Consider the following 113472-nt stretch of genomic DNA (forward strand, 5'->3'; position numbering starts at 1 on the left):
TCGAAACTGCAGTCAATTCAGAATTCCGAAAGGCAGTGGCCATCATGAGAGATTCCGGCACGGTGGAGTTAAGCATTCCCGCCACCGGCGCACGATCAGCTGCACATGCACTTCGACGCATCGAAAACATCCTGGTAGAGCCGGAAACCAAGGCTCGTGTCGTGGTTGATCAACGCTCGGGCACCATCGTGATGGGTCAAGAGGTGCGTATCTCGAGGGTGGCGGTATCCCAAGGCAATCTGACCCTCACCGTCGAAGAGGCTCCGATCGCAATCCAGCCCAACCCGTTCGCGCGTGGCGAAACGGTGGTCGTTCCCAGAACCGTCGCAGGTATTGACGAAGAAGAAGGCACCGGGCTGGCAGAAATACCCGAAGCGACAACCTTGTCAGAAGTGGTGGCCGGTTTGAACGCTTTGGGCGTTTCTCCAAGGGACATGATTGACATATTGAAGACGATCAAAGCCGCCGGTGCGCTGCATGCTGAATTCATTGTTCGGTGACACCAAGGCCGGCCCAGTCATATTCGGCCCTACTTTGACTTCCAACTGTTCAGCCACCTGCGAAACCTGCTGCTGCGTTCCTCGATCGCGTCGCCTGCGGCATACAGGCCGTCTTCCACATTCTCCATCATTGGGTCGATGCGGGCTTCTCGGAACCTGCGCCAGCGCACCCAGATGGCCCAAACAAGGGCGAAGAAAACAGTCAGGAAGATGATGTTGAACCATGGAATGATCCGCACATCCGGGCTGTCGACCTGCCATATCTTAACGGCGTTCGGAAAGATCGAAAGGAATTCACTGCGCCAGCCGTAGTGACGTACCACCACCCAACGCGGCGCCTCGGTTGTTGATTTCAGGTCTGCCGCTTCTGCCTGCAGGTTCGAGGAGTTCAGCTTGAAATAGGGCGGCCAGCCCCAGCCTGTATCCTCGTTCCGATAGACCATGACCTTGCCGTTGGTCTTGCGGGTCTGGATGAAGAACACATCACGGTTCGGTGTGGTCGGGTCGCTGCCGACATCATGAACCGACCAGAAGATGCTGTTCTCACCGGGGTCGATCCGTTTTTCATAGGTGTCCGAGATTCGAACCACGTCATGCTGCGGCAGGGTGTAGTTCGACACCGCCGCGATCGTGCCCCAGAACAGGATGATGATGGCCCATTTGACATAACGCATTGGTCAAACCCTCACATGAAATTCGAAACATAAATCAGGATCGCGATCAGGCCCAGCGGCACGACATAGATCCCAAGGATAAGTTTGCGGCGAAACGATCCGTCGTACTTTTTCAGCCCGCGCTGGACAAAGGCGTCCCTGTCGCCTGTCATGCCCTTTTTCTCCCAATGCGCGATCAGTTTACTGCGTCGCACCCGGCGGGAATAGATTGATACGCCCACATACAAGACGGTCAGAACGATCAGCAACGGGATCAGAAAGCGGAGTGCGACCAACATTTAACTTCTCCCTACTGCGCCCCAGGGACCAACGCGCGCGATGATATCATCGCTGACCCGATCACTGCCACTCATGTCCGGCTCATGCCCGAACAGCGCGGCCCGGGCGCCTGCCTTGTCCACCTGATACTCTCGCGCAAGGAACTCGGCAACATAGGCTTTTTTTGTTTCCGGCCATGTCGCATAAGTGCGGTAGAACAGCTCTTTGTGGCAAATGAACATCTGGCGCGGATCCAGCGGGGCCAGTTCGGCCAGCAGCATATTCACCAGATCGCGGTGCGGCGTATCGGCGGCGCGCAAAGTATAGAAATAGGCCGGATGATCCGAAGTTACACGCGGCCAGGGCCCCCCGTCCGTCGCCCAGCGCAGCAACTGCGCCAGACCGTGATAAGCCTCGGGCAGACGGTCCGAATGGTTGCGCGCCAGACGGCGCATGTCCCTGCGGTCCAGCCCGGTCAGATCGACATCGGCATCCGCAGCAGCATCGATGGTCAGGAAATCCATCTTCTGCTGCAAGATCGCGGCGGCATCCACGCCGCGCGCCTTGACGATGGGTTCGACCAGATCGTTGTAGTCGAGAAATTTTGCAATTTGGTTCCGCTGCGACGGACCAAAGATGTACTTGATCGGCAGGCCATCCGGCCTGTCCCCCATACAAATCGCCGCCGGGTGATCCAGATCCGGGAACAGATACAGCCCGCCGAAATGCGCCGTCCAGAAGTTGCGCTGCTCGAATGCGGTGTGGCGCAGGCGGACAGGATTGCGCGTGACGTCCCCCGTCTCCTTGGCAGTCTCGATCATCTTCGCGATCAGAACATCATCGAACCAGGCATCCTCTTCGGTTTTGAACCGTTCGACCATCCCCGCCAGTTGCTGTGCCTTGCGCAGAGTGCCGCCCGCGGTGTCGGCCTCAATCTCGATCTTGCGCAGGTTCAGCAGATCGCGCGGCGTTGTGAGTTTGATGACCGAGTTCACCAGCTCTCCGGCCACCGCATCGGTGGCAGTCAGGGCGAAAAGCTGCGCCTCGTTCATCTCGATGAATTCGCGCAGGATATCGCGCGAGGTCGAGAATTTGACGTTCAGCAACGGCGCGCGTTTCTGCTCGGTCGTCAACAGAATGAACTGCCGGTTGACCCCGTTGGGGTTGAGGTAGAGCTCATCCTCCAGCTCAATCCCCACCTCCGGCGAATAGCCCGAGATATCGACATGAAAATCCGTCAGCTCTGTGGTTTTGCCCGCCAGATGCTGCAATGCGCGGTTATACCGCTCGACTAAGGCCGGGCTGGAGATGTGGACGAGGTTGCCGAACATCAGGCCTTGTTCGATGAGGCGGATCATTGTTTAGTGCCCTCCTCTATCCTACCTGAACAATCTTTGGCTTCAGAACCGCCTCTAGCTGCCTGAAACAACTGTTGTAGCGCCCTTTTCGATTCTCTGAATCTCTCCGACTTTTCAATACTTTATCGAGTTCTTTTTTTACTTCTTCTGTTGGGCGGAAACTACCGATTTCTACCTCGCGAAGATCATCTAGAGAGCAAATCAGCTCGTGTTCCAATTCAATAATTGGTTCACTTAACTGTCTTAGGTCCACGCCCCAACGCAACTCGGCCTCATCGAACAGTCGAGCTTGTTTGTTTTCTGTTTCTTTCAACACCTGCCAATACAGAATGAGAGCTTCTGTTCGTTTTCCGTTCGCGCGTACGTTGTCGATCTGTTTTTTGCGTTCCGCGTTCTGGATCTCGGGCAAAACTGAATGAGGTGATCTAAAATAATTGTAGATTTCACGTCTTTCGCGAAATCGACCATACAATTCGATAGCGAGTTCGTAGTCATGCTGCCACTTAGTTTGTTTTTTCCAAGTATTCAGCCCAATCCAAGCGGCTATCGCTGCAGAAATCGCCGCCAAAGCTGTGACGGTATTGGCAATCGCTGAAACTATCTCGGCAAGACCTGGCGTCACCCCTTCCCCTCCAGATACCGCCGCTTGGCCTCTTCCATCCGGCCCATCTCGCGGACGGTGTTCTCGATGGCGACCTCGTCGCTCTTGTCGGCATAGCGGAACTCGCTGTCGGCGTAGCGGTTGATCTCTTGCATCACCATTTCCACCGTGATCGGTTGGCGCAGGTCCTCGATCATGGCCTTCTTGGTGTCGTAGTCGCGGAACAGGAACAGGTCGGGGTTCTCCATCCATTCATCGGGCAGTTCGAAATCCATCGCGCGGACCTTGACCGCGTCGGTGATATTCTTGATCGCACGGCCGGTGAAACGCTCATCCGCCTGTTGGATCGCCTTGAGGTAGGTGCCCAGCTTGGCGATGGTATCCATCTGACCGATCTCACCAGACACCCGGTCATAGACCTGCAGCAAAGCGTCCTCATGCGGGCGGGAGTGGCTTTCGAAACTGGCGGCGACGGCCTTCTTAATTTCCTGCGCGGCATAAGCTTCGTGTTCGCCCAGCGGGATGTCGTGGTTGCGGCCCATCAGCAGATGCAGGATGTCGATGTAATCCTCGCGCGTCTGCGGCCCGTCCACCAGGAACCGCGCGCCTGCTCGCTGGCGCAAGGCGTCGTCCACATTCTCGGGGTAGTTCGAGAACATGCCGAAGGTGCAATTGCCGCGCACGACGGTGTTGGCACCGGCAAAACTCTCCATCAGCGCGGCAGTGATTTCCAACTGGCCGGCACTGGATTGCCGGTCACCGCGTTTTCCCGCCAGTTGGTCGATGTCGTCGATGGTGCCAAAACCGATAACCGAGGGGTCGATGATCGTGTTGATAAACGCCTTGGCGTTCTGACCGGATTTGCCCTGATAGCTGTCGATATTGTCGGTGCTCAGGTTCTGATAGCGGAACGGATAGCCCGCGTTCTGGCAATAATCGTTGATCAGCCCGGCGATCATCTGGATCAGGGTTGTCTTGCCGGTGCCTGGTTTGCCATCACCCATGAAGGTGAAGATGAACCCGCCGAGTTCCGCGAACGGGTTCAGGCGGCGGTCGAAGTCATAGGCCATCAGCATCTTGGCCAGCTTCATCGCCTGATACTTGGCGATATGGTTGCCCACCACTTCGTTCGGTTTCTTGAACGTCATGGTCAGGGTGGTGGATTTGGCTTTGGAGGCTGGCTCAAACACCCGGATCGTCAGATCGTCAGACTCGATATGCCAGGCAGCGTTCTGGAACGGGGCCAGATGGCCAGCCGATTGCGCGCGCAGGGCGGCCTTCTCCATCAGTTGCTCGGCATAGGCGCTGGTTGCGGCGATCAAATACGCATCATCGGGAGCGTGTTTGGCAAAGGTCTGGTCCAGTTCCCACAACGCGCCATGCAGAGCGAGTTGGCCGTTGTCAGTCAGAACTTCCTCAATCTCGCCGATATCAACCGTGGTCTCACCCAGATGTGAGGACATCAGGTAAGCCAGCGCATTGCCAAACACGTGCGACGTGATCAGAGCCTCCGCCGTCAGCAGTTCCGAGAACTCGGTCTTGCGTGCAGCGGGCAAATCCCCGGCCAAATTCGCACGCTTTAGATCGGCCAGCGGCGTCTGTTCCGCGTAAGCCTCAGCGACGGCCAGAGCGATTGCGATGGCGCGCCGGATGGCCTGCTGCGTGGTGGCCTGCTGCGGCGAAACCAGCGTGTCACCATCGTCCGACGCCTCGATCCGTTCCACCAGATGCACCCCATCGGCGCGCACCGTGCGCCGCGTCACCAAACCCGGTGTCGTCGACCGAAATCGTCGCCCAGTCGTAACGCCCGGAGACCGTTCAAGCGCCACCTCCACCGCCTTTGCAATCCGAGGCGCGTGTTCGAAACCGTTCAGCAAAGCGGTTGCCGCCGGATAATGCTTGCGAATATCCGCCTCACGCAATTCCATCTGATCCGACGTCAAACTCATCTCAAAAGCCGCCCTTACTTCATCTTTTCAAAAATACTCTCGCCGAAGGCGAAAATCTCAATACCTCAACACCTGCCCCGCCTTGCTGACCACGAACTTGCGCACATCTGCAAACCCCGGCGGGTTGCGCTCGGCCAGCACCTGAAACGGGCGCTGCGGCAGGATGATGGAACGTTGGGTACGCGTGGCCCCGGTCTCGGCCCCCTGCCCGCCGAACGGGTCCAGCGCAAAGACCTCGCGCTCAACGGTTGAGAACCAACCGGCGCGCTCCTCGATAACCTCTTCGCTTTGCAGTTCTTCGGTGGTCCAGGCCAGTGCCCAGTCCTGACCTTCGGGCGCCTGCGCATCCTCCAGCACCTGCCGCAGGGGGCCGGATTGCTCGGTATAGGCCGAGGAATACATCGGCCCCACATGGACGCGGCGCAGGTGCTTGGGGTGCAGGTCGTCGAAATCCTGGTCGAAGCCTTTGGCGATGGTCACCAGTTTCAACCCGCACAAGGACTGCGCCATCAGATGAGCCTGCACTTCGGGCCAGCGGCGTTGGTCCTTGGGCAAGGCGGTTTTGCCACTGTCCTCCAACTGCATCAGGTAGATGACCGGCAGGTTGATCTGGCTGTCATAGACCGCCCAGTGGATCAGAAATTTGCGCCGCTCGCCTTCATTCCCGATCCAGTGGCATTCGGGATCGTTGCGAGCCCAGAAAAGCTGTCCCTTCAGCAATTCCTCGTAGTAGAGCCTTTGCGACAGCGCAAATTGTAGCTTCGTGGGGATTGCCTGATCGCCGATGATCGTTCGCACCATGTCGGTTTTCAGATCATCTTCCGAGGGCATATTCGCCAGATGCACCTGCGCCTGCTGCGCGTCGTTGGCCATGGTCAGCAATTCGGCCGCCACCGGAAACCCGCTGTCGCGCTTGTCCATGGCGAGGCTGCCAAAGAACCGCCCCGTATCGCGCCCAACCAGCAGGTACTTCATGGATAGCGCGCGGAAGGTGTAGAGCAACCCCGAGAGGTAACGCGACACGATCCGCACCTCTTGCTTGCTGATCGCGCCCTCCGCCTCCATCGTTGCGGCCACGCGCAGAAGGTGGACGGTGATCACCTCGAATTTGCGGAAATAGCGGCGCGAGGCGAAAGTGTCGGTTAGGCCGACATGGTCTTGGGTGGGGTTAGTATTCATTAGTCTCCACCATCTCCATCACCATCGCCGTCACTCGAATGGTAGCCATCGTTCTCGTTGTAGAACGCAATTTCAGCGGAAACAGGATCTTCTTTCCGGTAAAGGCGATAGACGATGTGACCGACCGCGAAGAATACCAGCATACTCAACGCAATAGCCCAATAGGACTCTGTGATCCAATATAGAACGACGCCAATCCCAATGGCGAACCACCGCACGATCATCGCCGTCTCAACCCAATCCGGTAGGTCAATGTCCTTGCGAGACAACGCCGGAGGAGGACGTCTTTCGCCGTCACTCATAGCGGAGCCTTTCCTTAAGAGCCCCCATACAAATTCTTATCATGCTTCTCGACAATCGAGGCAAACCGGCGGGCAAAGCGTTCATCCGCCTTGGCCTTTTTCTCCAGCACGTCGCGGGCAAAGACCATGTGGTCCTCATGCGCCTCGAGCATGTCGGCCATTTTCTGGTTGGTCGCCGTGCCGATGGCGGCCATGGCAGTTTGCGCTTCTTGGTCGGTCTGCACGCCGATCTCGTTGATGCGGTGGGCTACGTCCTGCTGCTGCGCGGTTTTCAGAGATTTGGTCAGCGCGTCATACAGAACCACACGCTGTTGCGTGTCTGTCTGCAGCTTGTTGATCAGCACCATCTGCGTCGCTGCCTGGTTTTGTAGTGAATCGACCCAGGTTTTGCCCTTTTCAATATAGCGCTCCAGCGTCTGGCTTTTGGCCAGCTTAACTTGCTCTTCCTGAACCTTGGCGTTGTATTGCTTGTTCAGCTCGGCCAGCTCGGTCTCCAGCTGAGTGCGTGCGGCGGCGTCCTGTTCAACGCTGATCTTGTTTTCCAAAGTGATGATGGTCGGGTCCATGCCCTGAATCTCGGCGCGCAGAGCCTCCAGCTCGGCCACGGTGGCCTCACGATCGTCCAGCGTGCCGGTCAGATTGTCCTCGACCTTCACCCGCTGCTCTTCCAGCACGGACAGCTGACCTTCCAGCAGTTTCACGATCACATCCGACTTGGCGATCAGGTCCTGCAGCTTGTCGTCGATATTGGCCGTGCGCATCCTCTCTTGCCGCATCGACTCGGACTTGGCCTTGGCAAAGATGCCGACAAAGCTCTCCCACCCGGTTTTCGAGCGCATCTCGTCGAAATCCTTGGAAAAGGCGTTGGTCACGTCGTCCAGCCCCATGATCAGCTCGGCGATATTCGCATTCATCACCTCAGTATGGGCATGCACGTCCTCAAGCGTCGCGTTCTCGATGTCGATATCCGCCTCGGCAGTGCCGATCTTGGCGCGCGCGGCCTCAATCCGCGAGGTCAGCCCTTCGATCTGTGACTGACTTTCACGCACTTTGGTCTGAGTTTCCTGAATCAATGCCTCGAACTGTTGGTTCGACATCTGTCCTGTCCTTGTTTTTTCTTATCTACCCAATGAGATAGTGAATGTTATGACGATTTACATCCCCATGGGTCTCGAAATCACCAGAACTTTGGCAAAATCAATCAGAAAAAGATAGGCGCGACGATACAATCCAAAGCTGTATTATCAGCCGACGCTGACGTTCTGTTGTCCATATTCTGGATTGATCCGTCCTCCGGAGTGGCCATGGACAAAACCCGCGGCACATGGTTGGGTGCGCGCAAATCTTTTCCTGCCGGAGACTGACTCATGCTGGACGCAACAACCGACCTTAAATCAATCCTGAAAAACCCCGATCTGCTGGTGACCAAAGCTTATATTGGCGGCCAGTGGGTGGACGGTGACAATGGCACCTTTGCAGTGACCAACCCCGCGCGCGGCGATGTGGTTGCCGAGGTTGCGGATCTCTGCCGCGCTCAGGTCGCTGGTGCGATTGCACAGGCGGAGGCCGCGCAGAAGGAGTGGGCCAAGCTGACCGGCAAGGAGCGCGCCGTGATCCTGCGCCGCTGGTACGACCTGATGATGGAAAACGCCGAGGATCTGGGCAAAATCCTGACCGCCGAGCAAGGCAAGCCACTGGCCGAGGCCGTTGGCGAGATCGCCTATGGTGCATCCTTCATCGAGTTCTTCGGCGAAGAGGCCAAGCGCGTTTACGGTGAGACGATCCCCGGCCATCAGCGCGACAAGCGGATCATGGTTCTGAAACAGCCGATCGGCGTTGCAGCCTCGATCACGCCCTGGAACTTCCCCAACGCGATGATCACCCGCAAGGCGGGACCCGCGCTGGCCGCTGGCTGCGCGTTTGTAGCCCGCCCTGCAGCCGAAACACCGCTGTCCGCGCTGGTTCTTGGCCTTCTGGCCGAAAAGGCCGGCATCCCGGCGGGTGTGTTCAACGTCGTGCCGTCCTCGCGTGCCAGCGAGATCGGCAAGGAGTTCTGCGAAAACCCGGGGGTGCGCAAGCTGACCTTCACCGGATCGACCGAGGTGGGCCGCATCCTGCTGCGCCAAGCCGCCGATCAGGTCATGAAGTGCTCGATGGAGTTGGGCGGCAACGCGCCTTTCATCGTGTTCGACGACGCCGATCTGGATGCAGCCGTCGAAGGTGCCATGCTGTGCAAGTTCCGCAATAACGGCCAGACCTGTGTCTGCGCCAACCGGATTTACGTACAGGCCGGTGTCTACGACGCCTTCGCAGCCAAGCTGAAAGCAGCGGTCGAAGCGTTGAAAGTCGGCGACGGTCTGACCGCGGGCACCACGACCGGTCCGTTGATCAACGCCGAAGCTGTCGCCAAGGTGGAGGAACACATCAAGGACGTCACCGACAAGGGCGGTGCAGTTCTGACCGGCGGTCTGCCGCATGACCTGGGCGGCACCTTCTTCCAGCCGACCATCGTGACCGGTGTGACGCAGGACATGATGGTCGCGCAGGACGAGACATTCGGGCCGCTCGCGCCGCTGTTCAAGTTCGAGGACGAGGACGATGTGATCGCCATGGCCAACGACACGATCTTTGGTCTGGCCTCCTACTTCTACGCCAAAGACCTGAGCCGCGTCTACAAAGTGGCCGAGGCGCTCGAATACGGCATCGTCGGCGTGAACACCGGCATCATCTCGACCGAGCTGGGCCCGTTCGGCGGAGTCAAACAGTCAGGCCTGGGCCGCGAAGGCAGCCACCACGGTATGGAAGACTATCTGGAGATGAAATACGTCTGCCTTTCGGTTTGATTTGAAACGGCCCAGGTGCTGAACGCTTGGGCCGCTAAAATCTACGGCATCTCGTTGTCTGAACTAACCTCGATCGTTGGTTCATACTGGAAAAGATCGAATGTCTGGCTGTCGTGCCCGCTGGCGTAGCTTTGGTAATGGCCCAGAATGATGGGGTGCACGATGCCTCGGGCGAGACGATATTCTGGTCGATGGGATCAGTCACTGCTGGGAATTGATTGCCAGCCTAACAATGCCTGAAACCCCCGCGGGGAACTTGCGCGGGTTTTATGGATTGAAGCCTACTTTGAGCGGAAAGCGCTAAATTATTTGCTAGGTATTTCCTGTTTTGCAGTTTCGGAGTGGTGCCCTTGCAAACTGGGCTGTACTCGGGGTTAAAAAACCAGTCTCAACAAAAAGGAAAAAGACTGCAAATATCTTTCCGATTTCCGTTTGCGGAGACAAGTTTTCCAGTCCGACAGTAGTTGCTGGGGCGACGTCGAGTACAAAGTATCGACTCAGGACAATCCTTCAGCACCCCCAGTGATAGAGCGTTCCTGACGTTAAGAAACGACCGTCGAACCCAAACATTCGCGAAGCATGTGGCGGTTCAGCAAAATACACGCTGACCTTTCAAAAGTCGTACGATTTCAGGCGCAGTGCCAGCACCATAGACACCTTAGCCTATAGGACTTTAAATCAGGCAAAAGCGAAACTGACCAAGGTACTAACAGTTGCAAAATTTCAGTATGCTTCTGCGCAGGTTGAGCTATGTCTTGATCACTTTGAAGTTCTTACCTGACCCCAGTGAATTGAGGTGCTTTGAATGAAAATGCTTCTTGCTTGTTTGGCGTTATTGGGCGGAGCAGCCCAAGCGCAAACAGATGCGACGCCGATCTTGTTTACGAACGTGAACGTCTTTGACGGTCAGAACGAAGCTCTGATTGAGAACGCGAACGTCGTCGTTACCGGCAACTTGATAACGGCTGTATCGACTGAAACTCTCAGTGTTGCCAACGCGCAAATCATCGATGGCGGCGGACGTACAATGATCCCTGGTCTGATTGATGCACACTGGCACACGTCTTATGCCTATGCCCCGCAAGCAACAATTGTAGCTGGCGACATGTCTGAAGTCGCCATCCGAGGTGCCTTAGGTTCCCAAAAAACTTTGATGCGTGGGTTCACCACAGTTCGTGATGTAGGTGGTAACCCATTCACCATTAAAAAAATGATCGACCGTGGTGAGCTTGTAGGACCCCGTATTTTACCCTCTGGTCCGCCGATTAGCCAAACGTCTGGTCACTTTGACTACCGTGCACTTCAATCGACACCAACCAACCCCGGCGATGCGTTGGAATACTGGAACAGAAATTCGCTTCTTCTTGTGGCGGATGGTGTTCCCGATCTCCTAAAACGTAGCCGTGAGGTGCTGCGCATGGGAGCGGTACAGTTGAAGTTCGCCGGGGGCGGAGGAGTATCCTCTGTTTTCGACCCACTGGATGTTCAAGAATACACGTTGGAAGAAATGGAAGCGATTGTAGACGTGGCCGAGACTTGGAACACTTATGTCGCAGCTCACATCTTTACCGACCGTGCGACGCAGACAGCCATCAGGGCTGGTGTCAAGTCAATCGAACACGGTTTCCTTGTCAGTGAAGAGACCCTTCAAATGATGAAAGATGAGGGCGTCTGGCTAAGCATTCAACCCTTGCTCAACGACGAAGACGCGTTCGTTTTCGATGATCCATTCAGCACAAAAAAATGGATACAAGTCACTGATGCGACTGATAAAATTTACCCTTTAGCCAAAGAGATTGGTGTCAATATCGCGTTTGGTACCGACATGCTTTTTGACCCGGAGACTGCGGAAAAACAGGGTAAGTTCCTGGCCAAGCTCGGCAAATGGTTTACGCCTTTTGAAGCGCTTAAGATGGCCACCCATGACAATGCGCAATTGCTCAAACTATCTGGTCCGCGCCATCCATACCAACAGGGTGAGTTGGGGATAATTGCCGATGGAGCCTATGCCGATCTGATCCTAGTGAACGGCAACCCGCTTGATGATCTGGACCTTGTGGCCGACCCGAATGCTAACTTTGATCTGATCATGAAGGACGGAATCATCTTCAAGAACGCGGTGGACTGACACCGCCGCCAGTTGGCTGCTCCATCTACTTTGCGAAAATTTTCGGACAAAAAACAACGCCCCGCGTCTGGAGGAACGCGGGGCGGGTGTTGCGACGGTCCGGGAGGAGGAGACCGTCGCAGGATCTTCAGGCGCGTTAGTTCACGGCCTTGGCGTCGACCACATCCTTCTCGATGGCTTTCGCCGAAGAAATCTCGATCCGGCGCGGTTTCAGTGCTTCAGGCACTTCGCGCTTCAGGTCGATGTTCAGCATGCCGTTTTCATGGCTGGCACCGGTGACACGAACATGGTCGGCCAGGGCAAAGCGGCGCTCGAACGCGCGGGTGGCGATGCCGCGGTGCAGGTAGCTGCGCTGTTTGTCTTCGGCGACTTTCTTACCGGCGACGATCAGCGCGTTTTCCTTCACTTCGACCGACAGGTCATCTTCCGAAAAACCGGCGACAGCGACGGAAATCCGATAGGTGTCGGCATCGGTTTTTTCGATGTTATAGGGCGGGTAGCTGGGCTGAGCCACGTCGTTGGTCAGAACGCGGTCCATCATGTCGGCGATCTGGTCGAAACCGATGGTGGCGCGGTGCAGCGGTGCAAAATCAAATGTACGCATGTGTCGTATCCTCATGTTTGAGCGATTCACGATTTGTTGCCCTCCGTTCGGACGGGCGGTGATGTTTCCCGAACCCCGTTGTGGCGATCCGGCACAATTCACATGGGTAGCGATTTCGCCGAGTTCAAGACCCGCCAGCACCGATGAATTTCGCACCAGAGCTGGACTTGCCCGATCCCACCTGCAACCGGCGGATCGAGGCCTTGGGTTGCGGCGCATCCCGCCGCATGATCGCCTTGAGTTCGGACACGACGCCGGCCAGTTCCATACCAAATCCGACCCTTTTTCCGTCATAGACTCCGACGGCGGACACCACGGACAGGATCTGCCAGCGCGGGCCATTTTTCGCCAGTATGGCCGAACCGGATGACCCAAAGGTAATATCGCAATCAAAGGTAATCAGACCCAGACGTCGTTCCAGAATTCGGCATGATCGTTCGCGCGTAATCGCCTCGGACCGGCCCAACCCGTATGAGGCAATGGTGATTTCCTTGTTGAGAATTTGCCCGCCATGCAAGGCGAAGGGATCGGCAATCGTGTAAGGGATTGGCTTTTCCAGACGCATGAGCGCGACGTCGGCGCGAACCGCTTCAGGCGAAAGCGGTTCATTCGCGCCATAGGCGGGATGGGCGGCGATCTGCACCACGTTGCGTTCGGCCAACGCATTGCCGTTGCTCAGCCCGGCGCGGAAAACCACCTCGCCAGACCGGTAAGGTTTGCCGGTTTTCTTGTCCAGGGCGCAATGCGCTGCCGTCAGCACCAGGTCCTGCGCAATCAGCGTTCCGGTACAAAACGACCGCGACCCCAAATCCAATCGTCCGACCGCTTCCCATCCATACAGATCATCGCGGTCCACCAGCGTGCGTTTGCTTGATGTCTGGGCGGATGCTGAACCGATCAGAACGGACTGGCAAAACAGGAAGAACAGCAGAAACCTGATCATGGCCTTACGAACCTTGCCCCGATGTTTTTGCCTGAATCACCGGTTTTAGAGCCGTATCCGCGCCCCGCCGACAGTTCTGCACGCAGCAATTGCAGCGCATCCTCAACCGCCGTACCGATCGCGACGCTCTTGCCGCCCATCATCGCCTTGGCCGCAACGACCGAGACAATGCGGGGACGATTACCAGCAAAGGAAAACACCGGCGCGCCTGAAGCGCCAAAATCCACGTCGCAGGACATCACCAGAACACCCCCCTGCCCGGTCACGACAGAACAAACCTCCTGCAGGGATGGCGCCTCGGCCCTGTCCTGTGCGTAGGACACAACACCCACTTCTTCGCCCTGCACAGGGCGTTCACCAGTTTCGAAAGGAATGACCGTTGTGTTCCGGACCGGCTGCCACAACTCGATCAGCGCGATATCATGCCGGACACGTTCTGACGGGGTTCCGCCGTCAAAACGGTATTCTGGGTGGATTACGACCTGCCGGGCAGCGCGGTACGCCGATGCGCGGCCCAGGCGCCAACCAGCGAGAAACTCGATCAACGCGGGGTCAATCCGACGGCGCGTCGATTTGTCGAAAAGGCAATGTGCTGCAGTCAGAACCAGTCCGGGTGCAATCAGTGTCCCGGTGCAAAAACCGGTACCGGCGATATCCAACCGCCCGACGGCCATCCACTCGCGCCCGGAATCCGAAGTCTCAAGGCTTTTCAGCCCCGTGTCCTGCGCCATGGCTGCCATTGGCAACACAGCAAACGCTATGGCCCTGATCCAGTTTCGCACGCATGTCTCCGGTATTGCTAAAGACAGTTTGTTACGCAAACGGTGCGGCGAAAATAGGGCGCAGGCCCAGTCGGGGTTTTTCCATCGCAATTGAAGCAGCGTTGCATCAACCGCGATTACTTCAGAATGGGTACGTCACCGCCGTCGGCTGTTCGGCTTTGTTGCAAGGCCCTGGGCATTGGGCCGCCAGTCGCCCAGTCCAGTAACTCGACCGTGTGCACGACGGGCGTACCTGTTCCCGACCCGATCTGCATCATGCACCCAATATTTCCGGCGGCGATCACATCGGGCTTTTTCGCTTCCAGTGTCCGCACTTTGCGTTGCCTGAGCTGGGCCGAAATTTCAGGCTGCAACAGATTATAGGTTCCGGCGCTGCCACAGCACAGATGACTGTCAGCCGGCTCGGACACGGTGAAACCTGCGCGCTTCAGCAAATCCTTGGGGTAGGTTTTGATCTTTTGCCCGTGCTGCAGCGAACAGGCCGCGTGATACGCCACACTCATGCCCCGGTCATCACTTTCCGGAAGATCCAGCTGCATCAGAAGCTCGCTCACATCCATGGCAATTGCAGATATACGTTCCGCATCCGCAGCCAGCGCGTCGTTGCGGAACATGTGACCGTAATCCTTCACGGTGGTCCCGCAGCCCGATGTATTGATGACGATGGCATCCAACCCCTTGCTGTCCATCTCGCGCGTCCAGGCCCGGATGTTGGTCGCGGCAGAAGCGTGACTTTCGCGCGTCTTGCCCATGTGATGGGTCAACGCTCCACAGCAACCGGCGCCATCGGCGACCACGACCTCGCACCCCAATCTGGTCAACAGGCGGATTGTGGCGTCATTGATATCGGTGTTCAGCGCCTTTTGTGCGCAACCTGTCATCAACGCCACGCGCTTTTTGCGTTCGCCCTTGGACTCAAAGCACTGCGGATCATCGTTTCGGCTCACTGGCGGGATGTGTTTTGGTGCCATATCCAGCATTGCACGCAAACGCGCATCAGGCATCAGAAAGCGAAATGGCCGCCCCAGCTTTGCCCCGATCAAAGCCCACCTGAACCGCATCGGGTAAGGCAGGATCTGCGCCAGCATCCAGCGCAGTGCACGATCCATGAAGGGGCGCTTGTAGTTCGTATCGATATACTCGCGCGCGTGATCGACCAGATGCATGTAATGCACGCCCGACGGGCAGGTGGTCATGCAAGCCAGACAGGACAGACAACGGTCAATGTGTTTGACGGTCTTTTCGTCCGGAACGCGATTGTTCTCCAACATGTCCTTGATCAGGTAGATACGCCCGCGCGGGCTGTCCAGCTCATCCCCCAGAACCTGGTATGTCGGGCAGGTCGCAGTGCAAAAACCGCAATGCACGCAACTCCGCAGGATGTCGTTGGACCTTCGGATTGCGGGATCCTGCAACTGTTCTTCGGAAAAAGTTGTCTGCATTACCCTACCCCATCAGGCCCGGATTGAATAAACCCTTCGGGTCAAACCGCTGTCGCAATCCCTGCGTCAGCGCGGCCACCCCTGCAGGTTCGGGCTGAAAACGACCAAACCGTGCGATTTCAGCATCGTTGCCCCGAACAAGCGTGGAATGCCCCGGAACCTCGGCCAGCGCGGCCCGAAGATCGACCCCTTCGGGCGCAAGCGTCCAGATCAGCCCTCCGCCCCAATCCAGAAGATGAGTGCAGCCCGGCTGGTCTACGACGCGCAGCATGTCTGTCGGCTTGACGGACGTTTTCCAGACATTTCCCGCAGTGTCTGCGAAGGGCTCGACATCACGAACAGCCTTCCAGATCGCCTCGTTTTCCGCAGCGTCGGTCACTATTCGGTCGGGCTTTTGATGGTTGAACATTTCTGCCAGTTTGCCAACCCGATACGCAACTGAATCGCTGAACCCTTCAATACGAATGACCGTCTCGGACGTTGTTTGTTTCATCTGTGATCCGCCCGGCAGTCGCGCGGCACCCGTGACTTCGAAAGGGGACGCCAGCGCCTCGCTGAACAGTTTCAGGGATTGTGACCAGTCGCACCCGCTCCACACCAGAGTTGCCGAACTTTCCGAGCGCGGCAAAACTTTCAGCGAGACCTCGGTCAACACGCCAAGCGTCCCCCACGACCCGGCCAACAGCTTGACCAGATCGTATCCGGTAACGTTTTTCATCACCCGGCCACCGTTTCGGATCACTTGCCCCAAACCGCCGACATAGCGCACGCCCAAAAGAAAGTCCCGACACGCCCCCGCCTGCACGCGGCGCGGCCCCGAGACATTGGCAGAAACCACGCCCCCTATTGTCGGCTCGCCTGTTGTGCCCATCAGCGCGCGATGATCCATCGGCTCGAACGCAAGCCTCTGGCCTTCGGCATCAAGCGCGGCATTGATATCCGCTACCGAAGTTCCGGCCCGGGCGACCAATGTCAGCGCACCAGGCTCATAGAGGGTGATCCCGCGCAATCCTGTCACACTCAGGTCCGCATCCGGCCCGGTCACACCTCGGGTACCTCCCCCGGCAATTCGCACCGGCTGCGCCAGCCCGGCTACCATTTCGGCCAGTTCGGCCTCTGTTTCAGGTCTCATGTCTCTTCTTCTGTTCCAAAATCCTCGGGGCGATCGCGTGACGAGGGCAGTGCCCCCTACTCCGCAGCAATTCGGCGCGTCGCCGAAACATCCAGTGGAAACACTTTGGCCGGGTTCAGCAGCCAGTTCGGATCGAACACATCCTTGACCGCCATCTGCGCTTCAAGATCCTGCGCCCCGTACTGATGCTTCATCAGATCGCGCTTTTCGATTCCGACCCCGTGTTCGCCGGTCAGACATCCCCCGACATCGACGCATAGCTTCAGTATTTCGGCACCGAACGCTTCGCATTTCTCAAGATCGCCCGGTTTGTTGGCATCGAACAGGATCAGCGGATGCATGTTGCCGTCGCCTGCATGAAACACGTTGCCGACAGGCAGTCCGAATTCCTCACTCATCTCGCCGATACGTCGCAGCACTTTTGGAAGCGATGAAACCGGGATCGTGCCGTCGAGACACATATAATCGTTCATCTGCCCCATCGCGCCAAAGGCCGATTTGCGCCCCAGCCAAATTCGGGCGCTTTCCTCGGCGGACTGGCTTTCGCGCAGTTCGACCGGGTTGTGACGTTTGGCGATCTCGACGATCTTCGACAACTGGCTGTCGATCTCGGCCTCGGATCCTTCGACCTCGACAATCAGCAGGGCTTCGCAATCCGGATACCCGGCTTTGGCAAAGTTCTCACAGGCCTGAATGCACAGACGGTCCATGAATTCGATTGCCACCGGCAGAATGCCTGACTTTATTATGTCGGACACGCACTGCCCGGCGACTTCGTTATCGTCAAAACCCATCAGAACAGGCCGGGCGCCTTCCGGTTTGCGCAGGATGCGCAGCGTTGCCTCGGTCACGACACCCAATTGCCCTTCCGAGCCGCAGATGACGCCAAGCAGGTCCAGTCCGTCTGAATCCAGATGCGCCCCGCCGATTTCGACCACGCTGCCGTCCATCATTACCATCTTCACGCCCAGCAGGTTGTTGGTCGTCACCCCATATTTCAGGCAATGCGCCCCACCCGAATTCATTGCGATATTACCGGCAATCGCGCAGGCCAGTTGCGATGAGGGGTCCGGGGCATAGAAGAAATCATTGTCTTCGACTGCACCGGTAACACTCAGGTTCGTTCGGCCCGTCTGCACCCGGATGAAACGGTTGTCGTAGTCTACCTCCAGCACATCGTTCATACGTGCGACGCCCAGAATGACACAGTCGGCGGTTGGCAGGGCGCCTCCGGCCAGAGACGTCCCCGCACCACGCGGCACAACCGGCACGCCTTCCTGATGGCAAATACGCAGAACCTCCGAAACCTCTTGCGTGGTAGATGGCAGAACCACCAGCATCGGAGGGCACCTGTATGCCGTCAGGGCGTCGCATTCATAGGCCCGGGTTTCAGCCTGATCGTGAATGATCGCATCGCTTGGCAAAACCTGTTGCAGGCGCATTGTGATCCTGTGCTTTCGTGAAATCACGTCCGGATCAGGCAGTGGCATTTCCATGGCGAACCCTCCCTTTTGGTAAAATAATATTACCAAAAGGGAGGGCTGACAAGCATTCATCTGGTGGCCGCTTCGGCCCCACATGATCAGTACCGTCCAAACGCACGGTCACACCGATCAGCTCTTCACATTGCACTGACAACCGGTCAGACAGACACACAGACGTGATTAACAATCCGCTTACAAAACCGTAGCTTCGGACCATGCGATACCTGATTCTCAACCTTCTCCTTGCTGCGCCAGCCCTCGCCGACCCGCCCGTGATCGAAAATGTCTCGACCAGCAGCAACGGGGATACGTGGCGGTTTGATGTCACCATCCGTCACCCTGACACCGGCTGGGATCACTACGCGGATGGTTGGCGTATTCTCAACATGAACGGCGAACAGATTGGTATTCGCGTTCTGCACCATCCACACGAGACCGAGCAGCCTTTCACGCGATCCCTGAGCGGCATCACGATACCGGCGGGCACGTCGCAGGTTCAGGTGCAGGCCCGTTGCAGCGTGGACGGCTGGAACGCCGAGACGACAATCGTCCAGTTGAAGTGACGATCAGAACACACCCAGACTGAGGCCGGCGGCCATGGCTGCCCCAACTTCGGAGCATTTGTCCAGTTGGTCGGCCGGGATGGTCTTTTCGGCCAGTATAGCCTCGGACGTCTGGGCATGGGTGCAAACAATCAAAGGGGGCTGCACCTCTTTCAATCGCCATCCCGTCGCGATCCTTGCGATCTGACGGGCGGCATTTTGGCCATCTGACCCGGCGCATATCATTTGTGCATACGGACGGCCTTCGATTTTTCCCAAAACCGGATAGTAGCTGCGGTCGAAGAATTCTTTCATCTGACCCGAAATCGCCGCCAGATTCTCGGGTCCGCAGAAGATGTATCCATCGGCGCGCAGCAGGTCCTCGGGCTCAGCCTGACAGGCGGTTTTCAACACCACATCTGCCTCAGCCCGCCCCGCCTCTGCCGCAGCCTCGGCCATCTGGCGGCTACCACCGGTGCGTGAATGATAGATGATCAGAAGCTGTGCCATGTCAGACCCGGTGATAGGGGCCGCCCGACAGAATAGTTGCGGCCCGGTAGAGTTGTTCGGCCAACATCACACGGACCAACATGTGAGGCCAGACCATCGACCCAAAGGAAATGGAAAAGTCGGCCTCGGCGCGCAGACCCGGATCTATTCCGTCCGCCCCGCCAATGATCAGCGCCAGATCCTGTCGCCCGGTATCCCGCCAGTTGCCCAGCTTCCGCGCAAAATCGGGAGAGGACAACACCTGTCCCCGCTCATCCATTGTACAGATTACAGCCCCTTTGGGCAGTGCCTTGCGCAGAAGCGCGCCCTCGGCGCCCATACCGGCGTTTTTCTTATCTTCAACCTCGATCACCCGCGCAGGACCAAGGCCCAGCGCACGGCCGGTCCGGTCAAATCGGGTAAGATAATCGTCAAGCAGGGTCTTCTCCGGTCCGGCGCGCAATCGCCCGACCGCAACTATGCTGATACGCATGTCTCTCTAGCCTCCGGCCAGTTAATGCAGGCCGGGATGGCGCCTCAGTTCGCCGAGGCGCTGCCGCCCTGAGGCAGCCACATCTTTTCCAGCTGGTAGAATTCACGCACTTCGGGACGGAAGATATGGACGATCACGTCGCCCGTATCGATCAGCACCCAGTCGCCGGCATCCTTGCCTTCGACCTTCGAGGTGAAACCGAATTCCTGCTTGATGCGATCCGTCAGCTTTTCCGCCATGGCCGAGACCTGACGGGTCGACCGACCCGAGGCAATCACCATGTGATCCGCAACCGACGATTTGCCCTGCAGGTTGATCTGCACGACGTCTTCGGCCTTGTCATCGGAAAGTGAGGAAAGGATGCGTTCAAGCAGCTTGTCGCTGATTGACTGAGAGTGGGCCATTACGCTGGCACCATCATCGGCGGGCAAACCCGCCTGTGTATGTAGAGACAGGACATAGTCCTCCTTTGCTGCGCGCCGCCAAAACCCCGGCGCTGGGGTACTATTAAGGTAACAAGGGGAATGCAACATTTCAATGAATGGGCGATTTCAGGGCGCCTGGCCCTTTCACTCTCTCGAGAGTTGTTGCGCGTCTGCGTCGTCGGGAAGCAGGCGAACCTCACGCTGCGGGAAGGGTATTGTTATTCCCTCATCCTTGAACGCGTCCCACAGCGCCAGGTAGACATTGCCCCGGATATTCGTCAGCCCCTTGGTCGGGTCGCTGATCCAGAACCGCAACACGTAGTCCACGCTGCTGTCGCCGAAACCGGTGATGTGGCAGACAGGTTCGTGCGAGCCGCCGCTCAGCACCCGGGCCACCGTTTTAACGGACCGGATGGCCGTGGCACGTACCTTGTGTGGGTCATCGCCATAGCTGGTGCCGAACTTCAGATCCAGCCGAACGAACTTGTCAGAATGCGACCAGTTCACCACCTGATTGGTGATCAGATCCTCATTCGGGATCAGATATTCGCGCCCATCTCGAGTGACGACCGAAACATAACGCGCGCCCAGCGCATTGATCCAGCCGAACGTGTCGCCCAGCGATATGACATCGCCGGGTTTGATCGACCGGTCCATCAGGATGATGATCCCGGAAATCAAGTTCGACACCACTTTCTGAAGCCCGAAACCGATGCCGACACCGATCGCACCGGACAACAGCGCGATCCCCGTCAGGTCGAAGCCAAGCGTGCGGATCGCGGCCATGAAAACCGCGCCGTAAAGCAGCACCTGAATGCCCTTGGCCAGCAACACCTGCATCGAGGGCGTAATGTCGTCGTTGCTTTTCAGCCCGCGCTCGGCCGCGCGCGTTCCAAGCCGGGCCAGCGTCAGCAGGATGCCGATCAGCAGGACAGCCTTGATGATCCCAAGCGCCGAGATATGCAGATCGCCGATGGAAATCGCCACCCCGTCCAGGAACCCGGCCACATCATCGGTCAACCCCAGGGCAATCAGCGTTGCATAGACCCACATGGACCACTTGAATATCTGCCGCAGCGTTCGGTTCCGCACCAGCCGCGAGACCAGCGCGATGGCCAGCCAGGCCAGGCCCAATGTGGCAAAAACACCGATGATGTAACTGCGCGAGGGCCATGTCGCCTGCTGCATCCCCCAATAAAGTCCCCAGGACAGCAGCGTGAAATATACGAGCGTCAGGCGCCGCATCAGTTGGACCAGAATGCGCAGTCGCCATTTCGGCCAGCCGGAGCGCGCGCGGGCCCAGGCCTCCCACCGGCTCTGTGTCAGCAGTTTCAGCAGGAACGCCAACAACCACACGAACAGGATGATGACGAGTTGGTACTGCCTCCAGCCCGGCGTGACGATCAATTCGATCAGATTTTCAAGCTGTTCTGAAAAAGCCGCCGTCATGTTCGCGTAAAGCTCGGACAGCGTTTCCGGTAGCAAATCCTGGTTCATGCCCGCCAGATTGGCGATCTGTGCGAGGCGATGCAAGCCCGCACGCGAACTGCACCGGTATTGAACCTTGATTGACGTGAGTGGCCGTTATATCTGAACCGCATGAGACTCAATGTGGCCCAACTTCAGAATCTGGAAGACCGCGCGCGTCTGCGTGAACGGTTCTACGGGGCTGCCCGCACGGTCCTGGCGCGCCTATCGGCCGCCTGAGCCAACTCGCCAGCTATTTCTCATTACTTACGGGAGAGGACCGATGTCCCCCAAGACACTCTATGACAAGATCTGGGATGCCCATGTCGCGCACGAAGCCGATGATGGCACCTGCCTGCTGTATATCGACCGCCACCTGGTGCACGAAGTCACCAGCCCGCAGGCGTTCGAAGGCCTGCGCATGGCGGGCCGCAAGGTGCGCGCGCCAGAAAAGACCATTGCCGTGCCGGATCACAACGTTCCCACCACGCCGGATCGCGTAAACGGGATCGAAAACCCGGAATCGCGCATTCAGGTCGAAGCGCTGGACAAGAACGCCAAGGATTTCGGCATTCACTACTACCCGGTGAATGACGTTCGTCAGGGCATCGTGCACATCGTTGGCCCGGAACAGGGCTGGACCCTGCCCGGAATGACCGTCGTCTGTGGCGACAGCCACACCGCCACCCACGGCGCGTTTGGCGCCTTGGCCCACGGCATCGGCACGTCTGAGGTCGAGCATGTTCTGGCCACGCAGACGCTGATCCAGAAGAAATCCAAGAACATGAAGGTGGAAATCACTGGCAAACTGCAACCAGGAGTGACCGCGAAAGACATCACCCTGGCCGTGATCGGTGAGACCGGCACCGCCGGCGGCACCGGCTATGTCATTGAATATTGCGGCGAAGCGATCCGTGATCTGTCGATGGAAGGCCGCATGACCGTCTGCAACATGGCGATCGAAGGCGGTGCCCGCGCAGGCCTGATCGCACCTGATGAGACCACCTTTGTATATGTCAAAGGCCGCCCGCACGCCCCGAAAGGCGCGCAGTGGGAAGCCGCGATGGACTGGTGGAGGACGCTCTACACCGATGAAGGTGCGCATTTCGACAAGGTCGTCACCCTGCGTGGCGAAGACATCGCGCCGGTCGTGACCTGGGGCACCAGCCCCGAGGACGTTCTGCCGATCACCGCAACAGTGCCCCACCCCGAGGATTTTGAAGGCGGCAAGGTCGATGCAGCACGTCGTTCGATCGAGTACATGGGCCTGACAGCCGGTCAGAAACTGAGCGATGTGGAAATCGACACCGTCTTCATCGGCTCGTGCACCAATGGCCGAATCGAAGATCTGCGGGCCGCCGCCGCGATCCTGAAAGGCAAGAAGATCAAGGACGGCATGCGCGCGATGGTCGTGCCCGGCTCGGGTCTGGTCCGTGCTCAGGCCGAGGAAGAAGGTCTGGCAGACATCTTCAAAGAGGCCGGTTTCGAATGGCGTCTGGCGGGATGCTCAATGTGTCTGGCGATGAACCCCGATCAGTTGCAGCCGGGCGAGCGCTGTGCCGCGACCTCGAACCGCAATTTCGAGGGTCGTCAGGGCCGGGGCGGACGCACCCATCTGCTGAGCCCGGCAATGGCTGCCGCAGCGGCAATCACAGGACGGCTGACAGACGTCCGTGAACTGATGTAAGCTACCCTCATATCTAGATATTTGAGGGAGAGACTGAAATGAGTGATTGGGTCAAATGGCTCCTGCTGGGGCTGCTGTCCATAGCGTTCGGCGTCTTTGTGCTGGGCGCGCCTTATGTGGCGTCAATTGCCGTCACACTGGTTACGGGTGTGCTGTTGCTGATCTCCGGCGTACTGCAGGTTGCCGGGGGGTTTTCGGTTGAAGGAACGGGTAACAAAATCCTGTCCTTCATCATGGGGGCCGTGATGTTGTTCCTGGGTTGGTCCTTCCTGGACAACCCGCTGGAAGGTACGCTGACGCTGGCAACGGTTGTTCTGATCCTGTTCATGGCAGGCGGGATTGCCCGAATCATCCTTTCAGTTCAGATGCGCGGAACGTCATTTTTCTGGCCGACCCTGATTTCGGGGATCTTGTCGATCATCCTGGCAGGCATCATCTGGTCTTATGCGGCTGCGGAACCAACGGTTCTGCTGCGGTTGCTGGGCATCCTGCTTGGCATCGAGATGCTGTTCAACGGGTTCGGTCTGGTCTTCATGGCGCTCTTCGTCAAAGGCGCACCAAACGAAACGACAGAAGCGAAAGAAGCTTAAACGCGGGGCATGGGCGCGGCCCTCTCCCGCAGGAGTGTGAACATGGAAAAGTTTGAAAAAGTCCACGGGGTGGCCGCCCCAATGCCGCTGATCAATATCGACACCGATATGATCATTCCGAAAGTACATCTGAAAACCATCAAACGGTCCGGCCTTGGCGTCGTGCTGTTTGACGAGATGCGTTATCACGATCATGGCGGCGAGAACGAAGATTTCGTCCTGAACAAGCCCGCCTACCGCAACACCGAGATTCTGGTGGCCGGTGACAATTTCGGCTGCGGCTCGTCGCGGGAACACGCGCCCTGGGCGATCAAGGATTTCGGCATCAAGGTCGTGATCTCGACCAGCTTCGCCGACATCTTCTTCAACAACTGCTTCAAGAACGGCATCCTGCCTATCGTGGTCGAGGCAGAGCATCACGCGATCCTGATGGAAGATGCACACAAGGGCGAAAACGCCCGCATGACCGTGCATCTGGAAGATCAGCAGATCACCACCTCGGACGGCGTTGTCATCGAGTTCGAAATTGACCCGCACCGCAAGCATTGCCTGCTGAACGGTCTGGACGATATCGGCCTGACGATGGAAAAAGACCATCACATCGACAGATTCGAGGAACATGCCAGCCAGTCCCGCCCCTGGGTCTGATTCTGGAAACGAATCTGGGGATACTCAACCTGACGGGGTCGCCAAGGCGGCCCCGCTCGCATTCTTGGGGTTGAAAACTCGCGGCCCACAACATGTAGGTATAAATTTGACATACACGTCGGATTTGCGTCAAAAATGATGCAATCCCGCACCAGTTGCGCCATCATTTTGCCTGAAAGCACGTGTTTTCTGCCCCTTGGCTTGAGCTGATTGACCGGTTTTGTTCATCTTGCATCAAAACAGGCATTCGCCGATGACTCACTCGGCAGGCACAAGTTGGAATGAAGTCGGCACAGAACTGACTAGTCCAGTTTGAAAGGGTTCGGAATATTGATTGCGCGCACAACCGGGGCGGCGATACGTGGAATACTGGTGGCACTGATGGTGCTTACCCCTGCGTTATATCTGCCGATATCTTCGACGAACGGAACCGAGATTGTCGTCTTTCTCGCGATCCTCGCGTTTTTCCTGACCTTTGCAGAATACAACTCTGCCTTCCCCAGTTTCATTGAATTCCGTGATGCACCGCCGGTAAACCGGCTGCGCTTTGTCGGATTGCTGTCGATGGTCACGTTTCTGACGCTGATCTGCAAAAACATGTACGCCCCGACCGAGCTGACACGCGCGGTCTATTCCATGGGCCTCGCTGTAGCCAACGTGGCTGACTTTCCATATTCACCGGTTCGGCTGATCGTTCTGATGCTTCCTGCTGACGCCGGGCAGTCGATGATCGAACTGGTACGGGCAACCGCCAGTGTGGCCTATGTCGCGGCCCTGGTGACAATTGCAAGCTTTGCTTATGCCGTGAAGCTGCGCGGCTGGCCGACAGGAAACGGCGCGTTCAATGTCTGGACCAATCTGCCGCTGTTCGACCCGACCAAGGGCGGTGACGTCGTCACCCGCCTGCAGCGCGATGGCCGTCTGAATATCTCGATCGGTATCCTTCTGCCGTTCCTGATTCCCGCGCTGATCAAGCTATTGACCGATTTTGCCAATCCCATCTCGCTCAGCAATCCGCAGACGCTGATCTGGACCATGTGTGCGTGGGCCTTTCTGCCCGCCAGCATGATCATGCGGGGGATGGCGACCCTGCGCATCGCCGGGCTGATCGTCGAAAAGCGCCGCGCATACTCCACAGCCGAGTCAACGCAGACTGCATGATCCGCGCCCTTGTCCTGTTGTTGCTGCCCTTCGCAGCGCAGGCAGAGACGGTACGCGTCGCGACTTTCAACACAGAACTCAGCCGGGAAGGTCCGGGCCTTTTGCTGCGCGACATAAAGCGAGGTGACGATCAGGTTCAGGCAGTGGTCGAGGTTCTGGGCGCGGTTCGCCCCGACATCGTGGCTTTGCAAGGTATCGACTGGGATCTGGACGGCCTGACCCTTACTGCGTTCACCGAACAATTGCGCATCCAAGGCCTCGACTACCCCCATAGTTATTCGGTACTGCCCAATTCCGGACTGGAAACGGAGTTCGATCTGGATGGAGATGGCGAAACGCAAGGACCCGGCGATGCACAAGGCTGGGGGCGTTTCACGGGGCACGGGGGGCTCGCAGTCTTGTCACGATACAAGATCATTCAGTCCGAGACGCTGGATTTCTCCGCGCTGCTATGGCGCGATCTGCCGGGGGCGCAACTGCCACAGCAGGCAGAAAGGCCATTTCCCTCAGCTCAGGCGCAAGACGTGCAACGCCTGTCATCGACCGGTCATTGGATCGTGCCAGTCGACACCCCGATCGGCAAACTGCGCCTTTTCACGTTTCATGCCACGCCACCTGTCTTCGACGGCCCTGAAGACCGCAACGGATTGCGCAACCGCGATGAGCTTCGGTTCTGGTCACTGCTTCTGGACGGGCATTTGGGACCGGCACCGACCGCCCCGTTTGTCATTGCCGGGGACGCCAATCTTGACCCCGAAGGTGGCGAGGGTCATCGCGACGAAATCCGGAAACTGCTGGCCGATCCACGCTTGCAGGACCCGATCCCTCGCAATGGTGAGGGTGACACCAACACAGTTCGCTGGAAAGGGGTCGGCGAACTGCGGGTAGACTATGTGTTGCCATCCTCGGATCTGACGGTTGCAGGGACGGGGATGTTCTGGCCACCAGAAGACTCGGCCCTTCGCAAAACCGCAGAACGCGCCAGCAGGCACAGGTTGGTCTGGGTCGACCTGACTGCACCCTGAGGCGTGCGCCCGTCAGGCGCCGACTGCGTGCGATGACGGGGATTGCGATACACGAAACTCTGGCGATGCATTACGCAATGCAACATCCAGATCAGTTTGCGGAATCCGCCCAAGCAAGTCGCGCAGCGCAGATCCATCCAGACTGTGCGGCACATTCCAAAGATACCGCATCTCAATCAGATGCGGCGCCAGCCGCCAGAACGGGCGGGCCAAATATATGGGCCACCACCGCATCGGCTTCACAAGGACCTGAGTTCCGGTCACACGCGACAGTGCCTTCGCCAGTTCCGAACCGGTCAGCGTATACCCCTTAAAGGACACATCACAGAACCTGGGCAGGCTGGCCCTGCGTTTCGCCAGCTCTACCGCGGTTCTTGCAAGATCCGGCAGATAGGCCCAGGAATGCGGAATGTCCGGATCACCCGGATAGGTGATCCAACCCCTTTGCAATGGCTTGGCAATAACCTGATCGAACCAGTTTCCGGAGGCACAGGTATCTATGAAATCACCTGCCCGCAGGATGATCGTGCGAACCTGCGAGAAACGGTAAGCGTCTTCCATCTCGGCCCGAATACGACCCAAGGGGTTCGTTGCCCCATGCGGTGTGTCCGCAGACCATGGCCCTGGCGCGTTGGCGTCAAAAACATAGACGTTTCCGGGCACGACAACTGTGGCGCCTGTTTCCGTTGCGGCGGAAATCACCTGTTTGTGCAGTTTTGGAACCTGTCTTTCCCAATCCGGATATTGCGGGTTCCACGCGTTGACGATCACATCCACGCCTTGGGCTTCCGCCTGCAAACTCTGCGTTTTGCGGTCGAAGGTGCGGACCTGCCAGCCCGCATCTTGAAACGCTGCCTTTGCATTTCGGCCGAACCGGCCTGTGGACCCCAGTATGAGAACGGTATTTGTCATGGCTTCCTCCTGTCAGAGCCAAGATATCCATTCACATCACATGGGGAATTGCCGAAAACAACAGATCATGTATTCATCAGTGAATGGATAAATCCCTCACCCACTCAGACTGGTCGCTGATTCAAAGCTTTTTGTCAGTGGCGGAAACCGGCTCTCTCTCGGCTGCGGCGCGTCAGCTCAATCGCAGTCAGCCAACGCTCGGGCGGCAGATTCAGACCCTGGAAGCCGATTTGAGTGTATCCCTGTTCGAGCGGCATGCAAGAGGCCTGCGCCTCAGCGATGCAGGTGCACAGCTTTTGCCGATGGCCCAGCAGATGCATGCGGCCATGAATGCCTTCAATCTGACTGCGGCCGGGCAATCGACGCAATTGGAAGGGTCGGTCCGCATTACGGCTTCGGTCTTTGCCTCGCATCACCTTCTGCCGCCAATCCTGGCCCAGATCCGCATACAGGAACCGTCCATACAGCTTGAGCTGGTTGCCACGGACACCAGCGAAAACCTGCTGTATCGCGAGGCAGACATCGCCGTGCGCATGTACAGGCCCGAACAGGTGGACATTGTATCCCGCTATCTCGGGGACGTGCCGCTTTGTTTCTGTGCTGCCCGCTCGTATCTGGATCGGGCTGGCCGCCCTCAAACCCCCGAGGACCTGTTCCGGCATGATCTGGTAGGATTTGACGCCAACGAACAGATCATCACCGAGATGCGCAACAAGGGTTGGCCCGCCAATCGGGACAACTTTGCCACAAGATGCGATCTGCAAAGCGCCTATTGGGAATTGATCCGCGCCGGCTGCGGCATCGGTTTCAGCCAGGTGCAGGTGGCTGAAGCGGATCCGGATGTCGAGATTCTGCCGCTGGACGTGGAGATTCCGGTATTGCCGGTGTGGCTGGCCGCCCCTCAGGCGATGCGACAGACACCGCGCATTCGCAGGGTCTGGGACCTGTTGGCCGAAGGTTTGCGGGCCAGCCTGTAAGCGATCAGAGCGCCCCTGTGTAGGTACCGCGCGGCGGATAGCTGTTGTCGAGCGCGTATTTGATACCGCCTTTCATGTCCGAAACCGACGGCCGGCCAAATGGGGTCGATTGCAGCCATGCGAAATACAGCGTCCGGTCCGGGGCAATATAGAAATGCCCGGGCTCGGCGAAAAATGCGGCCTCGGCGGTGCCTTCCCGCCCTTTGGACATATACAAACCCCAGTCATCTCGTGCCGCAGGCAGCGGCAGACTGTGCCCGACCCTCAGCCGCGACGTGCCCGCTTTTCCAACAGTTTCAGCCGCCCGCTCGGCCGTGTCTGTGCTCAGCATGATCACTTCGACACCAAGCGCGGCGAAGTCATCCAGCGCAGCTTCCACCTCGCCCATCTGCCGGATACAGATCGGGCAATGCAAACCGCGATACTGAATCACCAGTGTCCCGTTTTCGCCCTTGTCGGCATCCAGATCGAACGTTCCGTGCCCCACGGTCTGGATTTTCAGTTCAGGAACGGCGTTTCCCGGTATCAACATGTGTTTTCCTTCTGATTTGACGGGTTCGTCTCATTGACCCGATGCGGCGCAAACGCTAGGGCCATTGCGACAAAACGCAAGGAGACCCTTCATGTCCAACCCCTCGCTCCTCATCCTGCCCGGAGACGGAATTGGCCCGGAAGTTATGGCCGAAGTGCGCAGAATCATCGACTGGTTCGGCGAAAACCGCGGCCTTCACTTTGACGTGAGCGAGGATCTGGTCGGCGGCGCGGCCTATGATGCGCACGGCAAGCCCCTGTCGGATGAGACTATGGCCAAGGCGCAGGAGGTCGACGCGGTTCTTCTGGGTGCCGTGGGTGGTCCGAAATACGATGATCTGGACTTCAGCCTGAAACCCGAACGCGGTCTGCTGCGCCTGCGCAAGGAGATGGACCTGTATTCCAACCTGCGCCCGGCACAATGCTTTGACGCATTGGCGGATTTCTCATCGCTGAAAAAGGACGTGGTCGCAGGCCTCGACATCATGATCGTGCGCGAGCTGACCTCGGGCGTCTACTTCGGCGAGCCGCGCGGCATCTTCGAAGAAGGCAACGAGCGTGTGGGCATCAACACCCAGCGCTACACCGAATCCGAGATCGAACGGGCCGCACGTTCGGCCTTTGAACTGGCCATGCGCCGGAACAAGAAACTGTGCTCGATGGAGAAAGCCAACGTGATGGAATCGGGCATTCTGTGGCGCGAGGTTGTTACTCGCGTCGGCCAGGAATACCCCGAAGTCGAACTGAGCCATATGTATGCCGATAACGGTGCGATGCAGTTGGTTCGCGCACCCAAGCAGTTCGATGTAATCGTCACCGACAACCTGTTCGGCGACGTGCTGTCCGATTGCGCCGCGATGCTGACCGGTTCGCTGGGGATGCTGCCGTCGGCCAGCCTTGGCGCGCCGATGGCGAATGGCCGCCCCAAGGCGATGTATGAACCAGTGCATGGGTCAGCCCCGGACATCACCGGTCAGGGCAAAGCCAACCCGATTGCCTGTATCCTCAGCTTTGCCATGGCGCTGCGCTACAGCTTTGATCAGGGCGCCGAGGCCGACCGCCTTGAAGCCGCGATCGAGAAAGTTCTGGCCGACGGCGTGCGCACAGCCGATCTGCTGGCCGAAAAAGGGGTCGAGCCGGTCTCGACCACCGAAATGGGCGACGCCATTCTGGCCGCGCTGGACGCCAGCGTCTGAAAAACACCGAAGGCGGCGCGCAGGTCGCTGCCTTCCCCTTTTTTTGGCGCGGGTCAGTTCCCGCCAAAAATATCCTTCAGCAAGTTATCCACCGCTTTGGCAAAACCACCGGGTTTGCGTTTAGGATTTCTGGGTTTTGCCACCTGCTTGGGTTGCTCCGGCAGCATCATCGGCAATGGCGTGGGCGTCATCCCCTCGGTCACGCGCAGCATGGTTTCCCTCCATATCTCTGCGGGCAGACCGCCACCTGTCACTCCGGACAACGGCGTGTTGTCGTCATAACCCATCCAGACACCCGCCACATAGTCCGCCGTAAAGCCAATGAACCACGCATCGCGGGCCGCCTGCGTCGTGCCGGTCTTTCCTGCCACCTGCCAACCCGGCAGCTTCGCGCGTTGGCCGGTGCCTTCGGAAACGACACGCTCCATCATCCAGGTCAGTTGCCGGGCCGCGTCATCGCGGATCACACGTTCACCAATCCCTGTCGTCGTTACCATCACCGGCGTTTCATCACCCAGAAGCTTGAGTTCCGTCAGACCGTACGGTTCAACCGCTGAGCCACCGTTCAGGATGCCGGCATATGCTCCCGTCATCTCGATCAGCGTGCTTTCCGACGCGCCCAGCGCCAGTGCGGGGCCCTGCGCAAGATCGCTGGCGATACCGAAACCGCTGGCAACCGTGCGAACGTTTTCCAGCCCGGAAATCTCGGCGACTTTCACTGCTGGTATATTCAAGGAGTTCTTAAGCGCATCCGCCAGCGTGACCCGGCCATAATACTTCTTGGTATAGTTCTTGGGGCACCATTGCCCGGAACCGGGAATGTCGATGCAGTAGGGCTCGTCCACGACGATATCCAACGGGGAATACCCCAGTTCCAGCGCCGTAGCATAAACGAAGGGCTTGAACGAGGAACCGGTCTGGCGCAGCGCCTGGGTCGCCCGGTTGAACGCGCCCGATACACGGGTCTTGCGACCACCGACCATCGCGCGCACGGCGCCATCAGCGGACATCACAACGATCGCGGCTTGCGCCTTGGACCCGTCGCGCACTTTTTCCTGAAAAATGTACTGCAGCGCCTCTTCAGCCGATTTCTGCAGGCGCTGATCCAGGGTGGTGCGGATTACCACGTCCTCGGTCGTATTGCGCGTAAAGAACTCGGGCCCGCTGGCCATGACCCAGTCGGCGAAGTACCCGCCTGCCCGCGCGGCGGCGGCTTCGGAAAGCTCTGCCGGGTTATTTCGCGCTGCTGATGCCTGAGAGGCTGTCAGGTAGCCCTGCGCCTCCATCAACCCGACCACAAGCCGTGCCCGGTCCTGCGAGCGTTGGAGATCGTTGGTGGGTGCAAACCGCGTCGGGGCGACCAGCAACCCGGCCAGCATCGCAGCCTGGGACGGATTGACCTCGGCCGCCGATATCCCGAAGTACCGCTGACTTGCGGCCTCAAACCCGCGCGCACCGGCGCCAAGGAAAGCGCGGTTCAGATAAATCGTGAGAATCTCATCCTTGGAGTATTTGACCTCCATCGCCATCGCGTAGATGGCTTCCTTGGCCTTGCGCCAGAGTGACCCCTGCCGGCAATCAGCTTCATATGCGGCCTCTGATTCCCATTCGCTTGGCACATAAGGCACACCCAGACACAACAGCTTGGCCGTCTGCTGCGTGATGGTCGACCCACCGTGGCCCGACAAGGGACCGCGCCCTTCACTCAGATTGATGCGAACCGCGCTGGCCACACCCCGTGGGCTGACACCGAAATGGCGATAGAACCGCTTGTCCTCGGTCGCCACAACGGCGTTTTTGAGATGGGGCGAGACAGTGCTGGCCGTTATCACCCCGCCAAACTGATCACCGCGCCAGGCAAAGACTTTGCCGTTGCGATCCAGCAGCGTGACCGAACCACGCGCACGACCGTCCAGCAGCGCATCAACATCCGGAAGCGTAGAATAGACCACGCCGACGGCCAACATCAGCAACAGCCCGACGATTGCGCCGACACGCCACGTCAGCCCCCAGAGCAGGCGGAAAACCCACCGGAACATGCGACGGAACACGCCGCCGCCACCGCCGCCGGTGCGACGCGTTTTCTTTCGCCCAGTCCTGCGCATCGCCGTCTTTCGGGCGTTTGATTTCTTGCCAGCGGGTTTTGCAGCCCGCTTGGTCGCCGTGGGCTTGCGGCCCTTCGACGGATACCTTTTTTCTGCGACCAGTGGCGGCTTTCGGCGCTTGGACTCAGTCATGCTCAAACTCTGCCCGATTGTGCTTTTGCGTCACCTTACCTTGGCAACGCGGTCATGTAGAGGTGTGAAATTCCGGTAATTTCCCTCTCAGATTCGCTTAAAATTTAAACATGTCGGAAATTTTGTGCAAAAAATGTGCAACTTTGCCCTGATTTCCCTCGCGTCCGGGCTGTCAGACCGTTTCCTATGACGCCCGCTCAGGCTCTTTTTCTGCAGGTGCAAACAAACCGGCCTGCCCGGGAAGCAGAGGGGAAAGACGTGAAACTGATCATTGCGACAATCAAGCCGTTCAAGCTTGAGGAGGTGCGCGAGGCACTGACCGAAGCGGGCGTGCGCGGCATGATGGTAACCGAGATCAAGGGCTTTGGTTCGCAGTCGGGCCACACGGAAATCTATCGCGGCGCCGAGTACGCGGTGAACTTCGTGCCCAAGATCAAACTGGAAATCGTGGTTCCCGCCACGATGACCGACCAGATCGTCGAAACCATCACCAAAACAGCCAAAACCGGCAAGATCGGCGATGGCAAGGTTTTCGTCCTCGATGTCGAGCAGGCCCTGCGCGTGCGGACCGGGGAAACCAACGAAGAGGCGCTGTAAGGCGTCCCCACTCATAGTCATTCGAGGAAGTCACATGAACCTGATGAAATCTCTCATCCCTGCTGCCGCGCTTGTCGTGCTGCCGCAGATGGGCCTTGCGCAAGAGGCCGCCGCTGGCGAGACCGCGCAGCACACGCAATACATCCTGACCTCGCTGCTGTTTCTGGTTGGCGGGTTCCTGGTGTTCTGGATGGCCGCTGGCTTTGCCATGCTCGAGGCCGGTCTGGTGCGCTCCAAGAACGTGGCGATGCAGCTGATCAAGAACATGGGCCTGTTTTCGTTTGCCGCCATCATGTACTGGCTGGTCGGCTTCAACCTGATGTATCCGGGTGATGGCTGGATGATCCCTGGCTTCCTGGGCGCAATCGCACCCACATCGCTAGAACCCGTCGGTCTTGCCGGAGTGGAAACCGACCTGTCCTATGCCTCCGTCGGTTCGGACTTCTTCTTCCAGCTGATGTTCTGCGCCACCACTGCGTCGATTGTCTCGGGCACCATGGCGGAACGTGTCAAACTGTGGCCGTTCTTCGCCTTTGTGATCGTGCTGACCGGCATCATCTACCCGATCGAAGCATCCTGGCAGTGGGGCGGCGGTTGGCTGTCCGAGATGGGCTTCAGTGACTTCGCTGGCTCGACTCTGGTCCATGCCGCAGGTGGCTTCGCGGCGCTGGCAGGCGCCATCGTGCTGGGCCCGCGTATCGGCAAGTACAACAAGGACGGCAAGGTTGTTCCGATCCCCGGTTCGAACCTGGCGCTGGCAACTTTGGGCACGTTCATCCTTTGGCTGGGTTGGTTCGGCTTCAACGGCGGCTCGCAGCTGGCAATGGGCACCATCGGAGACATGGCCGACATCAGCCGCATCTTTGCCAACACCAACATGGCTGCTGCAGCGGGTGCCGTCGCCACGCTGATCCTGACGCAACTGATGTATGGCAAGGTCGATCTGACGATGGTACTGAACGGCGCGCTGGCTGGTCTGGTGTCGATCACCGCCGAACCGCTGGCCCCGTCGCTGTTCCAGGCGCTGATCATCGGCGCAATCGGTGGCGTCATCGTCGTCCTGACCGTCCCGATGCTGGACCGCATGAAGATCGACGACGTGGTCGGCGCTATCCCGGTTCACCTGATCGCAGGTTTCTGGGGTACGTTCATCGTGGCATGGACCAACAGTGACGCCAGCTTTGTGACCCAGATCATCGGCTTTGCCGCCATCGGCATCTTCGTCTTCGTGGTCAGCTATGTCCTCTTCTCGGTTCTCAAGGCCACGGTCGGCCTGCGGGTTGGCGAAGAAGAAGAGATCAACGGGCTCGACATGGGCGAGCTGGGTATGGAAGCCTATCCGGAATTCTCCAAGGGCTAAACCTTAAGAAAAAACAAAAAAACCCGGGCAGTTCTGCCCGGGTTTTTCTTATTCAAAGCAAGCGAACTCAAGCTCCAACGTCGACAATCGCCTTGGCCAGAATCGGCACGGTTGTTGCATTCAGTCCTGCGATATTCAGACGGCTGTCACCAACCATGTAGATTCCATGGTCGGTCCGCAGTTTTTCAACCAGTTCCGGCGAGGCGCCGAGGCGCGAGAACATGCCGCGGTGCTGAGCGATGAAACCGAACCGGTCCGATCCGCTCAGGCGTTGCAGCTCGTCCGCCAGTTGCTTGCGCAATCCCAGCATGGACAAACGGGTTTCTTCCAGTTCGGCCTGCCATTCAGCACGCAGCGCTTCGTCCATCAGGATGGTCGTCACAACCCGCGCACCGTGATCGGGCGGGAAGGAATAGTTCTGGCGATTCAGGAAGGCCAGAGTGGCTTGGTTCAAAGCCGTCTGCCCCGCGTCCGCGCTGACGGCCATCAACAGGCCGGTACGCTCGCGATAGACACCGAAGTTCTTGGAACAGGACGCCGCGATCAGGCATTCCTTGACCGATGACGCCACCAACCGGACCGCCTGCGCGTCTTCTTCCAGACCGTCGCCAAACCCCTGGTAAGCAATGTCGATCATCGCCACCAAACCACGCTCGTTGATCAGGTTTACGACGTCCTGCCACTGCACCATGTTCAGATTGGCGCCGGTCGGGTTGTGGCAGCAACCATGCAGCAGAACGACGTCGCCCGCATTGGCGGTTTTCAGATCCTCGATCATGCCGTCGAAATCAACGCCGCGGGTATCGCCGTCGAAATATCGATACTGAACCGTCTCCATGCCCAGATAATTCAGAATGGACAGGTGGTTCGGCCATGTCGGGTTCGACACGAAGACGCACGCCGAGGGGTTGGCCATGCGGATCAATTCGAACGCCTGTCGGCAGGCACCGGTCCCGCCAGGGGTCGCAACAGCTGCAATGTTTCCCCGCGGTACGGACGTGCCCAAGATCAGGCCGATCATCACATCTGCAAAGGCCGGATCGCCGGCCAGCCCTGTATAGGCTTTGGATTCCTGCTTTTCCAGTATGCGCTGCTCGGCCGCCTTGACCGAGCGCATCACCGGCGTCACACCCTCGGCATTTTTGTAGACGCCCACGCCCAGATCAATCTTCTGATCACGCGGGTCCTCGCGGTACATCTGCATCAGCATCAGGATTTTATCCGCAGGCTGCGGCTTGAGGAATTCGAACATCAGTTCTCTCCGGTTGCGACGGGAAGGGTCGGGAAGGCGCCCCATTCAGCCCAGGAGCCGTCATAAAGCGAGTGATCTTTCTTGCCCATGCGTTCAAGCGCAAGGCTGAGGATTGCAGCGGTAACGCCAGATCCGCAGGACGTGATCGCCGGTTTCGACAGATCAACGCCGGCAGCCTCGAAAACGGCACGGCAATCTTGGGGCGATTTCATTGTGCCATTGGCGTTCAACAACTGGCCAAACGGGACATTGCGCGATCCTGGAATATGCCCCGAACGCAGGCCTTCCCGCGGCTCGACCTCAGTTCCGGCGAAACGGGCGGCAGAACGGGCATCAATGATCTCGTGATCTGCCAGTTTCGCTGCCGCAGACACTTGCGTGACGTCCCGAACCAGATGGTTCTGCACCCGGACTGTCATGTGGCGGTCGCGGATGACGGGCGGCAGATCCTCGAGCTCGCGCCCTTCCGCGTTCCATTTCGGCAATCCCCCATCCAGAATGGCGATGTTTTCCTGACCCATAAGCCGGAACAGCCACCAGACCCGGGCTGCGGACATCAGACCGGCCCCGTCGTAGACGACGACCTGATGACCATCACCCACGCCCATCGCCCGCAGGCGCGACATGAATTTCTCGACCGGAGGGGCCATGTGCGGCAGGTCCGAACGGTGGTCTGAAATCTCATCAATATCGAAGAACCGCGCCCCGGGAATGTGACCCGCGTCATATTCAGCCCGGGCATCGCGGTTTTGCGAAGGCAAATACCACGACCCGTCCAGAATCCGCAGATCCGGGTCCTTGATATGTGCGGCCAGCCATTCGGTAGATACGAGGGTTTTCGGATCGTCCTGCATCAATGCCTCCCCTGAGCGAGCTTGATTTTTCCCTATACCCGGCAGCATAGGGGTTCAAGGCTGGATAGGGCTATTCTGCCGCGCTGCGCAGGCGAAAATGCTGAATAATTCCGATGAAACTGATCAAAATCCAGAACCCTTCGATCAGCATCGAAGCCAGATTGAAATTGTGCACCAGAGAATAGACGATCAGCACCGAGCCCAGAAGGTTGATCACCGGAAAGGCCAGATCGTCGGAATTCATCATTCGCATTTGCGTTGCGAAATACGCGGCGACCACGATCAAAGCGCCAAACGAACCGATTGCATCCACGATCGTGAGGGTGTTCAGAATATCGGTCATCAATGAGCCATGCCGTTTTCAGAATTGTCAGAGAGCTGTCCGTAATGGTGCATATTCAAAAACGCAGCACCCTGCGCCCCCGCGCGATACCCATGAGGCACGTCGGCTGCAAAGCGCAATCCCTGTCCGGCATGTAAGGGCACCCATTCCTCACCACGCAGAATTTCAAGTGTTCCGCCCAGAACAAAGACTTCCTCGGTAACACCAACCGCGTGTGCAGGCGATTCGTGGCTCTGGTTCGGGTTCAGATTGACGTGGAATGTCTCAGCCCCCAATGCGGGATCGAAAGGGAACACGATCTTGACCTCTATACTGCCGGGAAACGTGACCGTCTGAAAGACGGATGGATCGCCGATCGCCGTGTCGATCAGAGCACTCAGCGGCACTTGAAACCCTTTGGCGATTTTCCAGAGCGTAGCGATCGTCGGGCTGGATTCACCGCGTTCGATCTGACCCAACATTGCTTTGCTGACGCCTGTCATTTCGGCCACTTTGGACAGGCTGAGGCCGGATGCTGCGCGCACATCCCTCAGCTTCAGTGTAATATCGTCAGAGTTCATGTCAGCGTCCCGCGAATCCTCTTGTGCGTTATAGCGCACATGTGATACGTGCGCTATAACGCACGAAACCCGATCTATGCAACCCGAGGCAACAGGGAAACAGCATCATGCCATTGTACCGATCCAGAACCTCCACTCATGGCCGCAACATGGCGGGCGCACGCGGCTTGTGGCGCGCCACTGGCATGGAGGATGACGATTTTGGCAAACCGATCATCGCCATCGTCAATTCGTTCACCCAATTCGTGCCCGGGCATGTGCACCTGAAGGATCTGGGCCAGATGGTTGCGCGCGAGGTCGAGGCCGCAGGCGGTGTTGCGAAAGAGTTCAACACCATCGCGGTAGATGACGGCATCGCAATGGGCCATGACGGCATGCTCTATTCGCTGCCCTCGCGCGAGGTGATCGCGGATTCGGTTGAATACATGGTTAACGCCCATTGTGCAGATGCGATGGTCTGCATCTCGAACTGCGACAAGATCACCCCCGGCATGCTGATGGCTGCGATGCGCCTGAACATCCCGGCGATCTTTGTCTCAGGTGGACCGATGGAGGCCGGCAAGATCGACATCGCGGATCTGGACGTCAAGAAAATCGACCTCGTGGACGCGATGGTTGCCGCCGCGGACGACAAGTACACCGACGAACAGGTTCAGCACATCGAGGAAAACGCCTGCCCGACCTGCGGGTCGTGTTCGGGCATGTTCACCGCGAACTCGATGAATTGTCTGGCCGAGGCGCTGGGTCTGGCGCTGCCGGGCAATGGCTCGACCCTGGCGACCCATGCGGATCGCAAGGATCTGTTCCTGGAAGCCGGCCGCCGCATCGTCGAGATCACCAAGCGGCATTACGATCTGGACGAGAAAGGCTTTTTGCCGCGTGAGATCGCGACCTTTGATGCGTTCGAAAATGCCATGAGCCTGGATATCGCGATGGGCGGGTCCACCAACACCGTTCTGCACCTGCTGGCCATCGCGCATGAGGGTGAGGTGCATTTCACCATGTCCGACATGGATCGCCTCAGCCGCAAGGTGCCGTGTTTGTGCAAGGTCGCGCCCAACACCGAGAATGTGCATATGGAAGACGTTCACCGCGCCGGTGGCATCTTCTCGATCCTGGGCGAGTTGAGCCGTGCAGGCCTGTTGCACGAAGAATGCAGCACGGTCCATTCCGCCACAATGGGTGAAGCGATTGCCAATTGGGACATCAAGATCGCCAACAACCCCAAGGCGCAGGAGCTGTTCAAGGCGGCCCCCGGTGGCGTGCGCACCACCCAGGCATTCAGCCAGTCGAACCGTTACAAGGAGCTGGACACCGACCGCGAAGGTGGGGTGATCCGCTCGAAAGAACATGCGTTCAGCCAGGATGGCGGTCTGGCTGTTCTGTTCGGAAACATCGCGCGCGACGGCTGCATCGTGAAAACTGCCGGGGTGGATGCAGACATCCTGAAGTTCACCGGGTCGGCCTATGTCTGCGAAAGCCAGGATCAGGCGGTGAACGATATCCTCACCGGAAAGGTCAAGGAAGGTGACGTGGTGGTCATCCGCTACGAAGGTCCGCGCGGCGGGCCGGGGATGCAGGAAATGCTCTACCCGACTTCGTATCTGAAATCCAAGGGTCTGGGTAAAGCCTGCGCCCTGTTGACAGACGGGCGCTTCTCGGGCGGCACGTCGGGGTTGTCCATCGGTCACGTCTCGCCTGAAGCCGCCGAGGGCGGCGAGATCGGCCTGGTGCAGAACGGCGATACAATCGAGATCGACATTCCAAACCGCTCCATCCATCTGGCCGTGTCGGACGAAGAACTTGCTGCCCGTCGCGAGGAACAGGACGAGAAAGGGTGGGTGCCCACGCAGCCGCGCAAGCGCAAAGTTTCAACCGCGCTGAAAGCCTACGCAAAGCTGACTACCAGTGCAGCCAAAGGGGCCGTTCGTCAGGTTTGACCCCGAAACGGACCGGTTCTTTTCGCGAAGAACCGGCGGGTCTGCCTACTTAACAAAAGCTCCCGCGCCCAATCGCACCATCGGCGTTGCCGATGCCACGTTCGGACTTGGGCCCGGCGCCGCGCATTGCGCGGCGCCGGGCCCAACCAAAGGAGGTGTTTCGCAAGAAGCGCTGACGATGGGCGGGAGCGTTTGCGGTTTTGTCAATCACCAAGTTTGGCGTGAACCTCGTCCAGATCGATTTCACCGATCGGCATCTTGTTTGCCGGGTTTTCGAAATCGTATTTGAATAGATCGAAATCCTGTTTGTAGATCTCATAAACTAGATGCATCGACAGGTCGTCGAAATAAGCCTCGACCGGATGCGCGCGCTTGGGCCCGTGTCCTTCGGATTCGTTGAACCGCGGAATATCCGACAATGCTATGGCGTGAGGGGTCTGGATGTGATCCAGAACATCCTGCATCCCGTCGTTGAAACGTTCGGTCCAGAAAATCCGGTCATACCGCCCGCCATTCACGATGAAGGTCGAGACATGCCCGGACATCGCCGACCAGTGAATGTCCGGATCCATCGGGCGCCGCCAGCGAATCGTATCACGCGCAAAAAGCAGGAACCGGCGAAAGCTGGCGATCTGGTCGAACTCTCCCTTGCCGTCGTCGCCGCCGACCTCGATGCCGTAATTGTAAACCAGCGTCGGCACAAGGTTGCCGCGATACCGTTTCCCATTGCGCTGAATGCCGCAGATCTTGTCGAAAAACGAGCTCAGAACGCGGGTGTACGGGTTGCGCACGCAGGTAAAGGAATAAGACGCATGCGAACGGACATTGCTTGAAATCGGGTCCTGACTCGGGCCAAAAGCCCATTTATGCATGCCATCTTTGGCATCATGTATGTCGCCATCAAAGAACCTGCCATGATCGGAATAATACATGATCTGTCCGATGGTCGAGCAGGCACATTTGGGCACAACACGGTAAACCATGCTTTCGCTTTCGGTCATCCAGGTGCCGGGAAAACCCATCTGCTGTGCCTCCTTATCCGATCGGGTCTCAGATTGACGCGTCGGCTTTGGACCCCAAAGAAGCAAAAAAATTCTGTTTATTCAATCGCTCATCCTCAGTATCACGGTTGCGAACAGGCAGAAACGGAAATCGCGTAACTCAGATGGCAAAGATTGCCTATATTTTGCTGTGCCACAAAGACCCCGACGCGATCATCGCGCAGGCCCGGCAACTGACTGCGGCCGGTGACTGCATGGCGATCCATTTCGATGCGCGTGCAAAGGCTGAAGATTACGCCAGAATACAAACGGCCCTGAAGGACAACCCGAACGTCGCATTCGCGGTCAAACGGATCAAATGCGGCTGGGGTGCCTGGTCGCTGGTTCAGGCAACGCTCCACGCGCTTTCGGCAGCGGTCGAAAGTTTTCCGCGCGCAACGCATTTCTACATGCTGTCAGGCGACTGCATGGCGATCAAGACAGCCGAATACGTTCACGATTTCCTGGACCGCAACGATTTGGATTTCATCGAAAGCCACGACTTTTTCGAAAGCAACTGGATCAAGACCGGCATGAAGGAGGACCGGCTGATCTATCGACACTATTTCAATGAACGTACGCAAAGCGGGCGGTTCTATGCGTCATACGAAATACAAAAACGTATGGGCCTGACCCGTGAAATACCGCAAGACCTGCAGGTTATGATCGGCAGCCAATGGTGGTGTCTGCGACGCCAGACCGTGGAAAAGATCCTGGATTTCCTGCGCCAGCGACGCGATGTCGTCCGGTTCTTCGCGACAACCTGGATTCCGGACGAGACCTTTTTTCAAACGCTTGTCCGCCATCTGATCCCAAGACAGGAAATCGAGAACCGGACGCTGACTTTTCTGATGTTCTCGGATTACGGCATGCCGGTGACGTTCTATAACGACCATTATGACATGCTGCTAGGTCAGGATTATCTGTTCGCCCGCAAGATCAGCCCCGAAGCGCTTGAGCTCAAGGAAAGACTGGGCAGGCTCTATGCCAGCGACGGCATTGACTTCCAGATTTCGAATGAAGGGCGCAGCCTCTATGACTTTCTGGCCGGGCGCGGGCGCGTTGGCCGGCGTTATGCCCCGCGTTTTTGGGAAGCTGGAAACACGCTGGACCCCGGACGCGAAATCTACCTGATCGCCTGCAAGAAGTGGCACGTCGCCAAGCGGCTGGTCGATCAGATCATGTCGGAAACAGACATTCCCTGCGTTGAATACCTGTTCAACGAACAGGATTCGCCTTTGCCGGACCTGGGAGGTATTGAAACCACCCTGGTCAAACGTGGACGTCATCGGCGCGCCGTGGTGCGCATGCTTTTCGAATGTTTTGAAACTGACAGGCTGGTCCTTTGCGTGGACCCTGCAAACCTTGAGATCATTCAGGATTTTTGTGCGGATCAGGCCCGGACGCGTGTTCTGGAGATCGAATGCGATTACTCGGATGAGTACCTGATCGGCCACGCCCGCCGTGTCGGACTGGCCGGGGAAAACACGCCGACGCAGCGGGTCGCCCACCTGTTGCCCGCGCTCAGAAACTCATTGGCTTACGAATCCGAACTGATCCGCGGTGCAGGGCTTGAGGGCCATTTTCGCCTTCGCGAATCCGCCGAACGTGAAGAAAACGAAGCGGCGATCGCCGCGTTTCTGAGGATTTCGCTAGAAAAAGCGCGGTCGGTCATGCAGTTGGACTATCTGTTTCTGGACTGAGCCACGGCAGCTTGGCGACCGTATCCGGATGGCGTCGAGACAGGTCTTCAGGCAATCAATCGCACCCACGCCCGGTTTCCTTTTGTTGCAGAAAATGTCAGCCAACATTTTCGCCGGAGACCTGCCGACCCCGATAGCACGTAGCCGAAACAATCCACATCAAACTCAGTATTGAAACGCACCGCGCTGGGATCACTCGATGCGCAGATCCTTCTGAGCCTTTGTGTCTATTCGGTGTGTTGCCATCGAAGTAAAAAGCCCACCGAACGACGGGCTTTTTTTGGGGCGTTTAGACTTAGTCGTACAATACGGCGGCGATTGCCGGATCTTCCATATTGGACGCGTCATAGTAGTAGAACCCGGTATCAATCAGGGCTGGTACACTTTCACCCTTGGACGCGGCCACCGCCGCCTTTACCGTTTCGTATCCGATACCGACGGGGTTCTGGGTAATGGCCCCTGCCATCAGGCCGCTCTTGATCGCGTCCTTCTGGGCCTTGCCGCTGTCATAGCCAATAATGACCAGACCTTCGGTGCCCAGTTCCTGCACACCGTTCACAACGCCAATCGCCGATCCTTCGTTGGTTCCGAAAATGCCGTTCAGATCTGGATTGGCTGTCAGGATCGCCTTTGTCACCTCGGTGGATTTCAGATGGTCGCCCTGTCCGTACTGAACGGTTACGACCTCGATATCGGGATACTTCTCGGCAATGCGATTGACGAACCCATCGCGACGGTCGATGCCCGTGCGGCTGGTCTGGTCATGAGCCACGACGGCAACCTTTCCTTTGCCACCCAGCATTTCAGCCATCTTGTCAGCGGCCAGACCCGCAGCAGCCAGATTGTCTGTGGTCGCAGTGGACACCGGAATGTCACTGTCTACCCCGCTGTCAAATGCGATGATCGGAATGCCCTTGTCATTGGCTTGTTTCAGCAGCGGGATCGCCGCCTGGCTGTCCAGAGCGGCAAAGCCGATGGCCTTGGGGTTGTTGGCCAGCGCAGCGGCCAGCATATCGATCTGGCGATCCACCATGGTTTCGTTGTCAGGCCCTTCGAACGTGATGGTGACATTGTATTCGTTCGCCGCCTGCTCGGCACCGGCCTTCACGGCCTGCCAGAACTGGTGCTGGAACCCTTTGGACACCAGCGGGATATAGACGTCCTCGGCCACGGCCATCGAGGCCGGAACGGAAAGGCTGGCAGCACTGAGCGCCCCCAGAATGAAACGACGTGTAAACATGATTTTCTCCTCCAGTTGGTCGTTTTTTTTCGTTTCTGAAATGATCAGCCGGTTTTCTTGCGCCGGGCCATGTCGGCATAGACGGCAAGGATGATGATTGCTCCGGTCACGACGGTCTGCCATTCCTGCGCGACCGACAGCACCCGCAGACCATTGGTCAGAACCGCCATGATCAGTGCGCCGATCAGCGTGCCCAGGATGGTGCCGCGCCCGCCGGACAGGGATGTGCCGCCGATCACCACGGCTGCAATCGCCTCCAGCTCGTACCCAAGACCCAATGCCGGTTGCGCCGAATTCAGCCGCGAGGCGATCAGGATTCCCGCAATGCCGCAGATCGCACCGGCCAGCGCATAGATGCGCATTTTCCACATGTCGGTGTTTACACCGGACAGGCGCACTGCCTCTTCGTTCGAGCCCAGCGCAAAAGTATAACGGCCCAGAACGGTGCGCCCCAAGATGTACGAGGCGGCGATGGCCACGAGAAACAGGATCAGAACGCCGTTGGGGATCGGCAGCGCCGGAATGACCTCACCGATCAGCGACCCGCGCGAGATCTGGTCGAAACCAGGTGTGTCATTGAAATAGATCGGCCGCGTGCCGGAAATCACCAGTGACAGACCCTTCAGGATCAGCATCATACCCAGCGTGGCGATGAAGGGCGGGATTTTCATCTTCGCCACGAATGTGCCCGAGCACAGCCCGCAAAACGCACCGGCCGCGATGGCCGCAGCCACACCCAGCAGCAATGGCATGCCCAGATAAGTCAAAACCACACCCGCGATGACTGCGCAAAACGTCATCAGCGTGCCCACCGACAGGTCAATACCGCCGGTAATGATCACCAATGTCGCTGCCACCGCCAACACTCCGTTGACCGACGTTGCCTGCAGAATGGCAATCATGTTCGAGGTCTGCATGAAGTTGGGCGATGCGATCGAGAAGCCGATCAGCAGGGCGATCAGACTGGCGAAGGCCAGCAGCTTCTGGTACGCGCCGCTTTCTGACAGGCCCGCAAGTGGCTTTTTCTTGTCGAGATCCGTTGCTGTGGTCATTGCACTGTCCCTGTAACCTGCATCGCCGCCTTGCGTTGGGTGGCCAGATGCATGATGTCTTCCTGAGTGGTGTCTTTTCCGCCGGGCAGGATGCCGGTCAGCCGGCCCTCGCACATCACGGCGATGCGATGGCTCAGCCGCATGATCTCGGGCAGTTCGGATGAGATCACGATGATGGTTTTGCCTTGTTCTGCCAGCTCTTCCAGCAGCTTGTAGATTTCCGATTTTGCGCCGACATCGATGCCGCGCGTCGGCTCGTCAAAGATCAGAATATCGCAATCCCGCAGCAACCATTTGGCAATGACAACCTTTTGCTGGTTGCCCCCTGACAACAGCCGCACTTCCTGAACGTCGGATGGCGTCCGGATGCCCAGTTGATTGATGTAGCTTTTGGCGGCGGTGCCGATTTCACTGTCGTTCAGAACGCCGCCTGTCCCGGTGAAAAGATCCATCGAAGCCAGCGCGATATTGTCCCGTACGTTCATGCCGGTAGCGAGGCCGAAGTGCTTGCGATCCTCGGAAAGGTATCCGATCCCGGCCCGCACCGCATCCCTGGGGGATCTGATCGAGACGGATTGTCCGTGCACCCGGATTTCACCACTGTCTTTCGGGTCCGCTCCAAATATGGCTCGCGCCACCTCGGTCCGGCCCGCCCCCATCAGACCCGCAAATCCCAGTATCTCACCCTTCTGGACCGAGAAGCTGACACCCTGAATTTCAACGCCCCGTGACAGGTTGCTGATCTCAAGCGAAACTTCGGCCCCGGCCAGATCGGGTACTTCCAGCGGTTCTTCCTTGACCTCGCGACCCACCATCATCGCGATGATCTGGCTGATCGGGGTTTCGGCAGCACCGACCGTACCGACATATTCGCCGTCACGCATCACCGTTACCCTGTCGGCGATCTGTTTCAGTTCGTCCATTTTGTGGCTGATATAGACGATGCCCACGCCTTCGGCCTTGAGGCGCCGAATGATTACAAAGAGTTCGGCAATCTCTGCATCGTTCAACGCCGCCGTTGGTTCATCCATGATCAGCACTTTCGAGCGGTAGGACAGAGCCTTGGCAATCTCGACCATCTGTTGCTTGGCGATGGTCAGGCCGCCGACCAGCGCCCTTGGGTCGAGCCCCAGGTTCATCGAAGCAAAGATGTCGGCTGTCTGTGCATTCAGCGCCGCATCGTCCAGTCGACCAAAGCTTTTGCGCGGCTCGCGGCCGATAAAGATGTTCTGCGCCACAGTCAGGTCGTTCATCAGGCTCAGCTCCTGATGAATAATGCCGATCCCCAGATCCTGCGCCTGACGCGGGGATTGCGGACTGACGACCCGGCCTTCGACCGACAATAACCCACCATCGCGCTGATAAATGCCTGAAAGGATTTTCATCAGCGTGCTTTTCCCGGCGCCGTTCTCTCCCATCAGCGCGTGAACCTCGCCGGGCACCAGATCGAACTGCACGGATTTCAGCGCGTGCACGCCGGGGAAGTGTTTTTCAATCCCCGTCATTTCGACCAGTTTCGTCATTTCTCCTCCCATTTGTCCCTCAGTCCCCGTGTCGCATCCGGTTCACATCACCGCTCCGATCTGCCACGGAACAAACTCGACCCCTCCGAAGCCAAGCTGCTCGCTTTTCGTCTGTTCGCCCGATGCGACGCGGATCAGAATCTCGAACAGTTCCTCGCCCTTGGCTTCGATGCTGACGCCCTCGGTGACGATGTCGCCGCAGTTCAGGTCCATGTCGTCGGACATGCGGGCATACATTTCGGAATTGGTGGCCAGCTTGATGCAGGGTGTCGGCTGATAGCCGGAAACCGAGCCGCGCCCGGTGGTGAACACAATCAGGTTCGACCCTGACGCCACCTGACCTGTGACCGAGCAGGGATCAAACCCCGGACTGTCCATGAAAACAAACCCGTGTTTGTCGACGATCTGGCCAAACTCGTACACATCGCGCAGAGGCGCCGTACCGCCCTTGGCGACCGCACCCAGCGATTTTTCCAGAATCGTCGTCAGCCCGCCGCGCTTGTTGCCGGGGCTGGGGTTGTTGTCCATCTCGCCGCCGTTTCGTTCGGTGTAGTCCTCCCACCAGCGGATGCGGGCGATCAGCTTTTCTCCAACTTCGACGGTTTCGGCACGACGGGTCAAAAGATGTTCCGCACCGTAGATTTCGGACGTCTCCGACAGAATGGTCGTGCCACCGTGCCGAACCAGCAGGTCCGAGGCGTAGCCAAGCGCCGGGTTTGCCGTGATGCCGGAATACCCGTCTGAACCGCCGCATTGCATTCCGACGGTGATTGCACTGACGGGCGCGGGTTGCCGGGTCGCCTGATTGGCCAGTTCGGCAATTCCGCGCAGCTCTTCCAGGCCCCGCTCGATGGTTCGGCGCGTGCCGCCTTCGTTCTGGATCGTCATGTAGCGGAGCGCGCCATCGGGCCGGATCGGACGCCCCCCGACAAGATCGGACACCTGCATGACTTCGCAGCCCAGACCGATCAGAAGAATGCCACCAAAATTCGGGTGCTGCGCATAGCCTGCCAATGTGCGGAACAGGGCGGCATAGCCTTCGTTCTTGCCGGACATTCCGCAACCGGTGCCATGAACAATCGGCACAATGCCGTCGACGTTGGGGTAAGCATCCAGAAGGCCCGATTTCTCGGCCGCCTCGGAAATGAAACGCGCGACCGAGCCGGAACAGTTTACGGTGGTCAAAATGCCGATGTAATTACGCGTGCCCACTTTACCGTCCGCCCGGTGAAACCCCTGAAAGGTCCGGGTGCGATGTATTTCGGGCAATGGCACGCAGGCAGACGCATGCGCATAGTCCTGCTGATGCTCTCCCATCCCAAGGTTGTGGACATGGACATGCGCGCCCGGCGCAATATCTGACTTGGCCTGCCCGATGATCTGGCCATACCGGATGACATTCGCTCCTGCGGGGATATGCACCACGGCAATCTTGTGACCGCGCCCGATTGAACCCGGCAAAGGCGCAGGCACTCCTGTCGGGCAGTCGCCAGCCGAAAGATCCCGCAGCGCAATGACCACATTGTCATCCGGGTTCAGCCTGACGGTGTCCTGCGTCTTGCCCTGAAGGCCCTTGTTTTTCTGCTGTGCTTGCATTGTTTTCCCACTTGCCTGCACAAATTGCTAATGAGCGAACCCACACTTGTCAACTAACATGTTAGTATGCTAGATCGAAAATCATGAACCGACCTCAAGACATCGACGCAACCTTGCTGCCTGAAATTGCCGTGACAGAAGGCTCGCTGGCACACCGTGTTTATCTTGCGATCAAGCAGGCTATCCTGTCCTTGGATTTCCTGCCGGGCGCAAATCTGAAAAAGGCGCCTATCTGTGAGCGGCTTGGTGTCTCGCGTGCGCCCGTGGCCGAGGCGATTGCCCGGCTGGCGGCCGAAGGGCTGGTGGATGTGGTCCCGCAATCGGGGACGCGGGTATCCTATTTCTCGATGTCGGAAATCCGCGAGGGCGTCTTTCTGCGCGAAGCCCTTGAACTGGCTACCGTCGCCAAGGTCGCCCGCGATTTTACCGAAGACCAGCGCAAGCGCCTGAGTCGCAACATGCGGCTGCAGGAACTGCTGATCGAGGATGAGGACATCCCCGGGTTCTACCAGGCCGACGAGGAATTTCACGCCCTGCTGATGGCCCTTACCGGCTTTGTCCGGCTGCCGGATGTGGCGCAAACGGTTTCGCTGCAGGTCAGCCGTGCACGCATGCTGCTGTTGCCCACCCCGGGCCGCGTTGCGGAAACGCTGCAGGAACACCGCGCGATATTCGACGCGGTCCAGGACCGCAACGAACAAGCCGCACAGGAGGCGATGCGCCATCACCTGGGACAGTTGATGCCGCGCATCGAGGTTCTGGAACGCGAAAAGCCGCACCTGTTCAACATCAGCTCCCACCCAGAGCGAGAGGCAGGATGACCGTTTCTCAGACCGAACTCCTCAACAACCGAACTTCACGCCCTGTTCCTTTGACCCGCATGGGTTTCGGGGGCGCACCATTGGGAAACCTCTATCGCAAGGTGTCCGATGCCGACGCACAGGCCGCGTTGCATGCGGCCTTCGATGCCGGGATCCGCTTCTTTGACACCGCCCCGCAATACGGGCTGGGCCGGTCTGAACAGCGCTTCGGAGAGGCCATCCCGGTCTTTGGACGTGACAACATTCAGCTTTCCACAAAGATCGGGCGCCTTCTTGTGGACTGCGAACCGCACGAGGTCACACCCGAAGCTTTCGTGGATGTTCCCCGGAAACGAATCGTATTCGACTACACCTATGACGGTGTCATGCGATCCTACGAAGCCAGCCGCGAACGGATCGGTGTCGCCAATGCCGACATTCTCCTGGTGCATGATGTTTGCGTTTTCAGCCAGGGCAGTCAGGAAGCATCCGACGCGAAGGTCCGAGAGCTTTTTGACGGCGGCGGCTACCGCGCACTGACTGAATTGCGTGAGGCGGGCGAAATCGCCGCGATCGGCGCCGGGGTCAATGAATGGCAGGTGTGCGAGAAATTGCTGGGTCTGGGGGATTTCGACGGCTTCCTTCTGGCTGGACGATACACGCTGCTGGAACAGGAGGCGTTGGACAGCTTTCTGCCGCTCTGCGAAAAGCGCGATGTCGGCATCATTCTGGGCGGTCCCTACAACTCGGGCATTCTGGCGACCGGCGCGGTTCCCGGAGCAAAGTACAATTACGTGGATGCGCCACCGGACATCATGGACAAAGTGTGCAAAATCGAGGCCGTGTGTGACGCTCACGGCACCCCGTTGATTGCGGCCGCCCTGCAGTTCGTTCTTGGGCATCCATGTGTCAAAACTGTTGTACCCGGGGCGGTCAGTGCGGCCGAGGTGAATGCGAATGTCGCCTTGCTGGAGCGCAATATTCCCGCTTCGCTGTGGTCGGACCTGAAATCCGAAGGCCTGATCCGCGCGGATGCCCCCCTGCCATCGGAGACGGCCCATGCTGCGTAACATCGATCCACTGCTTTCCCCTGACCTACTACATGCCTTGCGATCCATGGGTCACGGGGATGACATCGTTATCGCTGACGCCAATTTTCCCGGCTCCAGCGTAGGCCCCGAATGCCTGAGGGCGGATGGATCCTCGGCCAGTGATATTCTTCGGGCCGTTCTCTCGGTCATGCCGCTGGATAATTTTGTCCCCGACCCCGCCCTGACCATGCAGGTGGTGGGAAACCCCGAGGCGATCCCCGAAGCGGTGGCCGACTTTCAATCCATCATTCACCAGACAGCCGACAACCCCGTCGAAATACAAAGCCTTGAGCGCTTGGCATTCTATGAACGCGCATCCCAAGCTTTCGCCATCGTCCAGACCGGCGAACGCAGGCTTTATGGCAACATCATCCTGAAAAAAGGCGTGATTGGATGAGAATTGATGCTCATCAGCATTTCTGGTCTCTGGATCGGGGTGATTACGGCTGGCTGACAGCCGAGATCGGGCCGATCTACAGGGATTTTCTGCCCGCCGATCTGCTGCCCCTGATTGAGCGAGCCGGAATCGATGGCACTGTTCTGGTTCAGGCTGCCCCGACCGTTGCCGAAACTGAGTTCATGCTGTCGTTGGCGGACAAAACTTCCTTTGTCAAAGGCGTCGTGGGCTGGGTTGACTTCGAAGCACCAGACGCCTCGCAGCAGATCGCAGCGCTGGCAGAAAACCCACTCCTCGTCGGTTTGCGCCCGATGATTCAGGACATCGAAGATCCTGAATGGATGCTGCGAGAATCTCTGCACCCGGCCTTTGCGGCGCTCATCGCTCACGAACTGACCTTTGATGCGCTGACCTTGCCCAAGCATCTTGGGCCGTTGCGCCGTTTGCTGGCCAGATACCCGCAGATGCGGGTTATTGTGGATCACGCATCAAAACCGGCAATCCGGGACGGTCAGCTATCTGACTGGGCCGATGACATTACCGCAATCGCCAGCAACAGCCATGCGTTTTGCAAGCTGTCCGGACTTGTGACCGAAGCGCAGCCCGACTGGGACATCGGCGACCTGCGCCCTGTCGTGGATCATCTGCTGAACGTGTTCGGACCCGAACGCCTGATCTGGGGCAGCGACTGGCCGGTTTGCACTCTTGCCAGCAGCTATGAACGTTGGGTCGAGGTTACCGACATACTGCTTTCGGGTCTGACCCCTGAAGAACGTTCGGCAATTCTGGGCGGCAATGCGCTGCGCGCCTACAGCCTGAGGGATTGAAATGAACCTGTCTGAATTTGACCGCGACGGAGTGTGGCTGGGTCGTGTCGAACGGGCCGGCATTGGACCGTGCGTTGTCACCTTGCGCGGCGAAAGCCTGATGGACATCACATCAAGAACCGCGCCCACGGTCCGGGATGTCCTCGAACGCGAAGATGCGGCGGAATATGTCCGCACTGCCGACGGTGAGGTGCTGGACCCTGCCCGCGATACATTTGCCTGGCTTGCCCCTTGTGATCTGCAGGCCGTCAAAGCCTGCGGCGTCACCTTTGCCGGCTCAATGGTCGAACGCGTGATCGAAGAAAAGGCCGGAGGCGACCCGGCCCGTGCCGACAGCATTCGCAACCGGATCGGTGTCCGCATCGGCAAGAAACTAGGCGATATCGTCCCCGGATCGGACGCAGCTGCAAAGGCAAAACAAGCCCTGATCGAAGAAGGTTTGTGGAGCCAGTACCTTGAGGTGGGCATCGGACCCGACGCCGAGATCTTTTCCAAGGCACAGGTCCTGTCGTCGGTGGGGTACGGAGCCGAGATTGGCCTGCACCCGGTTTCGGAATGGAACAACCCAGAACCCGAAATCGTGCTTGCCGTGAATTCGCAAGGCGTGATCATGGGTGCGACATTGGGCAATGACGTCAATCTGCGCGACGTCGAGGGGCGCTCGGCCTTGTTGCTGAGCAAGGCCAAGGACAACAATGCGTCCTGCGCGATCGGTCCGCTGATCCGGCTGTTCGATGACCATTATTCGCTGGACGATGTGCGACAGGCCGAACTGACACTGACTGTAAACGGTCCGGACGGTTTCAACCTGAACGGAAGCTCCTCCATGTCCCAGATCAGCCGCGATCCTGCAGATCTTGTTTGCCAGACGATCGGGCGGCATCACCAGTATCCGGACGGCCTGATGCTGTTCCTCGGGACCCTGTTCGCCCCGACGCAGGATCGGGAAACACCCGGAGGAGGGTTTACACACAAGCTGGGAGACGTTGTAACCATCGCCAGTGAAAAGCTGGGCACACTGACCAACACAGTGCGTCTGGCGACTGAGTGCCCCGAATGGCGTTTCGGGGCGTCCCATCTGATGCGAAACCTGGCCCGGCGCGGCCTGCTGTAAGAAAGAACCACAATATGCTCACCGGAAAACACCTGATCGCTGGCGAATGGATTGGCGCGGACACTGTCTTTGCTTCGCAGCCGACAGAAGGCCCCGCCCATGACTTTGCGGCAGGAACGGCATCTCACGTCGACGCCGCCGTCGACGCTGCCGAAGAGGCGTTTGCAACCTACGGCTGGTCCTCGCGCGCCGAACGGGCAGAGCTGTTACGCCGGGTCGCCGACGAAATCGATGCCCGGGGGGATGCAATCACCGAAATTGGCAGCCAGGAAACCGGCCTGCCCGCAGCCCGCCTGCAAGGAGAGCGCGGGCGGACAGTGGGACAGTTGCGCCTGTTCGCAGATTACATCCTTCAGGGTGATTATCTGGACACGCGCCATGACCCTGCTATGCCCGACCGCGCGCCCCTGCCGCGCCCGGACCTGCGGATGATACAGCGCCCTCTGGGTCCGGTTGCCGTATTCGGCGCCTCCAATTTCCCGCTGGCGTTTTCGGTTGCGGGCGGTGACACCGCCGCGGCGCTGGCCGCCGGATGCCCGGTTGTCGTCAAGGGGCACCCGGCACATCCCGGCACTGGCGAGATCGTCGCACAGGCCATCGACGCCGCCATCAAGGTTTGCGGGGTCCACCCGGGTGTCTTCTCGCTGGTTCAGGGTGACACACGTGAAGTCGGTGAACGGCTGGTTCGGCACCCATTGATCCGCGCAGTTGGCTTCACCGGCAGCCTGGCCGGGGGGCGGGCGCTGTTCGATCTGTGCGCGCAACGGGACGAGCCTATTCCGTTCTTCGGTGAACTCGGGTCGGTCAACCCGATGTTTATCCTGCCTCAGGCGGCAGCTGCCCGCGCCGCGGAGATCGGTGTGGGCTGGGCCGGTTCGCTCACCATGGGTGCAGGTCAGTTTTGCACAAATCCCGGCATCGCCGTGGTGATCGATGGCCCGGATGCCGACGCACTGGAAGCGGCCACAGCAGCTGCGCTGCAGGAGGTTGCTGCCCAAACTATGCTGACCGACGGAATCGCGAACGCATACCGGCAAGGGTCAGATCGCGTGGCGGCCTGCAACGGTGTTACCCGGATCCTGGGCAAAAGCTGTGAGACACGCTCGGCCAGACCCTGGCTGTTCAGTGTTTCCGGCAAAGACTGGCAATCGGACCATCGATTGCAGGAAGAGGTGTTTGGCCCGCTCGGCATCATCGTGCGCGTTCAGGATATCAGCGAAATGCGCGATATCGCCCGTACGATCGAAGGCCAGTTGACCTGCACCGTTCATATGGATGCGGGCGACGCGCAGGATGCCGGTTCGCTCCTGCCTCTGCTGGAGCGAAAAGCCGGGCGCATTCTGGCCAACGGGTTCCCCACCGGGGTCGAAGTTTGCGACGCGATGGTGCATGGCGGGCCCTACCCGGCCTCGACCAACTTCGGTGCAACTTCTGTGGGAACTCTTTCGATCCGGCGCTTCCTGCGTCCCGTTTGCTATCAGAATATCCCGGCCGAATTGCTGCCGGAACAGGGATGAGGTCCGGTATGCCGAACGAAGGAACACCAGCGCGACTGGCCGGGAAAACCGCCCTGGTCACAGCGGCAGGCCAAGGCATCGGCCGAGCGTCAGTCGAACTTTTTGCCGCCGAAGGGGCGCAGGTCATTGCATGCGACATCAACTCTGACGCGTTGGCCTCGCTTGATGGAACAGCGGGCGTGACCACGCTGCAACTGGATGTGACGGATGCCAATGCTGTGCAGGCCGCTGTCGCGGACTTGCCGGCACTGGGCGTGCTGTTCAATTGCGCGGGCTATGTTGCAAACGGGTCCATTCTGGAATGCGAGGACCGCGACTGGGATTTCAGTTTCGACCTGAACGTCAAGGCCATGTATCGGCTGACCCGGCTGATCTTGCCGAACATGCTGGAAAACGGCGGCGGCTCGATCATCAACATGTCGTCGGTTGCCTCGTCGATCAAGGGCGTGCCGAACCGCTTTGCCTATTGCGCCTCGAAAGCGGCCGTCATTGGTCTGACCAAATCGGTCGCGGCGGATTTCGTCACGCAAGGGGTTCGCTGCAACGCGATCTGTCCGGGGACTGTGGACAGCCCCTCTCTGCATGACCGGCTGCGCGAAACCGGCGACTATCAGAAGGCGATGACGGATTTCATCGCGCGCCAGCCCATGGGGCGCATCGGAACCGCCGAAGAGATCGCGGAACTCGCACTCTACCTGGCCAGCGACGCCAGCAAATACACCACCGGACAGCCCTTTGCCATCGATGGCGGCTGGACGATCTGAACGAATGAGGGAAACAGGATGAAACTTCTGCGCTTTGGGCCTGTCGGTCAGGAAAAACCGGGCCTTCTGGATGATACCGGAGTAATTCGGGACCTGTCGGGGGTTGTGGATGACATTGCCGGCGAAACGCTGGGCGATGAGAGCCTGCAAAAACTCCGCGCGCTGGACCCCGCTCAATTGCCGCAAGCCGATGCGAATACCCGGATCGGTGCATGTGTCGGGCAGGTCGGAAAGTTTATCTGCATTGGCCTGAACTATGCCGACCATGCTGACGAAAGCGGTATGGAACTGCCGCAGGAGCCAGTCGTCTTTTTCAAGGCAACCTCGGCCATCATGGGGCCGAATGACACCGTGGAAATCCCGCGCGGATCGGTCAAAACCGATTGGGAGGTCGAACTGGGCGTGGTTATCGGCAAAGCCGCAAAATACGTGTCAGAAGCCGAAGCGTTAGACCATGTGGCGGGCTATTGCGTGATCAACGACCTGTCTGAACGCGATTTCCAACTGCATCGCTCGGGCCAGTGGGTCAAGGGCAAGTCGGCGGATACGTTTGGTCCGATTGGCCCGTGGCTGGTGACGCGGGACGAGGTTTCGGACCCGCAAAACATGGCAATGTTTCTTGAGGTGAACGGGCATCGTTATCAGGACGGATCGACCCGGACGATGCATTTCGCCGTTGCGACAGTAGTTTCGTACCTTTCCCAGTTCATGTCCCTGCAGCCGGGCGATGTGATCGCCACCGGAACACCGCCGGGTGTCGGGATGGGTCAGACACCGCAGACCTATCTGAAGCCCGGTGACAAAATCGAACTGGGTATCGAAGGTCTGGGCGTGCAGAAACAGAACGTCGTTGCTGGCTGATCCGGGCAACCGTGAACTTGACCATGTCCGGGTGCGGCGCTAAGGCCCGGATATGGACAAGCAAAAGAAACCCTCTCGCCAGCAGGTCTATACGCTGCTGGTTCAGATCGGACGGAAAGAAGGTGACGGTCTGCCCGAGGGCGCGACCGGTGCCGCACTGATGTGTTTTGCCAGCGGCGTGGACGAGGCGGAAGCGGTACGGGAAACCGTGGCGATTCTGAAACAGGCCGATACTGCTCCGCTGGATGTTACCGGCTATGGCACACTGGCCGAGCGTGAGGCGCAGGGCCATGACATCGATTCTGACGAACGTGCTCTGATGCAACGGGCGCTGGATGAAAACGCGGTCATCGTCGCGCAGATGACGCCGTTTTTCGGGGAGCTGGAACAGTCCTAGTTCCGCGCCCCGAACCATTTGCGGTAGATTTCCGAATACGTGCCGTCTTCACGCAGGGACAGCAGCGCCTGGTTGACTTCTTCGACCAAAGGCGAGCCGGTCGGAAAGGCGATACCATAGGTTTCGCGCAGGAAAATTCCGCCTGTCACCGAGGCGATTTTCCGGCCTTCATGCGCAGCGTAATAGGACAGGATCGGTGCATCGAAGACGACCGCGTCCAATTCCTCTTTCTCGAAGGATGTCAGCATCTCTTCCAGTCCGGGATAGCCGGTAAACTCAATTTCGCGACGGTTCAGAAAGTTGGCCGCGGTCGAGCCCGAGATCGTGCCCACCTGCTTGCCATAGAGGTCGTTGACCGAGTTTACGCTGCCGGTGATCGCGTCCACTGTCATGACCGATGTAATCCGGGCCGTGAAAACGGACACGATGAACAGCGAAGAAACAACCAGAATGACCCCCAACAAACGGCCAAAAGGCGTCCGGGGCATGCGTTCTTCGAAGCCGCCATTGACCACGAGATTCAACGCCCACCAGAAAGACGGGAACCATGCCTCGTTCAGCTTGCGGTCAAAATAGGGTTGCGCACGTCGTTCGAAACTCCACATCAGCATCCCGCCGCCCAGCAGGATCGCAAAAGCCAGCCCGATCGCTATGAACAGTTCGCGCGACAACAGCGCCTGCAGCAGGGATGGCCGGCGCATTGCTTCGGACGGAACCATGATCTGCAAACCGGATTCGAAAATCGGCTGGCTGAAATCCATACTCGTTTCGCGTGACGCGGTGATCGAGATATTGGCGATCGCAAGATCGGCTGTCCCGTCCTGCACCGAATTCAGCATGTCCCCAAAGGCATCCAGCCGGTTGACCGAATACTCCCAGCCCAGCGCGCTGGACAGGGCTTCCAGCAAGTCCATGGAAAAACCGCTCTGGTCCCCGTCCTCGACATAGGAAAACGGGGGGCGTGTTACGGTCGAGACCGTAAGCGATTGCGCCTGGCTTTGCTGTGCAAGAACGGCGAAAGTCAGGCAGACCACTGCGAAGAATAGGCGTTTCATCGACAAGATACCTGTTTCGCGGCCCTCTAGCTTAGTTTTGGACCGGGCGGCAAGGTGATCGCGGGGTAAAGCGCCATGTTTTCCGGACGTCTCAACCAGACATGCGTGGGCAAAACAGGTGGAAAATTTGCGCCCTGGGGTTGGCAATCGGGCCAATTCGTTGAATCTGTGCACGAACCTGCCCAGCAATACAGACAAGAGGCCCGCGATGACAGACCCGGTACAATTGACGGCAGACCTGATCCGTTGCCCATCGGTCACACCCGAGGAAGGCGGCGCGCTGGTTCTGTTGCAGGAAGTCCTGTCGGACGCGGGCTTTGAATGCACCCGGGCGGATCGCGGCGGGATCAGCAATCTGTTTGCGCGCTGGGGCAGCAAGGGCCATGCGCGCAGCTTCGGCTTCAACGGGCATACCGACGTCGTTCCTGTAGGTGATGAGGCAGCATGGACCATGCCGCCCTTTGGGGCCGAAATACGCGACGGGGTCATGTATGGCCGGGGCGCCACGGACATGAAGTCGGGCGTCGCTGCGTTTGCAGCCGCAGCCATTGATTTTGTACGGGACACTCCGCCGGACGGAGCCATCATCCTGACCATCACCGGGGATGAGGAAGCCGATGCGCTGGACGGCACAACCGCATTGCTGGATTACATGGACGCTGCGGACGAACGTATGTCGGTCTGTCTGGTTGGCGAACCCACCTGCCCGAACCGCATGGGTGATATGATCAAGATCGGGCGGCGCGGCTCGATGACCGCATGGTTCACTGTCAGTGGGGTACAAGGCCATTCGGCCTATCCTCATCGCGCGAAGAACCCGGTGCCCGCCATCGCTCGGCTGATGGACCGGCTGGCCAGCCACCAGCTGGATCAGGGCTCGGACCATTTCGATGCGTCGACCCTTGCGGTCGTCACAATCGATACCGGAAATCCGGCCACGAACGTGATCCCCGCGCAATGTCGTGGGGCAGTGAACATCCGCTTCAACGACCTTCATTCCGGGCAAAGCCTGAGCGACTGGCTGCACGCCGAAGCGGACCGGGTTGCCGAAGAGTTTGGCGTCACAATCGATACCCGCATCAAAATCTCCGGCGAAAGCTTTCTGACGCCGCCGGGCCCCCTGTCGGATCTGGTTTCGCGCGCGATCGAAGCCGAAACCGGAATCGCTCCCGAGCTGTCCACAACCGGCGGCACATCGGATGCGCGCTTCGTCAAGAACCATTGCCCGGTGGTCGAATTCGGGCTTGTCGGGCGCACCATGCATCAGGTCGACGAATGCGTCGAAGTCGCGCAAATCGAACAGCTCAAGGCGATTTATACCCGCATTCTCGGGGATTACTTCGCCTGATCCATGCAACGCACTTTGATTATCATGATCAAGGAACCACGCCCGGGTCGGGTCAAGACGCGACTGGGTCGGGATATCGGCATGGTTGGTGCAGCGTGGTGGTTTCGGCATCAGGCAAGGGCTCTGATCCGGCGGCTGCGCGATCCTCGGTGGCAGATCATGCTGGCCGTTTCACCCGATCGGGAGGGTTTGGCCAGCCGGATCTGGCCCGCCGATTTGCCGCGCGTCGCGCAAGGGCAAGGCGATCTGGGCGTCCGCATGGCCCGGATGTTACGCAGCGCTCCGGACGGGCCCGTCTGCCTGATCGGTGCCGACATACCGGGTATTACCCGAAACCACATCGCAAGCGCCTTTCGCGCCCTGGGGGCGACGCAAATGGTATTTGGACCTGCGACAGATGGCGGGTACTGGCTGATTGGTGCGCAAGGCGTAGCGGCGCTGCCACCCGGATCGTTCAATAACGTGCGCTGGTCGACGGAACACGCGCTGGCGGACACACTCGCCTCGATCCCCGATCGCAGCTTCGTGCTGCTGGATTATCTGAACGACGTGGATACCGTCGCAGATCTGCAAACCTGATCCACACGACTGTTTTTTGGTCATGACGCGGTCGCATCCCCGTGCTAGGCCGAATTCATGACTCGCATCCCCACCAAGCAGGAGGTCCTGGACTGGATCTCGGCGAACCCCACCCTGACCTCGAAACGCGATATCGCCAAGGCCTTTGGCATCAAGGGCGCGGACCGAATTGACCTCAAGCGTATCCTCAAGGAGCTAGAGGCCGAGGGGCATCTGAAAAAGCGCAAGCGCAGCTATCGCGACCCCGACCGTCTGCCTCCCGTCAGTGTATTGCAGGTGAAGGCGCCGAACGCTGACGGCGATCTGTTTGCACGCCCGCTGGAATGGCATGGCGAAGGCGTTGAACCCATTGTCCTGATCATTGCCCGCGCCAGCGATCCGGCGCTGGGCGAAGGGGACCGCATCCTGGCCCGCCTGACGGTGGTGCATGAGGAAGACCACAATTACGAGGCGCGACTGATCCGCCGTATCGGAACCAACCCGCGCAAAATCGTCGGCATCTTCCGCAAAGGGGCCGAGGGCGGGCGGATCGTTCCCATCGACAAGACCGGCCAGACCGAATGGCTGGTTCAGGATGGCGCGGTGCTGGGCGCCAAAGACGGCGAACTGGTCGAGGCCGAGCAGGCCGGGCCAAAAAACCGCATGGGCCTGCCCCGTGCGCGGATCGTGGAACGGCTGGGTGATCCGTCTGCGCCCAAGGCCGTGTCGCTGATCGCCATCCATCAGCACGGCATCCCGGACGATTTTCCGGACAAGGTGATTGACGAGGCTGACAAGGCCAAACCCGTTGGCCTGAAAGGGCGCGAAGACCTGCGGGACATGCCGTTGCTGACCATCGACCCGTCGGACGCACGGGACCATGACGACGCCTGCTATGCGCATGCCGACGACGATCCCAAGAACCCTGGCGGCCATGTCATCTGGGTCGCGATTGCAGACGTGGCAGCTTATGTGCAGCCAGGTACGGCATTGGATCGCGAGGCACGCAAACGCGGCAATTCCAGTTACTTCCCCGACCGTGTGGTGCCGATGCTGCCGGATCGTTTGTCGGGTGATCTGTGTTCGCTGCACGAAGGCGTCCCGCGCGCCTGTATCGCCGTTCGAATGCAGATCGACGCGGATGGCAAAAAGATCGGCCACCGCTTCGTTCGGGCCCTGATGCGCTCTGCTGCTTCGCTGAATTACACCGAAGTGCAGGAGGCTATTGACGGTAATCCCAATGACCGTACCGGACCCCTGTTGGAACCGGTTCTGAAACCGCTCTATGCTGCGTATACCGCGCTGAAAAAGGCGCGCTCGGTACGGCAACCACTGGAACTTGACCTGCCCGAACGCAAGATTGTCCTCAGCGACACCGGCGAGGTGCTGAGCGTGGCCTTCCGCGAACGTCTGGACGCACACAGACTGATCGAAGAGTTCATGATCCTCGCCAATGTCGCGGCAGCTGAGACGCTGATCGCCAAGCGCCAGCCGCTATTGTTCCGGGTGCATGAAGAACCTGCCCCCGAAAAGCTGGAAAGCCTGCGCGAAACGGCTCAGGCCGCGGGCCTCAACCTGGCCAAGGGACAAGTGTTGCAGACACGCCACCTGAACGCGCTGCTAAACGCCGCTGCCGGAACCGAGGATGCGGAGCTGATCAACCTCACCACCCTCAGGTCGATGGCGCAGGCGTATTACAACCCCGAGAATTTCGGCCACTTCGGTTTGGCGTTGCGGAACTATGCGCATTTCACTTCGCCCATCCGTCGCTATTCCGACCTGATCGTGCATCGCGGGCTGATCTCGGCCCATGGCTGGGGCAAGGATGGGTTGACCGAGGATGACATCGATCGCCTGGAAGAGACCGCGACCCACATCTCGGACACCGAACGTCGTTCGATGATGGCGGAACGGGACACAACCGACCGCTATCTTGCCGCCTATCTCAGCGAGCGGGTGGGCAATGAGTTCACCGGTCGCATTAGCGGCATCGCCCGGTTCGGTGCCTTCGTGAAGATGGATGAAACCGGCGCGGACGGGCTGGTGCCGGTGCGCTCACTGGGTCGGGAGTTCTTCCATTTCGACCGCGAGGCCGGAACCCTGATGGGGTCGGACACCGGCCTGATCATCGCCATAGGTCAGCGTGTCACTGTTCGTCTGACTGAAGCGACGCCTGTGACCGGCGGGCTGGAGCTGGAGTTGTTGTCGATTGACGATCAGGCCTTGCCGCGCGAACGGGGGCCGGCAAAGCGGGCAACCCGGCGCAAGGCGGTCAGTACCAAGCGCAAGAAGGACAAGATCAAGCGCAAGGTCGAACGCAAACGCCGTCAGAGGTGATAAGTCAGCGCCCGCGCGATCAGCCAACCGTGACGGGTTTCGTCGATCTGGTCAATGTCATCGAACAACACGGCCCGATTGCCATCGATCCGGTCTTCACCGGGAAAGGCCGAGGTGAAATCGCCCATCAACCGGCTCTGGCAATGCACGAACAGGGCGAAGCTGGCGGACTTGTGGCTACCAAGCCGGACCGTTGATCCCTTGGGCGCCAGGTAGGCAGGCTGGCCCCAGCGCAACGCCTCAGCCAACGGCTGCGCGGCTTCCAAATCGCTTGCGGTCTCAAAGACCAGCTCTCGCAGGATCAGGGCACCCTTTCGAGTGCCCTGGGGCAGTTCCTCGAAAGCCTGTGCCACTGCCGGGTTCTCAAAGGGTCTCATACCAATGGGATCGCCTGTTCCATGCGGTCAATATAGCTGTTCAGCAGTTTATCCTGTTTGATCCGCCGCGTCAGCGGAGTGTCCGACGGTGTCGCCCGCATCGCCGCGAGAATTGGACCAACACTCATATCCGCCGATGTCGGGTGTTCCGCCAGCAGGAACGGAGATTGCCAAAGAAATGCGGCGATGGATTCCAGATCCCGCTCGATTCGTTCCATCCGTTCAGCAACCGAAAATCGGCCAACCCCCTGCGCCTGCAATCCTTTCAGAACGGATTTTCGGATGGCATTGGAAACCGGCTTTCGGATCAAAGCCGGTACAGAGGTAAAGAACGTGTTTCGCAGGATCGGCCAGACCTCGTCATTGCCCCAGCGGTCCAGAACGATCTGAAAATACAAGTGCTCTTCAGCCATTCGCACCAAAGCACGCGATTGCGCCTTTTGAATGTCGCTCAGGCCCCGGTCGAATTCGGCGCCCTGCGCCTCCAGCCAGTCCCGGATCAGGTCACTGTCCGGCACCAACCGGTCGGGTGTGCGCAACACCGGAAGCTTGTGGTGCGGCATCTTTCGGGGATCCAACAGATCCGACCGCTGCCACGACTGGCCGGAGTGCTGGAGCATGAGAGCCGTTTTCACGCAAAAAGGGCTGGCGCTGTATTGGCCAAAGGCGGATGGGAAGGTCAGAAGGGTCAGCATCAAAATCGCTCCTAAATGGGATGGTCGATGCATAACCTCGACTGATGACAGAAACTGACATCAGGTTTAGGCTAAGTTGCATCATGACCCGAACCACCCGACTGTTCCAACTGATGCAGGCCCTGCGCTCGGGCCCGTCTCCCAGAACGTCCTCACAACTGGCGCAGGATCTTGGTGTCTCGGCCCGCACGGTTCACCGCGACATAGACACATTGCGCGGCCTTGGCGCAGTCATCGACGGAGAGGCCGGTTTTGGGTTCACCCTGATCGAAGACGCGACCTTGCCCCCGCTTGGTTTTACCGATGATGAACTTGAAGCCCTTGTTCTTGGCCTGCGCGAAGTGCAGCAGATCGGGGACCCTGCCCTGTCCGACGCAGCCAGCGCGGCGCTGCGCAAATTGCAGGGCCGCCTGCCACAGCGTCAGTCCCACAGGCTAAGCCATGCGGTGCTGACGGCAACACGTTTTGACCGCCCGGCCACGCCCACGATTCATGTCCCTGATCTGCGGCAGGCCACGTGGGATGAACGCACGGTCGAGTTCGCCTATACCGATGCAAAAGGCGATGCCACCACGCGGCGCGTCAATCCGCTGAGCATCGTCTATATGGATCGGGCCAGTATTCTGCTGAGCTGGTGCCACCTGCGCCGGGATTTCCGGTTTTTCCGTCTGGACCGGATGCAGGACATGACGATTTCGGATGAAAGCTTTCGCCCCAATCGCGTTCCCTTGCTGCGGAAAGCACTGGCCCGAATCCGAGAAGATCGCGAGGCGCATAGCCGGGAAAACCAGAACGGCGAGTCCTAACAGCCACTTAAGCAACGCGCGGTCACCAAACGGGAAATTAACCACGGATTTGTACCCCATTCGTTCCTGCACAGGACGACGAGGGGAGCAAGTCATGTTGCGTTATGTATATGCTGACGAACTGCATAAATTTCCAAAACTTGCCAAGGGGATGTTTCTGGACCGCGCCGATCAGTTCAAGACCCGGCTGGGGTGGGATGTTGATGTCGACGAAAACGGCGAAGAACGGGATCGGTATGACGATCTGAACCCGCTTTATGTCATCTGGGAAGAACCCGATGGCAGCCATGGCGGTTCGATGCGGATACTGCCGACAACCGGCCCGGTCATGGTAAACGATGTCTTTGGTCATCTGACGGGCGGCAGTCCTATCCGCAGCCCGCTGATCTGGTAGGTTACGCGGTTCTGCCTGTCGCGCAATGCCAGCCCGCACACGGCAGGTGTCATAATGCTGAGCGGTGGCGAAGTGATGGAAGGATTTGGCCTGACCCATATTGCCGGTGTCTTCGACGCAAGGATGATCCGGATCTACCGTCTGATAGGGTCTTCGCCGGTGGTGCTGGGGTCGCAGGGCAAGGGCCGGGATCAGATCTCGGTCGGGCTCTGGCCCTATTCAGCCGAGGACTGCAGCCGGGTGGCTGAACGGGCGGGGGTTTCCCGAGACCTGTCCCGGCTGTGGTTTCGTGCAGCGTTCGGGGGCAGTGCGCAACATCGGTTCGCGCTTTCGGCCTGAATTCGGGAAAAGCGGACTCCGCGTCTGGTGATGACTGACGCGGCCCTGTAGGGTCGCGCCATGTCCTTGCCTCTTGTCACCTTTTCCGATGATCAGGCCGCCGCCTATGACAGCATTTCCGAGATGCTGAAATCGGCGGGCGTCGACCTTGACGATGACGCGCTGCTCAGGCCGCCCGGAGGTGGAAAGACAGAAACGATGGCCGTGATCGGCAAGGCCGGGTCAGGCAAAACCTTGCTGTTGGCTGAATTGTTCAAGGCGCTGGCCGAAACCGGTGTTCAGATCGTGTCCGGCGATTTTGAAAGCCGTAAGTCAAAGGACAAGCGCAGCCTTGCCATTCTGGCCCCGACCAACAAGGCGGCCAGCGTTCTGCGCCTGCGCGGGGTTCCCGCAACAACCATCCACCGCATCCTTTACACGCCTGTATACGACCCGGAATATGAGCGTATTGCCGAATGGCTCGCAGGCAATGACGAACGCCCTGAAATCGAGGGGCTGACGGATGAGGCGCTGGATCGGGCAGCGGCATTCTATGCCAACAACAAATCCATCCCCGGGGCGCTAGCCGCTGCCGGGCTCCGGGGTTCGGATTTCATTACCGGGTGGAAACGCCGGGACGAACCGCTCGATATCGGGTTTGTGGACGAAGCCTCGATGCTGGATGACCGGCAGTTCGAGGACCTGAAAGAGATTTTTCCAACCTTGCTGCTGTTCGGAGATCCGGCCCAGCTTGCGCCTGTGAACCAGTCCGGCAGCATGGTATTCGAAGCTCTGCCCGAGCCTCGGAAGCTGACACTGCACCGGGTCCACCGGCAGGATGCGGATAACCCGATTCTGGATCTTGCCCATGCCTTGGCGGACCCGGCAATGGGGTTCGAGGATTTCGAAAGGCTGGTCGAGCAGACCGCCCGGCAGGATGACCGCGTCGTCTGGGGGCAGCGGGTCGAGGTTGACCTGATGGCGCGCAGCCCGGTTCTGGTCTGGCGCAACGCCACGCGCATTCGCCTGATCAACGCCTTCCGGCATGTTCACGGCGCCCCCGACACCGAGTTGCTGGAGGGTGAACCCCTGATCTGCGACGGTCTGGAACTGCCGCTGAAACACCGCAAGAAGCGGCTGGATCTGGAAGCGCGCGGCCTGATCAAGGGCGCACAGGTCATCTATCTGGGCCCCGGGCGCAAACCAGGTTTTTCGCGTCTGCATGTGATGGGGGCTGAAGACCCGCAGGTCAGCGCCGCCTCAATCGTTAAGATCGAGAAACCGGACGAGGAAGAGCCGTTTATCCCCTATGCCGCCCGCATGGGGGCGACTTTCCTGCATGGTGCTGCCGTGACGATTCACAAGGCGCAGGGATCGCAATGGGACACGGTGCAGGTTTTTGCGCCCGATATCTACGCTGCCGCCAGAATGGGCCGTACCGAGGCGGGACAACCCCTGTGGAAACGTCTGGCTTATGTGGCCATAACCCGCGCGCAGGAAAGGCTGATCTGGGTCGTGCGCAACCGCCTGTCCAAACCGACTCATCCGCTGCGCGTTGATGACCTGCGCACAGCCCCCACGGCTTCTCTGGTTCTGGAGGCTGAAGACACATGAAGACAATCATCGTAACCGGCGCAAGTTACGGTATCGGCCGGGCAACCGCCGAGTTGTTTCTGAAGGAAGGCTGGCGCGTCGGCCTTCTGGCGCGCAGTGCCGATGTTCTGACGGCAATGTCAGAGGCTTACGAAAACGCCGTCCCCTTGGTTGCCGATGTAACGAACGCGGACGCAGTCGTCGCCGCCTTCGATGCTTTCACCAAACAGGCTGGCCGTCTGGACGTGCTGTTCAACAACGCGGGCATCTTCGCGCCTGGCGGAACCATTGACGAGATCGCGCTGGACGACTGGTACAACTCGGTCAACGTGAACCTCAACGGGATGTTCCTGTGTGCCCGGGCGGCCTTTGGCATCATGCGCCATCAGTCGCCGCAAGGCGGGCGTATCATCAACAACGGTTCGATAGCGGCCCATGTCCCGCGTCCCAACTCGGTCCACTACTCGGCGACGAAGCATGCGATCACCGGATTGACCCGCAGCCTGTCATTGGACGGGCGGAGCTTTGGAATTGCCTGCGGCCAGATCGACATCGGCAACGCGCGCACGCAAATAGTGCAGGGCCTGGTCGACGCGGCGATGGCAGAAGGCACGACCCCGGACCCGACTATGTCTGTCGAGGATGCGGCACGCTCTGTGTTGCATATGGCTTCGCTGCCGCCCGAGGCAAATGTTCAGTTCATGACGGTGATGGCCACCACGATGCCTTACATCGGCCGGGGCTAAAGGTTTACTTCTCGCGCAGCAATCTGAACGCGGTCGAGGCGCCCCACCCGGCCGAGATCGCGATGACAAGCGACATCAGACCGTACCAGACCGGCTGTTGGCGGGACATGTTGAACAGAAACCGTTCAAGTCCAACCTTGCGCACGTCGATCACCGTCTCGAATTGGGAAACAACCTCTCCGCCGCGTGTCAGCAGAATGCGCGCGACATAGTCGCCCTCGGTCAAGTCTGCAGGCATGTCGATCGAGGTTCTGAACAGGGTCTGCTCATCCACAGCCACGGTGTTTTCTCGGATCGAGTAAAGTCCCTCATGCTCGCGAATTCGAACAACTGCATCCGCAAAGTCCTGCGCGCCGCGAATATGCATCGCGGCACCCACCGACCGGATGGCACGTTCGATCGAAACCCGGTGGCGCAGATCTTCTACGTCCGACAGGATGGAATTCAGCGGTGAACTGGTTGCAACGGCATAAAAGCTGGGTGCCAGATCGACCAACACGCTGTCGGTGTTCACCCAGATACCCAGCCGCTTCTCTTTTCTTCGCACCGTTACAGGGCTGGATGGCCCGGCAACCGCAACGATCACTTCCAGCGGCGGGCCCGGCGGGATCGGCGCTTCGCGCTTGACCGCCCCGAAAATCAGAATTTCGGAACCGTCAAAGTTTGCTGTGATTGCAACCCGGTCCTGGCTCAGACCCAGAACAACCTGCTCATCCTCGGCCTGCGCGGGCAGACCGACAAGGCACAGAACGGCGATCAAACAACGCAGCATGATCAGTGTCCTCCCGCATCGCCCAGCGAATACAACTCGTTGGGTTGAAGCAACAAATCCAGTGCGAGTTTTCCGCATACGGCAAGCACCAGGGCCGCCAGCAGAACACGCAACTGCTCGGCCGGCATGCGCGATCCGATAACCGTGCCGATCTGCGCCCCGATAACGCCACCAACCAGCAGAAGCACCGCCAGGACCACATCAACAGTGTAGTTCGTGGTGGCATGCAGCATTGTTGTAAACGCCGTCACGAAAATGATCTGAAACAGCGATGTTCCCACAACGACCTTGGTCGGCATGCCCAGCAGGTAGATCATCGCAGGCACCATGATGAACCCGCCGCCCACGCCCATGATGGCGGACAGCACGCCGACGCACAGCCCGACCAATGCTGGTGGAATGACCGAAATATACAGGCCCGAAGTCCGAAAGCGCATCTTGAGCGGCATGGCGTGAACCCAGCCGCGCTGACGTCGCTTGGGGGGCGAACCTCCGGCCTTTTTTGACTTGCGAAGCGCGTTGAGGCTTTCGATGAACATCAGGCTACCGACGACACCCAGAAACACGACGTAACACAGGGTAACCAGCAAATCGACCTGACCCAGGCTTTTGAGGTAGTTGAACACCACAACGCCCAGCGCCGCGCCGATCAGACCTCCGGTCAGCAACACGGTGCCCATTCGAAAGTCCACGGTCCTTCGCCGGAAATGCGCCAACACGCCAGAGAACGACGACGCCACGATCTGGTTGGCCTCGGTCGCAACCGCCACAGCGGGAGGGATGCCGATGAAGAACAGCAGCGGGGTCATAAGGAACCCGCCGCCAACTCCGAACATGCCGGAAAGAATGCCCACCATTCCGCCCAGACCCAACAGCAGAAAGGCGTTCACGGATACTTCGGCGATTGGAAGGTAAATCTGCATGATGTTCTCTAAACGGGCTGGGTGTGTTCGTGTAATGTGACAAAGCCCGTCTTATTGCAATGGGTCTGGCCGCAAGTGCGACGCACCGGCACGGTCTTGGCAGTGTTCTGGGCGAACAATCTCTGTTTATGACCCACCAGCGGCAAAGACAGACCGACCCGCACAACAATCCCGGAGCCAGAGTCCGAGGAATCGGAAAGCGAAAAAAGCCTGTCTGCAGACCGGGTTATGAAAGGGGGCGTTTGCATACCCCTTTAGAGCGGGTGCGACATGCAAAATCAACTCTGCATGCCGCTCTGCAGCGAACAGGACTGAGATACTAGTCCGAACTGGACCTATCAGCGTTCCTTCACATAGGGTTCGCCCCCGGCGCGTGGCGGCACGGCCTTGCCCACGAACCCGGCAAGGATCACCACGGTCAGGATATAGGGCAACGCGTCCATGACTTGCACCGGTATGACAACCCCACCCAGATCGATGTTCTGGAATCGCAGGGCGATGGCCTGAAGCAGACCGAACAGAAGGCAGGCCCCCATCGCGTGCCAGGGTCTCCATTTCGCAAAGATCAGGGCCGCCAGCGCGATAAAGCCACGCCCGGCTGTCATGTCCTTGACGAACCCGGCCTGAAGCGCGGTGGCCAGATAGGCACCGGCGATCCCGCAAAGCAGGCCGCAGATGGCAACAGCGGCATAGCGAAGCCCCACAACGGAAACACCGGCCGTATCCACCGCGGCAGGGTTTTCACCCACGGCGCGCAGTCGCAAGCCAAACCGGGTGCGGAACAGGATCCACCAAGTGGCAGGCACCATCAGAAAGGCGACGTAGACGAGAATCGAATGGCCAGACAGCAACTCGGAATAAATCGGGCCAATGAACGGAACACCGCTTAATGCTTCCGCAAAGGGAAATTCGATCGGTCCAAACCGTCCGCCACCGATCAGTGAAGGTGTTCGACCCCCCTGCTGGAACCAGCTTTGCGCCACAAGAACGGTCATCCCCGCCGCCAGAAAATTGATCGCCACGCCCGAGATCAACTGATTGCCCCGGAATGTGATCGACGCAACGCCGTGCAGGGCGGACAAAACCAAAGATGCGGCAACACCTGCCAACAAGCCCAGCCAGACCGACCCGGTCACGGCTGCCACGGCGGCGGAAAAGAAAGCCGCCATCAGCATCTTGCCTTCTAGTCCGATGTCAAAGACGCCCGCCCGTTCGGAATAGAGCCCGGCCAGACAGGCCAGCAGCAGCGGTGTTGCAAGGCGGATGGTTGAGTCCAGGACCTGGATGATGATCAGGAATGTGTCCATCACTCAGCTCCTTTCCGCATACCCAGGAACAGTTTTTCAAGCGGCATGCGAACCATGTTGTCCAGCGCGCCGGTGAACAGGATCACCAGCGCCTGAATCACCACGATCAGCTCGCGCGGAATACTGGTCCAGAACGCCAACTCGGCCCCGCCCTGATACAGGAAGCCAAAAAGAATCGCTGCCAGAAACACCCCGAACGGATGAGAGCGCCCCATGAGCGCCACCGCGATACCGATGAAACCCGCGCCCTCGGTCGAGTTCAGAACCAGCCGCTCCGCCTCGCCCATGACGTTGTTGATGGCCATAAGGCCAGCCAGCGCGCCCGAGATCAGCATGGCGATGATGGTAATGCGCACGGGTGAGATGCCTGCGTAGACGGCCCCGGTTTCCGAATGACCATAGGCCCGGATTTCATAGCCAAGCCGGGTGCGCCAGATCAGCGCCCAAACCACGAAACAGGCCAGAACCGCGACAAAGAAGGTGATATTGGCCGGGGCACCTTTGAACAGAACGTTTTCGGCCGTCGAGAACATGGACTGGAACGTAGGCAGATGAACGGCTTCGGGGAACCGGGCGGTCGCCGGATCCTGCGCCCCCGGGGGGCGCATCACATTGACCAGAACATAGTTCAGAACCGCCGCTGCGATAAAATTGAACATGATCGTGGTAATCACGATATGGCTGCCGCGCTTGGCCTGCAGATAGGCCGGGATCGCAGCCCATGCCGCACCGAAAACCATTGACGCGGCGCAGGCGGCCAGAAGGGCAATGCTCCAGTGTGGCCAGGGGACATAGAGGCAGACGATGGCAACCCCAAGGCCGCCCAGCATGGCCTGTCCTTCGCCGCCGATGTTGAACATGCGCGCATGAAAGGCGACGGCCACCGCCAGCCCCGTGAACATGAAGTTCGTCGCGTAATACAGGGTGTAACCCCAGCCATAGGTCGACCCAAGCGCGCCGGAAACCATGAGCTTCACGGCCTCGACTGGGTTTTCACCGATGGCCAGGATGACCAGTGCCGAGAGGATTGCGGCCAATATCAGACTGATCAGCGGGATCAGGACGACATCGGCCCATTTGGGCATTTTTTCCATACTACGCGGCCTCTCCCGCCACACCGGCCATCAACAGGCCCAGTTCTTTTTCATCTGTCTCATGGGGCAGACGTTCGCCCATGATATGTCCGTCAAACATCACCGCAATCCGGTCGGACAACGAGAAGATCTCTTCCAGCTCGACCGAGACCAGCAGGATTGCCTTGCCCTGATCACGCAGCGCGACGATCTGTTTGTGAATGAACTCGATCGCACCAATGTCCACACCGCGTGTGGGCTGGCCGACCAGCAGCAGGTCGGGGTTGCGCTCGATCTCGCGGGCAACGACGATTTTCTGCTGGTTTCCGCCCGAGAAGCTTTTGGCTGTCAGCCACGGGTTGGGCGGGCGGACGTCGAATTTCTCGATCTTGGCCTCGGTATCGGCCCGAAGGGCAGCGTTGTCCATGAAAATGCCGCGCTTGTAGGCAGGGTCACGGTGATAGCCGAAGGCGACGTTTTCCCAGGCGTGGAAATTCATGATCAGACCTTCGCGCTGCCGGTCTTCGGGGACATGCGCGATGTGCTGATCGCGGCGCGCGCGCCCGTCCGAACCCGGCCCGCTCAGCGCCAGTGGGGTGCCGTTAAGTTTGATGGACCCCTGCCCCGGTCGCATTCCGCCCAGAACCTCCAGCAATTCGGACTGACCATTGCCAGCAACACCAGCGATGCCGACGATCTCACCGGCACGGATCGTCAGATCAATACCTTTTACGCGCTCGACACCCGCCTGATCGCTCACCCGCAGATTCTCGATCTCCAGCACCGGTTTGCCTGGCTGGGCGGGCACTTTATCGACTTGCAGCAGGACCTTCCGTCCAACCATCAGCTCGGCCAGTTCCTCGGGGCTGGTGTCGGCAGTCTTGACCGTCGCAGTCATCTGCCCGCGGCGCATGACCGAGACCGTATCGGTGTTCTCCATGATCTCACGCAGCTTGTGCGTGATCACGATGATGGTCTTCCCCTCGGCCCGCAGACGGTCAAGGATGCGGAACAGCTGATCAGCCTCGGCCGGGGTCAGAACGCCGGTCGGCTCGTCCAGAATCAAAATCTCGGCCTTGCGATACAGGGCTTTCAGGATTTCGACACGCTGTTGCATGCCCACGCCGATCTCGTCGATGCGTTTGTCCGGATCCACGAACAGTTCGTATTCTTCTTCCAGCGCTTTCAGTTCCTTGCGCGCCTTGGACAAAGACGGGGCCAGCAGCCCGCCGTCTTCAGCGCCCAGAACAATGTTCTCCAGAACGGTGAAATTCTCGACCAGTTTGAAGTGCTGGAACACCATCCCGATCCCCGAGGCAATCGCGGCCTGGCTGTCAGGGATTTCGGTCTTTGTCCCGTTGATCCAGATCTCGCCTTTGTCGGCTTTGTAAAACCCGTATAGGATGCTCATCAGCGTGGATTTGCCCGCACCGTTTTCACCGATTATCCCGTGGATCGTGCCGGGGGCGACGCTGATGGAAATGTCTTTGTTGGCCTGAACCGGCCCAAAGGCTTTGGAAATCCCTTTGAGCTCAATGGCGGGGACGGTCATGTCTTGCCCTCAATTGCCGAAGGGCCGCGTAGTCAAACAGCGGCAGAGTGAGTTGGGACGGGAGATAAAATCCCCCGTCCCATGCGATATCAGAACTGCAGTGCCGGGCAGCTGTCGTTCTCGTAGTAGCTGACAACAGAGATGTCCCCGTCGATGATGCCACGACGTGCAGCTTCTACGGCATCAGCCATCTGGGGGTGTACCAGTTCGCGGTTGTTATCGTCGATTGCGACACCAACTCCGTCTTCGGCCAGACCCATGGCGAATACGCCGGTTTCAAGGTCTTCACCCGCTTTCATCGCTTCATAAACAGCAACGTCCACACGTTTCAGCATCGATGTCAGGACCTTGCCCGGGTGCAGGTGGTTCTGATTGCTGTCCACACCGATCGACAGGATACCTTCGTCTGCCGCAGTTTGCAGAACGCCAACACCGGTGCCGCCGGCGGCCGCATAGATCACATCAGCGCCCTGGCTGATCTGGGCTTTGGTCAGTTCCGAACCCTTTACAGGGTCGTTCCAGGCGGCCGGGGTGGTGCCGGTCATGTTGGCTACCACGTTGATGTCCGGGTTCACAGCCTTGGCGCCCTGTGCATAGCCGCAACCGAAGTGGCGGATCAGCGGAATGTCCATGCCGCCGATAAAGCCGACGGTGCCGGACTTGGACGCCATCGCGGCCATCATGCCGACCAGATACGAGCCTTCATGCTCGGCAAAGCCGATCTGACGGATGTTCGGCGCGTCCAGCCAGGTTACGTCAACCGCGACGAACTTGGTGTCCGGATAGTCGCCTGCAACAGCAGACAGCGGATCGGCCATTGCAAAACCCATGGTGATGATCGGGTTGGCGCCGGCTTCCGCAAAGCGGCGCAGGGCCTGCTCGCGCTGGGCTTCGGACTGAAGCTCGATCTCGCGGTAGGTACCGCCGGTCTGATTGGCCCAACGTGACGCGCCGTTATGGGCCGCTTCGTTGAACGATTTGTCGAACTTGCCACCCAGGTCAAAGATCAGGGCCGGTTCTGCAATTGCGGCACCCGCTGTCATCGCGACTGCGGCTGCGGCACCCATCAAGGATTTCATCAGGGTCATTGGTTACTCCCGTTTTGTTTTTTTGTCGGCTGGAGCCAAGATAGCCCCCTTTACCCACTCAGAGCGAGCATAACTGTTGTGATGGCGGGAATTAAGGCCGTTTGCAACAGCCATGGTCAACCACTATTTTGACCAATCGGTAAAAAACTTGCCTGCCTTCAGATCAGACTGCATTCCATTTGGATTGCATCGAGCTTCTGATTGTTTTCATGAAGGTAATACCCCTTACGCAGGCCGCAGACCTTGTAACCACAGCTCTGATAAAGGGAAATTGCCGGCAAATTGTCGGCCGCTACGTCCAGAAAAGTATGAGTGGCACCCAGTTTTTTTGCCTTGTTGTGCCAGTCTTTCATGCATTGCCTTGCAAGCCCCTGCCTTTGACAGGCCGGGTGAGTTGCAATCGTCAAAAGCTCCGCCTGATCAGCAATAACCTGAATGACGGCAAATGATCGTTCATTTCCAACAACATGCGTGAATCTGTTTTCCAGAAGATCGCAAAACTCCTGGGCGCTCCACGGGCGGGCCCGGGTAAAGGCCGCGGCATGCGTCTTTGCAAGTTCCTGCGGTTTCATTCGTCCAGCAACACCGGAGGCAGATCTTTCGACGGGGCCGCATCGGCCGCACGGATATAGAGCGGCGCTGGTGCCTCTGATACAGACTGCCAGCGACGTGACGTAATCCGGGCAATCGCGCGGGATTGCAAATCCGCGTTGTCGTTCAGAACCAGGGCTCCAAACGTCTCTGCCGTCTCTTGGCCAATCAGTTCCGGGTCAGAATCATGCAAGGAAACATAAACCTGCTCTCGCGGCGCGCGAATCGCAGGGATGCTGCCCTGAGGCGCAAATTCGGCCAGAGCATCGAATCCCGTCACGCCGACAGCCGGAATTCCCAGGCCCAGCGCCAAACCGCGCGCGGCAGAAACCGAGATTCGGATTCCGGTGAAATTGCCCGGACCTATGCCAACGCCGATCGCATCCAAATCCGCCCAAGTACACCCGCCCAGGGCCAGAACCTCGTGCAGCAGCGGCATCAGGCGTTCCGCCTGGCCGCGCGTCATGGGTTCAGCGCAGGAGGTCACGATTTCGCCGTCCCGCAACAAAGCGGCCGCGCAATGCGCGGCCGATGTGTCGAATGCCAGTATGGTCGGATCAGACGGCAACCGGGCGCACCTCGGTCACTTCGGGGATGTAGTGACGCAGCAGGTTCTCGATCCCCATTTTCAGGGTAAGTGTCGACGATGGGCAGCCCGCACAGGCGCCTTGCATATGCAGATATACGACCCCACGGTCAAAGCCGTGAAAGGTGATGTCCCCACCATCCTGCGCCACGGCCGGACGCACGCGGCTGTCCAGCAGGTCTTTGATCTGATTGACGATTTCCGCGTCCTCGCCGGTATGTTCGGCGTGCCCCGAGGCGGTTGCGGCGTCCGCGCCCATAACCGGCTGACCGGACTGGTAATGCTCCATCACCGCGCCCAGAATTGCGGGCTTGATGTGATCCCACTGCACGTCGTCAGACTTCGTGACTGTTACAAAATCATTGCCGAAGAAAACTCCGGTAACGCCGTTCACCTCAAAGATCCGCTTGGCCAAGGGTGACTTCTCGGCAGCTTCGGCCGTCGGGAAGTCTGCCGTACCCGCTTCCAGAACGGTTTGGCCGGGCAGGAATTTCAATGTTGCAGGGTTGGGCGTCGATTCGGTTTGAATGAACATGGCGCGGCTCCGGTTGGGTTGTACCTGATATGCGGGCAGGCGCCGTGGAAGTCAAGATTTGGAACGATTCTAAATCGTACTGGCAAAATCGACCGCATCCTCCAGCCGGTCATCCCCCCAGAACAGCTCGTCGCCTGCTACAAAACTGGGCGCCCCGAACAGGTCCAGGGCCTGAGCGCGCTTGGACTGCTCGAACAAAGCTTCCTTGATAGCCGGATCCTTTGATCGCGCAATCATATCGCTGCGCAACCCGGCAACGACAAGACAATCAGCCAGCACGCTTTCGTCCGAGATTGTGCGCCCGTCGGCAAATTCTGCTTGGTACACAGCGCGCACAAATGCCGCTTTTTGGTCCTGATCCTCGATGGCCAGAACCAGCCGGGCGGCCAGAACTCCGTTTTGGGGAAAAGGGTTCGGATGCACGAAAGCCAACCCGCGCTTTTTGCACAGACGCTCCATGTCACGCCACATATAGCGCCCTTTGGCGGGATAGATATTGAACGGAGAATTGTCCCATCCCTGCGCGGCGAAAATCGGGCCCAGAAGAAAGGGCTGCCAATCCACGGCAACCCCTTTTTGCGCCGCCACCTGTTCAACCCGCATCGCACTGAGATAGGAATAGGTCGAAGCAAATTCGAACCAGAATTGGATACGGCGGGTCATGTTGGGGCCTCAGGTAATAGCTTCCAGCTTTTCCTTGCTCAGATCCCCGGGCACGATGGTGATCGGGATCGGAAGACTGCCGGAATTGCGTGTCAGTTGCGTCACCAGCGGACCGGGCCCTTTCTTTTCGACGCCCGCACCCAGAACAAGTACCCCGATTTCAGGGTCCGACTGGACATGTTCAATGATCTGCGGCACCGGATCGCCTTCGCGGATGGCCAGTTCGGGTTCGATACCCTGCTTGTCGCGCATCCATTTCGCAAACACCTCGAAATGTGCGTGAATGCGCTCGCGCGCTTCTTCCCGCATTACTTCCGCCACACCGATCCAGTGGTTGAACTCATCCGGAGGGATGACCGACAGAACCGTTACCCCTCCGCCGGTATGCGCCGCACGCATTGCCGCGAAACGCATGGCATTCAGGCATTCGCGGCTGTCGTCAAGTATGACCAGGAACTTACGCATTTGTATCCTCTTTTGTTTCCGGGATCATGCCCGACAGTGGGGATACTGGCAACTCGGAAGCGCGCCGCATTGACGTGTTAGCGGTTGCTGGCGGCCCAGTCCCAATACAACTCACGGGCGCGGCGGGAAATCGGGCCGACCTGATACCGGGTATCTTCCAGTGCCGTTACCGGTGTGACCTTGTTCATGTTCCCGGTCATGAACACTTCGTCAGCGTTGTGGAAGTCATCAAAGCTCAGGATGGCTTCGTGCACAGTGACGCCGTCCGCCCTCAGGTTCTTGATATGACGGGCGCGCGTGATCCCGGCCAAAAAGGTTCCGTTCGGGGTGGGTGTGAACACCTCGCCGTCGCGAACCATGAAAATGTTGGCCGTTGCGGTTTCCGCCACATGTCCAAGGGCGTCGGTGACAAGCGCATTTGAAAACCCTTTTCCGCGCACCTCCTGCAACATCCGGGCGTTGTTGGGGTAAAGACAGCCGGCCTTGGCATTCACGACTGCGGATTCCAATACCGGGCGACGGAATCGCGTGGTGCCCAGCGTTGCCGAGGCGGTCTCGGGCGCCATCGGAATTTCTTCCAGACAGACCGCAAAACCTGTGCTGTTTTCCTGCGGTACGATCGCGGTCGCGTCGCCATCGATACCCCAGTACATCGGACGGATATAGACAGCGGCATCGGGGCTATAGCCTTCCAACCCCTCGAGGACGATCCCGATCATTTGATCAGTGGTTACGAATGGCGTCAGCATAAGCGCCTCGGCCGAGCGATTCACGCGGGCACAATGCGCCTCAAGATCCGGGGCCATGCCATCAAAATACCGCGCCCCATCAAAGACGGACGATCCCAGCCATGCACCGTGATCGGCCGCGCGCATGATCGGGGCATCCCCGTCATGCCACTGACCCTCGAAATAGGTACGGATATTCTTGCCGACTGCCATGGCGCCCTCCCTAGCTTTTGGCAAACCTAGGAAGGCGTTGAGGCAACGTCCAGCGTAATCAGCCCTGTTTGGCGCCGACCATGCCCACGATTTCGTAGGTCTGCTGCAGGATCGGAGATGCAATCGCTCGGGCCTTCTCGGCGCCCCGTGCCAAAATCTGGTCGATCTCGGCCTCTTCGCCCATCAGTCGGGCCATCTCGGACGAGATCGGCGCCAGCTTCGACACCGCCAGTTCGGCCAGCATCGGTTTGAACTCGCCAAACTGCTTGCCGCCTGCTTCGGCCAGAACCTGCTCGGCAGTCTGGTCGCTGAGGGCGGCATAGATGTTTACCAGATTGCGCGCCTCCGGGCGTTCTGCCAGCCCGTCGATCTCGGACGGCAGCGCATCCGGGTCTGTCTTGGCCTTGCGAATCTTCTTGGCGATCGCGTCGGCGTCATCGGTCATGTTGATCCGGGTCATGTCGGACGGATCCGAAGACGACATCTTGCGCGTTCCGTCGCGCAGGTTCATCACGCGCGGCGCAGCACCACCGATGACCGGTTCGGTCACAGGGAAGAAATCTACCCCATAGTCGTGATTGAACTTGATCGCGATGTCACGGGTCAGTTCCAGATGCTGTTTCTGATCCTCTCCCACAGGCACATGGGTTGCGTGATAGGTCAGAATGTCCGCCGCCATCAGCGCAGGATAGGCAAAAAGACCCAACGAGGCGTTTTGCGCATTCTTGCCCGCCTTGTCCTTGAACTGCGTCATCCGCTGCATCCAGCCCATCCGGGCGATACAGTTGAAGATCCACGCAAGCTGCGTGTGTTCGGCCACCTGGCTCTGGTTGAAAAGGATCGACTTTTCCGGATCAAGACCGGCGGCGATAAAACCAGCGCAGACTTCGCGGGTCTTTTCGCGCAGACGCTCCGGGTCTTGCCAGACGGTGATCGCGTGCAGGTCGACCATGCAATAGATGGTCTCGAATTCAGGGCCCTGCATATCCACAAAACGCTTGAGCGCACCCAGGTAGTTGCCAAGGTGCAGGTTTCCCGAAGGCTGGATGCCGGAAAACACGCGCGGCGTGAATTGAGTTTCGGTCATCGAAGGGAACTCCCGTCTGGAAAAATCAGCCCCCGTCGCTTACCCATGAGGTCAAGGGACGTCAACAGCCGCGAAAGGCCCGCCCAATGAGCAGCGAACAATATACACCTGCCGTGAACCCTCTGCCGCCTGTCGTTGTGGCGCTGGTGTTGTTCATCATGGGTATCGAACTGGCGTTTTCCCTTGGTACGCGCGGGATCGTCGGCGGACCTTCGGCTGTCGGATGGCGGCTGGACGCGCTGCAAAGCTATGCCTTCTCGCCGGACATCTTCGACTGGATGGTTCAAAACGGGCGGTGGCCCTTCGAACATTTGATCCGGTTCGTGACCTATCCCTTTGTCTCGGCCAATTTCACGCAGGCCATTTTTGTCTGCGTGTTCGTGCTGGCCATGGGCAAAATGGTGGCCGAGGTGTTTGGCGGCTTTCCCATGCTGTTGATCTTTGTGCTGTCAGGTGTCGGCGGTGCACTGGCCTATGCGCTGATCCTGGATCCCCGCTACCCGCTGGTCGGCGGGTTCCCACCGGTCTACGGTCTGATCGGCGCGTTCACCTGGCTGTTGTGGCGCAAACTGTCGCTGGTCGGCGAAAACCAGTCACGCGCTTTCAGCCTGATTGCCGTGCTGATGGGCATCCAACTGCTGTTCGGCCTGCTGTTTGGCGGCACGTCCGACTGGGTCGCCGATCTGGGCGGGTTTGCCACCGGCTTTGGCCTGTCATTCTTTTTGGCCCCGGGCGGATGGGCCCGGATTGTCGGGCGCATCCGGCGCGACTGACGGATCAGGACCGGCGCAAGGCGCGCCTGAATTCCGATACTTCAAATGCCCGCAACAGGTGGCCCAGAGCGAAATAGGTGATCGCGGCAATCGCAATCAGCAGGAACAGGGCCGGATAACGCCATCCGGGCAGGGCAAAGACCCAGCCGAACAGGTGCAGCGCTACAAACAACACAACGCCCAATCCAACCGAGGCCGCGACGATCCGCCATGCACGGCGCTTGAAGCGGGCGTCAAAGCGGGCCTCTTCCCCCATCCGGCGTGCGCCGATGGCCAGTAGCGCCACCATCGCCCACCCGGCAGCCGAAGCCGCAATGGCGGGCGCGATCCAACCCACCACCGGATACAGGCCAAAGGCCAGGGCAGCATTCACGATCATGGCCACCGCCGCGTAGTGAAACGGCGTGCGGGTGTTTTCCCGGGCGAAGAATAGCGGTTGCAGCAGCTTTTGCAGCATGAAGGCTGGCAGGCCGACCCCGTAAATCGCGACGGCCAACGCCGTGGCGGCTGTGTCTTCGGGGCCGAACTGGCCCCGCTCGAACAGCACCGAAACCAGCGGTGTGGGAATGATCACAAACGCCACGGTCGATGGAATGGTCAGAAGCAGCGTGAATTCGCCCGCACGGGAAAAGGCGTTGCGCGCACCGTCCTTGTCGTCCGCACGCAAGCGGCGCGAAAGATCGGGCAGCAGCACGATGCCCACAGCGATGCCCACCACACCCAATGGCAACTGGTAAAGCCGGTCTGCCGCAAACAGCCAGCTGACGGCTTTTTCGGTTTTCGACGCCACCAACTGGCCCACCACCAGGTTGACCTGCGTCACGCCCATCGCCAAAGCTGCAGGAACCGCGACACGAACCAGATTGCGCATCTCAGGGCTGAGCTTGGGAAGCCCGGGACGAATACGGATACCTGCGCGCTCGGTTGCGACCCAGACCAGTGCCAACTGTGCGACACCGGCCGCCGGAATGACCGCCAGCAGCCAGCGGATGACTTCGCCACCGGATACAGCACCAAGAATAAGGGCCGAACAGGCAAAGATGTTCAGCAACACCGGCGCGGCCGCAGCGGCGGCAAACCGGCCCGTCGCGTTCAGGACGCCAGAAAACAAGGCCGCCAGCGACATGAACAGGATGTAGGGAAAGACGATATACCCATAGTCCACCGCCAGATCGAAACGTTCGTCGCCATAGAAGCCCTCGGCCGTGACCCAGACCAGCGCGGGCATGAAGACCATGACGAGGCCGACCAGCGCCAACACAGCCAACGCCAGCAGGTTGAAGGCGTCCTGCGCAAACTCTTGTGCGTTCTCGCCGCCCTCAAGGCGCTTTGAGAACATCGGAACAAACGCTGCGTTGAACGCGCCTTCGGCGAAGAAGCGACGGAACATGTTGGGCAGGCGGAAGGCCGCGACAAATGCATCCATGACCGGCCCCGGACCAATATAGGCGGCCAGAAGGATTTCGCGCAGAAATCCCAGGATGCGGCTGGCAAGCGTCCAGAAGCCGACCGTGAACAGGCCCGAAAACAGGCGGATCTGCTTCATGAGGCCGCGCGCTCGGCGCCTTCGGTGATCGCTTTACGCAGCTTGGCTTCCAGCCCGCGCTGCTTGCTTTCCGAATAGTATTTCAACCCGAACATATCCTTGACATAGAAGGTGTCGACCACCTGTTCGCCGTAGGTCGCGATCACAGCATTGGCGATATACACGTTGGATGCCGCCAGGGTTCGGGTCAGGTCAAACAGCAAACCGGGACGGTCGCGGGTATCGACCTCGATGATCGTGTAAATTTCAGACCCGTCATTGTCGAACATGATGTGGGTCGGAACGTTGAAGGCGCGTTCGCGTTTTTTGATCTTGTCCCGCGATTTCAGCGCATCGCGCGCCACCACCTCACCCTTGAGGGTTTTGTGGATCATCTGGGTCAGGCGTGGCAGGCGGCTGGCTTCGAATGGGTGGCCTTCGGCATCCTGTATCCAGAACGCATCGGTCACATAGCCGTCCTTGGTCGTATAACTGCGTGCATCCACGACGTTGGCCCCGACCAGCGCCAGCGCGCCGGCGATCCGCGCGAAAATTCCGGGGTGATCGCCCATGGCGAAACAGGCGCGGGTGGCATCGCGGTCTTCGTCCGGGTGCAGGCGGATTTCCATCGCTCCGGGGTCGCCGCTGGTTTCCAAAGCCTGCAGCATCTCGGCAAATTCGATGTGGGTGGAAAGATTGAGACCCTGCCAGTAAGGATCGTAGTGCCGTCCGGTTTCGGTTTTCAGGTCGGCCTTGGACCAGTCGTCCAGCGCAACACGCAGCGCTTTCTTGGCCTCGGCCCCGCGGTTGGCCCGGTTCAGATCCTCCATCCCTGTTTCCAGCGCGCGTTTTGTTTCGGCATGCAGCGCGCGCAACAGGGTAGCCTTCCAGTTGTTCCATGTATCTGGGCCGACGCCGCGAATGTCACAAACCGTCAGCACCGTCAAAAGGTCCAGCCGTTTGACTGTCTGCACTGCCTTGGCAAAATCACGCACCGTGCGCGGGTCGGAGATATCGCGTTTTTGTGCCATGTCCGACATCAGCAGGTGATAACGCACAAGCCATTCGACCGTTTCGGTGTCTGACTTGTTCAACCCGAGACGCGGCGCGATCTTGCGGGCCATCTGGGCGCCGAGAATCGAGTGATCTTCAGGCCGCCCCTTGGCAATGTCATGCAACAGCAGCGCCACATACAGAACCTTGCGATTGACGCCCCCTTTCAGGATCGACGAGGCGAGCGGCAGCGATTCAACCAACTCTCCGCGTTCGATCTGCGCCAGGTTGACGATGCACTGTATGGTGTGCTCGTCCACCGTATAGCTGTGATACATATTGAACTGCATCATCGCCACGATGGGCTCGAACTCGGGCAGGAAGGCCGACAACACGCCAAGTTCGTTCATCCGGCGCAGGGCGCGTTCCGGGTTGCCGTGTTTCAGCATCAGGTCGAGGAAGATGCGCTGCGCCTCTTTGTCATTGCGCATTTCATCGTCGATCAGATGCAGGTTGGCCGTGACCAGGCGCATTGCATCCGGGTGGATCAGCATCCCGGTCCGCAACCCTTCCTCAAACAGACGCAGCAGGTTCAGTTTGTCGGACAGAAACTTGTCCGGGTCACCAACATCCAGACGGCCATGCACCACTGTGTAGCCTGATTTGACACGGCGGCGGCGGCGAAAGATGCGTTCCAGCAGCGGCGCACCTTTTACATGCGCGGCCTCCAGCTTGGTCAGAAAGATCCGCGTCAGTTCTCCGACACGTGTTGCTTCGCGGAAATATCGCTGCATGAACACCTCGACCGCTCGCCGACCGGCGCGGTCCTGATAGCCCATGCGGTCGGCAACCTCGACCTGCAGATCAAAGGCCAGCTGCTCGGTCGCGCGCCCCGTGATCAGATGCAGATGCGACCGGACAGCCCACAGGAACTCCTCGGCCTCGACAAAGCCCTTGAATTCATCAGGTGTAAACAAGCCAAGCGGAACAAGCTCGGCCACGTCGTGAACGCCATATATGTACTTGGCGATCCAGTACAATGACTGCAAATCGCGCAGACCCCCTTTACCCTCTTTCACATTGGGCTCGACCATATATCGCTGGCCTTGCTTGAGGTGTCGTGCGTCCCGCTCCTGCAACTTGGCTTCGATGAATTCACGCTCGCTGCCCTTGAACAGATCCGCTTTCAGGCGCTCTTCCAGACCCGTCGCCAATTCCCTGTCCCCGGCAAGGTACCGCTGCTCGAGCATCGAAGTGCGGATCGTGAAATCATCCGCGCCCAAACGCAGGCAATCCCGGATCGTGCGCGATGAATGCCCGACCTTCAATCGCAGATCCCAAAGGATGTAGAGCATGGATTCGATCACGCTCTCGGCCCACGCGGTGATCTTGTAGGGGGTCAGAAACAGCAGATCGACATCGGATGAAGGGGCCATCTCGCCCCGGCCATACCCTCCGACCGCCAGAACCGCGATCTTTTCACCCTGGGTCGGATTGGCCAACGGGTGAAGATATCGGCCGGAGACCAGCATCGCGGTTCCGACCAACTGGTCCGTCAGGTAGGTGTACGATCGCGTCAATGGTCGCGCCGCAAAGGGTTGCTCCGCAAACGCATTGGCGATGGCCATGCGTCCGGCCTTCTGCGCATCACGCAAAACGCGCACGGTTTCCGCGCGCATTTCAGCATTGTCATTGCAGTTATCGAAGGCTTCAGACAAACGGGCACTGACGCCCTCACTGTCAAAAATCTCGTTTGCCGGGCAGATCAGGCTGCCTTCGGGCTCAGAGACCGGCGCCCGCAAAGCTTTGTGGAGCAGGGTCAATCACAACCACCTGTTTGTTCTGGATCGTGGCAACCGCCAGACCACGTTCATTTGTTCCATTCGATCGCAGACGGAAGATGCCGCCAACGCCCTGAAACCCAGCATTCTGAGTCAGGGCGGCACCTGTCAGCGCGTCCGATTTCCCCTGCCCGACCAATGCGCCGATGGCCGCGATGCCATCATAGGCCAAACCGCTGATCGGGTGCGGTGCCTCGCCATAGGTCGCATTGTACCGTTGGCGATAGGCTTGTGCCTTTGCCGGATCCGGCAAGGCAAACCACCCGCCCTGCACACCCGGCAATTCCAGTGTTTGCGGCGGAATATCCCAGCGTGTCAGCCCGATGAATTGCGTCGTAGCCGGAGAAATACCAGCTTCGGGCAGCAACTGGCTGAACAGCGGCAAGGCACCGGCGGTGGTTGCCGTCAGAAAGATCGAATCGGCCCCGGTTGCATCGACCGTCGACTTAATCGTCGGAACCGAGCCGATGACGCCCTGCTGCGAGCGGTCAAATCCAACCGAACCCGCATTGTTGACCCGGCTTGTGCTGAGGGCTGAAATAATTGCGGTTTGGCCCTGCTGACCTGCCCCATCGTTACTGTGAACGACGACCATTCCGGTTTTGCCCTGCTGGGCCGCGTAATTCACCAGCCGACCAGCCGTGTTTTCAAAGGTCGGTCCCAGCACAAACACGTTTCCACCGGCGACGCTGGTGTTGTTGGAAAAGGACAGAACATTGATGCTTTTGTCCAGAACGGCCAAACCGGCGGCATTGGCTGCCTGCGCGTAAACCGGGCCGATGATGATCTTCGCACCATCATCCACGGCCTGTTTGGCCACCGTGCCGGCGATACCCGCGTTTCCTGCAGTGTCATAAACCCGAAGATCAATCTGCACATTCTGAAGATCAGCCATGGCCAGACGGGCGGCGTTTTCAAGGCTTTGGGCCAATGCTGCATCCCCCGATTGCGCCGATCCGCGTGGAACCAGCAGGGCGACAGGCACCGGTTTGGATGCGTTGATCGAAGGACCCCCACCCAGTCCGCCGGGCTCACAAGCGGCCAGAAGCGCGACAGTGGCGAGGACAACGGCGGATTTCGCCAACTTGCGAACGGGCTTGCAAACGGTAAACATCTAAATGAAAACTCCCTGATCCGGCGGCTTGGAACGCTGCTATTCTATTGAGCCGCGATAATAAACGTCATGCAGTGAGGGTCCAGCTTTGAATTTCCAGAAGGTCAGATTAGGCGCGGGATTGTATTTTGTTGCCACTCCGATCGGAACGGCGCGCGACATCACGCTCAGGGCGCTGGATGTACTGGCCTCGGCTGACATGATCGCCGCCGAAGACACCCGCAGCCTGCGGCGCCTGATGGAGATTCATGGAATTCCCTTGGAAGGGCGGCGCATTCAGGCCTACCACGACCACAGCGGCGCAGGCGCGCGCCAGAAAATCCTGGACGCGCTGGCGCAGGGAATGTCAGTGGCCTACGCATCCGAGGCCGGGATGCCGCTGATTGCCGATCCCGGCTACGACCTTGGCCGGCAGGCGGCCGAGGCCGGGCATTCCGTGACCTGTGCCCCCGGACCTTCTGCGGCCCTGATGGCCTTGACGCTTGCCGGTTTGCCCACGGATGCGTTCTTTTTTGCAGGCTTTCTTCCCAATGCCTCGGGCGCGCGCCGCAGCCGGATCGAGGCGCTGCGCGACATACCCGGTACGCTGGTGTTCTACGAATCACCAAAGCGCGTCGCCGCCAGCCTGTCCGATCTCGCCGAGGGTCTTGGACCCGACCGTCAGGCCGCGCTGTGCCGCGAACTGACCAAGAAATTTGAAGAGGTCCGGCGCGGCACGCTTGGGGATCTGGCCGAAGCCTATCGCGGCGAAACCGTAAAGGGCGAAGTTGTCTTGTTGGTTGATCGCGGCCATTCGCAAAACATTAAGGACTCTGACGTAGAAGAGGCTCTGAAAAGAGCCTTGGAAACCCATTCGGTTCGGGACGCGGCTGATCTTGTCTCGCAGATGTTCAAACTGCCGCGCCGCCCCCTCTATCAGAAGGCTCTGAAATTCGGGAAGGAGTGAAATGGCCAGTCGTTCGGTCAGGGGGTCAGTTTCCTACCACGCGGGTCAGTCTGCGGAACTGTGCGTCGCGGCTGATTATGAACGGCGTGGTTTCACAATCACTCACCGTCGTTGGCGCGGGGCCGGTGGTGAGATCGACCTGATTGCACGCGATGCGGACGGTATCGTCTTCATAGAAGTCAAGAAAAGCAGCAGTTTTGAAAAGGCCGCAGCGCGGATCAGCCCCCGCCAGATCAGCCGAATCTACACCTCCGCAGCCCAGTTTCTGGAGCATGAACCCAATGGGCAGCTGACGAATGTCCGATTTGACGCGGCTCTGGTCGACGCGAGCGGAGCGGTTCAAATCATCGAAAACGCCTTCGGTCAGGTTTGATCGCCATTGAACCCCCTGCCCCTCTGCGCCATGTATCAGGCGAGAAAACGAGGGATACGCCATGAAAATCGCCTTTCAGATGGACCCAATCGGGACCGTGGACATCAATGCAGACAGTTCGTTCAGGCTGGCGGAAGAGGCACAGGCCCGCGGACATCAGTTGTTTTTCTACGGACCCGATCAGCTTGCTTATCAGGAAGGTCGCATTACAGCGCTTGGCCGGGACATGACGGTACAGCGCGTTCCCGGCGATCCCGCGGTTCTGGGGCCAGAACGCGAAGTGGATCTGGCCGATTTCGACGTGATCTGGCTGCGTCAGGACCCACCGTTCGACATGCACTACATCACCTCCACGCACCTGTTGGACCGCCTGAACGGGCACGCCCTTGTGGTGAATGATCCCTTCTGGGTGCGCAACTACCCGGAAAAACTGCTGGTTCTGGATTTTCCTGACCTGACCCCGCCAACCACAATTGCGCGGGATCTGGAGACAATCAAAACCTTCAAGGAAAAACATGGCGACATCATCCTGAAGCCGCTCTACGGCAACGGCGGCGCCGGTGTGTTCCGCCTGGATACCAATGACCGCAACCTGACCTCGCTGCATGAACTTTTCACGGGCTTTTCGCGTGAACCTCTGATCGTGCAGAAATTCCTGCCCGATGTCCAAAACGGCGACAAACGCGTGATTCTGGTGGACGGGCAACCGGTTGGTGCCATCAACCGCGTTCCAGCAAAGGGCGAGACACGGTCCAACATGCATGTTGGCGGCCGGCCAGAAAAGATCGGCTTGTCCGACCGGGATCTTGAAATCTGCGCCAAGATCGGTCCGCTGCTGAAGGAAAAAGGCCAGGTGTTTGTCGGCATCGACGTGATCGGCGACTACCTGACTGAGATCAACGTCACCTCGCCCACCGGTATTCAGGAACTGGAACGGTTCGACGGGGTCAACGTCGCAGGCAAAATCTGGGACGCAATTGAGGCAAAGCTCTAGGCCATCGTCCGGGCGCTGATGCGAAAGCTCAGCGCTTCGGCCACATGGGGTTTGCGGATGTCAGGCGCGCCGTCGAGATCCGCAATCGTGCGCGCAACGCGCAGGATACGGTGGAACGCGCGGGCTGACAGTCCAAACCGTTCGGCCGCCTTCAACAGCAACTCCCTGCCTTCGGCGTCCGGCGCGGCAACTTCCTCCAGCAGCGCCCCCTCGATATCAGCGTTTTGACGCACCGACGGGTTTCCCTGAAATCGCGCTGCCTGAATGCCACGCGCCCGTTCCACGCGCGCTGCAACCACAGCCGAACAGTCACCTGACGGCGGCAGATCCAGATCGGTAAACCCGACCGGAGGAACTTCGATTCGCAGGTCAAAACGATCCATCAAAGGACCAGAAATGCGCCCCAGGTAGTCCTCGCCACACATCGGAACCCGCGAACAGGCACGCGCAGGATCGCTCAGATAGCCGCATTTGCATGGGTTTGCGGCCGCTACTAGCATGAACCGGCAAGGGTATTTCACATGCGCATTCGCGCGGGCGACCATGACCTCGCCGGTTTCGATTGGCTGGCGCAAAGTTTCCAGCACGGTGCGCGGAAACTCGGGGAACTCATCCATGAACAGCACCCCGTTATGGGCCAGGGAAATCTCACCGGGTTTGGCACCCTTTCCGCCGCCGACGATGGCCGCCATCGAAGCGGTGTGGTGCGGTTCGCGAAAGGGGCGGCTGCGGTTGATGCCGCCTTCGTCCAGCAAGCCGCACAGGGACTGGATCATCGAGGTTTCCAGTGCTTCGACCGCTGTCAGCGGTGGCAGGATACCGGGCAACCGGGCGGCCAGCATTGATTTGCCCGATCCCGGTGTGCCGATCATGATCAGGTGGTGTCGCCCCGCCGCAGCAATTTCCAGCGCCCGTTTGGCGCGTTCCTGCCCCTTCACATCGCGCAGGTCTCGCGTAATGGGCGCAAGTGTCACTTCGCCGGGCTGCGCGACCGGCAATGGCGACTGACCCGAGAAATGCCGGACCACATCGCCCAGAGATTCGGCGCCGATCACTTGCGTGGCATCAACCCAGGCCGCTTCCGCGCTTGAGGCTTTGGGGCACAACAGGGAACGATCCTCGGCAGCGGCGGTCATGGCCGCGGGCAAGGCGCCGACGACGGGGACCAGCGATCCATCCAGGGACAGCTCGCCCAGCGCAACTGTTCCTTCCGCGGCATCGGCAGGAATGATCTCCAGCGCCGACAGCAGGGCCACGGCAATGGGCAGGTCGAAATGGCTGCCCTCTTTCGGTAAATCGGCGGGCGACAGGTTGATGGTGATCCGTTTGGACGGCAGGGCGATGGCCATGGAACTGAGGGCGCTGCGCACACGATCGCGCGCTTCGGACACGGCTTTGTCCGGCAGGCCTACGATCGAAAAGGCTGGCAACCCCGGTGAAACGGCGCACTGAACTTCGACCGGACGGGCATCAACCCCTTGAAATGCGACAGTGTGGGCGCGGGCAACCATTGTCTTCCTGTTGTTGGTTAACAGGACGTTGCTGCCATGGGTGCTGTTTAGGAATGGTTAACGGCGGTGTTCATTTCCCGACCATCGCCTTGAATTTCGGCCATGCTTCGGGGTCGGCGACCGTCTTGTCCCGACAAAACGCGTTGCAGAACCCCCAACTTGCGCCGTCAAGCTCCAGGAAGTGGGTGGCTACTTTACCGGAATAGGGACAGTTTTCATTGGCGGAGGGGCCGCTTGCAACTGGCCTGGCCTGTGAAACCCCGCCGATGGGCCACGGGATTGAAGAAAGGTCCTGCGCGTAAGGAAAAGGATCGTATTGCACGGTCAAGCCCATGGCCCGCCATTGCCTTACGCAAGGGTCCGAGAGCAACTCCAGGCAATAGTCGCGGCTCGCCGAGGACACCGGCAGCCCATAGCCAATGATGCGGGCCGCAACTGGTGTATAGAATACATCTGCCAGAGAATACGCGCCGAACAACGGACCCGAAGCCGCACCGGACACCGAACGGGCGTGATCCCACAATGTTTCGATGCGCTTCAGGTCTGACAGGGTTTCGGGCGAAGGGTCAAAACCCACCCAGCAGTGAAGCAGTTGCATCGGGCATTGGCTGCGTAACGCCGAAAAACCCGACACCATTTCTGTGCAAAGCCAGCGCGCGGTTGCGCGGGCCGCCGGTTCGTTGGGCCACAAGCCTGCCTCGGGGTGCCGTTCAACCAGCGTCTCGGCCATGGCCAGGCTTTCACCAACCACAGTTCCGTCCGGCAAACGCAAGGCCGGCACAAGCCGTGCCGGAGCCAGAGATTTCATGTCTTCGTCCATTGTGCCGGAATACAGACCGATCAAATGGCTTCGATAAGGCAGGCCGAACTTTTCCAGCATCAGCCATCCACGCATGGACCAGCTGGAAAACAGGCGGTCCCCGATATACAGGTCATAAGTCATGCGGCAACGATGCCGCAGGGCTTTGCATCAGTAAATCAGAGAATTGTGGGCACTCTTATCACGGAATGTGATTAATAGACCCAACCGACCATGTGCTGCCGTCCCGCGAAATCCGCGTCACCGACAGATTGTCGATCCGGTGTGAAAATGCCTGTTGCGCATCCAGATCAAGCGCGCGTTGCACCTGTGTCAGGATAACGCCGAAATGGGCGACAATGACCAGATCCGCGCCTGTGTGCGCTGCGATCAGCCGATCAATGGCCCGGTCCACCCTCAGGCGCACGTCGTTCCAGCTTTCGCCACCGGGCGGGCGTATGTCGCCGGGATTGTCCCAATAGGCAAATGCAAGTTCGGGATCTTCCGCCTCGATCTCGGCAAAGGCGCGCATCTCCCAGCGGCCAAAGTTGATTTCCCGCAAATCACGGTGATGCGGCAACCGTCTCCGCGTGCCCTGAATGGCCGTTGCCGTATCCGCCGCACGGGACAAGTCGGATGACACGATCAGAGCATCTGATGGCAGGTGCTCGTGCAACCGGTCAATTGCGGCCTGATCGCTCAGATCAGCAGGCAGATCCGACCAGCCGACCATGGTTTTGGCATGTGTGGGCCCGTGTCTGACAAGAAACAAACGTGTCATGGCAATTGCCCCTTGAGGACCAGCGGCAATCCGGCTGTCACCTGCACGACCAGCTTGGCCTGCGCGGCCAGCGCAATGTTCAGACGCCCCTGCGCCTCGCGGAACCGGCGGGCCAGCGCGTTTTCGGGCACGATGCCATGACCGACTTCGTTGGACACGACAACCAGCCGGGCCGGGCAATCGCGCAGTGCGTTCAGCAAATCCTCCTGCGCAGATTGCAGATCGGATTCTGCAAGCAAATGGTTGGTCAGCCACATGGTGGCGCAATCGATCAGACAGATCTGATCCGCTGCCAGTTCGGCCAGAACCGGGGCCAGATCCATGGGCGCCTCAATCGTGGTCCAGCCTTCCCCGCGCTGATCCAGATGGCGCTGAACCTTGGCGTGCATCTCGCCATCAAGCACTTGTGAAGTTGCAAGATAAACCCGGCTTTTTGCAGTTGAAACAACCAGTTGTTCCGCAAAGGCAGATTTCCCCGAGGCCGCCCCGCCCAGTACAAAGGTTAAATCGGAGCTCACGATCCCTACCTTTCAAATGATCCATCTGGTCTTTCTGTGCGTATCGACACTAGGTCGGCATGGCAAGCCCGGCCCGCGCCTGTGAAGGGGAGATTTGCATGGCACTGGATAACGCAAAAGATTTTTCGATGTCCCGGCAGGCAATGAAAGCCGAGCTGCTGGACGCTGAAACCGAACTTCGGCTGGCTTATGCATGGCGGGATGAACGAGATGAGCAGGCGCTGCATCGCCTGATCACCGCCTATATGCGTTTGGCGATTTCAATGGCCGCCAAGTTCAAGCGCTATGGCGCGCCGATGAATGATCTGATTCAGGAGGCCGGGTTGGGCCTGATGAAAGCCGCCGACAAGTTTGACCCGGACCGCGGCGTGCGCTTTTCGACCTATGCGGTTTGGTGGATCAAGGCCAGCGTACAGGATTACGTGATGCGAAACTGGTCGATGGTGCGGACCGGATCGACCTCTTCGCAGAAATCTCTGTTTTTCAACATGCGGCGGGTTCAGGCCCGGTTGGAACGTGAAGCAGCGACCGAGGGTATGGAACTGGATCGCCATCAGCTTCACCAGATGATCGCGGCCGAAATCGGTGTCCCGCTGCGCGACGTCGAAATGATGGAGGGGCGTCTGTCCGGTTCAGATTTCTCGCTCAATGCGGTGCAGTCGGCCGATGAAGACGGGCGCGAATGGATCGACGCGCTTGAAGACGATCGCGAACAGGCCGCTGAAACCGTGGAAAGCCGTCACGACACCGAACAGCTGCGTGAATGGTTGCTGAAAGCGATGCAATCGCTGAATGAGCGCGAGCGTTTCATCGTGCGCGAGCGCAAACTGCGTGAACCTTCCCGGACATTGGAAAGCCTCGGGCAGGAACTGGGATTGTCTAAGGAACGTGTACGTCAGCTTGAAGCCGCCGCCTTTGTGAAAATGCGCAAGAACCTTGAAGGCCAATCGCGCGAGGTGCAACACTTCATCGCATGAAACAGTTTGCGATTCTTGTTTGGGCCCTGACCCTTACCTCCGGGTTGGCGCGACCCGCGCAGGCCGACAGCCTGATCCCCGATGATGTGACGGCCGCCATGCAGGCGGCGGATGTGGTCATACTGGGTGAAATTCACGACAACCCGCGCCATCACCTGGTTCAGACCCAGGCGCTTGAGGCGGTTTCGCCTTCTGCCGTTGTTTGGGAAATGGTGACGGAAGAAGGTGCCAAACGTCTGGCTCAGACGGCAGCCTCCGACCCCGAGGAATTGTCACGTATTCTGCAATGGGCCGAGTCAGGCTGGCCACCGCTCAGCATGTATTACCCCGTCTTCGAGGCAACGGATGCGCCGGTTTACGGGGCGATGGTTCCACGAAAGGCCGCCCGAACTGCCATGGAACGAGGTGCCGCCACGACGTTTGGCGCCGATGCCGCGCGCTTTGGCCTGACGGTACCCCTGTCAGCCGATGATCAGGCCGCGCGCGAGGCCGATCAGCTTGCTGCGCATTGCAACGCGGTTCCGACCGAGATGTTGCCCCAGATGGTTGCGATTCAAAGGTTGCGGGATGCGGTCCTGACCCGCGCGATCCTGCGCGCAAAGGATGAAACCGGCGGGCCGGTCGCGGTTATCACTGGCAACGGCCACGCTCGCAAAGACCGCGGTATCCCGACCTTCCTGTCGCGCCTGAGCCCCGGTCTGAAGCTTTATGTTCTGGGCCAGTCCGAAGATGGCGTTATCGATGGCACGTTTGACACCGTAATCGACAGCCCCGCTGCCGAGCGGGAAGATCCGTGCGAAGCCTTTGGTGTGCAGAATTAACAACTGGAACAACCTGCTTGCGTTGCCTAATGTCGGGACCGACCGGGACGGGAAGGGCAGATGATGCTGGCATCCAAACGCATATTGCTGATCATTGGCGGCGGGATTGCGGCCTACAAGTCGCTGGACCTGATCCGGCGGCTGAAAGAACACGGTGCGGCGGTGACGCCGGTCCTGACGGGCGCGGCAGAAGAATTCGTGACGCCCTTGTCCGTGTCCGCTCTGGCCGGAGAAAAACTCTACCGAGATCTGTTCGATCTGACGGATGAGGCCGAGATGGGCCATATCCAGCTGTCCCGTTCTGCTGACCTGATCGTAGTGGCTCCGGCAACGGCGGATCTGATGGGCAAGATGGCTGCTGGGCTCGCTAATGATCTGGCCTCGACCCTGTTGATGGCAACGGATACGCCCGTGCTGTGCGCACCCGCAATGAATGTGCGTATGTGGGATCATCCCGCGACGCAACGAAACCTAAGGCAATTGCAGGCCGATGGCGTCCGGTTCGTCGGTCCGAACGAAGGCGATATGGCTTGCGGCGAGTTCGGACCGGGCCGCATGTCGGAACCTCTGGAGATCGTGGCCGCGATCGAGGCCGCATTGGGCAATGGCCCCCTGTCCGGAAAGCGTATTCTGGTGACGTCGGGACCGACCCACGAACCCATCGACCCGGTGCGCTATATCGCCAACCGGTCGTCTGGCGCGCAAGGCACGGCCGTGGCCCGCGCGCTGGCATCCCTGGGGGCCGACGTGATCTTTGTAACCGGCCCAGCAGATGTACCTCCGCCCGATGGCGTGCAGGTCATCCCAGTGGAAACCGCGCGCCAGATGTCCGAGGCGGTCGATGCAGCCCTGCCTGTCGATGCCGGCGTGTTTGCCGCAGCCGTGGCTGACTGGCGGGTTGCCAGCGCGTCCGATCGGAAGCTGAAGAAAAGCCGCGACGGCCTGCCCGCGCTGGAGTTTGCCGAAAACCCTGACATCCTGAAACGTGTGTCGCACATGACGGAAGGGCGGCCCAGACTGGTTGTCGGCTTTGCCGCCGAAACCAATGACGTAGTCGAAAATGCGACGGCCAAACGCACGCGCAAAGGATGCGACTGGATCGTCGCGAACGATGTCAGCCCCGCGACGGGCATCATGGGCGGTTCGGAAAACGCCGTGACCCTCATCTCGCAAGATGGGGCCGAAAGTTGGCCTCGCATGGGCAAGGATGAAGTGGCCCGGAAACTGGCCGCCAAAATCGCCGACGCTTTGACAGAATAAGATACCGGCCCCGCGTGGCACGGCAAGAGGTGCAGCAATGGTAGCAATTCGTGTAATCCGTGAAGATGGAGCGGACCCTTCGGTTCCCCTGCCCTCGTATGAAACATCGGGCGCGGCGGGCGCGGACGTGCGGGCCAATCTGCCGGGTGGCGCGCCGATCCGGCTTGAACCGGGTCAGCGGGCACTGGTGCCGACCGGGCTGCGGATCGAAATTCCCAACGGGTATGAGGTGCAGGTGCGCCCCCGTTCCGGGCTTGCGCTGAAACACGGAATTACCTTGCCAAACACGCCCGGCACCATCGACAGCGACTATCGCGGCCCGTTGGGTGTGATCGTTCTGAATGCTGGGCAGGATGTGTTCGAGATCACGCATGGCGAACGCATTGCGCAACTTGTGGTGGCCCCGGTTGTGCAGGCCGTGTTCGAGGCCGCGGTTGCCCTGTCCGACACCGAACGCGGGGCAAGTGGCTTCGGTTCGACCGGGCGCGGCTGATGATACTGGTTCTGGGGCTTGCCGCCGGGCTTTGGGGCATCGGGTATTTTGCCGGAGTTTCACGCGGGGCGCGGAATGTATCCGTTGCCGTATTGTTGGCCGGGGTCATCATTGCCCAACTGGTGCTGCCGGATGGAAACCCGCTAAGGCAGGCGACCGGCGGATCGGCGGCCGTCTGGCTGATCCTGGGTGGCGCGGCCGGTCTTGCTCTGATTTATGGCAGGTTGTTGAGGATGCTGCGCGCTCGCGCAGTGCCTGCCAAGGAGCCTGCTATGCCATCTGATCAATTCAGCGAAACCGAACTTGACCGCTACGCCCGACACATCGTTCTGCGCGAACTGGGCGGACCCGGGCAGAAACGGCTGAAAAAGGCGCGGGTTCTGGTCATTGGTGCCGGCGGGCTTGGCGCCCCGGCCCTGCAATATCTGGCAGCGGCAGGTGTCGGCACAATCGGCGTGATCGACGATGATGAGGTCGAAAACGCCAACCTGCAGCGGCAGGTGATCCATCGGGACGCGGATATCGGCATGCCCAAAGTGTTTTCCGCCCAACAGGCAATGGAGGCGCAGAACCCGAATGTGGTGGTTCTGCCCTATCATCGCCGCCTGACAGATGAGATCGCCGAAGAGCTATTCCGCGATTTTGACCTGATCCTGGACGGTACCGACAATTTCGACACTCGTTATCTGGCCAACCGAACGGCAGTGGCGCTTGGCAAGCCTCTGATCTCGGGCGCGCTGTCGCAATGGGAGGGGCAACTGAGCGTCTTTGATCCGGCTGCGGATGGCCCCTGCTATCAATGCATTTTCCCCGAAGCCCCGGCCCCCGGGCTGGCTCCTTCCTGTGCCGAAGCGGGTGTCGTTGGCCCCCTACCCGGTGTGGTCGGATCCATGATGGCGGTGGAAGCCATCAAGGTCATCACCGGCGCGGGGCAGGCCTTGCGCGGCGAAATGCTGATCTATGACGCGCTTTACGGCGAAAGCCGCAAGATCACCCTGTCCAAACGCGACGATTGCCCGATCTGCGCAAGCGCCGGGGTTTAACCCAATCCGCCGCGCGCCAGCGGCGCGCGGCCCGGCCCAACCCCGCCAGGGCAAGTCTTTGATGTGTCCCGCGGGGGCGGGAGCGTAGCGCTAACCCAATGCGCGATCCAGATCGGCGATCAGGTCTTCGGCGTCTTCAAGCCCGACAGACAGGCGGAAAATACCGTCGCTGGCATAGGCGCGGTAGTCCTCAAGCTGCGCACCACTCAGCCGGAAGGACGTTTCCATCAGGCCATCGGTTCCCATCCAGAAAATCAGGCTGCGATGATGCCCCAGCGACACCGCGTAGTGAATCACCTCAAGCCGCTCGATCATCTGCTGCGCGATACGCTCGCCATCCGCGGCGCTACCTACCTGAAACGAAATCATGCCGGATTTGTTCGACATCTGCCGTGCCGCCAGATCCGCCTGCGGATGCGAGGCAAGACCCGGATAGATGACTTTCGTGACACGTGGGTCGTCTTCCAGCCAGTGCGCCACGGCCATTGCACCCGCCTCGTGCGCTTTCATCCGCAACGGCAGGGTCGAAGCCCCGCGCGCGATCAGCCAGGCGTTGAAGGGGGACAAAACGCCTCCATGATGAATACCTGCCTCGATCCGCATTTTCGCGATCAGCTCGGCGGACCCGGCAACGGCGCCGCCAATCGCATCACCATGGCCGCCGATATATTTGGTAATCGAATGCATCGTCAGATCAACGCCAAGACCCACCGTGTCCATGCCCAAAGGCGATGCAAAGGTCGCATCACAGCTGAGCAACGCCCCGGCGTCACGCGCCAGTTTCGAGACGGCGGCCAGATCGGTCAGGCGACCGATCGGGTTCACCGGCGTTTCCGTGTGGATCAGGCGGGTGTTGGGGCGAATTGCGGCCGCCACCGAGGCCGGATCGGACATGTTGACCGCCGAGACTTCGATCCCCATACGCGGCAAAGTCTCGCGTGCCAGTTCCGCGACCCCTGCATAAGAAACATCCGACACGATCAGATGATCTCCGGCGGACAGAAAGGTGAAAAAGATCGCTGACGCAGAAGCCATCCCGGACGCGCTTGCCAGACAGGCTTCAGTCCCCTGTAACGCGGCAATCTTGGCCTCCAGACCCGCGACCGTCGGGTTCGCCCAGCGCGAATAGACAAACGGGCTGTCCGGCGTCAGGTCATGGGCCGAAAAACCCGCCAGATCCTCGGTCACATAGGTCGAGCTCATGTGGATCGGCGGAGCAGACGCGTTGGTCGAGGCATCCGGCGCATCGCCTGCGTGGATGGCCCTGGTCATGATCCCGGCGGGACGGTTCGGCTTGGTCATATCCTGTCTCCCTTTGCCGACGACCCTGCGTGCGCCACACTACCGATGCAAGCCGGATTGCGACTTTTTCAGGCGACGTGCACGCCCGCCCTCTGGACCATCACAGGCAGGCTGCCTACCTTGTCGGACAAAGGAGATCTGAATGACCAACCCGATCCTGTCCGACTGGAACACCCCTTTTGCAATCGCCCCATTTGCCGAGATTTCGGACGATGATTTTGCCCCGGCGCTGGATCAGGCATTGGCCGCGCACACCGCCCAGATCGATACCATCGCGACAAATCCGGACGCCCCGACATTCGCCAATACAATCGAGGCACTCGAAGCCGCCGGGGAACAGCTGGACAAGGTTCTGGCGGTCTTTTTTACGGTCGCAGGTGCGGACAGCAACCCGGCGCGCGAAGCCCTTCAGCGCGATTTCTCACCCAAACTGGCGGCCCATTTTTCCGCGATCTCATCCAACAAACCTCTGTTTCAGCGGGTCGCCGATCTTTGGGCGCGGCGCGGTGAATTGGGCCTGACCGACGAACAGGCGCGTGTCCTGATGCTGACCCACCGCGGTTTTGTGCGCGCGGGTGCGGCGTTGCAGGGTGATGACGATACCCGCATGCAGGAAATCAAATCCCGCCTGGCCACGTTGGGCACATCCTTCACCCAGAACCTGCTGGCGGATGAAAGAGACTGGTTCATGGAGTTGACCGAGGGTGATCTGGCCGGTCTGCCCGGTTTTGTTACCGATGCCGCCCGTGCGGCCGGCAAGGAGAAAGGGCTGGATGGCCCGGTTGTGACCCTGTCACGGTCCTTGATCGTGCCGTTTCTGCAATTCTCGCCCCGCCGCGATCTGCGCGAAAAGGCGTATCTCGCGTGGGCGGCGCGTGGTGCGAAAGGCGGGGAAACCGACAATCGCGGGATTGCCGCTGAAATCCTTTCGTTGCGCGAAGAACGCGCTACGCTGCTGGGTTATGGCAGCTTTGCCGATTACAAGCTGGAAACGGAAATGGCCCGGACGCCGGATAGGGTGCGGGACCTGCTGATGCAGGTTTGGAAGCCTGCTAAGGCGCGCGCAGATGCCGATGCCGAAACCCTGACGCAAATGATGCAGGAGGACGGGGTCAACGGGCCGCTGGAAGCCTGGGACTGGCGATATTACGCGGAAAAACGGCGCAAGGCCGAGCATGATCTGGATGAGGCCGCGCTCAAGCCGTATCTGCAGTTGGAGCGTATGATCGAGGCGTCCTTTGCCTGCGCCAATCGGCTGTTCGGGCTGGAATTCAAGCCGCTGGATTTCCCGCTCTATCACCCCGATTGCCGCGCATGGGAGGTGACGCGCGATGGCAAGCATATCGCGGTGTTCATCGGGGACTACTTCGCGCGCGGTTCCAAACGGTCCGGTGCCTGGTGCAGCGCAATGCGCGCGCAGGCGAAATTCCCCAAGGAACAGGCGCCAGTTGTCATTAATGTCTGCAACTTCGCCAAAGGCGACCCGGCGCTGCTGTCCTACGACGACGCGCGCACCCTGTTTCACGAATTTGGCCATGCCCTTCATCAGATGCTGTCGAATGTGACCTATGAAAGCATCTCGGGCACAAGCGTTGCGCGGGACTTTGTGGAACTGCCCAGCCAGCTTTACGAACACTGGCTGGAAGTGCCCGAGGTACTGGCAAAATACGCAACGCATGCAGAAACCGGCGAACCGATGCCAAAGGACATGTTGGAGAAGGTACTGAAAGCGGCCAATTTCGATCAGGGCTTTCAGACCGTGGAATATGTCGCCTCGGCTCTGGTCGATCTGGCATTCCACGACGGCGCGGCCCCAGCCGACCCCATGGCGAAACAGGCCGAAGTTCTGGCCGAAATCGGAATGCCGCGAGCCATCGGAATGCGCCACGCCACTCCGCATTTCGCGCATGTCTTTTCCGGGGACGGATACAGTTCCGGCTACTACAGCTACATGTGGTCCGAGGTCATGGATGCCGACGCCTTTGCGGCATTTGAGGAGGCGGGCAGCGCCTTCGATCCTGATCGCGCCCAGGCGCTTGAGGACAACATCCTGTCCACCGGAGGCTCACGCGAGGCCGAAGACCTGTATCTCGCCTTCCGTGGCCGTCTGCCGGGTGTCGAGGCACTGCTGAAAGGGCGGGGCCTGATCGCCGCCTGATCCGGGGGGGCGTCAGTACCCCAACTGGCGATCCACCAGATGCAGGAAGGGCTCGCCCGCCTCACCGCGCCGGATGTTTTCGCAGATAACCTGCGCGGCAGTGATCTCGCGGGTTTCGGACGCGATATGAGGTGTCACAGTCACGTTGGGATGTGCCCAGTACGGATGCTCGGGCGGCAGTGGTTCGGTCCGGAACACATCCAGCGTGGCATGGCCCACCTGCCCGGAATTCAACGCATCCAGCAAGGCATCATCGTCGATCAACGGCCCGCGACCCGGGTTGAGGATTCGGGCACCTTTGGGCAATAGAGCCAGCGTTTCCGTGTTCAGCGTGTTTTCCGTCGCTGCCGTATCGGGCAGCAGCAGAACCACAATTTCTGCCTGAGACAGCGCCCTTTTCAATCCCTTCTGCCCATGCAGACAAGTCACGCCGTCGACGTCCTTGGGCGTGCGGCTCCAACCGGTAACATTGAAATTCAGCGCGGCCAGTGCCTTGGCGCAGGCCAGCCCCAAAGCGCCCAGACCCAAAACCGTTACATGCCGTTGCTGCGCGAGAGGCGGCGCTTCAGGCGTCCAGACGCCGTCCTGGACGGTGATGTGACGATCCATCCCCAGATGGTAGCGCAGCACATGCCCGACGACCCATTCTGTCATGCCTTGTGTCAGCCCGTGATCGACCATCCGGGCCAGCGGCACGATCAGTGTTTCATTGTCCGCGATACTTTCGATTCCGGCCCACAGGCTGAGTACAGCCTTGAGCCGACTGAAGGGCCCGAAATCCCGCAATCCGCCCGTCGGTCCGTAAACCACGTAGTCGACCTGTTCCGGTGAAATCTCTGGCGACAACTCAAACTCCAGCCCGGCTTCGGACAGGCCCTGGCGCAGCAACGGCTCATAAACAGGCCAAAGCCCGGGACGTGCGGAAAACAGGACATTCACTGTCATGGATTGCCTTTCAGATTAACGAGGACGATGGATATGCGCGCTTTGAACGATGCCGAACGCGGCCATCAGAACCAGCATGGCCGAGCCGCCATAGCTGACCATGGGCAGCGGAACGCCGACAACCGGGGCAAGACCCATGACCATGGACATGTTGACGGCAAAGAACAGGAAGAAGTTCAGTGCAATGCCCAAAGTCACAAGCGATGAGAAACGGTCTTTGGTCGTCAGCGCGGTAACCATGCAGAAAATCAGGATCAGAGCATACAGGATCAACAGCGTGATGCCGCCGACGAACCCGAACTCTTCGGCCAGTGTGGTAAAGATGAAATCGGTATGTTTCTCGGGTAGGAAGTTCAACCGCGACTGAGTGCCCTGCATAAACCCGCGTCCGTTCCAGCCCCCGGATCCCAGGGCAATCTTGGACTGTGTAATGTGGTAACCCGCGCCAAGCGGATCGGTGGAAGGATCGAGAAACGTATCGATGCGCCTGAACTGGTAGTCCTTGAGCAATTGCCAGTCTGTCCCACGGCTATTGAACACTGTGGCGATCAGCCCGACACCTGCTGCAATCACGGCGGCGAAATAGGCCCAGTGGACACCAGCCAGAAACATCAGGCCACCGCCAGCAGCCAGCAACAGGATCGACGTACCCAGATCAGGCTGTTTGAGCACCATGAACGTTGGGATCAGGATCAGGGCAACAGGGATAAGCACCCAAAGCGGGCGCGAGGTCTTGTGCGACGGCAACCAGTCGTAATAGGCGGCCAGCACCATGACCAGGGCAACCTTCATGACCTCGGACGGTTGAAGCCGCATGAACCCAAGGTCGATCCAGCGCTGCGCGCCCATGCCGACCGTGCCGAAAAGCTCGACAAAGATCAGCAGAACGATCGAGCCGAGATAGGCCAGAACCGACATGTTGCGCCAGAACCAGATCGGCACAAGCGCCACGATGAACATGGCCGCCAGACCCATCCCGAACCGCTCCATCTGCGGTTCGGCCCACGGGGTCCACGAACCGCCCGCCACCGAATACAGCATCAGGAACCCGGCACTGGCCGTGCTGATCAACAGCAGGGTCAGCGGCCAGTTCATATACAGAAACTTGCGAAACCCCGACGGCGTGGATTTGACGGCATATTCAAGATAGCTCATGCGCGGTCCTTTTCATCCGGACGCGCTTTGGGGCGGCGATCGCCCTCCAGCCGTTTTTGCTGTTCCTTGATGCGCTCGCGGTCGGCAACCGGATACGCCTCAAGCGGGGGCGTACCGTTGTAGAGCGCCTGAAGCATGATGTCCCGCGCGACAGGGGCCGCCGCCTTGGACCCACCGCCGCCATGTTCAACGACGACGGCTATGGCGTATTTCGGATTATCGTACGGGGCAAAGCTGACAAACAGCGCGTGGTCGCGCCGTTCCCAGGGCAGGTCTTCGTTTCGGATCACGCCAGCGGCGCGTTCAGCTTTGGTAATATTGCGGACCTGACTGGTACCCGTCTTGCCCGCCATGCGAAACTCATCTGCGATGATACGGCTGCGGTAGGCCGTTCCACGCCGGTCATTGGAGACCGAGAACATCGCTTTGCGCACCTGTGACAGGTTCCGCTGATTGACCGCAAGTGGCTCACCCGCGCCCGAGGGCTGTTCGACCCCGTTGACCGACCGGACCAGGCGCGGCGTCACGGCGCGGCCTGTGGCGATCCGCGCGGTCATGACGGCAAGCTGCATGGGCGAGGCCAACATGAAGCCCTGACCGATCGAGGCGTTCGCGGTGTCCCCGACCAGCCATTCCTGCCCGTGGACCCGCTGTTTCCATTCCTGATTTGGCGCCAGCCCCCCTGCCACGGCCGACATCGGAATATCGTGCTTGATGCCCAGCCCGAAGGTTCGGGCCATGTCGGATATCCTGTCGATGCCCACGCGCAGGGCAACATCATAGTAGTAGACGTCGCAACTGCGTTTGAGAGAGGTTTCCAGATCGACCGTACCGTGCCCGCCGCGCTTCCAGCAATGGAACCTGCGGCTGCCGACTTTCAGATGACCCGGGCAATATACCGTGTTGCCGGGCCCGATCACGCCTGCCTCAAGCGCAGCCATGGCCGTGATCATTTTGAAGGTCGACCCCGGTGGATAGGTACCCTGTACCGTCTTGTTTGCCAGCGGACGATATTTGTCCTGTGTCAGCGACCTGTAATCGGCGACCGAGATACCGCGTACAAACAGGTTGGGATCAAAGCTGGGGGCCGAGGCAATCGCACGCAGATCGCCGGTTTCGCAGTCTATCACAACCGCCGCCGCGCTTTCCCCGGCCAATCTGGCCTGTGCGTATTGCTGCAGATCGGCGTCGATCGACAATTGCAGGTCGGCCCCGGCTTCACCCTCCTGGCGGTCCAGTTCCCGCATCACGCGACCGGTCGCGTTGACCTCGACCCGCTTGGCCCCGGCCTTGCCGCGCAGGGCGGCCTCCTGCTTGGCCTCCAGCCCGACCTTGCCGATCTGGAACCGGGGGATGCGCAAAACCGGCTCGGGGTCTTCCATCTGGCTCAGGTCGTAGTCGCTGACCGGGCCGACATAACCGACGATATGGGCGAAATCCTCATACCGGGGATATTGGCGGGTAAGACCGACTTCGGGCGTCACGCCGGGCAGGGCAGGCGCGTTCACCGCCACTTTCGAGATGTCCTCCCACGTGACCTGATCTGCCAACGTGACCGGCAGGAAGGGTGCGGACCGGCGCATTTCCGTCCTGGCACGCTCGATCTCATCCTCGTTCAGGGGGATCAGTTCCGAAAGCTTGGCAATGACCGAGTCGATATCACCCGCGTCTTCGCGCACGATCACGATCCGGTAGGACGGCGAGTTCTGGCCAATGACCTGCCCGTTCCGGTCATAGATGCGCCCGCGTGTCGGCGGGATCAGGCGGATGTTGATCCGGTTTTCCTCGGCCAGCAGCCGGTACTGATCGGCCTGATCAACCTGCATAAACCGCATCCGCGCAGCCAGACCACCGATAAAGACCGCCTGCAAACCACCCAGAACCAACGCCCTGCGCGGCAGACGTTTGTAGGCAAGGCCTTGGGATTTGGTGCGTTTCTGCTTCATGCCCGCGCCCCGACAATACCGGCATCCGCAGCTGAAATACGGCGGACGCCCATACCATTCTGACTGATCAGTACAATCAAGGGATAGATGGCGATGGTCAAAATCAGTTGAACAACTGTCGGCCAAAAGGCGGCCTGCTGGACCGACAGAACCGACAGAATGAAACGGTTGAGCACAAAGATACCGGTCATCACCGCCGCGACCGAGCTCCATTCGCCAAAAAATCCGACATCCCGCATTCCCGGCGCTGCCGAGCGCAAATAGTTTGTTGCCACAACGACCAGTGCCGCCAGCAACCCCGGCGGCCGTTGCAGAAGCAGGTCGGCTATCAGCATGACAACGGCCACAATTGCGATGGGCGTGTATTCGGGGCGCCGCAGCACCCAGGCGAATGTGAGGGCGATCAGAACATCCGGAAACGGCCAGCGGTCCGGCTGCGTGTTCAGCGGCAACAGGTGCAGAAACAGCACTAGAACCACCAGAAAAACATAGAGGCAGCGCATGGCCCAGAGATGGGAAACAGCCTTATCCATCTGCGGCCTCATCCGGGGTCAGGGATGCTTCGGGCCGCAGCGGACCAACGATATCCCCGGAATCACGAATGGCGGGCGCCGACTGGTAGCGCAGCACGCGCAGAAACTCGAGCCGCTCGAAATCGGCGGACAGACGCACGCGCAACCTGCCACCCGGATCGGCGGTGATCTGACCGATCAGCAATCCTGCCGGGAAAACGCCACCGTCGCCCGACGTGATGACCCGGTCGCCGGGTCGGACGAGTTCACGGTTTTCCAGAAACTCGACCAATGGTACCGCTGTATTGTCCCCCTTGATCAAAGCGGTCTGCCCGGAAGGCTGGATGGTGGCAGGGATAGCGCTCGAGGCGTCCGTCATCAGGATGACACGCGCCGTGTCGGCGCCGACGCCGGAGATGCGCCCAACCAGCCCGATCCCGTCCATGGCGGCCCAGCCATCGACTATACCGTCCCGCTGTCCCACGTTCAGAACGACAGACTGCCGGAAGGGGGAGCCGCTGTCGGCCATGACAACACCGGTGATATAGGTCAGGCGCGGATCCAGCCGGACGTTGTTCAGGTCCAGCAGCCGGGCGTTTTCCTGTTCCAGCTGCAGCGCCGCCTCTTTCCAGGCACGCATCCGGCGCAGTTCACTGCGCAATTCCCGGTTCTGCTCGCTCAGCCGCTGATAGCTCTGGAAATCGCGGACCAGGTTGACCGTGGCCGTGACCGGCACCATGGCCCATTCCATCGAGGGCACCACGGCATCCACGACCTGAGCGCGAAACCTCTCGACCCGTGGGCTGTCAATGCGCCAGACCAGAAAGATACCCAGCAGGCACAAAACAACGATCCCCAGCAACAAGCGGCGTAAGGGGGTGGTGTATTCGTCGCGCTGTGATCGGTCCTTTGCCACAGGACTCCTTCCCGTGCTGCTCGCGCCCGATTGTTAACCCTGTATTGGAAGGGTGCGCGCCTTAGCTTTCGTAGTCAATCGCGTGGCGCAGTTGTTTTTCGTATTCCAGCGCCTTGCCGGTTCCCAAAGCCACACAATTCAGGCTTTCATCGGCAATCGACACGGCCAGACCGGTCTGTTCGCGCAGCGCGAGGTCCAAATCACCCAACAGAGCGCCACCGCCGGTCAGCATGACCCCCCGGTCCACAATGTCCGCTGCCAGATCGGGCGGCGTGGTTTCCAGCGCGGTCATCACCGCCTCGCAGATCTGCTGGACTGGTTCGGACAGCGCCTCAGCCACCTGAGCCTGGCTGATCTCGATTTCCTTTGGCACACCGTTCAGCAGGTCGCGACCACGGATATGCATCGACTGACCACGGCCATCATCGGGCATACGGGCAGTGCCGATGGTGGTTTTGATACGCTCGGCGGTCGATTCACCTACCAGCAGGTTCTGCTGACGGCGCAGGTACGAGATGATGGCCTCGTCCATCCGGTCCCCACCGACGCGAACCGAGCGGGCATAAACGATGTCGCCCAGCGACAGAACCGCAACTTCGGTTGTACCGCCACCGATATCGACGACCATGTTTCCGGTCGGATCGGTGATCGGCATTCCCGCGCCAATGGCGGCCGCAATGGGTTCAGCGATCAGACCCGCGCGACGGGCCCCCGCGGACAGAACCGACTGTCGGATTGCACGCTTTTCGACCGGTGTCGCACCATGCGGAACACAAACGATGATTTTCGGTTTCGAAAAGGTCGAGCGTTTGTGCACCTTGCGGATGAAATGTTTGATCATTTCCTCGGCGGTGTCGAAGTCGGCAATGACCCCTTCACGCATCGGGCGGATGGCCTCGATGGAACCGGGGGTCCGGCCCAGCATCAGCTTGGCGTCTTCGCCCACAGCCAGCACTTTCTTCACGCCATCCTTGACGTGATAGGCGACCACAGAGGGTTCGGACAGAATGACGCCGCGCCCTTTGACATAAACCAGCGTGTTCGCCGTCCCAAGGTCAATGGCCATGTCCGCTGTGAACAGGCCGCCCAGATTGCCAAAGATCCCCATGTTTCCCCTGATCCTGTCTGTCAGAATTTTCTACTGCCCGCGACTCGACGGTTCCGGGACGGATGACTTATAGGGTGCCAACACGCCCGATTAAAGGCCTGATTCCGTGACAATCAGCGCCTTTTCGCCTCATTGATAGGGACTTTAGAAGGCAAAATGCTTTCATATCAACATATTTACCACGCCGGGAATCTGGCGGACGTGCAAAAGCACGCATTGCTGGCCTGGACGCTGCGTTATCTGACGCAAAAAGACAAACCGCTGAGCTACATCGAAACCCACGCCGGACGCGGGCTATACCATCTGGACTCGGAGGAGGCCCGCAAAACCGGCGAAGCGGACGCGGGCATCGAAAGGGCGCGGCGCGAGGCCTGGTTCGATCCGGAACACCCGCTGGCCCGGGCAATCTCGGACATACAGGCCCGGTATGGACCGGCCTGTTACCCGGGTTCTCCCATGATCGCAGCCAGCCTGTTACGCCCACAGGACAATTTGCATTTCGCGGAACTGCACCCAAAGGAATACGCGGCCCTTTCAGGCGCGCTAACGGCCCGAAACGCACGGGTGTATCGGCAGGATGGCTATGAACTGGCGCAATCCCTGCTGCCGCCCACGCCGCGTCGTGGAATGTTGCTGATCGATCCCAGCTACGAGGTGAAGGCCGAATATGGTCGTTTACCGGTGATCGTCGCCAAACTGCACCGCAAGTGGAATGTCGGGGTGATCGCGCTGTGGTACCCGATTCTGGCCGATGACCGTCATAAGCATATGCTGGCGGCCCTGACCAATCAGGCATTGCCAAAGGTGATGCGCCACGAAGTGATCTTTCCGCCTGCCCGGGAAGGGCACAACATGATCGGTTCAGGGATGTTCATAATCAACGCTCCGTACGGTTTCGAAGATGAAACCGCGCGGCTTACGGCCCTGTTCGACAGGATCTGAGAGACGTTCGCGCAAACAACGGAGGAACCCTCGCCCCGTTTGCCGGCATCAAAGATGCAGTCAATTGGTTTGGGCCCGGCACCGCGCCAAAGCGCGGTGCCGGGCCCAAAGCCGCAAGGTGGTTCTGCGCAGCCGGACCGCCGCGGGTGCGGGAGCTTTCCCGCTCTTCAGGTCAGGTCCTTGTAGCTGATCTCACGCGTGTCCGCCCCCGGCCCGGCTTTTGCACGGCGCACGACCAGGCGGTTGAGAGCATGGATATAAGCCTTGGCCGAGGCCACCACAGTGTCGGTATTCGCCGATTGGCCGGTTGCAATCATGCCATCCTCTTCCAGCCGCACCGAAACAGTGGCCTGGGCGTCCGTCCCTTCGGTGACGGCATGCACCTGATAGAGCTGCAGATGAGCCTCGTTCGGGAAGATCGCGCGGATCGCCCTGAACGTCGCATCAACCGGGCCGTCACCGTATTCCGTGGCGATGACATCCTTTCCGTCAACCTCAAGCTCAACCGTCGATTCTGCCTGACCTCCGGTGCCGCAGGTGACTTTCATCGACACCAGCTGCAGAAAATCGTTCGCTTCGTCATCATCCAGCGTCATAAGCGCGATGATGTCGTCGTCAAAGACCTCTTTCTTGCGGTCAGCCAGATCCTTGAACCGAACAAAGATGTCCTTGAGCTGGTTGTCACCGACCTCATAGCCCAGCGTGTTCAGCTTGTCCCGCAATGCCGCGCGGCCCGAGTGCTTGCCCAAGGGCAGCGAAGTGCCAGACAATCCCACATCCTCGGGGCGCATGATCTCGAAATTGTCGCGGTTCTTCAGCATCCCGTCCTGATGGATACCGCTTTCATGGGCAAAGGCGTTCTTGCCGACAATGGCCTTGTTGAACTGCACGTTGAAGCCCGACACCGTGGCGACCCGGCGCGAGATATGCATGATCTTGGTGGTATCGATCCCGGTGCGGAACGGCATGATGTCATTGCGGGTCCGCATGGCCATCACAACTTCTTCCAGCGCGGTATTGCCCGCACGTTCGCCAAGGCCGTTGATGGTGCATTCGATCTGACGCGCCCCGCCGATCACGGCCGCCAGAGAGTTCGCGGTCGCCATCCCCAGGTCATTGTGACAGTGGGTCGCGAAGACGACTTCATCTGCGCCGGGAACGGTTTCGATCAGGCGCTTGATCAGATCGGCGGATTCCAGTGGTGCCGTATAGCCGACAGTGTCGGGTATGTTGATCGTGGTCGCGCCTGCCTTGATCGCGATCTCGATAACGCGGCACAGGTAATCCCATTCCGTCCGGGTCGCGTCCATTGGCGACCACTGCACATTCTCGCACAGGTTGCGGGCATGGCTGACCGTTTCATGGATCTTTTCCGCCATTTCGTCCTGCGTGAGGTTCGGAATGGCGCGATGCAGCGGAGAGGTGCCGATGAATGTATGAATGCGGTTCTGTTCGGCGTGTTTGATCGCCTCCCAGCAGCGGTCGATATCCGCGAAATTTGCGCGGGCCAGACCGCAGATGCGACTGTTTTTTGAACGTTGGGCGATTTCGGAAACCGCTTTGAAGTCACCCTCAGAGGCGATTGGGAAACCGGCCTCGATGATGTCGACGCCCATGTCGTCCAGCAGCTCGGCGATCTCAAGCTTTTCGTCATGGGTCATGGTGGCGCCGGGGCTTTGCTCGCCGTCGCGCAAAGTGGTGTCAAAGATCAAGACGCGGTCTTGGTCGGTCACGTTGGTCATGGGATTCTCTTTCTTCTTCTGTCCTAAAGCCTATGGCGCGCGGGCGTCCTCCTCTGAGCGGGCGCGCCGAATGGCACGCTCAGAGGCGGATTAGGATCAGTAGGCCACGCAGCGACGCACCGCAAAAAGCGGTGTCGGCATAAGGGATATCTGCGCGGTTGATCATGACTGTGAGGTTATACAGAGCCCGCAAGGAATGAAAAGAACCAATTTGCGATCCTCTGACCGGACCCGGCCTTTTCAGCCGGGCATTGATTCGGACGGGTATCCTTCTAGGTTGGCGCACATGAAATCAGCATTGATCATCGGCTCAAGCGGAGGAATTGGACGCGCCATTTGCAGGCAGCTGGACCTGCAACAGGTCAGCGTGACCGGGTTGTCCCGCTCGGCCGATGGATTTGACATGACGAAACCCGACGCGGTTCACTCCGCGCTGGACAAGCTTCAGGGCCCGTTTGATCTGGTTCTGGTCGCCACTGGCGCGCTTGAGATCGATGGCCACGGGCCGGAAAAGACCATCCGGTCGCTGTCTTCAACGGCGATGATGGACCAGTTCGCGTTGAACGCGGTTGGGCCAGCCCTTGTGCTTAGCCACGCAAATCGGTTGCTGCCTCGGGATCGGCGTTCGGTTTTTGCCATCCTGTCCGCGCGCGTCGGTTCCATCGGGGACAACCGGCTTGGGGGATGGATCAGCTACCGCGCCGCAAAGGCAGCGGTCAATCAGATCACGCGCACCGCTGCAATTGAACTGGAACGCACACATGCACAGGCGATTTGCGTGGCGCTGCACCCCGGTACGGTCAAAACCGAGTTTACGCGAAAATATCTGGGGCGGCACCCGGCAGTCGAACCGGATGAAGCTGCCCGCAATCTGCTGTCCGTCATCGAAGGATTAATGCCTGCGGATAGCGGCGGCTTTTTTGACTGGGCCGGTGAACGGATACCCTGGTAGGTAAGGGTCACCCATCCGAAGCGGCCGGTTCCTCTGCGTTTTCCTGCGTTGGTTCATCCGCATCCGTGGCGTCCTGGGATTCGTCAGCCTTTTCCGCCAGCGCACCATTTTCCCAGACACCGGTTTCTTCCAGCCCGTTGGCATATTTCATGGTGCCGTTGCCTTGCCGTTTGTTGTCAACAAAGCTGCCTTCATAAACGTCGCCGGTTGCGTAGGTGGCAATACCATCACCACTGATCTTGCCGTCAATCCAGCCGCCCGTGTAGCTGAACCCGTTTGGCGCTGTGATCGTTCCTTCGCCGTGGCGCTCACCGTTCCGGAAATCACCCTCGTAAACGGTGCCGTCAGCGAAACTGGCCTTGCCCTTGCCGTGCCGTTCGCCGTCAACCCATTCGCCCTCGTATCTGTAGCCGTTGGCAAATGTCAGAACGCCCTGGCCATGGCTGCGGGCATTCTTGAATTGTCCGGTGTAGACGACGCCGCTGGGATAGGTCGCCTTGCCGTTGCCTTCGAACACGCCGGCGATCCAATCGCCTTCGTAGATCGTACCGTCCGCAAAAGTGTTCATACCCTTGCCGTGCGGCAGGTCAGCCTGAAAGTCCCCGACATAGGTTGATCCATCCGGATAGATCAACTCACCAAATCCCTCAATCTGGCCTTCGGACCACTCGCCGTTATAGTCGAACCCGTCCGCGCCGAGAAACCGGCCTTTGCCGTGGCGGCGATCATCCACATAGTCGCCTTCATATGTCGCGCCATTCTTGTAGGTCGCCTTGCCTTTTCCTTCGCGCCGACCCTCGACCATGTCCCCTTCGTAGACATCGCCGTTGGCCTGGGTGAGACGGCCTTTGCCGGTGATCAGATCCTGTGACCAGTCCCCCGTGTAGATCATCCCGTCAGAAAGCGTCAGCGTACCCTGGCCATGACGCAGCCCGTTTTCGATATCGCCTTCATAGACGCCGCCTTCGGCGTAAGTTATCCGGCCTTTGCCCTGCTTCACGCCGTCGACCCAATCACCGTCATAGACATAGCCGGCAGGATCCTTGATCATGCCCTTGCCGTGATGGCGGTCATCCTTGAACTCGCCTTCATACCGCATTCCGTTTGCGTATTCGGCGATACCTGTCCCGTTGATGGATCCGCCGGCCCAATCGCCTTCGTAGCTGCCGCCATCGGCAAAAACGATCTTGCCGCGCCCCTCGGGCTGGCCTTTTGCAAACATCCCTTCATAGACCGAGCCATTGGCGTAGCGCGCGATGCCCTTGCCCTTGATCTCGCCTTCGAACCATTCACCGGAATACTCGAAACCGTCAGGCAGGCGATACGTGCCGGTCCCATGACGTAGTCCATTTTCAAACGTGCCCTCGTAGACGCCGCCAACCTCGTCATCGGCGATGATGACGTCGTCACCCTGCGCGGCCACGTTGACCGCCGTCAGGGCCAAAAGTGAAACGGCTATAGATATGCGAAACAAGTTCATGGGTTTTCACGCCTGGCCGGTCATGCTTTGAATGCGTTCTGTTGCGCAAAACTAAGGCACCACTCAGGGCAGGGCAACGGCTTTTGCCGCATTTGTCTTTTCCTCACGGTGCGATCTGGTAAATGGCAATAGGACAGTCGAGGGCAAGAGGGCAGTATGGCCGACCGTTTCCGCATCACTCTGGCGCAACTCAACCCCGTTGTCGGGGATATCGACGGCAATGCTGCCAAAGCCCATGCCGCCTGGGAACAAGGGCGCGATGCAAAGGCCGATCTGGTGGCGTTGCCCGAAATGTTCATCACCGGGTACAACACGCAGGATCTGATCCTGAAGCCGGTGTTTCACCAAGCGGCCATGGCTGCGGTCGAATCGCTTGCTGAACGCTGCGCCGATGGGCCGGCGCTGGCAATTGGCGGTCCGTGGGTCGAGGATGGCAAACTGTTCAACGCCTATCTGATCCTCAAGGGCGGGCGGATTTCCAGCAAAGTCCTGAAACATCACCTGCCCAATGAAACGGTTTTCGACGAAGTCCGCCTTTATGACGCCGGACCGCTGGGTGGCCCCTATTCGGTGGGCAACACCCGCATCGGCAGCCCGATTTGCGAAGACAGCTGGCACGAGGATGTAACCGAAACGCTGGCAGAAACCGGCGCCGAGTTTCTGCTGATCCCCAACGGATCACCGTATTTCCGCGACAAATACGACATACGCCTGAACCACATGGTGGCGCGCGTTGTCGAAACCGGACTGCCGCTGATCTACCTCAACATGGTGGGCGGTCAGGACGACCAGGTTTTTGACGGCGGAACATTCGGCCTGAATCCGGGTGGAGAGCTGGCGTTCCGGATGCCCGTGTTTGATGATGCGATCACACATATTGATCTGGAACGTAGCGAAGATTGCTGGCGCATTGCACCCGCAGAAATCGTGCCGCAACCGGATGAATGGGAACAGGATTATCGCGCAATGGTTCAGTCCTTGCGCGATTACATGGGGAAAACCGGGTTCGGCAAAGCCCTGCTTGGTCTGTCAGGCGGCATCGATTCCGCGCTGGTGGCGGCAATAGCGGTGGATGCGCTCGGGTCAGAAAACGTGCGCTGCGTAATGTTGCCGTCGGAATATACCAGCCAGGCCTCTCTGGATGACGCCGAGGCCGTCGCAAAGGCGTTGGGCGTGCACTACGATTTTGTTCCGATCTCGGAAAGCCGCGCTGCTGTCACCAATTCGCTCGCCCCTTTGTTTGAAGGTCGAAACGAAGACCTGACCGAAGAGAATGTTCAGTCTCGCCTGCGTGGACTTCTGCTGATGGCGATTTCGAATAAGTTTGGCGAGATGCTGCTGACAACCGGCAACAAATCCGAGGTCGCGGTGGGATATGCCACCATTTATGGCGATATGAACGGCGGTTACAATCCGATCAAGGATCTGTACAAGACCCGCGTGTTCGAGACCTGCCGCTGGCGCAATGCCAATCATCGCAACTGGATGATGGGACCGGCGGGTGAGGTCATCCGCCCGTCAGTTATCGACAAGCCCCCAAGCGCAGAACTGCGCGAGGACCAAAAGGACAGTGACAGCCTGCCCGACTATCCGGTTCTGGATGCCATCCTGGAGATTCTGGTCGATCAGGACGGCTCGATCGCCGATTGCGTGGCGGCAGGTTTTGACGAGGCCGAGGCCCGTCGGGTCGAACATCTGATCTACATCAGCGAGTACAAGCGGTTTCAGTCTGCGCCGGGAACAAGGCTGACCAAACGCGCCTTCTGGTTGGATCGCCGGTATCCCATCGTGAATCGGTGGCGTGACACCGATTGAGTATCGGAACTGACCGTCGCGATTATGGGCAAAAATCGTTCCCATAATGGAGCAACGGGAAACAGTCCCGCCAAAACCTACCCCTTTGTTTGCTAAGCTGGTCAGTTTGAACGGTTTTTTCCGTCCGGTGCCGCTCCTAGCTTGCCCGACTGACAATGTTTTGCCACATTTAAGCTGCAATGCCGCCGCATGTGGGGCGAGTGTGACGCATTCCTGGCAGAACAAGTTTTCAGGCGATGTGTTGGATTCAAGTGTGGCGCATCGATCTGCGAATGTCTGAGTTAACGGTTTGGTGTTACAATGCATGAGGAATATGAAAGGCCGTATTACCCGTATCTGCGTCTAAGGACGATGGAGTCCCCGGCACAGGAATTGGACGAGGCCGAGTTGGAGGCCGCAATTGCCGCGGTCATGTGTGAGGAGCTCTCGCAGAGCACTCCGTCGCTTCAAACAGTACGCTCCGAGTTTCCGGTGCTGGCTTCGGCTGAAGAGATTTCGGAGCAGGCTGAACCTCAGCCAACCGGCCTGACGGCGACACTTCGCCAGAAGTGGGCCGAGTTTTCGGGCGCGGCGTAGTCCAGCTCACAGAATTTCGCTGGAAATTTAGGTCTCATTGCTTTCAATTGCGGCTCGAGTTTGAGGGCGCAATTGAAACCTGCTGCGCCACGCCCACGGATCGCCCCTGATACACCGCGCCCAGAAGGCCTTCGGCTTTTTGAGCCGTTCGTGATTTCAACGTCATGTCAATTTGCAACCCTCGTTACGTGCCACGGTGCTTTGCAACCGACCTACCGAACTGACAAAAATTCCGTCATTTTGACGGCTTCTGGATGCAATTCGTCAGATTGGTCCCTATGAAGCGTAACCCCTTTCAGCCATTTTCCACGCAAGACAGTTTTTGTGGAGAAACTGATGTCCTGGAATATTTGTGTCATCGGGGCCGGCAAGATCGGGCAGATGATCGCGACGCTTTTGAAAGGGTCGCCGAATTACAGTGTTACGGTTGCGGATCATGACCTGAAAGCCTTGGGCGATATCGCGAAAATAGGCGTTAGCACCAAACAGATCGACGCCACTGACGCGGACGGCATGGCCAAAGAGCTGACGGGATTTGATGCCGTCATTTCGGCAGCACCGTTCTTTCTGACCCCGACCATTGCCAAGGCAGCCAAGGCTGCGGGCGCGCATTATTTCGACCTGACCGAAGATGTCGCCGCAACCCAGGCGGTGCGCGAGCTTGCCGAGGGCAGCGAGACGGCGTTCATGCCGCAATGCGGCCTAGCACCCGGCTTTGTCGGGATTGCCGGCGCTTCTCTGGCTGCAGAGTTTGACGAGATCGACAGCCTGCATATGCGGGTGGGCGCATTGCCGCTGTATCCGACAAATGCGCTGAAATATAATCTGACCTGGTCAACCGACGGGCTGATCAACGAATACTGCAACCCGTGCGATGCCATCGTGAACGGCAAGCTGGTCAAGACTGCACCGCTGGAAGATTACGAGGTTCTGGGCCATGACGGCGTGGAATACGAGTGCTTCAACACTTCGGGTGGCTTGGGCACATTGCCGGAAACGCTGGAAGGCAAGGCGCGGGCCGTGTCCTATCGCTCGATCCGCTATCCGGGCCATTGCGACATTCTGAAATTGCTTCTGAACGATCTGGGGCTGGAACGCCGCCGCGATCTGCTGAAAGAGATTTTCGAAGCCGCATTGCCCCGCACCGACCAGGACGTCGTTCTGGTTTACTGCACCGCCAAGGGCAGGATTGACGGGGTGCTGCGCGAGAAGTCCCTGATCAACAAGTCCTTTGCCCGCACCATCAACGGACAGGTCTGGAGCGCCATTCAGGTCACCACCGCCGCAGGTGTTCTGGGCGTGGTTGACCTGATGCGCATCGGCGCACTGCCCGCGAAGGGGTTTGTCCGGCAGGAACAGGTCAAACTTGATGACTTCCTCAACACCGAATTCGGCCAGCTTTATCGCGCTGGTGACGTCACCAAACAGAACAAGGCAGCCTGAGATATGAAAGACATTGTGATGACAGCCCAAACCACGCTTGCGAATTTGGATCTGACCGAGGCCGAACTGAACGGCGGCACGCTCAAGGTGACGTCTCCGATCGATGGCAGCCTGCTGGCACAAGTGCACGAGACACCGGTTGCAGAGATGGACGCTGTCTTTGCCCGCGCGCAATCGGCTTTCAAAGCCTGGCGTGTCGTTCCGGCACCGCGCCGCGGCGAGTTGATCCGCCTGCTGGGCGAGGAGCTGCGGGCCGCCAAGGATGATCTGGGCGCTCTGGTCAGCTGGGAAGCTGGCAAGATCACCTCGGAAGGTCTGGGCGAAGTGCAGGAGATGATCGATATCTGCGATTTTGCTGTCGGCCTGTCGCGTCAGCTTTACGGTCTGACCATCGCCTCCGAGCGCCCCGGTCACCGGATGATGGAGACATGGCATCCGGCAGGTCCGGTCGGCGTGATCTCGGCCTTCAACTTCCCGGTCGCGGTCTGGTCCTGGAACGCGGCGCTGGCCCTGGTCTGTGG

The 113472-nt window shown here is 59.3% G+C and carries 110 protein-coding genes and 1 pseudogene (2 of these 111 running past the window's edge); 48 read left to right on the forward strand and 63 right to left on the reverse strand.

Annotation, left to right across the window (positions count from 1 at the left end; translation table 11 throughout):
• Positions 1-500, forward strand: partial view of a flagellar basal body P-ring protein FlgI gene (locus tag ACR3EQ_RS12555; protein ID WP_480441697.1) — the final stretch only. It extends 511 nt beyond the left edge of the window; the window shows 500 of its 1011 coding nt (coding positions 512-1011); the start codon falls outside the window, past its left edge; the stop codon is at positions 498-500.
• A gap of 29 nt (positions 501-529) precedes the next feature.
• Here the strand turns inward: ACR3EQ_RS12555 and ACR3EQ_RS12560 are convergent, their stop codons facing one another.
• Genes ACR3EQ_RS12560 through ACR3EQ_RS12595 form a run of 8 tightly spaced genes read right to left on the reverse strand, consistent with a single transcriptional unit; the run spans position 530 to position 7918 of the window.
• Positions 530-1174: a DUF1523 family protein gene (locus ACR3EQ_RS12560; RefSeq protein ID WP_170615539.1), complete on the reverse strand. Its 645-nt coding sequence runs from the start codon at positions 1172-1174 to the stop codon at positions 530-532.
• Positions 1175-1185: 11 nt separating this feature from the next.
• Positions 1186-1452: a hypothetical protein gene (locus ACR3EQ_RS12565; protein WP_170805816.1), complete on the reverse strand. Its 267-nt coding sequence runs from the start codon at positions 1450-1452 to the stop codon at positions 1186-1188.
• Positions 1453-2790 carry a DUF6638 family protein gene (locus ACR3EQ_RS12570; protein WP_170615543.1) on the reverse strand — a complete coding sequence of 446 codons (1338 nt, stop codon included), beginning with the start codon at positions 2788-2790 and terminating at the stop codon, positions 1453-1455.
• A 16-nt stretch (positions 2791-2806) separates the two neighbouring features.
• Complete coding sequence (locus tag ACR3EQ_RS12575) at positions 2807-3412, reverse strand: hypothetical protein (RefSeq protein WP_480490809.1); 606 nt, start codon at positions 3410-3412, stop codon at positions 2807-2809.
• Positions 3409-5340 carry an AAA family ATPase gene (locus tag ACR3EQ_RS12580; protein ID WP_480490811.1) on the reverse strand — a complete coding sequence of 644 codons (1932 nt, stop codon included), beginning with the start codon at positions 5338-5340 and terminating at the stop codon, positions 3409-3411. Before ACR3EQ_RS12580 ends, ACR3EQ_RS12575 begins: the two co-directional genes overlap by 4 nt.
• Before the next feature lie 57 nt (positions 5341-5397).
• Positions 5398-6519, reverse strand: coding sequence for a hypothetical protein (locus ACR3EQ_RS12585; protein ID WP_170615549.1), 1122 nt, complete (start codon positions 6517-6519; stop codon positions 5398-5400).
• A complete protein-coding gene (locus ACR3EQ_RS12590) occupies positions 6519-6821 on the reverse strand; it encodes a hypothetical protein (protein ID WP_480490813.1) in 303 nt (100 codons plus the stop codon). Before ACR3EQ_RS12590 ends, ACR3EQ_RS12585 begins: the two co-directional genes overlap by 1 nt.
• Positions 6822-6835: 14 nt before the next feature.
• Positions 6836-7918: a coiled-coil domain-containing protein gene (locus ACR3EQ_RS12595; protein ID WP_170615553.1), complete on the reverse strand. Its 1083-nt coding sequence runs from the start codon at positions 7916-7918 to the stop codon at positions 6836-6838.
• Between the two features lie 270 nt (positions 7919-8188).
• On the opposite strand from ACR3EQ_RS12595, the gene ACR3EQ_RS12600 reads away from it, so the two are divergent.
• Positions 8189-9664: an NAD-dependent succinate-semialdehyde dehydrogenase gene (locus tag ACR3EQ_RS12600; RefSeq protein ID WP_480490815.1), complete on the forward strand. Its 1476-nt coding sequence runs from the start codon at positions 8189-8191 to the stop codon at positions 9662-9664.
• Between the two features lie 312 nt (positions 9665-9976).
• Here ACR3EQ_RS12600 and ACR3EQ_RS12605 read toward each other — a convergent pair whose 3' ends face one another.
• Positions 9977-10171 carry an ion channel gene (locus ACR3EQ_RS12605; protein ID WP_480491779.1) on the reverse strand — a complete coding sequence of 65 codons (195 nt, stop codon included), beginning with the start codon at positions 10169-10171 and terminating at the stop codon, positions 9977-9979.
• A gap of 298 nt (positions 10172-10469) precedes the next feature.
• Between ACR3EQ_RS12605 and ACR3EQ_RS12610 the strand changes: the two genes are divergently transcribed.
• A complete protein-coding gene (locus tag ACR3EQ_RS12610; protein ID WP_480490816.1) occupies positions 10470-11792 on the forward strand; it encodes a metal-dependent hydrolase family protein in 1323 nt (440 codons plus the stop codon).
• Positions 11793-11928: 136 nt separating this feature from the next.
• Here the strand turns inward: ACR3EQ_RS12610 and ACR3EQ_RS12615 are convergent, their stop codons facing one another.
• The 6 genes from ACR3EQ_RS12615 to ACR3EQ_RS12640 form a co-directional block, all read right to left on the reverse strand.
• Complete coding sequence (locus ACR3EQ_RS12615; RefSeq protein WP_480490818.1) at positions 11929-12396, reverse strand: Hsp20 family protein; 468 nt, start codon at positions 12394-12396, stop codon at positions 11929-11931.
• Positions 12397-12520: 124 nt separating this feature from the next.
• Positions 12521-13339, reverse strand: a complete 819-nt coding sequence (locus ACR3EQ_RS12620; protein ID WP_480490820.1) for a trypsin-like serine peptidase — start codon at positions 13337-13339, stop codon at positions 12521-12523.
• Entirely contained in the window at positions 13336-14121 is a 786-nt protein-coding gene (locus ACR3EQ_RS12625) for a trypsin-like serine peptidase (RefSeq protein WP_321250447.1), read from the reverse strand. Before ACR3EQ_RS12625 ends, ACR3EQ_RS12620 begins: the two co-directional genes overlap by 4 nt.
• Positions 14122-14237: 116 nt before the next feature.
• Complete coding sequence (gene glcF / locus ACR3EQ_RS12630) at positions 14238-15563, reverse strand: glycolate oxidase subunit GlcF (protein ID WP_170615566.1); 1326 nt, start codon at positions 15561-15563, stop codon at positions 14238-14240.
• 4 nt (positions 15564-15567) lie between these two features.
• A complete protein-coding gene (locus tag ACR3EQ_RS12635) occupies positions 15568-16695 on the reverse strand; it encodes an FAD-binding protein (RefSeq protein WP_170615568.1) in 1128 nt (375 codons plus the stop codon).
• 56 nt (positions 16696-16751) lie between these two features.
• Positions 16752-18191 carry an FAD-linked oxidase C-terminal domain-containing protein gene (locus tag ACR3EQ_RS12640; RefSeq protein WP_480490822.1) on the reverse strand — a complete coding sequence of 480 codons (1440 nt, stop codon included), beginning with the start codon at positions 18189-18191 and terminating at the stop codon, positions 16752-16754.
• Positions 18192-18394: 203 nt separating this feature from the next.
• Here ACR3EQ_RS12640 and ACR3EQ_RS12645 point away from each other — a divergent pair, with 203 nt between their 5' ends.
• Positions 18395-18742, forward strand: coding sequence for a hypothetical protein (locus ACR3EQ_RS12645; protein WP_170615572.1), 348 nt, complete (start codon positions 18395-18397; stop codon positions 18740-18742).
• A 3-nt stretch (positions 18743-18745) separates the two neighbouring features.
• On the opposite strand, the gene ACR3EQ_RS12650 is transcribed toward ACR3EQ_RS12645, so the two are convergent.
• From ACR3EQ_RS12650 to ACR3EQ_RS12665, 4 genes are all read right to left on the reverse strand, one after another.
• Positions 18746-19231: a flavodoxin family protein gene (locus ACR3EQ_RS12650; RefSeq protein ID WP_170615574.1), complete on the reverse strand. Its 486-nt coding sequence runs from the start codon at positions 19229-19231 to the stop codon at positions 18746-18748.
• 1 nt (position 19232) lies between these two features.
• A complete protein-coding gene (gene rlmH, locus ACR3EQ_RS12655) occupies positions 19233-19703 on the reverse strand; it encodes a 23S rRNA (pseudouridine(1915)-N(3))-methyltransferase RlmH (protein ID WP_170615576.1) in 471 nt (156 codons plus the stop codon).
• A gap of 44 nt (positions 19704-19747) precedes the next feature.
• A complete protein-coding gene (rsfS, locus tag ACR3EQ_RS12660; protein ID WP_058276550.1) occupies positions 19748-20107 on the reverse strand; it encodes a ribosome silencing factor in 360 nt (119 codons plus the stop codon).
• A 165-nt stretch (positions 20108-20272) separates the two neighbouring features.
• Positions 20273-21625, reverse strand: a complete 1353-nt coding sequence (locus ACR3EQ_RS12665; protein WP_480441685.1) for a mechanosensitive ion channel family protein — start codon at positions 21623-21625, stop codon at positions 20273-20275.
• Between the two features lie 114 nt (positions 21626-21739).
• On the opposite strand from ACR3EQ_RS12665, the gene ACR3EQ_RS12670 reads away from it, so the two are divergent.
• From ACR3EQ_RS12670 to ACR3EQ_RS12695, 6 genes are all read left to right on the forward strand, one after another.
• A complete protein-coding gene (locus ACR3EQ_RS12670; protein WP_480441683.1) occupies positions 21740-21835 on the forward strand; it encodes an isopropylmalate isomerase in 96 nt (31 codons plus the stop codon).
• Between the two features lie 43 nt (positions 21836-21878).
• The gene (gene leuC / locus ACR3EQ_RS12675; RefSeq protein ID WP_170615578.1) at positions 21879-23282 is read left to right on the forward strand and encodes a 3-isopropylmalate dehydratase large subunit; all 1404 of its coding nucleotides are present in this window, start codon (positions 21879-21881) and stop codon (positions 23280-23282) included.
• A gap of 38 nt (positions 23283-23320) precedes the next feature.
• Entirely contained in the window at positions 23321-23872 is a 552-nt protein-coding gene (locus tag ACR3EQ_RS12680) for a DUF308 domain-containing protein (RefSeq protein WP_170615580.1), read from the forward strand.
• 42 nt (positions 23873-23914) lie between these two features.
• Positions 23915-24520, forward strand: coding sequence for a 3-isopropylmalate dehydratase small subunit (gene leuD, locus ACR3EQ_RS12685; protein ID WP_170615582.1), 606 nt, complete (start codon positions 23915-23917; stop codon positions 24518-24520).
• A 330-nt stretch (positions 24521-24850) separates the two neighbouring features.
• Positions 24851-25681, forward strand: a complete 831-nt coding sequence (locus tag ACR3EQ_RS12690) for a hypothetical protein (protein ID WP_170615584.1) — start codon at positions 24851-24853, stop codon at positions 25679-25681.
• Positions 25678-26706 (forward strand): endonuclease/exonuclease/phosphatase family protein, encoded by a 1029-nt coding sequence (locus ACR3EQ_RS12695; RefSeq protein WP_480490825.1) that lies wholly within the window; start codon positions 25678-25680, stop codon positions 26704-26706. Before ACR3EQ_RS12690 ends, ACR3EQ_RS12695 begins: the two co-directional genes overlap by 4 nt.
• Before the next feature lie 12 nt (positions 26707-26718).
• On the opposite strand, the gene ACR3EQ_RS12700 is transcribed toward ACR3EQ_RS12695, so the two are convergent.
• Positions 26719-27618: a Rossmann-fold NAD(P)-binding domain-containing protein gene (locus tag ACR3EQ_RS12700; protein ID WP_480490827.1), complete on the reverse strand. Its 900-nt coding sequence runs from the start codon at positions 27616-27618 to the stop codon at positions 26719-26721.
• A gap of 83 nt (positions 27619-27701) precedes the next feature.
• Between ACR3EQ_RS12700 and ACR3EQ_RS12705 the strand changes: the two genes are divergently transcribed.
• Positions 27702-28595, forward strand: coding sequence for a LysR family transcriptional regulator (locus tag ACR3EQ_RS12705; protein ID WP_480490829.1), 894 nt, complete (start codon positions 27702-27704; stop codon positions 28593-28595).
• A gap of 4 nt (positions 28596-28599) precedes the next feature.
• Here ACR3EQ_RS12705 and ACR3EQ_RS12710 read toward each other — a convergent pair whose 3' ends face one another.
• On the reverse strand, positions 28600-29127 hold the full coding sequence (locus ACR3EQ_RS12710; protein WP_480490831.1) for a redoxin domain-containing protein: 528 nt from the start codon (positions 29125-29127) through the stop codon (positions 28600-28602).
• Positions 29128-29218: 91 nt separating this feature from the next.
• On the opposite strand from ACR3EQ_RS12710, the gene leuB reads away from it, so the two are divergent.
• A complete protein-coding gene (gene leuB, locus ACR3EQ_RS12715; RefSeq protein WP_170615594.1) occupies positions 29219-30322 on the forward strand; it encodes a 3-isopropylmalate dehydrogenase in 1104 nt (367 codons plus the stop codon).
• Positions 30323-30375: 53 nt separating this feature from the next.
• On the opposite strand, the gene ACR3EQ_RS12720 is transcribed toward leuB, so the two are convergent.
• Complete coding sequence (locus ACR3EQ_RS12720) at positions 30376-32559, reverse strand: PBP1A family penicillin-binding protein (RefSeq protein ID WP_170615597.1); 2184 nt, start codon at positions 32557-32559, stop codon at positions 30376-30378.
• Positions 32560-32817: 258 nt separating this feature from the next.
• Between ACR3EQ_RS12720 and ACR3EQ_RS12725 the strand changes: the two genes are divergently transcribed.
• Entirely contained in the window at positions 32818-33156 is a 339-nt protein-coding gene (locus ACR3EQ_RS12725) for a P-II family nitrogen regulator (protein ID WP_170615599.1), read from the forward strand.
• A gap of 34 nt (positions 33157-33190) precedes the next feature.
• A complete protein-coding gene (locus tag ACR3EQ_RS12730) occupies positions 33191-34516 on the forward strand; it encodes an ammonium transporter (RefSeq protein WP_170615601.1) in 1326 nt (441 codons plus the stop codon).
• Positions 34517-34583: 67 nt separating this feature from the next.
• On the opposite strand, the gene ACR3EQ_RS12735 is transcribed toward ACR3EQ_RS12730, so the two are convergent.
• The 4 genes from ACR3EQ_RS12735 to ACR3EQ_RS12750 all read right to left on the reverse strand — a co-directional run bounded on the left by ACR3EQ_RS12735 (position 34584) and on the right by ACR3EQ_RS12750 (position 37525).
• Complete coding sequence (locus tag ACR3EQ_RS12735; protein ID WP_170615603.1) at positions 34584-35768, reverse strand: amino acid aminotransferase; 1185 nt, start codon at positions 35766-35768, stop codon at positions 34584-34586.
• A complete protein-coding gene (sseA, locus tag ACR3EQ_RS12740; RefSeq protein WP_480490835.1) occupies positions 35768-36622 on the reverse strand; it encodes a 3-mercaptopyruvate sulfurtransferase in 855 nt (284 codons plus the stop codon). The genes ACR3EQ_RS12735 and sseA overlap by 1 nt, the downstream gene beginning before the upstream one ends.
• 70 nt (positions 36623-36692) lie before the next feature.
• Positions 36693-36965: a CBU_0592 family membrane protein gene (locus ACR3EQ_RS12745; protein ID WP_170615607.1), complete on the reverse strand. Its 273-nt coding sequence runs from the start codon at positions 36963-36965 to the stop codon at positions 36693-36695.
• Positions 36965-37525: an XRE family transcriptional regulator gene (locus ACR3EQ_RS12750; RefSeq protein ID WP_170619584.1), complete on the reverse strand. Its 561-nt coding sequence runs from the start codon at positions 37523-37525 to the stop codon at positions 36965-36967. Before ACR3EQ_RS12750 ends, ACR3EQ_RS12745 begins: the two co-directional genes overlap by 1 nt.
• Before the next feature lie 107 nt (positions 37526-37632).
• On the opposite strand from ACR3EQ_RS12750, the gene ilvD reads away from it, so the two are divergent.
• Entirely contained in the window at positions 37633-39465 is a 1833-nt protein-coding gene (gene ilvD / locus ACR3EQ_RS12755) for a dihydroxy-acid dehydratase (RefSeq protein ID WP_170615611.1), read from the forward strand.
• Positions 39466-39668: 203 nt separating this feature from the next.
• Here the strand turns inward: ilvD and ACR3EQ_RS12760 are convergent, their stop codons facing one another.
• Positions 39669-40487, reverse strand: a complete 819-nt coding sequence (locus tag ACR3EQ_RS12760) for a sulfotransferase family protein (RefSeq protein WP_170615613.1) — start codon at positions 40485-40487, stop codon at positions 39669-39671.
• Positions 40488-40630: 143 nt separating this feature from the next.
• Here ACR3EQ_RS12760 and ACR3EQ_RS12765 point away from each other — a divergent pair, with 143 nt between their 5' ends.
• On the forward strand, positions 40631-42208 hold the full coding sequence (locus tag ACR3EQ_RS12765; RefSeq protein WP_170615615.1) for a DUF5928 domain-containing protein: 1578 nt from the start codon (positions 40631-40633) through the stop codon (positions 42206-42208).
• A 295-nt stretch (positions 42209-42503) separates the two neighbouring features.
• On the opposite strand, the gene ACR3EQ_RS12770 is transcribed toward ACR3EQ_RS12765, so the two are convergent.
• Genes ACR3EQ_RS12770 through ACR3EQ_RS12785 form a run of 4 tightly spaced genes read right to left on the reverse strand, consistent with a single transcriptional unit; the run spans position 42504 to position 47619 of the window.
• The gene (locus tag ACR3EQ_RS12770) at positions 42504-43448 is read right to left on the reverse strand and encodes an ABC transporter substrate-binding protein (RefSeq protein ID WP_170615617.1); all 945 of its coding nucleotides are present in this window, start codon (positions 43446-43448) and stop codon (positions 42504-42506) included.
• A gap of 44 nt (positions 43449-43492) precedes the next feature.
• The gene (locus ACR3EQ_RS12775) at positions 43493-44500 is read right to left on the reverse strand and encodes an ABC transporter permease (protein WP_170615619.1); all 1008 of its coding nucleotides are present in this window, start codon (positions 44498-44500) and stop codon (positions 43493-43495) included.
• Positions 44497-46023, reverse strand: a complete 1527-nt coding sequence (locus ACR3EQ_RS12780) for a sugar ABC transporter ATP-binding protein (protein WP_170619583.1) — start codon at positions 46021-46023, stop codon at positions 44497-44499. The genes ACR3EQ_RS12775 and ACR3EQ_RS12780 overlap by 4 nt, the downstream gene beginning before the upstream one ends.
• A 42-nt stretch (positions 46024-46065) precedes the next feature.
• Positions 46066-47619 (reverse strand): altronate dehydratase family protein, encoded by a 1554-nt coding sequence (locus tag ACR3EQ_RS12785; protein ID WP_170615623.1) that lies wholly within the window; start codon positions 47617-47619, stop codon positions 46066-46068.
• Positions 47620-47702: 83 nt separating this feature from the next.
• Between ACR3EQ_RS12785 and ACR3EQ_RS12790 the strand changes: the two genes are divergently transcribed.
• From ACR3EQ_RS12790 to ACR3EQ_RS12830, 9 genes are read left to right on the forward strand one after another with little or no spacing between them, the layout of a single operon-like run.
• Positions 47703-48440: a GntR family transcriptional regulator gene (locus tag ACR3EQ_RS12790; RefSeq protein ID WP_480490838.1), complete on the forward strand. Its 738-nt coding sequence runs from the start codon at positions 47703-47705 to the stop codon at positions 48438-48440.
• A complete protein-coding gene (locus ACR3EQ_RS12795; protein ID WP_480490840.1) occupies positions 48437-49489 on the forward strand; it encodes an aldo/keto reductase in 1053 nt (350 codons plus the stop codon). The genes ACR3EQ_RS12790 and ACR3EQ_RS12795 overlap by 4 nt, the downstream gene beginning before the upstream one ends.
• A complete protein-coding gene (locus ACR3EQ_RS12800; RefSeq protein WP_480490842.1) occupies positions 49479-49907 on the forward strand; it encodes an RbsD/FucU family protein in 429 nt (142 codons plus the stop codon). The genes ACR3EQ_RS12795 and ACR3EQ_RS12800 overlap by 11 nt, the downstream gene beginning before the upstream one ends.
• The gene (locus ACR3EQ_RS12805) at positions 49904-50734 is read left to right on the forward strand and encodes an amidohydrolase family protein (protein WP_480490844.1); all 831 of its coding nucleotides are present in this window, start codon (positions 49904-49906) and stop codon (positions 50732-50734) included. The genes ACR3EQ_RS12800 and ACR3EQ_RS12805 overlap by 4 nt, the downstream gene beginning before the upstream one ends.
• A 1-nt stretch (position 50735) precedes the next feature.
• A complete protein-coding gene (locus tag ACR3EQ_RS12810) occupies positions 50736-51848 on the forward strand; it encodes a fumarylacetoacetate hydrolase family protein (RefSeq protein ID WP_480490845.1) in 1113 nt (370 codons plus the stop codon).
• 14 nt (positions 51849-51862) lie between these two features.
• Entirely contained in the window at positions 51863-53365 is a 1503-nt protein-coding gene (locus tag ACR3EQ_RS12815; protein WP_480441674.1) for an aldehyde dehydrogenase (NADP(+)), read from the forward strand.
• Between the two features lie 8 nt (positions 53366-53373).
• A complete protein-coding gene (locus ACR3EQ_RS12820) occupies positions 53374-54129 on the forward strand; it encodes an SDR family oxidoreductase (RefSeq protein ID WP_170615637.1) in 756 nt (251 codons plus the stop codon).
• An 18-nt stretch (positions 54130-54147) separates the two neighbouring features.
• Positions 54148-54990 carry a fumarylacetoacetate hydrolase family protein gene (locus ACR3EQ_RS12825; protein ID WP_170615639.1) on the forward strand — a complete coding sequence of 281 codons (843 nt, stop codon included), beginning with the start codon at positions 54148-54150 and terminating at the stop codon, positions 54988-54990.
• A gap of 52 nt (positions 54991-55042) precedes the next feature.
• Positions 55043-55387, forward strand: coding sequence for a hypothetical protein (locus ACR3EQ_RS12830; protein ID WP_170615641.1), 345 nt, complete (start codon positions 55043-55045; stop codon positions 55385-55387).
• Here ACR3EQ_RS12830 and ACR3EQ_RS12835 read toward each other — a convergent pair.
• Positions 55384-56442 (reverse strand): transporter substrate-binding domain-containing protein, encoded by a 1059-nt coding sequence (locus ACR3EQ_RS12835; RefSeq protein WP_170615643.1) that lies wholly within the window; start codon positions 56440-56442, stop codon positions 55384-55386. The two genes, ACR3EQ_RS12830 and ACR3EQ_RS12835, sit on opposite strands and share 4 nt — an antisense overlap.
• Before the next feature lie 208 nt (positions 56443-56650).
• On the opposite strand from ACR3EQ_RS12835, the gene dapE reads away from it, so the two are divergent.
• From dapE to rnr, 3 genes are read left to right on the forward strand one after another with little or no spacing between them, the layout of a single operon-like run.
• Positions 56651-57790 carry a succinyl-diaminopimelate desuccinylase gene (dapE, locus tag ACR3EQ_RS12840; protein WP_480490848.1) on the forward strand — a complete coding sequence of 380 codons (1140 nt, stop codon included), beginning with the start codon at positions 56651-56653 and terminating at the stop codon, positions 57788-57790.
• A 3-nt stretch (positions 57791-57793) separates the two neighbouring features.
• Positions 57794-58369, forward strand: coding sequence for a TIGR04282 family arsenosugar biosynthesis glycosyltransferase (locus tag ACR3EQ_RS12845; RefSeq protein ID WP_170615647.1), 576 nt, complete (start codon positions 57794-57796; stop codon positions 58367-58369).
• A 57-nt stretch (positions 58370-58426) separates the two neighbouring features.
• Complete coding sequence (gene rnr / locus ACR3EQ_RS12850) at positions 58427-60685, forward strand: ribonuclease R (protein ID WP_480490850.1); 2259 nt, start codon at positions 58427-58429, stop codon at positions 60683-60685.
• On the opposite strand, the gene ACR3EQ_RS12855 is transcribed toward rnr, so the two are convergent.
• On the reverse strand, positions 60676-61062 hold the full coding sequence (locus ACR3EQ_RS12855; protein WP_170615652.1) for a DUF1801 domain-containing protein: 387 nt from the start codon (positions 61060-61062) through the stop codon (positions 60676-60678). The genes rnr and ACR3EQ_RS12855 overlap by 10 nt on opposite strands.
• Positions 61059-61757, reverse strand: a complete 699-nt coding sequence (locus tag ACR3EQ_RS12860; RefSeq protein ID WP_170615654.1) for a glutathione S-transferase family protein — start codon at positions 61755-61757, stop codon at positions 61059-61061. The genes ACR3EQ_RS12855 and ACR3EQ_RS12860 overlap by 4 nt, the downstream gene beginning before the upstream one ends.
• 83 nt (positions 61758-61840) lie before the next feature.
• Here ACR3EQ_RS12860 and ACR3EQ_RS12865 point away from each other — a divergent pair, with 83 nt between their 5' ends.
• From ACR3EQ_RS12865 to ACR3EQ_RS12880, 4 genes and pseudogenes are all read left to right on the forward strand, one after another.
• Complete coding sequence (locus tag ACR3EQ_RS12865) at positions 61841-62563, forward strand: helix-turn-helix transcriptional regulator (RefSeq protein WP_170615655.1); 723 nt, start codon at positions 61841-61843, stop codon at positions 62561-62563.
• 94 nt (positions 62564-62657) lie between these two features.
• Positions 62658-63296: pseudogene (locus ACR3EQ_RS12870) on the forward strand (acyl-homoserine-lactone synthase).
• 60 nt (positions 63297-63356) lie between these two features.
• The gene (locus ACR3EQ_RS12875; RefSeq protein ID WP_480490852.1) at positions 63357-64889 is read left to right on the forward strand and encodes an ATP-dependent DNA helicase; all 1533 of its coding nucleotides are present in this window, start codon (positions 63357-63359) and stop codon (positions 64887-64889) included.
• Positions 64886-65614: an SDR family oxidoreductase gene (locus tag ACR3EQ_RS12880; protein ID WP_480490853.1), complete on the forward strand. Its 729-nt coding sequence runs from the start codon at positions 64886-64888 to the stop codon at positions 65612-65614. Before ACR3EQ_RS12875 ends, ACR3EQ_RS12880 begins: the two co-directional genes overlap by 4 nt.
• 4 nt (positions 65615-65618) lie before the next feature.
• Here the strand turns inward: ACR3EQ_RS12880 and ACR3EQ_RS12885 are convergent, their stop codons facing one another.
• The 13 genes from ACR3EQ_RS12885 to trpS form a co-directional block, all read right to left on the reverse strand.
• Positions 65619-66386, reverse strand: a complete 768-nt coding sequence (locus ACR3EQ_RS12885; protein WP_170805771.1) for a TIGR02186 family protein — start codon at positions 66384-66386, stop codon at positions 65619-65621.
• A gap of 2 nt (positions 66387-66388) precedes the next feature.
• Complete coding sequence (locus tag ACR3EQ_RS12890) at positions 66389-67309, reverse strand: sulfite exporter TauE/SafE family protein (protein WP_170805770.1); 921 nt, start codon at positions 67307-67309, stop codon at positions 66389-66391.
• 338 nt (positions 67310-67647) lie between these two features.
• Positions 67648-68616: an ABC transporter permease gene (locus ACR3EQ_RS12895; RefSeq protein WP_480490855.1), complete on the reverse strand. Its 969-nt coding sequence runs from the start codon at positions 68614-68616 to the stop codon at positions 67648-67650.
• Positions 68616-69710: an ABC transporter permease gene (locus ACR3EQ_RS12900; RefSeq protein ID WP_170615667.1), complete on the reverse strand. Its 1095-nt coding sequence runs from the start codon at positions 69708-69710 to the stop codon at positions 68616-68618. Before ACR3EQ_RS12900 ends, ACR3EQ_RS12895 begins: the two co-directional genes overlap by 1 nt.
• 1 nt (position 69711) lies before the next feature.
• A complete protein-coding gene (locus ACR3EQ_RS12905; RefSeq protein WP_170615669.1) occupies positions 69712-71241 on the reverse strand; it encodes an ABC transporter ATP-binding protein in 1530 nt (509 codons plus the stop codon).
• An 89-nt stretch (positions 71242-71330) separates the two neighbouring features.
• Positions 71331-72329: a BMP family lipoprotein gene (locus ACR3EQ_RS12910; RefSeq protein WP_170615671.1), complete on the reverse strand. Its 999-nt coding sequence runs from the start codon at positions 72327-72329 to the stop codon at positions 71331-71333.
• Positions 72330-72487: 158 nt separating this feature from the next.
• The gene (locus ACR3EQ_RS12915) at positions 72488-72901 is read right to left on the reverse strand and encodes a GNAT family N-acetyltransferase (RefSeq protein ID WP_480490856.1); all 414 of its coding nucleotides are present in this window, start codon (positions 72899-72901) and stop codon (positions 72488-72490) included.
• Positions 72898-73488 carry a tRNA (adenosine(37)-N6)-threonylcarbamoyltransferase complex dimerization subunit type 1 TsaB gene (gene tsaB / locus ACR3EQ_RS12920; RefSeq protein ID WP_480490857.1) on the reverse strand — a complete coding sequence of 197 codons (591 nt, stop codon included), beginning with the start codon at positions 73486-73488 and terminating at the stop codon, positions 72898-72900. Before tsaB ends, ACR3EQ_RS12915 begins: the two co-directional genes overlap by 4 nt.
• A complete protein-coding gene (locus ACR3EQ_RS12925) occupies positions 73478-74041 on the reverse strand; it encodes a NifU family protein (RefSeq protein WP_170615678.1) in 564 nt (187 codons plus the stop codon). Before ACR3EQ_RS12925 ends, tsaB begins: the two co-directional genes overlap by 11 nt.
• Before the next feature lie 69 nt (positions 74042-74110).
• Positions 74111-74704, reverse strand: a complete 594-nt coding sequence (locus tag ACR3EQ_RS12930) for a 2-hydroxychromene-2-carboxylate isomerase (RefSeq protein WP_170805763.1) — start codon at positions 74702-74704, stop codon at positions 74111-74113.
• 9 nt (positions 74705-74713) lie between these two features.
• Positions 74714-75169, reverse strand: coding sequence for a universal stress protein (locus ACR3EQ_RS12935; protein WP_170615682.1), 456 nt, complete (start codon positions 75167-75169; stop codon positions 74714-74716).
• A 77-nt stretch (positions 75170-75246) separates the two neighbouring features.
• Positions 75247-76110, reverse strand: a complete 864-nt coding sequence (locus tag ACR3EQ_RS12940; protein WP_480490859.1) for a branched-chain amino acid aminotransferase — start codon at positions 76108-76110, stop codon at positions 75247-75249.
• Positions 76111-76168: 58 nt separating this feature from the next.
• Complete coding sequence (gene trpS / locus ACR3EQ_RS12945; RefSeq protein WP_170615686.1) at positions 76169-77197, reverse strand: tryptophan--tRNA ligase; 1029 nt, start codon at positions 77195-77197, stop codon at positions 76169-76171.
• Positions 77198-77283: 86 nt separating this feature from the next.
• On the opposite strand from trpS, the gene ACR3EQ_RS12950 reads away from it, so the two are divergent.
• Positions 77284-77970, forward strand: coding sequence for a rhomboid family intramembrane serine protease (locus ACR3EQ_RS12950; RefSeq protein ID WP_170615688.1), 687 nt, complete (start codon positions 77284-77286; stop codon positions 77968-77970).
• A 4-nt stretch (positions 77971-77974) separates the two neighbouring features.
• On the opposite strand, the gene murJ is transcribed toward ACR3EQ_RS12950, so the two are convergent.
• Genes murJ through ACR3EQ_RS12965 form a run of 3 tightly spaced genes read right to left on the reverse strand, consistent with a single transcriptional unit; the run spans position 77975 to position 83443 of the window.
• Entirely contained in the window at positions 77975-79516 is a 1542-nt protein-coding gene (gene murJ, locus ACR3EQ_RS12955) for a murein biosynthesis integral membrane protein MurJ (protein WP_480490861.1), read from the reverse strand.
• Positions 79513-82311, reverse strand: a complete 2799-nt coding sequence (locus tag ACR3EQ_RS12960; RefSeq protein ID WP_170615692.1) for a [protein-PII] uridylyltransferase — start codon at positions 82309-82311, stop codon at positions 79513-79515. Before ACR3EQ_RS12960 ends, murJ begins: the two co-directional genes overlap by 4 nt.
• Positions 82271-83443, reverse strand: a complete 1173-nt coding sequence (locus ACR3EQ_RS12965; RefSeq protein WP_480490863.1) for a penicillin-binding protein activator — start codon at positions 83441-83443, stop codon at positions 82271-82273. Before ACR3EQ_RS12965 ends, ACR3EQ_RS12960 begins: the two co-directional genes overlap by 41 nt.
• A gap of 88 nt (positions 83444-83531) precedes the next feature.
• On the opposite strand from ACR3EQ_RS12965, the gene rsmI reads away from it, so the two are divergent.
• The 3 genes from rsmI (at position 83532) to gshB (ending at position 85756) form a co-directional block, all read left to right on the forward strand.
• Positions 83532-84389 carry a 16S rRNA (cytidine(1402)-2'-O)-methyltransferase gene (rsmI, locus tag ACR3EQ_RS12970; RefSeq protein WP_480490865.1) on the forward strand — a complete coding sequence of 286 codons (858 nt, stop codon included), beginning with the start codon at positions 83532-83534 and terminating at the stop codon, positions 84387-84389.
• Position 84390: 1 nt separating this feature from the next.
• Complete coding sequence (locus ACR3EQ_RS12975) at positions 84391-84762, forward strand: YraN family protein (protein WP_170615698.1); 372 nt, start codon at positions 84391-84393, stop codon at positions 84760-84762.
• Between the two features lie 61 nt (positions 84763-84823).
• Positions 84824-85756: a glutathione synthase gene (gshB, locus tag ACR3EQ_RS12980; RefSeq protein ID WP_170615700.1), complete on the forward strand. Its 933-nt coding sequence runs from the start codon at positions 84824-84826 to the stop codon at positions 85754-85756.
• Here gshB and ACR3EQ_RS12985 read toward each other — a convergent pair.
• The 4 genes from ACR3EQ_RS12985 to cobU form a co-directional block, all read right to left on the reverse strand.
• Positions 85753-87267: a YifB family Mg chelatase-like AAA ATPase gene (locus tag ACR3EQ_RS12985; protein WP_170615702.1), complete on the reverse strand. Its 1515-nt coding sequence runs from the start codon at positions 87265-87267 to the stop codon at positions 85753-85755. The two genes, gshB and ACR3EQ_RS12985, sit on opposite strands and share 4 nt — an antisense overlap.
• Positions 87268-87337: 70 nt before the next feature.
• On the reverse strand, positions 87338-88210 hold the full coding sequence (locus ACR3EQ_RS12990; RefSeq protein ID WP_170619576.1) for a glutathione S-transferase: 873 nt from the start codon (positions 88208-88210) through the stop codon (positions 87338-87340).
• 58 nt (positions 88211-88268) lie between these two features.
• Complete coding sequence (locus ACR3EQ_RS12995) at positions 88269-88847, reverse strand: histidine phosphatase family protein (RefSeq protein WP_170615706.1); 579 nt, start codon at positions 88845-88847, stop codon at positions 88269-88271.
• Positions 88844-89365, reverse strand: a complete 522-nt coding sequence (gene cobU, locus ACR3EQ_RS13000) for a bifunctional adenosylcobinamide kinase/adenosylcobinamide-phosphate guanylyltransferase (RefSeq protein WP_170615708.1) — start codon at positions 89363-89365, stop codon at positions 88844-88846. The genes ACR3EQ_RS12995 and cobU overlap by 4 nt, the downstream gene beginning before the upstream one ends.
• Positions 89366-89463: 98 nt before the next feature.
• Between cobU and ACR3EQ_RS13005 the strand changes: the two genes are divergently transcribed.
• The 5 genes from ACR3EQ_RS13005 (at position 89464) to ACR3EQ_RS13025 (ending at position 93959) form a co-directional block, all read left to right on the forward strand.
• Positions 89464-90342, forward strand: coding sequence for an RNA polymerase factor sigma-32 (locus tag ACR3EQ_RS13005; protein WP_170615711.1), 879 nt, complete (start codon positions 89464-89466; stop codon positions 90340-90342).
• A complete protein-coding gene (locus tag ACR3EQ_RS13010) occupies positions 90339-91163 on the forward strand; it encodes a ChaN family lipoprotein (protein ID WP_170615713.1) in 825 nt (274 codons plus the stop codon). Before ACR3EQ_RS13005 ends, ACR3EQ_RS13010 begins: the two co-directional genes overlap by 4 nt.
• Before the next feature lie 63 nt (positions 91164-91226).
• Positions 91227-92423: a bifunctional phosphopantothenoylcysteine decarboxylase/phosphopantothenate--cysteine ligase CoaBC gene (gene coaBC, locus ACR3EQ_RS13015; RefSeq protein WP_480491781.1), complete on the forward strand. Its 1197-nt coding sequence runs from the start codon at positions 91227-91229 to the stop codon at positions 92421-92423.
• Positions 92424-92460: 37 nt separating this feature from the next.
• Positions 92461-92916: a dUTP diphosphatase gene (gene dut, locus ACR3EQ_RS13020; protein ID WP_170615717.1), complete on the forward strand. Its 456-nt coding sequence runs from the start codon at positions 92461-92463 to the stop codon at positions 92914-92916.
• On the forward strand, positions 92916-93959 hold the full coding sequence (locus ACR3EQ_RS13025; protein WP_170615719.1) for a molybdopterin-synthase adenylyltransferase MoeB: 1044 nt from the start codon (positions 92916-92918) through the stop codon (positions 93957-93959). Before dut ends, ACR3EQ_RS13025 begins: the two co-directional genes overlap by 1 nt.
• Before the next feature lie 90 nt (positions 93960-94049).
• Here the strand turns inward: ACR3EQ_RS13025 and ACR3EQ_RS13030 are convergent, their stop codons facing one another.
• Complete coding sequence (locus ACR3EQ_RS13030; RefSeq protein WP_170619574.1) at positions 94050-95261, reverse strand: aminotransferase class I/II-fold pyridoxal phosphate-dependent enzyme; 1212 nt, start codon at positions 95259-95261, stop codon at positions 94050-94052.
• Positions 95262-95403: 142 nt separating this feature from the next.
• Here ACR3EQ_RS13030 and ACR3EQ_RS13035 point away from each other — a divergent pair, with 142 nt between their 5' ends.
• Positions 95404-97419, forward strand: a complete 2016-nt coding sequence (locus ACR3EQ_RS13035; RefSeq protein ID WP_170615723.1) for a M3 family metallopeptidase — start codon at positions 95404-95406, stop codon at positions 97417-97419.
• A gap of 12 nt (positions 97420-97431) precedes the next feature.
• Here ACR3EQ_RS13035 and ACR3EQ_RS13040 read toward each other — a convergent pair whose 3' ends face one another.
• From ACR3EQ_RS13040 to ACR3EQ_RS13065, 6 genes are all read right to left on the reverse strand, one after another.
• Positions 97432-98364, reverse strand: a complete 933-nt coding sequence (locus ACR3EQ_RS13040) for a 2-hydroxyacid dehydrogenase (protein ID WP_170615725.1) — start codon at positions 98362-98364, stop codon at positions 97432-97434.
• A 15-nt stretch (positions 98365-98379) separates the two neighbouring features.
• Entirely contained in the window at positions 98380-99519 is a 1140-nt protein-coding gene (gene rodA, locus ACR3EQ_RS13045) for a rod shape-determining protein RodA (protein WP_170615727.1), read from the reverse strand.
• Positions 99516-101465 carry a penicillin-binding protein 2 gene (gene mrdA, locus ACR3EQ_RS13050; RefSeq protein WP_480490868.1) on the reverse strand — a complete coding sequence of 650 codons (1950 nt, stop codon included), beginning with the start codon at positions 101463-101465 and terminating at the stop codon, positions 99516-99518. Before mrdA ends, rodA begins: the two co-directional genes overlap by 4 nt.
• A complete protein-coding gene (locus tag ACR3EQ_RS13055; RefSeq protein WP_170615731.1) occupies positions 101462-101998 on the reverse strand; it encodes a rod shape-determining protein MreD in 537 nt (178 codons plus the stop codon). The genes mrdA and ACR3EQ_RS13055 overlap by 4 nt, the downstream gene beginning before the upstream one ends.
• Positions 101991-102893 (reverse strand): rod shape-determining protein MreC, encoded by a 903-nt coding sequence (gene mreC, locus ACR3EQ_RS13060; protein WP_170615733.1) that lies wholly within the window; start codon positions 102891-102893, stop codon positions 101991-101993. The genes ACR3EQ_RS13055 and mreC overlap by 8 nt, the downstream gene beginning before the upstream one ends.
• 61 nt (positions 102894-102954) lie before the next feature.
• Positions 102955-104001, reverse strand: a complete 1047-nt coding sequence (locus ACR3EQ_RS13065; RefSeq protein WP_039523195.1) for a rod shape-determining protein — start codon at positions 103999-104001, stop codon at positions 102955-102957.
• A 156-nt stretch (positions 104002-104157) separates the two neighbouring features.
• Between ACR3EQ_RS13065 and ACR3EQ_RS13070 the strand changes: the two genes are divergently transcribed.
• Complete coding sequence (locus tag ACR3EQ_RS13070; protein ID WP_170615735.1) at positions 104158-104943, forward strand: 23S rRNA (adenine(2030)-N(6))-methyltransferase RlmJ; 786 nt, start codon at positions 104158-104160, stop codon at positions 104941-104943.
• 167 nt (positions 104944-105110) lie between these two features.
• Here ACR3EQ_RS13070 and ACR3EQ_RS13075 read toward each other — a convergent pair whose 3' ends face one another.
• Positions 105111-106685, reverse strand: coding sequence for a 2-isopropylmalate synthase (locus ACR3EQ_RS13075; protein WP_170615737.1), 1575 nt, complete (start codon positions 106683-106685; stop codon positions 105111-105113).
• A gap of 286 nt (positions 106686-106971) precedes the next feature.
• Between ACR3EQ_RS13075 and ACR3EQ_RS13080 the strand changes: the two genes are divergently transcribed.
• The gene (locus ACR3EQ_RS13080; RefSeq protein WP_170615739.1) at positions 106972-107637 is read left to right on the forward strand and encodes an SDR family NAD(P)-dependent oxidoreductase; all 666 of its coding nucleotides are present in this window, start codon (positions 106972-106974) and stop codon (positions 107635-107637) included.
• Positions 107638-107644: 7 nt separating this feature from the next.
• On the opposite strand, the gene ACR3EQ_RS13085 is transcribed toward ACR3EQ_RS13080, so the two are convergent.
• Positions 107645-109117: a 2-isopropylmalate synthase gene (locus tag ACR3EQ_RS13085; protein WP_170615741.1), complete on the reverse strand. Its 1473-nt coding sequence runs from the start codon at positions 109115-109117 to the stop codon at positions 107645-107647.
• 156 nt (positions 109118-109273) lie between these two features.
• Here ACR3EQ_RS13085 and ACR3EQ_RS13090 point away from each other — a divergent pair, with 156 nt between their 5' ends.
• The 4 genes from ACR3EQ_RS13090 to amaB form a co-directional block, all read left to right on the forward strand.
• On the forward strand, positions 109274-110932 hold the full coding sequence (locus ACR3EQ_RS13090; RefSeq protein WP_170615743.1) for an NAD+ synthase: 1659 nt from the start codon (positions 109274-109276) through the stop codon (positions 110930-110932).
• 300 nt (positions 110933-111232) lie between these two features.
• Entirely contained in the window at positions 111233-111508 is a 276-nt protein-coding gene (locus ACR3EQ_RS13095) for a hypothetical protein (protein WP_170615745.1), read from the forward strand.
• A gap of 336 nt (positions 111509-111844) precedes the next feature.
• Complete coding sequence (locus ACR3EQ_RS13100; RefSeq protein ID WP_170615747.1) at positions 111845-112951, forward strand: saccharopine dehydrogenase NADP-binding domain-containing protein; 1107 nt, start codon at positions 111845-111847, stop codon at positions 112949-112951.
• Between the two features lie 18 nt (positions 112952-112969).
• On the forward strand, positions 112970-113472 hold the start of the coding sequence (gene amaB / locus ACR3EQ_RS13105) for an L-piperidine-6-carboxylate dehydrogenase (protein WP_170615749.1). It continues 994 nt past the right edge of the window; the window shows 503 of its 1497 coding nt (coding positions 1-503); its start codon is at positions 112970-112972; its stop codon lies off the right edge, out of view.

Source organism: Ruegeria sp. AN11 (assembly GCF_056536005.1).

Coding starts and splice junctions, on each gene's coding strand:
- ACR3EQ_RS12560 (WP_170615539.1), bottom strand. CDS start 1,174: ATGCGTTATGTCAAATGGGCCATCATCATCCTGTTCTGGGGCACGATC.
- ACR3EQ_RS12565 (WP_170805816.1), bottom strand. CDS start 1,452: ATGTTGGTCGCACTCCGCTTTCTGATCCCGTTGCTGATCGTTCTGACC.
- ACR3EQ_RS12570 (WP_170615543.1), bottom strand. CDS start 2,790: ATGATCCGCCTCATCGAACAAGGCCTGATGTTCGGCAACCTCGTCCAC.
- ACR3EQ_RS12580 (WP_480490811.1), bottom strand. CDS start 5,340: ATGAGTTTGACGTCGGATCAGATGGAATTGCGTGAGGCGGATATTCGC.
- ACR3EQ_RS12585 (WP_170615549.1), bottom strand. CDS start 6,519: ATGAATACTAACCCCACCCAAGACCATGTCGGCCTAACCGACACTTTC.
- ACR3EQ_RS12590 (WP_480490813.1), bottom strand. CDS start 6,821: ATGAGTGACGGCGAAAGACGTCCTCCTCCGGCGTTGTCTCGCAAGGAC.
- ACR3EQ_RS12595 (WP_170615553.1), bottom strand. CDS start 7,918: ATGTCGAACCAACAGTTCGAGGCATTGATTCAGGAAACTCAGACCAAA.
- ACR3EQ_RS12600 (WP_480490815.1), top strand. CDS start 8,189: ATGCTGGACGCAACAACCGACCTTAAATCAATCCTGAAAAACCCCGAT.
- ACR3EQ_RS12610 (WP_480490816.1), top strand. CDS start 10,470: ATGAAAATGCTTCTTGCTTGTTTGGCGTTATTGGGCGGAGCAGCCCAA.
- ACR3EQ_RS12615 (WP_480490818.1), bottom strand. CDS start 12,396: ATGCGTACATTTGATTTTGCACCGCTGCACCGCGCCACCATCGGTTTC.
- ACR3EQ_RS12620 (WP_480490820.1), bottom strand. CDS start 13,339: ATGATCAGGTTTCTGCTGTTCTTCCTGTTTTGCCAGTCCGTTCTGATC.
- glcF (WP_170615566.1), bottom strand. CDS start 15,563: ATGCAGACAACTTTTTCCGAAGAACAGTTGCAGGATCCCGCAATCCGA.
- ACR3EQ_RS12635 (WP_170615568.1), bottom strand. CDS start 16,695: ATGAGACCTGAAACAGAGGCCGAACTGGCCGAAATGGTAGCCGGGCTG.
- ACR3EQ_RS12640 (WP_480490822.1), bottom strand. CDS start 18,191: ATGGAAATGCCACTGCCTGATCCGGACGTGATTTCACGAAAGCACAGG.
- ACR3EQ_RS12645 (WP_170615572.1), top strand. CDS start 18,395: ATGCGATACCTGATTCTCAACCTTCTCCTTGCTGCGCCAGCCCTCGCC.
- ACR3EQ_RS12650 (WP_170615574.1), bottom strand. CDS start 19,231: ATGGCACAGCTTCTGATCATCTATCATTCACGCACCGGTGGTAGCCGC.
- rlmH (WP_170615576.1), bottom strand. CDS start 19,703: ATGCGTATCAGCATAGTTGCGGTCGGGCGATTGCGCGCCGGACCGGAG.
- rsfS (WP_058276550.1), bottom strand. CDS start 20,107: ATGGCCCACTCTCAGTCAATCAGCGACAAGCTGCTTGAACGCATCCTT.
- ACR3EQ_RS12665 (WP_480441685.1), bottom strand. CDS start 21,625: ATGAACCAGGATTTGCTACCGGAAACGCTGTCCGAGCTTTACGCGAAC.
- leuC (WP_170615578.1), top strand. CDS start 21,879: ATGTCCCCCAAGACACTCTATGACAAGATCTGGGATGCCCATGTCGCG.
- ACR3EQ_RS12680 (WP_170615580.1), top strand. CDS start 23,321: ATGAGTGATTGGGTCAAATGGCTCCTGCTGGGGCTGCTGTCCATAGCG.
- leuD (WP_170615582.1), top strand. CDS start 23,915: ATGGAAAAGTTTGAAAAAGTCCACGGGGTGGCCGCCCCAATGCCGCTG.
- ACR3EQ_RS12695 (WP_480490825.1), top strand. CDS start 25,678: ATGATCCGCGCCCTTGTCCTGTTGTTGCTGCCCTTCGCAGCGCAGGCA.
- ACR3EQ_RS12700 (WP_480490827.1), bottom strand. CDS start 27,618: ATGACAAATACCGTTCTCATACTGGGGTCCACAGGCCGGTTCGGCCGA.
- ACR3EQ_RS12705 (WP_480490829.1), top strand. CDS start 27,702: ATGGATAAATCCCTCACCCACTCAGACTGGTCGCTGATTCAAAGCTTT.
- ACR3EQ_RS12710 (WP_480490831.1), bottom strand. CDS start 29,127: ATGTTGATACCGGGAAACGCCGTTCCTGAACTGAAAATCCAGACCGTG.
- leuB (WP_170615594.1), top strand. CDS start 29,219: ATGTCCAACCCCTCGCTCCTCATCCTGCCCGGAGACGGAATTGGCCCG.
- ACR3EQ_RS12720 (WP_170615597.1), bottom strand. CDS start 32,559: ATGACTGAGTCCAAGCGCCGAAAGCCGCCACTGGTCGCAGAAAAAAGG.
- ACR3EQ_RS12730 (WP_170615601.1), top strand. CDS start 33,191: ATGAACCTGATGAAATCTCTCATCCCTGCTGCCGCGCTTGTCGTGCTG.
- ACR3EQ_RS12735 (WP_170615603.1), bottom strand. CDS start 35,768: ATGTTCGAATTCCTCAAGCCGCAGCCTGCGGATAAAATCCTGATGCTG.
- sseA (WP_480490835.1), bottom strand. CDS start 36,622: ATGCAGGACGATCCGAAAACCCTCGTATCTACCGAATGGCTGGCCGCA.
- ACR3EQ_RS12745 (WP_170615607.1), bottom strand. CDS start 36,965: ATGACCGATATTCTGAACACCCTCACGATCGTGGATGCAATCGGTTCG.
- ACR3EQ_RS12750 (WP_170619584.1), bottom strand. CDS start 37,525: ATGAACTCTGACGATATTACACTGAAGCTGAGGGATGTGCGCGCAGCA.
- ilvD (WP_170615611.1), top strand. CDS start 37,633: ATGCCATTGTACCGATCCAGAACCTCCACTCATGGCCGCAACATGGCG.
- ACR3EQ_RS12760 (WP_170615613.1), bottom strand. CDS start 40,487: ATGGGTTTTCCCGGCACCTGGATGACCGAAAGCGAAAGCATGGTTTAC.
- ACR3EQ_RS12765 (WP_170615615.1), top strand. CDS start 40,631: ATGGCAAAGATTGCCTATATTTTGCTGTGCCACAAAGACCCCGACGCG.
- ACR3EQ_RS12770 (WP_170615617.1), bottom strand. CDS start 43,448: ATGTTTACACGTCGTTTCATTCTGGGGGCGCTCAGTGCTGCCAGCCTT.
- ACR3EQ_RS12775 (WP_170615619.1), bottom strand. CDS start 44,500: ATGACCACAGCAACGGATCTCGACAAGAAAAAGCCACTTGCGGGCCTG.
- ACR3EQ_RS12780 (WP_170619583.1), bottom strand. CDS start 46,023: ATGACGAAACTGGTCGAAATGACGGGGATTGAAAAACACTTCCCCGGC.
- ACR3EQ_RS12785 (WP_170615623.1), bottom strand. CDS start 47,619: ATGCAAGCACAGCAGAAAAACAAGGGCCTTCAGGGCAAGACGCAGGAC.
- ACR3EQ_RS12790 (WP_480490838.1), top strand. CDS start 47,703: ATGAACCGACCTCAAGACATCGACGCAACCTTGCTGCCTGAAATTGCC.
- ACR3EQ_RS12795 (WP_480490840.1), top strand. CDS start 48,437: ATGACCGTTTCTCAGACCGAACTCCTCAACAACCGAACTTCACGCCCT.
- ACR3EQ_RS12800 (WP_480490842.1), top strand. CDS start 49,479: ATGCTGCGTAACATCGATCCACTGCTTTCCCCTGACCTACTACATGCC.
- ACR3EQ_RS12805 (WP_480490844.1), top strand. CDS start 49,904: ATGAGAATTGATGCTCATCAGCATTTCTGGTCTCTGGATCGGGGTGAT.
- ACR3EQ_RS12810 (WP_480490845.1), top strand. CDS start 50,736: ATGAACCTGTCTGAATTTGACCGCGACGGAGTGTGGCTGGGTCGTGTC.
- ACR3EQ_RS12815 (WP_480441674.1), top strand. CDS start 51,863: ATGCTCACCGGAAAACACCTGATCGCTGGCGAATGGATTGGCGCGGAC.
- ACR3EQ_RS12820 (WP_170615637.1), top strand. CDS start 53,374: ATGCCGAACGAAGGAACACCAGCGCGACTGGCCGGGAAAACCGCCCTG.
- ACR3EQ_RS12825 (WP_170615639.1), top strand. CDS start 54,148: ATGAAACTTCTGCGCTTTGGGCCTGTCGGTCAGGAAAAACCGGGCCTT.
- ACR3EQ_RS12830 (WP_170615641.1), top strand. CDS start 55,043: ATGGACAAGCAAAAGAAACCCTCTCGCCAGCAGGTCTATACGCTGCTG.
- ACR3EQ_RS12835 (WP_170615643.1), bottom strand. CDS start 56,442: ATGAAACGCCTATTCTTCGCAGTGGTCTGCCTGACTTTCGCCGTTCTT.
- dapE (WP_480490848.1), top strand. CDS start 56,651: ATGACAGACCCGGTACAATTGACGGCAGACCTGATCCGTTGCCCATCG.
- ACR3EQ_RS12845 (WP_170615647.1), top strand. CDS start 57,794: ATGCAACGCACTTTGATTATCATGATCAAGGAACCACGCCCGGGTCGG.
- rnr (WP_480490850.1), top strand. CDS start 58,427: ATGACTCGCATCCCCACCAAGCAGGAGGTCCTGGACTGGATCTCGGCG.
- ACR3EQ_RS12855 (WP_170615652.1), bottom strand. CDS start 61,062: ATGAGACCCTTTGAGAACCCGGCAGTGGCACAGGCTTTCGAGGAACTG.
- ACR3EQ_RS12860 (WP_170615654.1), bottom strand. CDS start 61,757: ATGCTGACCCTTCTGACCTTCCCATCCGCCTTTGGCCAATACAGCGCC.
- ACR3EQ_RS12865 (WP_170615655.1), top strand. CDS start 61,841: ATGACCCGAACCACCCGACTGTTCCAACTGATGCAGGCCCTGCGCTCG.
- ACR3EQ_RS12875 (WP_480490852.1), top strand. CDS start 63,357: ATGTCCTTGCCTCTTGTCACCTTTTCCGATGATCAGGCCGCCGCCTAT.
- ACR3EQ_RS12880 (WP_480490853.1), top strand. CDS start 64,886: ATGAAGACAATCATCGTAACCGGCGCAAGTTACGGTATCGGCCGGGCA.
- ACR3EQ_RS12885 (WP_170805771.1), bottom strand. CDS start 66,386: ATGCTGCGTTGTTTGATCGCCGTTCTGTGCCTTGTCGGTCTGCCCGCG.
- ACR3EQ_RS12890 (WP_170805770.1), bottom strand. CDS start 67,309: ATGCAGATTTACCTTCCAATCGCCGAAGTATCCGTGAACGCCTTTCTG.
- ACR3EQ_RS12895 (WP_480490855.1), bottom strand. CDS start 68,616: ATGGACACATTCCTGATCATCATCCAGGTCCTGGACTCAACCATCCGC.
- ACR3EQ_RS12900 (WP_170615667.1), bottom strand. CDS start 69,710: ATGGAAAAAATGCCCAAATGGGCCGATGTCGTCCTGATCCCGCTGATC.
- ACR3EQ_RS12905 (WP_170615669.1), bottom strand. CDS start 71,241: ATGACCGTCCCCGCCATTGAGCTCAAAGGGATTTCCAAAGCCTTTGGG.
- ACR3EQ_RS12910 (WP_170615671.1), bottom strand. CDS start 72,329: ATGACCCTGATGAAATCCTTGATGGGTGCCGCAGCCGCAGTCGCGATG.
- ACR3EQ_RS12915 (WP_480490856.1), bottom strand. CDS start 72,901: ATGAAACCGCAGGAACTTGCAAAGACGCATGCCGCGGCCTTTACCCGG.
- ACR3EQ_RS12925 (WP_170615678.1), bottom strand. CDS start 74,041: ATGTTCATTCAAACCGAATCGACGCCCAACCCTGCAACATTGAAATTC.
- ACR3EQ_RS12930 (WP_170805763.1), bottom strand. CDS start 74,704: ATGACCCGCCGTATCCAATTCTGGTTCGAATTTGCTTCGACCTATTCC.
- ACR3EQ_RS12935 (WP_170615682.1), bottom strand. CDS start 75,169: ATGCGTAAGTTCCTGGTCATACTTGACGACAGCCGCGAATGCCTGAAT.
- ACR3EQ_RS12940 (WP_480490859.1), bottom strand. CDS start 76,110: ATGGCAGTCGGCAAGAATATCCGTACCTATTTCGAGGGTCAGTGGCAT.
- trpS (WP_170615686.1), bottom strand. CDS start 77,197: ATGACCGAAACTCAATTCACGCCGCGCGTGTTTTCCGGCATCCAGCCT.
- ACR3EQ_RS12950 (WP_170615688.1), top strand. CDS start 77,284: ATGAGCAGCGAACAATATACACCTGCCGTGAACCCTCTGCCGCCTGTC.
- murJ (WP_480490861.1), bottom strand. CDS start 79,516: ATGAAGCAGATCCGCCTGTTTTCGGGCCTGTTCACGGTCGGCTTCTGG.
- ACR3EQ_RS12965 (WP_480490863.1), bottom strand. CDS start 83,443: ATGTTTACCGTTTGCAAGCCCGTTCGCAAGTTGGCGAAATCCGCCGTT.
- ACR3EQ_RS12975 (WP_170615698.1), top strand. CDS start 84,391: ATGGCCAGTCGTTCGGTCAGGGGGTCAGTTTCCTACCACGCGGGTCAG.
- gshB (WP_170615700.1), top strand. CDS start 84,824: ATGAAAATCGCCTTTCAGATGGACCCAATCGGGACCGTGGACATCAAT.
- ACR3EQ_RS12985 (WP_170615702.1), bottom strand. CDS start 87,267: ATGGTTGCCCGCGCCCACACTGTCGCATTTCAAGGGGTTGATGCCCGT.
- ACR3EQ_RS12990 (WP_170619576.1), bottom strand. CDS start 88,210: ATGACTTATGACCTGTATATCGGGGACCGCCTGTTTTCCAGCTGGTCC.
- ACR3EQ_RS12995 (WP_170615706.1), bottom strand. CDS start 88,847: ATGACACGTTTGTTTCTTGTCAGACACGGGCCCACACATGCCAAAACC.
- ACR3EQ_RS13005 (WP_170615711.1), top strand. CDS start 89,464: ATGGCACTGGATAACGCAAAAGATTTTTCGATGTCCCGGCAGGCAATG.
- ACR3EQ_RS13010 (WP_170615713.1), top strand. CDS start 90,339: ATGAAACAGTTTGCGATTCTTGTTTGGGCCCTGACCCTTACCTCCGGG.
- coaBC (WP_480491781.1), top strand. CDS start 91,227: ATGCTGGCATCCAAACGCATATTGCTGATCATTGGCGGCGGGATTGCG.
- dut (WP_170615717.1), top strand. CDS start 92,461: ATGGTAGCAATTCGTGTAATCCGTGAAGATGGAGCGGACCCTTCGGTT.
- ACR3EQ_RS13025 (WP_170615719.1), top strand. CDS start 92,916: ATGATACTGGTTCTGGGGCTTGCCGCCGGGCTTTGGGGCATCGGGTAT.
- ACR3EQ_RS13030 (WP_170619574.1), bottom strand. CDS start 95,261: ATGACCAAGCCGAACCGTCCCGCCGGGATCATGACCAGGGCCATCCAC.
- ACR3EQ_RS13035 (WP_170615723.1), top strand. CDS start 95,404: ATGACCAACCCGATCCTGTCCGACTGGAACACCCCTTTTGCAATCGCC.
- ACR3EQ_RS13040 (WP_170615725.1), bottom strand. CDS start 98,364: ATGACAGTGAATGTCCTGTTTTCCGCACGTCCCGGGCTTTGGCCTGTT.
- rodA (WP_170615727.1), bottom strand. CDS start 99,519: ATGAGCTATCTTGAATATGCCGTCAAATCCACGCCGTCGGGGTTTCGC.
- mrdA (WP_480490868.1), bottom strand. CDS start 101,465: ATGAAGCAGAAACGCACCAAATCCCAAGGCCTTGCCTACAAACGTCTG.
- ACR3EQ_RS13055 (WP_170615731.1), bottom strand. CDS start 101,998: ATGGATAAGGCTGTTTCCCATCTCTGGGCCATGCGCTGCCTCTATGTT.
- ACR3EQ_RS13065 (WP_039523195.1), bottom strand. CDS start 104,001: ATGGGGATCTTTGGCAATCTGGGCGGCCTGTTCACAGCGGACATGGCC.
- ACR3EQ_RS13070 (WP_170615735.1), top strand. CDS start 104,158: ATGCTTTCATATCAACATATTTACCACGCCGGGAATCTGGCGGACGTG.
- ACR3EQ_RS13075 (WP_170615737.1), bottom strand. CDS start 106,685: ATGACCAACGTGACCGACCAAGACCGCGTCTTGATCTTTGACACCACT.
- ACR3EQ_RS13080 (WP_170615739.1), top strand. CDS start 106,972: ATGAAATCAGCATTGATCATCGGCTCAAGCGGAGGAATTGGACGCGCC.
- ACR3EQ_RS13085 (WP_170615741.1), bottom strand. CDS start 109,117: ATGAACTTGTTTCGCATATCTATAGCCGTTTCACTTTTGGCCCTGACG.
- ACR3EQ_RS13090 (WP_170615743.1), top strand. CDS start 109,274: ATGGCCGACCGTTTCCGCATCACTCTGGCGCAACTCAACCCCGTTGTC.
- ACR3EQ_RS13095 (WP_170615745.1), top strand. CDS start 111,233: ATGCATGAGGAATATGAAAGGCCGTATTACCCGTATCTGCGTCTAAGG.
- ACR3EQ_RS13100 (WP_170615747.1), top strand. CDS start 111,845: ATGTCCTGGAATATTTGTGTCATCGGGGCCGGCAAGATCGGGCAGATG.